Origin of the sequence: Variovorax sp. LG9.2, from assembly GCF_035018885.1 — a bacterium.
Classification (GTDB): domain Bacteria; phylum Pseudomonadota; class Gammaproteobacteria; order Burkholderiales; family Burkholderiaceae_C; genus Variovorax.
In genome coordinates this window covers 1-113787 of the sequence record NZ_JASJXB010000016.1, presented here as the reverse complement: position 1 = coordinate 113787, position 113787 = coordinate 1, and the positions used below count along the sequence as shown (strand labels likewise).

Genomic DNA, 113787 nt, shown 5'->3' with positions numbered 1-113787 from the left:
CGTTGGCTGCCGGCTTGGCAGGCACGCCGGTTTGTATCGCGATCCAGATGACCCAGATGATCAGCGCGGAGCCACTGAAGAAGAGCAGCGTGAACCAGTCGATGATGGCTGCGGCACTGCGCCGGAAGGTGGGCAATGCGAATGCCGCCAACGTCGCGAATGCGGGCAGCCCGAGCAGCAAGGCGCGCTCCGAAAAATCGGTGGTCACAGTCGCGGCCAGTGGCACCAGCATGAACAGGAGCGGAATCGCGACGTGTCGCGCGTTGAGCTGACGACGCCACCGCCACAGCGTCCACAAGGCGAGCGGCCAGGCCGGCCAGGTGAACCAGATGACGAGCTTGGCCAGACTGCGAATGTCGCCGAGGGTCGACGAGCCGGAGCGATGGCCGGGCAGGGCGATATGCCAATGCGCGAGATGCAGCCGTGCGGCGAGCAAGACTGCCAGCAACGTGATGCCCGCGATGACCCAGGCTGCAGCGGCCGAATAGCCAGTGCCTTCTGCCGCGTCATCCGCTTGACGAAACGCATCGCGGCGTCGCTCGGTGAATACCAGAGCCGATGAACCCACGCCGAGGAGCAGCGCGATCGTCGGTGCACCGCTCAGTGCCATGCCAACGGCACCGACCACCAGCGCGATCACCGCGCCGATGCGGCGAAAGGGAAGCGCCGCCACGCCGTAGAACATGTGCGACACGAAGAAAAGCTGCGCCAGTGCTGGCGTCGTTTCGTGGCCGAGCTGCGCCAGGCCGAGGCACGCCAGCAGCGCCAGCAGCGCGGCATCGGCCATCGCGCGGGCGTAGTCGACCGGACGCGCCTCGCCTCCGAAGGCAAACGCTACGGGCTGCGCGCGCGGTGTGCGGGCAAGGTAGTAAACCGCGTACCAAGTGGCGGTGAAAGCGCCCCACAGCAGCAGGGCGAAAGCGATGCGCACCGCCAGATCGGGGTTGAGCCATGCCGGTGCGATCTTGATCGCCAGCGCACCGATCCAGTAAGGCAGGAGCGCAGGTGTTTCGGGCTTGAGGCCAAGCAGGGAGGGATCGAACCAGCGGGCGATACCCCCGGTTGCCCGCGCGAGTTCAGCCATGTAGCCGAAGGAGACGATGTCTGCGGTTTTCCAGGGACCGCGGCCGAGCAGGCCGGGCATCAGGTACGCCGCGCACAGCAACAGCAGCGCGATGCGCGGTAAGCGGCGCACGGCGTTCTGCGCAACGATCGCGGGCGTCGGTTGGTTCACTGAGAGCAGAGGATACGCAAGCTGGTCGAGCTTTGAAGAAGCAGTTGGTGGAGCGGCCAAGAAAAAGGGCAGCGCGGTAAACCGGGCTGCCCTCGTCTGGAAGCGCCTGCCTTACTTGGCGGCAGCGCCGGTCGTCTTGCCGAAACGGTTGCGAAACCGTTCGACGCGACCACCCATGTTGTCGACAGACTTTTGCGTGCCCGTGTAGAACGGATGCGATTCGCTGGAAGTGTCGAGCTTGAACAGCGGCAATTCGCGGCCGTCGTCGGTCTTGCCCATTTCCTTGGTGTTCGCGCACGAACGGGTCACGAACTTGAAGCCGTTCGACAAGTCGACGAACAGGACTTCCCGGTAGTTCGGGTGAATGCCTTCTTTCATGGTCTTTTCCTTTGGGTCGATGCGAGAGCCACTAGATGTCGGCACGGCGCCAAACTGCACTTTTCGCGTAGCGCACGATTATCGCATACTGCCCTGATATCGAGTAACAGACCTCATCCGTATGATTTTGAAACCACTGCGTGTTGGCCTCGTCGGCTACGGCTTTGCCGGCCAGACCTTTCATGCCCCCGTGCTGTCGGCCGTGCCCGGGATGGAACTTGCCGCGGTAGCGAGTTCCCAAGGCGACAAGGTGGCAGCGGAGTGGCCGGGCGCAGCGGTCGTCGCGGATGTGGGAGCCTTGGTGGCGGAGCAAGACGTCGACCTCGTCGTTGTCGCCACACCCAATGCACAGCACTTTCCGGTCGCCAAAGCAGCGCTCGAAGCTGGCAAGCATGTGGTCGTCGACAAGCCGTTCACGCTGGACGCGTCCGAAGCGCGCGAGCTTGCTGCTCTTGCACAGCGCCGGGGTGTGCTCCTGTCGGTCTATCAAAATCGGCGTTTCGATGCCGATTTTTTGACGCTACGCGATCTGCTCGCCAGTGGCGACCTCGGGCGGCCGGTGTACTTCGAATCGCACTTCGATCGCTTTCGGCCGGAGGTGCGTGATCGCTGGCGCGAACGGGCCGTGCCAGGCGCCGGTCTTTGGGTCGATCTGGGCGCGCATCTTCTGGATCAGGCGTTGCAGTTGTTCGGCAAGCCCGACACCTTGCAACTAGACAGCGCAGTGTTGCGCGAGGGTGCCGTGGTCGAGGATTACTTTCATGCCGTGCTGCGCTATGAACGGGGTCCGCATGCGCCGTTGCGTGTCGTGCTGCATGCGACCACGCTCGCTGCCCATGCTTCGCCGCGCTACCTGATGCATGGCACACGCGGCAGTTACGTCAAGTACGGCGTCGACTCACAAGAAGACGCACTGCGCGCAGGGCTGCGACCCGGCGGTGACGACTGGGGCATCGATCCGCTGCTCGGCGAGTTGACGCTGGTGGCTGCGGGCAGTTGGGTGCAGACAACGACGCAGCCGAATCGGCGCGGCAACTACGTCGACTATTACGCTGCGGTGCGCGACGCGATCCTCGGCGAAGGCCCGAATCCGGTGCCGCCCGCCGAAGCAGTCGCGCTGATGGAGTTGCTCGACCTGGGCCGGCAAAGCGCAGTGGATGGCAGGGCGCTGCGGCCATAAAAAACGCCCGCTAAGCGGGCGTCTTCGAAGGCGAGGGCGTGTAAGCGGATCAGCCGCCTCGACGCATCATGTCGAAAAACTCGACATTGGACTTCGTCGCCTTCATGTTCTTCAACATGAGCTCCATCGACTCGATCTCGTCCATGTTGTACATGAGCTGGCGCAATATGCGCGTCTTCTGAAGGATCTCGGGAGCGAGCAGCAGTTCTTCTCGTCGCGTACCGCTGCGGTTCAGCTGAATCGACGGGAACACGCGCTTTTCATACAGACGGCGGTCGAGATGGATTTCGGAGTTGCCGGTGCCCTTGAACTCTTCGAAAATCACTTCATCCATGCGGCTGCCGGTGTCGATCAGCGCAGTGCCGATGATCGTCAGCGACCCGCCTTCTTCGACGTTTCGCGCTGCGCCGAGGAAGCGCTTGGGCCGTTGCAGTGCGTTCGAATCGACACCGCCGGTGAGCACCTTGCCCGACGACGGCACAACGTTGTTGTAGGCACGTGCCAGACGCGTGATCGAGTCCAGTAGGATCACTACATCCTTCTTGAGTTCGACCAGGCGCTTGGCGCGCTCGATCACCATTTCGGCGACGTGCACGTGGCGCGCAGCCGGTTCGTCGAAGGTCGACGCAATGACTTCGCCCTTCACCGTGCGCTGCATTTCAGTCACTTCTTCAGGGCGCTCGTCAATGAGCAGCACCATCATGTGAACGTCCGGGTAGTTGGCGCTGATCGCGTGCGCGATGTGCTGCATCATCACCGTTTTGCCGCTCTTGGGCGGGGCCACGAGCAACGCACGCTGGCCGCGGCCGATGGGCGCGATGATGTCGATGATGCGGCCGGTGATGTTCTCTTCGCCCTTGACGCCGTCTCGCTCGAGCTTCATCTGCTCCTTGGGGAACAGCGGCGTCAAGTTCTCGAACATGACCTTGTGCTTGTTTTGCTCCGGCGGGCCGTCGTTGACCTTGTCGAGCTTGGTCAGCGCGAAGTAACGCTCGCCGTCTTTGGGCGTACGCACTTCGCCTTCGATCATGTCGCCGGTGTGCAGGTTGAAGCGCCGCACCTGGCTCGGGCTGATGTAGATGTCGTCGGTGCTGGCGGTGAAGCTGGTGTCCGGGCTTCGCAAGAAGCCGAACCCGTCGGGCAGGATTTCAAGGACGCCGTCGGCAAAAACCTGTTCGCCGGCCTTCGCGCGCTTCTTGATGATCGCGAACATCAGCTCCTGCTTGCGCATGCGGCCGACATTTTCGATCTCAAGGGCTTCGGCCTGCTTGAGGACTTCAGACACGTGGAGTGCCTTGAGTTCGTTTAAGTGCATGGAATGACCCCTCGCGGGGAAATCTGACTGGAAAACTAAGAGGGGGGGGTTTGATGTGAAGCTAGAGGCGCATCACAAACCGGGGAAACTTCAACCTGCGAACCGGGCGCCGTGGCGAACCGATCACTTGCTGACGATTATGCAGCAAATTAAGCGGGCAGTGCCTTGCGCGCCACCCGCGTCGAAAATCACGCCAGTTGCTGATCGATGAAAGCGGTCAATTGAGCTTTGCTCATGGCGCCGACTTTGGTCGCAGCGAGTTGGCCGTCTTTAAACAGCATCAGCGTCGGAATGCCACGAATACCGAACTTGGCGGGGATGTCGCGGTTCTCGTCCACATTCATCTTTGCGATCTGCAGCTTGCCTTCATAGGTTGCCGACACCTCATCCAGAATGGGCGCGATCATCTTGCACGGACCGCACCACTCCGCCCAGTAGTCCACCAGCACAGGTTTGCCCGACTTGAGCACGTCGGCTTCGAACGAAGAATCGGAGATATGTTTGATGAGGTCGCTGGCCATGTGGTTTCCTTGTGCGCAGAGAGAGTTTTGGTACAGCTAAAGTGCGGTTTATTGTGACAGAAACCAAGTAGCGGCGCGCCGCGCACCGAGGCTATGGCAACGATAGCCAAAGCTTGCCGAAACCGTCTCAAGTCGTTTCAAAACCCCAGTGAATCCCCGATACAAAAACATGACCGACGTCCATCCGATTCGGGCTTTGTGGTGCAACGCCTCCAACGGTGTCATCGCTCGCATATCGCACCATCTGGCGAGCCGGCGAGTGCATGCGACGCGCACGGTCGTGCTCGTGCCCTATGCGCAGCTCATGAGGGTCGCGTGCGATATGTGGGCGGAGGCTGCGGGTGCCGGATTCGCGCCACGCTTTGAGACCACCCGCAACTGGGCGAGCGACACCGGTGGCTTCTTGCCGACAGGCTACGACATCGCGTTCGACATGGCGCGCGACCTTGTCACGGCGCAATCGTTGTTGATGCAAGCTGGCTTCGGCAACGAGCGCCTTGCGCTCTCAGGCCGCGTCGTCGAACTCGCGATGCAGTTGGCACCGCTGGCTGCGGCCGAGTTGCCGCAAGACCGCGCTGTGTGGTCGCAACGTGTCGATCGTGTTGCCGATGCAGGTCACGAGTCCGAATGGTTCAAGATGGAAGGTGCGCTGATTCGCATCGCTATCGTCTGGGCGGCCACGTCGGCCTACGCAACCGATGTGCTGTTCAGCGATGCGGCACGCAAGCAGGTCGATGCGCTCATCGTTCTCGACGGTTATCAGACCGATCCGTTGACTCAGAAGCTCGTCGCACTATGGGGCGACAGTGCTGTCCACATGTCACTGAAACACGCTCCGTTATCCGATGCGCAAGCAGAGGCGCCACCCGCAGCGGCGTTGCACGTTGCGCTCGACCCCGAAGACGAAGCAGCACTGGCCACCGCCTGCGTGTTGCGTCATCTGGCGGAAGGCCGCGCGCCCGTCGCATTGATCGCCACCGACCGCGCCTTGACGCGCCGTATCGGCGCCCAACTCGCTGCTCAGGGTGTGGCGACGCACGATGAAACCGGGTGGAAACTTTCCACCACGCGCGCTGCTGCGACGCTGATGAGCGCGCTGCGTGCCTGTGCGCATGACGCGACGAGCGATCAAGTGCTCGACTGGCTCAAGAGCGCGGCCGACACGAGCGCGGAGTCGCCCGCAGACTCATCGATGCTGCAACTGCTGGAGGCCAGGATGCGACGTGAGGGCCAGCGCGACTGGCTCGCTTGGTGTGCCCATCTGGCGCGCAGGGAACGCGAGCAGGATCTCGCTCTACTCACTTTCACCGAAGCCATCGAGGCGCGTCGCGCGCCGATGGCACGCGCCCGTCCGCTGGGCGACTGGCTCCGCAGCCTGTGTGAAATGTTGAGAGCAGCAGGGCAATGGGACGCACTCGCCGCCGACATCGCCGGCGCGAAGGTAATCACTGCTTTGTGGCTCGATGACTTAGGCAGCGACGGTGGCGAATTCGATGGCGCGCGGCACACGCTTGCCGAGTTCACCGCGTGGGCACGCGATGTTCTCGAAGATGGCAGCTTCAAGCCAGCGACCGGTGGGCATGCGCCGCAGGTCGTCGTACTGCCGCTGCATCAACTGCTGGGCCGTGCATTCGGCGCCATCGTGATGCCGGGCTGCGACGATAGGCGCCTTCCCGCATCACCCGAACCACCGGGCAACTGGAGCAAAGCACAGCGCGCCGAACTCGGCTTGCCTTCACGCGAAGCACTCGAAGCGGCGCAACGTGCCGCATGGGTAGCTGCCCTTCGCAATCCGTCGTGCGAACTGTTGTGGCGCCAGTCGGATGCCAGCGGGGAGCCAGTGCGGCCCAGTCCGCTGGTGCAGGCCTTGCAGTTAGATCACGCTGCAAGCGTGGCAACCGATCCGCGCACCGTGCGTGAAGTGCCGTTGAACCCGACGCTGCGTCCGATGCCCACCGGCGACAGGTTGCCCATCGAAAACATCTCGACCAGCGTGTACGAAGACCTTCGCCGCTGCCCTTACCGCTTCTTTGCCATGCGGCAACTCGGCTTGCGCAGCGCCGACGAACTCGATGCCGAGGTCGACAAGCGCGACTTCGGCAACTGGCTGCATGCGGTGCTCGGGCACTTCCACGAAGCGCTGCAGAAGGCGCCGACAAGCGATCTCGCTTTGCGGAAGTCCATGCTCGCGTCGGCCCAGAAGAGCGCCACGCAGGAATTCGGCCTGTCGGAAGCGGAGTTCCTGCCCTTTGCCGCGGCATGGCCCGCCGTGCGTGATGGCTACCTGTCCTGGCTCACGAAGCACGAAGCCGACGGCACCGTCTTCGTCGAGGCCGAGCCTTGGAAGGAGCAGCGCCTGGGCAGCCTCAAATTGGTCGGCCGCCTCGACCGAATCGATCGTTCGCCCGACGGCCGAGCCTTTGTCATCGACTACAAAACCGAATCGGCCGCCAAGACCAAAGATCGAATCAAAGATCCGACCGAAGACACGCAGCTCGCCTTCTACGCCGCACTGGTTGCCGACGACACATTGCGCGCGGCCTACGTCAACGTCGGCGAAAAGTCGTCGGGCACGCAGACTGTCGAGCAAGACGAAGTGGTCGACGCGCGCGATGCACTGGTGGCAGGGCTCATCCACGACTTCGAACGGATTGCCGAGGGCGCAGCGTTGCCTGCGCTCGGCGAAGGCGCGGTCTGCGATCACTGTTCGGCGCGCGGCCTCTGCCGCAAAGACTTTTGGGAGCTCGCGGCATGAGCGCGCCTGCGTACGGACGCAACGGCAAGCCCGTCACCCGCGAGGCCTTCTACGCGGTTGCCTGCGACCCGCGCCGCTCGGTCGCGGTCGAGGCATGCGCCGGTGCCGGCAAGACCTGGATGCTCGTGTCGCGCATCGTGCGTGCCTTGCTGGAGCAGGGCGATGGCGCGTGCGAAGCGCACGAGATCCTGGCCATCACTTTCACCAAAAAGGCGGCTGGAGAAATGCGCGAGCGGCTCGATCAGTGGCTCGAAGATTTCGCGCAGCGCACGCCTGACGAACTGGTGGGCGAACTGATCGTGCGCGGCGTCGAACCAGCCGAAGCTGCGGAGGCTGGGCCGCGCCTGCAAAGCCTCTATCGCCGATTGCTGGACGGCGGTCGACCGGTGCAATTCAGGACCTTCCACGCATGGTTTGCGGGCTTGTTGCGCAACGCGCCGCTGGCTGTGCTGCGCGACCTGAAGCTGCCTGCCAACTACGAGTTGCTCGAAGACGATGCAGAGGCGCGCGCGCGCACCTGGCGGCCCTTCTTCGAAGCGTTGACCGAAGACAAAGACGCGCTCGCCGACTACTACGCGGTCGTCGCAACCCATGGCCGTTCGCAGGCCACGAAGGCGTTGGGCGAAGCGCTGACGCGGCGCGTGGAGTTCGCGCTGGCCGATGCTGAATCTTCGGTGCAGCACTTCGGCACGCTGTACCCGGCGCTGGCCGGCTTCGATTCGCCGACACATGGCTTGCGCGGCGACTTCGTTCGACAGCAGTGGTTGGCCCGCGCTGCCACGTTGGGCCGTGAAGCCAACAAGACTCCGCAGAAGGCCGCGGAAGTCGTCGTCGATGTGTTCGGCTCAAGCCCACTTGAAGACGAAGCATTGCCAGGCGTACTGATACGCTTGCGCAAAGCATTCTTCGTCGCGACCGAAGACCGCCTCAACAAGAACTTGCAGAAATACGCGGCTGCGCAAGAGGCCGAAGCCGATCTTCAGTTGCTGTGTGCCGCCGAGGCGCAACACGCCGCGTGGCTGTACCAACAGCGCATGACGCGGCTCACCCGCGTGCTGCTGGCCTCCTTTGCCGAGGTCAAGCGCGCGCATGGCTGGGTCGACATGAACGACGTCGAGCAGGCCGCGCAGATGCTGCTCGGCGAGTCGGCCTTGTCGGGCTGGGTGCAAGAGCGTCTCGACGCACGCATCGCGCATTTGCTGATCGATGAATTCCAGGACACCAACCCGCTGCAGTGGCACGCGCTCTACAGCTGGCTGAGCGCTTATGGCGGCGCGGTGGGCCGTGCGCCGCGCGTCTTTATCGTCGGCGATCCGAAGCAGAGCATCTATCGCTTTCGCCGCGCCGAGCCGCAAGTCTTTATCGCTGCCAAAGCATTCGTCGTCGACGTGCTGGACGGCGATCGGCTCGATTGCGATCACACGCATCGCAATGCACATGCGGTGGTCGGGCTCGTCAACCAGGCGATGGGCGCGGCGCAAGAGGCCGGTGAGTTCGATGGCTACCGCGCGCACACGACCGAGCGCCGCGACGATGGCGAAGTGCTCAAGCTGCCGCCGATCGGACGCGATACGGTGAACGGTGCGGCCGCTGCGGCACCGGCCGACGACGGCATGCTGCATTGGCGCGACAGTCTCACGACCCCGCGGGTGCTGCCCGAAGAGCAACTTCTGCAAAAGGAGTGCGAGCAGGCCGCGCGCTGGATAGCGCAGCGCATCGCCGATGGCACGCCGCCGAAGCAAATCATGGTGCTGGCCCGTCGCCGCAGCCGGCTTGCTGCCATGCAGGATGCCCTGCGCGAGTTGCACATCCCGACCCAGCAGCCCGAGAAGAATGAACTGCACGATGCGCCCGAGGTGCAAGACATCGTCGCGCTGGTCGATGTGCTGGTTTCGCCGGCGCACGATCTTTCGTTGGCGCGCGCGCTCAGGTCGCCGCTGTTTGGCATCGGCGACGACGACCTGGTTCAACTGGCACTGCGGCAGCGCGCGCAGCCCGGCATGGCGTGGCTGGCGCTGCTCATGGGCGATGACTTGCCTGCTGCGCTCGCACCACTCGGCGAGCGGCTGCAGCGCTGGCAGACTTTGCTGTCGACACTGCCGCCGCACGACGCGCTCGATGCGATCTATCACGACGGCGATGTGCTGGCCCGTTTCGGTGCCGCGGCACCGGCAGCGTTGCGCCAGACGGTGCTCGCCAATCTGCGCGGGCTGCTCGCAGCATCGCTTGAAATCGATGGCGCCCGGTTTGCCACGCCTTACGGATTGGTGCGTGCGCTGCGTGCCGGTGGCGTCCGCGCACCGGCCGTCACCGCGCCCGATGCGGTGCGGCTGCTGACCGTCCACGGCGCGAAGGGTCTCGAAGCCGACAACGTTGTCCTGCTCGACTGCGACGCCGCAGCGGCACGCTCGCAAACGATGGGCGTGCTGGTCGAGTGGAAAGGCGGCGACAGCAAGCCGACGCGCTTCGTTTTCATGGCCAGTGAGAAGTCGCCGCCAGCCTGCGCGACACCGTTGCTCGAAGAAGAGCAACGTGCGCGGCATCGTGAAGAGCTGAATGGGCTCTATGTGGCGACCACGCGAGCCCGCGAACGCCTTGTGCTGTCGGCTGTCGAGCCGGCACGACAGAACGAAGGCAGCTGGTGGGTGCGCCTCGAACGCGGGTGCACGCCGATCGAGGTAGATGAGCCGCTGGCGATGCCGATGGCCGCTGTCGGTACGGTGGGCAGCTTCACGCTCAAAGAGGCTCCGATTGAACACAAGGTGCAGGCGAATGCGGCCGTCGCCACAGTCAAACGGGCTGCCGCTGTCGATGTGCGCGCCGCAGCGTTCGGCGAGGCGATGCATCGGCTGCTCGAATGGGCCGTGCCCGGGGAGCCGCTGCCCGCTGCCCACGTGCGAGCGGCAGCGCGCGAATTCATGCTCGACGCCGCGCAGGCACGTGACGCGGCCTCGTTCGCGCAACGCATCCGTGCTGGTTCGGGTGCGTGGGCATGGGACGAGCGCATGATCGACTGGCACGGCAACGAGGTCACTCTGGTCCATGAAGGCGAGCAATTGCGTATCGACCGACTGGTGCGCCATCGAGAAACCGGTGCATGGTGGGTGCTCGACTACAAGTCCACGGCGCACCCCGAACGCGATGCATCGCTCATCGCGCAGATGCAGCGCTATCGCGTCGCCGTGCAAAACGCCAACCCCGGTGTCACGGTACGCGCCGCGTTCCTCACCGGGCAGGGCGAACTGGTATCCCTTGAATGAGTGTTGAAAAAAATGTTGTCGTCATCGGTGGCGGCCCTGCAGGGTTGATGGCCGCCGAGGTATTGAGTGCAGCCGGTGCCAAAGTGCAGCTGTACGACGCGATGCCCTCGGTCGGGCGCAAGTTTCTGTTGGCGGGAAAGGGCGGTTTGAACCTGACCCACTCCGAGCCTTTCAACATTTTTGCGAGCCGCTTCGGTGATCGCCGTGCGGCGCTCCAACCGATGCTCGATGCGTTCGGGCCCGAGCAGTTGCGCGCGTGGGCGCTCGGTCTTGGCGTCGAGACTTTCGTCGGCACGTCGGGCCGTGTGTTTCCGACGAGCATGAAAGCCGCACCGCTGTTGCGCGCATGGCTGCATCGGCTGCGCGCTGCGGGCGTGCAGTTTCATATGCGACATCGCTGGCTGGGATGGGCCGGTGACGAAAGCGGCTTGCTCCGCTTCGCAACGCCGGGCGGCGAAACCACCGTGCACGCGGCTGCCGTGGTTCTGGCACTCGGCGGAGCGAGCTGGTCGCGATTGGGCTCCGATGGCGCTTGGGCGCCGTGGCTGAAGGAACATGGTGTCGATGTCGCGCCGCTGTTGCCATCCAATTGCGGCTTCGACATTGGCTGGAGCGAGTATTTTTCGACGCGGTTCGCGGGGCAGCCGTTCAAGTCGGTCGCGATCGAGTTCACGGATTCGCAAGGCCGACGCTTCGCCCGCAAAGGCGAATTCGTCGCGACTGCGACCGGCATCGAAGGCAGCCTGATCTATGCGGCTTCTGCGCTGCTGCGCGATGAAATCGCGAAGGAAGGGAGCGCCACGCTGACCCTGGATTTGCTTCCGGATCGCACGGCAGGCCAGGTGCTGGCTGCGGTAACGCATCCGCGTGGCGCGCGGTCGCTCAGCAGCCATCTGAAAAGCCGCCTCGGCCTGGACGGCATCAAGGCTGGCGTACTGCACGAAGTGATGACGCGTGAAGCGATGCAGGTGCCCGAACAGCTGGCCGCGGCGATCAAGGCCGTGCCATTGCGGCTGGTCGCCACTCGGCCCATCGACGAGGCGATCAGTAGCGCCGGCGGTGTGCGGTTCGATGCACTCGACGAGCGGCTGATGGTCAAGGCACTGCCAGGCGTGTTTTGTGCTGGCGAGATGCTCGACTGGGAGGCGCCGACGGGCGGCTACCTCATGACCGCGGCGATGGCGAGTGGCGCTGCCGCGGCTCTGGGCGCGTTGGACAGTCACAACTAAAAGGAGCGCTCGAGTCGCTCGGGACTCGAGGCATTTATGAGGTTGACGAGCCTTACCCCCGGCACTGACTACGCAGTTAGGGCTGCTTGGTTCCCCACCTGACCCGGTTGGCCACTTCACCATGCGGGGAGGCCCGTCAACCTTTATTGTAGGCGACAGAATTTACCGGAGCATCGTCCAGGGTTTACATGGTCGAACGGAGTAGGCGGCCCGAAGAACGCGCACGGCGGCGCCCTAAAATAAGGCAATGTCTTATCTCGTGCTCGCCCGCAAATACAGGCCCCGGACCTTCGAAGAAATGGTCGGCCAGGAGCATGTGGTGCAAGCGTTGGCCAATGCGCTGACGACACAGCGGTTGCATCACGCCTATCTGTTCACCGGCACCCGCGGCGTCGGCAAGACCACCGTGTCCCGCATCCTGGCCAAGTCGCTCAATTGCCATGGGCCGGACGGGCAGGGCGGTATCACCGCGACGCCGTGCGGCGTGTGCCAGGCCTGCAAGGACATCGACGCCGGTCGCTTCGTCGACTACACCGAGCTCGATGCCGCGTCGAACCGTGGTGTCGACGAAGTCCAGTCGCTTCTCGAGCAGTCGGTCTACAAACCGGTGCAGGGCCGCTTCAAGGTCTTCATGATCGACGAAGTGCACATGCTGACCAACACCGCTTTCAACGCGATGCTCAAGACGCTCGAAGAACCACCCGAATACCTCAAGTTCGTGCTTGCCACCACCGATCCGCAGAAAGTGCCGGTCACCGTGCTGTCGCGTTGTCTGCAGTTCAACCTGCGACCGATGGCGCCCGAAACCATCCTGGAGCATCTGACCAGCGTGCTGCAAACCGAAGCGGTGCCGGCCGAAGTGCAGGCGTTGCGTTTGCTGGCCCGTGCCGCTCGTGGATCGATGCGCGATGCGCTGTCGCTCACCGATCAGGCGATCGCATTCGGCAACGGCGAGCTGCTCGAAAGCGGCGTGCGCACGATGCTGGGCAGTGTCGACCGCGGGCATGTGTTCAAGCTGATCGAGGCGCTCGCTACGGGCGATGGCAAGACGGTGGTCGACACTTCGGAAGCGTTGCGCCGCGACGGCATGTCGGCCGCGTCCACGCTGGAAGAAATGACGGCGGTGCTGCAAGGCATGGCTGTCGTTCAAGCCGTTCCGTCGCGCGCCGCATCGACCGTAAGCGATGCGACCGATCCGGATGCCGCCGAGACCGTGCGCCTCGCCGCGTTGATGCCGCCGGATGAAACGCAGTTGCTCTACAGCTTGTGCCTGCACGGTCGCGGCGAACTCGGGCTGGCGCCGGACGAGTACGCGGCGCTCACGATGGTGCTGCTGCGCCTGCTGGCCTTCAAGCCTGCGGAAAAAAAAACTCTGAATGAAGCGTTGCCGGCAGAGCATGCAGCTTTGATCTCCAGTGTTGCGACCGTGGATGTTGTGGAGGCAACGCTAGCGGCAACGCGGGCTCTCACATCGCTCCCGATACGGCAGATGACCGAGCACCCGCCTGCGTCACCCCCCATATCCTCCCCCGCGCAGAACGCAATCGCGACGCCTCCCGGTCAACGGCTGGCCGTCGTCACTTCGCCCTCGCGGAGCGTGGAAGGACGAAGTCCCGCCGCGGCCTCCGGCGCGATGCAGGGCCATGGCAATGACAATGGAAATGGCCATGGCCAGGAAAACGCCAACGTCGTCGCAGTGCCGATGCGTGTCCAGCCGCCACCGAGCCAGCGCGACACCCCGCGCGACGATGTCAATGCGTCGTCGCCACCCATTCCCTCCAGCGAAGACGGCGACTTCTGGCATGCCACGGTCACGCAGATGGTCGTTGCAGAAGCTGTGACCGCATTGACTCGCGAGCTCGCATTGCAATCGCAACTGGTCGCGCGCGACGTCGACCAGTGGCTGCTGCGCGTCGAGCGCGAATCGCTCAACCAGACATCGACCCGCGACAAGCTGCAAGCCGCACTGGCTGCTCTCGGCCACGGCGTTGCGATCTCCATCGAAATCGGCGTGGTGATCGACAGCCCCGCGCGCCGCAACAAACAGGTCGCGGAGGCGCGCCAGCGTGCCGCTGAAGAGGCGATCAACAGCGATCCGGATGTGCAGGCGCTGATGCGCGACTTCGACGCGAAAATCGTCCCCGGAACCTTGCGGCCGGCATAGCCACAATCCAATCCATTCAATCATTCCAACCACCAGGATCAAACGATGTTCAACAAAGGACAACTTGCCGGCCTCATGAAGCAGGCGCAGGCAATGCAGGACAACCTCAAGAAGGCACAAGACGAGCTCGCCACGATCGAGGTCGAAGGCGAGTCGGGCGCGGGCTTGGTCAAGGTGCTGATGACCTGCAAGCACGACGTGAAGCGCATCACCATCGACCCGAGCCTGCTGGCCGACGACAAGGACATGCTCGAGGACCTCGTGGCCGCTGCCTTCAACGCCGCGGTGCGCAAGGCGGAAGAGATGAGCGAGCAGAAGATGGGCAAGCTCACCGCCGGCATGCCCGGCCTGCCGCCCGGCATGAAGCTGCCGTTTTGATGCACGTCATCGGTGGCTGATTCCAGCTCGCTCAACGCGCTGGTCGACGCGCTGCGCCGCCTGCCAGGCGTCGGCGTCAAGTCGGCTTCGCGCATGGCGTTCCATTTGCTACAGCACGACCGCGAGGGCACGCAGATGCTTGCGCGCGCCCTGCAGCAGGCGGCCACGCAAGTGCGGCACTGCGATCGTTGCAACACCTTCACCGAGGCTGGCATCTGCAGCGTCTGTCTGGATGCGCGTCGCGATGCCACCAAGCTGTGCGTGGTCGAAACACCGGCCGACCAGGCTGCGCTGGAGCGCACGGGCGCTTTCCGTGGTTATTACTTCGTGCTGATGGGCAAGCTCAGTCCGCTCGATGGCATCGGTCCCAAAGACATCGGCTTGCAAAAGCTGTTCGACCGCGCGCTCGACGGTACGGTGAGCGAGGTGATTCTCGCGACCAACTTCACGGCAGAAGGCGAGGCCACAGCGCACGTCATCGGTGAGGCGTTGAAGCAACGCGGCCTGCGCGTGACGCGGCTGGCGCGCGGCGTGCCGGCAGGCAGCGAGCTGGAATACGTCGATCTCGGCACCATCGCACATGCACTGGTCGACCGGCGCTAGAGCACGCACGACCTCGGCTTTTTGGTGAACGCGGCGATTCTCTTCGTCGGCCAGCAGAGAGCTTCTTGCTTACGTAAAAACCCGCACGGGATGTTCCCGATGCAGGAGACAAGGGCCGGCCCCAAGCTCACTGCATGCTCAATCGCCGTCTCTTCACTTCTGCAGGCGCGTTGGCCGCTGCGACCATTGCAGTGCCCCGACTGCACGCCCAACCCAAACTCGAAAAAACGAAGGTGTCGATTGCCGTCGGAGGCAAGGCTGCGTTCTATTACCTGCCGCTCACCATCTCCGAGCAGCTCGGCTACTTCAAGGCAGAGGGCCTCGAAGTTGAGATCTCCGACTTCGCGGGTGGCGCACGCGCGCTGCAGGCAGTCGTCGGCGGCTCTGCCGATGTCTGCTCCGGCGCCTTCGAGCACACCATCAACCTGCAGGCAAAGAACCAGGCTTTTCAGTGCTTCGTGCTGCAGGGCCGCGCGCCGCAGATTGCCGTCGGTGTGTCGACCAAGGCGATGCCCAACTACAAGACGCTGGCCGACCTGAAGGGCAAGAAGATCGGCGTCTCTGCGCCCGGCTCGTCGACCAATATGGTCGCAAACCTCGTGCTGTCGCGCGGCGGCCTGAGGGCGACCGACGTGAGCTACATCGGCGTCGGCGTCGCGGCTGGCGCGCTCACCGCGCTGCGCTCGGGCCAGATCGACGCGATCAGCAACACCGATCCGGTGATGACCATGCTCGAGCAAAAGGGCGACGTGAAAATCATCAGCGACACGCGCACCCTCAAGGGTACGCAAGACGTGTTCGGCGGGATGATGCCCGCGGCCTGTCTCTATGCATCGATGGAGTACATCCAAAAGAATCCGAACACCTGCCAGGCGCTTGCCAATGCGATCGTCCATGGCCTCAAGTGGCTGCAGACCGCAGGGCCGGGCGACATCATCAAGACCGTGCCGGAGGCCTATCTGCTGGGTGACCGCGCGCTGTATCTCGCGTCGTTCGACAAGGTTCGCGAATCGATCGCGATCGACGGCATCGTGCCAGCCGATGGACCCAAGACCGCACTCACCGCCATCGCCAGTTTCGACGCCAGCGTCAAGGCCGACAAGATCGACATCGCCAAGCTGTACACGAACGAATTTGCCAAGCGCGCGAAGGACAGGTTCAAAGCCTGACTTTCGAGCGTCCAGCGACCCGGCTTCGGCCGGGTTTTTTCTTTGTCCGCACCGCGAACCGCGATGCCAAAATCCCCGTCATGTCCGAATACGCTCTCGAACTTCTCGACATCTCCTGCACCTTCAGATCGAAGGACGATCCGGGCCAACGCTACACCGCGGTAGCCGACACCACGCTGCGCATCAAGGCCGGCGAATTCGTCTCCGTCGTCGGGCCGACCGGCTGCGGTAAATCGACACTGCTCAACGTCGGCGCCGGGTTGTTGACGCCTTCGTCAGGCGTCATCAAGGTGTTCGGCGAACCACTGGTCGGCATCAACAAGCGCGCCGGCTACATGTTCCAGAGCGAAGCGTTGATGCCCTGGCGCAGCACGCTCGACAACGTGATGGTCGGCCTGCAGTACCGCGGCGTGCCCGATGCAGAAGCCAGGTCGCAGGGCAATGCATGGCTTGCGCGCGTCGGTCTCTCGGGCTTCGGAGACCGCTATCCCCACCAGTTGTCCGGCGGCATGCGAAAGCGTGCTGCGCTGGCGCAAACGCTGGCGCTCGACCCCGACATCATCCTGATGGACGAACCTTTCAGCGCGCTCGACGTGCAGACGCGACAGCTGATGGAAAACGAGGTGCTCGCCCTGTGGGCGGCCAAGAAGAAGGCGGTGCTCTTTATCACGCACGACCTGGACGAAGCCATCGCGATGAGCGACCGTGTCGTGGTGCTGTCTGCCGGACCGGCCACACATCCGATCGGCGAGTTCAACATCGATCTGGCGCGGCCGCGTGACGTGGCCGAGGTGCGCACGCACCCGCGCTTCGTCGAGCTGCACACGCAGATATGGAACGTGCTGCGCGACGAGGTGCTCAAGGGCTACGCTCAACAGTTGAAGAAGGCGGCGTGATGACCTTGAAGCCGAACGAACGCAACGCGCGCTTCTGGCAGCTAGCCCTGCTGGTCATCATTCTCGTGGCGTGGCATGTGGCCTCGCGCAATCAGCAGTTCGCCTTCTTCCTCGGCGAACCGATTCAGGTGGCAGGGCGCATCTGGAGCTGGTTCATGCCGTTCAACGTGCCGGCGAACCCGCTATTTCCCGATGGCCTGAAAGGCAACGCCGACATCTACCTGCACCTCGGCACCACGTTGATCGAAACCGTGCTGGCCTTCTTCATCGGCACTGCACTTGGCCTGGCGTGTGGACTGTGGCTCGCGCTGGCACCGACCGCCAGCCTCATCCTCGACCCTTACATCAAGGCCGCGAACTCGATGCCACGCGTGATCCTCGCACCGATCTTTTCGCTGTGGCTGGGCCTGGGGATCTGGAGCAAGGTCGCTCTGGCGGTCACGCTGGTGTTCTTCATCGTGTTCTTCAACGTGTACCAGGGTGTGCGCGAAGTGAGTCCGGTGATCCTGGCCAACGCCCGGATGCTGGGCGCCAACCAGCGGCAGTTGCTGCGCACCGTCTACCTGCCGAGCGCGACCAGCTGGGTGTTTTCCAGTTTGCACACCTCGGTGGGCCTGGCCTTCGTCGGCGCGGTGGTGGGCGAGTATCTAGGGTCGGCGCGTGGCGTCGGCTACTTGATCTTGCAGGCTGAAGGTACCTTCGATGTCAACACCGTGTTCGCCGGCATCGTCGTGCTCACTGCCTTCGCACTGGTGCTCGACGGCATCGTCGGTCTGGTGGAGAAGCGGCTGATGAAGTGGCAGCCCAGGAGCGGCGAGACCGAGAAGCTCTGAGATTCAGCGCTTCTTCTTGATCGGCTCGCCGCCGCGCTTCTCGCGCACCACGGTCTTGCTGCTCGCCGGAACCTTGTCGATCTTCGGCTTGCCGGAAGTGCCCTTGGCAACCGGCGCCGGCACGCGCTGGCTCACGGCCTGCACGCGCGACTGACCGCGTGGCGCGGATGCAGTTTGCGGAGCGCGCTGTGACTTCGCCGCGCGATCGTGGCGTCCAGCATGAATCAACTGTGCGTTGCCGGTGCCGACGTGCGCTGCCCGTGCCGCCTGAATCGGCAAATACACGACCACCTGATAGCCGCGCGGAAACGCATGGTTGGGCTTGACGTCGTTCCAGTCAGCCACGTTGGTGGCGCTCAGACGGTAACGCTGCGCAATGCTCGCGACGCTGTCGTTGCGGCCAGCCTTGACGGTGGTTTTGCGGGTGACGATCTCCGGTTGAAAGCTCAGCTGGCCGGTGTCGGCAACGACGGCCGCCACGTCTTCAAGCACCTTGGCCGAACGCGGAACGATCAACGTCGAGCCGGTCTTGATGAGCATGCGCGGCGGTATCGCGTTGATCGATCGAAGGTCGACTTCGCTCATGCCGGCGCGTTGGGCGGCGTCGGCCACCGTCATGGTCGTGGGCACGGTCCATGCGGTCCAGCTCGCATATTGACCTTGCGTGTAAGCCTCGAAGTTGCGCTGGAATACGGCCGCGTTATCCCAGGGCAAAAGGATCTGTGGCGTGCCGGCGGCCAGCAACACCGGCTTGTGCGCGGCCGGGTTCAGTGCGCGAAAGTCTTCGATGCGCGTGTCGGCCAGCTTGGCGGCGAGGTTCACGTCGAGGTCTCGCGTGAGCGTCACCGACTGAAAGTACGGGTGGTTGGCAATCAGCGGCAGCTCGGTGTTGAAAGCCTGCGGATTGGCGACGATGTTCTTCACTGCCTGCAGCTTGGGCACGTACATGCGCGTCTCGGCTGGCATTTGCAGGTCGCTGTAGGTGGTCGGCAACCCCAGCTTCTGGTTCTTTGCGATGGCACGGCTGACGCTGCCTTCGCCCCAGTTATAGGCGGCGAGCGCCAGTTGCCAATCGCCGAACATGCCGTAGAGCTTTTGCAGGTAGTCGAGCGCGGCGCGGGTCGATGCCAGCACATCGCGCCGGTCGTCTCGAAACACGTTTTGCTTCAGGTCGTAGTCAGTGCCTGTCGCAGGCATGAACTGCCACATGCCGGCCGCGCGGGCGCTCGACACGGCTTGCGGGTTGAAGGCGCTTTCGATGAAGGGGAGCAGGGCGATCTCGGTCGGCATGTCGCGACGCTCGAGTTCTTCGACGACGTGAAAGATGTACTTGTTCGAGCGCTCGGTCATGCGCTGGATGTAGTCGGACCGCGTGGCATACCACTGCTCGCGGTCGTGCACGGCCTCGTTGTCGAGATTCGGCATCTTGAAGCCGCGGCGAATGCGGTCCCACATGTCGGTCGGCGGCGCGAGCGGCATGACGTTCAGCGATGTGGCTTTGCCTGCCGTGATCGGTTGCAGCGGACCACCGGGATAGGTGGCTGCGGCGCCTCTGGTACCGCCGGAAGTCGAGCCGGTATCCGTGGAGGAAGAAGGCGATGTGGGCGTTGCGCAGCCCGCGAGCAGCAAGGCGCCTGCGACGCAGGCAGCAATGAGAAATTTCATCGGAAGTCGTTTTTCCATTGGCGCAGTGCGGCGAACACGTCGGCTTCGACCGCGTTGGCAGAAAGCTCGGCATGCGCGCGCACCGCTCGAAGGACAGTGGCTTCGCGGCTGCGAAGAAAGGGGTTGATCCGGCGCTCGATCGCGAGTTGCGAAGGCAGCGTCGGTTGCCCGAGTGCACGCAATGCTTCGCACTGCGCGTTGTACTGAGTCAGTTCGGTGTTCGCTGGTTCCACCGCCTGGGCAAAGCGGAGGTTAGCAAGTGTGTACTCGTGGCCGCAGCACACGCGTGTTGCGTCGGGCAAAGCGCTCAGCGCATCGAGCGAAGACAGCATCTGCGCCGGCGTGCCTTCGAACAGGCGGCCACAGCCGCCAGAGAAGAGCGTGTCGCCGCAAAACAGCAACGGCGCTGCCTCGTGGCCCGCAGATTCCCGTGCCGACAGAAAAAAGGCAATGTGGCCCGCGGTGTGACCGGGGATGTCGATCACTTCGAAATCCAGACCGAGCGCTTCTGCGTGATCGCCTTGCTTCAGTGGTGTGAACGGCTCGGGAATGTTCTCGCGCGCAGGGCCGAAAACCCTGGCGCCGGTGGCAGCATGCAGCTCGGCCACGCCGCCAGTGTGATCGGCGTGATGGTGCGTGACTAAAATCGCGGCGAGTTGCAAGTTGTCGCGCTTCAGTGCGTCGAAAACCGGTTTGGCTTGGCCCGGATCCACCACGATCGCGTTGCGCCCGTCGTGCAGCATCCAGATGTAGTTGTCGGTAAAAGCGGGTAGCGGAACGAGGTTCATGAGCGGTCAAATTATAGATTTGCACAAGTGGTTCGAGACCCCTCCGGGCCGCTATCTGCTGGCGTGGGAGCAGGCGCAGTTCGACCACGCGGTAGCCGACATCTTCGGCTATCACGCTTTGCAGCTCGGCGTGCCCGAAATCGAAGGCCTTCGCACCAACCGCATGCCGCACCGCTGGCTGGCGGTGGCCGACCCTGCACAGGCCAATTTGCGCCCGCGCCTGCGTGGTTCGCTCATCACCGATTTTGCGGCGCTGCCCTTTTCGGCCAACAGCCTCGACTTGGTCGTGCTGCCGCACGCGCTGGAGCTCAGTGCAGATCCGCATGCAACTCTGCGCGAGGTCGAAAGGGTGCTGGTGCCCGAAGGCCGCGTGGTCATTTGTGGGCTGAATCCATCGAGCCTCTGGGGCATGCGGCAGCGGCGCGCTCACCTGTACCGGCACCTCGGCTTCGGCCAGTTGTTTTTGCCGGAGGCCGGTGAGTTCATCGGCTTCAGGCGCATGCGCGACTGGCTGCGACTGCTCAGCTTCGAAGTCGAGTCGGGGCGATTCGGCGCGTACCGCCCGGCCGTCAACAGCGAGACCTGGCTCGAACGTTGCCGCTGGATGGACACGGCCGGCGAGCGCTGGTGGCCCATCTTCGGCGCAGTCTATTTTTTGGTCGCAGTTAAGCGCGTGCGCGGCATGCGGCTGCTCAGTGCCGACTGGCGTCGCGCCTCGGCACGCGCTACGGCGCCGGTGCCCATTGCAGGCAAGGTCCACCGGTCGCCTTCCTCAGAAAACGAAAGAAGCATTTGAGTTTGGACGAAGTCGTTATCTACACCGACGGGGCTTGCAAGGGCAACCCGGGACCAGGTGGGTGGGGTGCCTGGCTCAAGTCGGGGCTCACCGAAAAAGAGTTGTTTGGCGGCGAACTCGCCACCACCAACAACCGCATGGAGCTGACCGCCGTCATCGAAGGCCTCACTGCCCTCAAGCGACCATGCAAGGTGGTGCTGTACCTCGACAGCCAGTACGTGCGCATGGGCATCATGGAGTGGGTGCATGGCTGGAAACGTAAGGGCTGGCGCACCGCGAGCGGCCAGCCGGTAAAAAATGTCGAGCTATGGCAGCGGCTCGACAAGCTGGTGCAGGAGGGCGGGCATCAGATCGAATGGCGCTGGGTCAAGGGGCACTCGGGTGACCCGGGCAACGAGCGCGCCGACATGCTGGCGAACAAGGGCGTCGAGCGGGCGCTAGGGCGGCTCTAGGCCGTGCGCTCGGCCAGTTCGTTCAGTCGGTTCAGCCGACGTCGTCCGCTTGCGATCGCGCAAGGCGTTCAAGCTTCCAGCACGAACATCGAATCCGCCGGCTCGCCGCCGCGAAAGAAATAGTCGCCCGATGCGATTTCGACTACAGGCAAGGCTGCATCGGCGCCTCTCGGTCTTTGAGGTCGTCTAGATCAGGCCGTCGAACATCATCACGTCGACTTCGTCACCGGCGGCGACATTGCCTTGCTCATGGTGCAACACGACCAACCCGTTGGCTTCGACCATGGAACTCAAGATGCCCGAGCCCTGGTTGCCGGCGATGCGCACTTCTGGCAAGGCGCCCGGTTTCGGCTGGACAAAGCCGCGCTGGTATTCGGTACGACCCGGCTTCTTGCGGATCGGGCCGGCGCTGCGCGCTCGCAGCAGGGGCAGCGGTGCACTCGCCGCGCCTTGGCAACCCATTATCCGCAGCAAGGCAGGGCGAACCAGAACGAGAAAGGTCACCATCGCCGCGACCGGGTTGCCGGGCAATCCGAAGAGGAGTGCGGGCGCGGCGCCAACATCATTCTGGTCGCGCGCAATCAATCCAACGGCGAGCGGTCGGCCGGGTCGCATCGCGACGTTCCAGAACGCGACGTCGCCGTGTCGTTCCATCACCGCACGCGTATGGTCGGCCGCGCCCATGCTCACGCCGCCGCTGGTGATGATGGCGTCGGCTTCGCGTGCGGCCCTTTGCAGCGTGTCGGCGAGCGCAAACGGGTCGTCGCGGACCAGGCCGAGGTCGATCACCTCGCAGCCGAGGCGGCTCAGCAAGCCGAACAGCGTGTAGCGATTGCTGTCGTACACCGCGCCTTCGCGCGGCGCTTCGCCGAGGCTCAGGATCTCGTCGCCGGTTGAAAAGTAGGCGACGCGCAATCGGCGCACCACCGGCACCATCGGCAGCCCGAGGCTCGCGACCAGGCCGAGCGCGGCTGGTGACAGTCGCGCCCCGTGCGTCAAAGCGGGCTGGCCTTGCATCAGGTCTTCACCTGCAAAACGGCGGTTATCGCCGCGGTGCAAAGCATTCGCGGGGAAGGTGATCCGGTCGCCTTCGATCCGACAGAACTCTTGCGGAACCACGGTATCGAGTCCTGTGGGCATGACAGCGCCGGTCATGATGCGAACCGCGTCGGTGGCTGCCAGCGGTCCGTGCCACGGTGCGCCGGCCAATGCGGTGCCCACCACGCGAAGGCTCAACGAACCTTCCGCAGCGTCCGACAGCAGTGCGCCACCGAATGCATAGCCGTCCATGGCGGAGTTGTCGTGCGGCGGCACGCTGACGGGCGAGACGATATCTTCGGACAGCACGCGACCCAGTGCATCGCGTAAAGCGATGCGTTCTGCTTGCGGGACGGCGGCCTGCTCTGTCAGCCGCTCAAGAAACGCCAGTGCGCTTGCAACGCTCAGGGAGGCTGCGTCATGGCCGTGGGCTGTATCGACAGTCGAATCAGCGACCGAAGCGGCGACTGGCGCTGCAAGAGACGCGGCGATGTCTGCAATGCGGGTCATCGTGCGTGCATTGCGTGCAACTCGTCCAGCGTGTTCGCGTTCAGGAAGGCGTCGGGCGCATCGCCGGGGCGATCGAAGGGCACAAGCACCGTGCGGTGCTGAGCCGTCCATGCGCCGACTTTGCGCCCATCTCGCTGCATGAAGCGCTGTAGGCTGTCGCGCAAATCTGCAGGGGCATCGGTGCGATCGCTGCGCGAATTGATATGCGGCCTTGCACGCAGAAGGCAGAACACGGGCTGAGGCCGAAGCTTCGGCGTGCCTTCATCCGACTCTGAGTGTCCTGCTGCCATCGCCATGGTGATGTCGGCGTCTGCATCGACCATCGCGTCGGCCAGGCGACGCGCCAGATCGTGCGGGAAGAGCGGCGTATCGCAAGGCACGGTCAGCAGATATTCGGTTTCGCAATGCGCCAGGCCGGTCAGAAAGCCCGCCAACGGCCCGGCGTGGTCGGCCGGTTCATCATCCGGCCACACCGGAAATCCGAACGTTTCATAGGTCGGCAGATTGCGATTGGCATTGATGACAACGCGCCCGACCTGCAGCGCAAGTCGCGATGCCGCGCATGCACCTAGCGGAACCCGATTGAACTTCTGCAACCCCTTGTCGACACCCCCCATGCGCGACCCACGTCCGCCCGCGAGCACCAGCCCGGTGACGTCGGCGGGGGAGATTGCGGTCATCCGCCGATATAGCTCATCTCGACACGGCGCGGCGTGGCCGCCGGGTCGCCGTCGTCGTCCGAGCCCGGATCACCGGCTGCACGAAGCGCCCGCAATTCCGAGTACCGATCGGCGCGCCCTTGCCAGATGTTGCCGATGTGCGAGACGATCTGTTCGTCGCTCGCGTCACCGCGCAACAGCGGCCTCAAATCATGTCCGCCGTGCGCGAAGAGGCAGAGATAGAGCTGTCCTTCGGTCGACAGGCGCGCGCGGCTGCAGTCGCTGCAAAAAGCGTGAGTCACGCTGCTGATCACGCCGATTTCGCCGCGCCCGTCGGCATAGGCCCAGCGCTGTGCAGTCTCGCCCGGCGTGCTCGCGTCGAGCGGCACCAAGGGGAACTCGGCGGCTATGCGTGCGACCACGTCCGACGATGGCATGACTTCGTCCATGCGCCAGCCGTTGGTCGCGCCGACGTCCATGTACTCGATAAAGCGAAGCACCACGCGGCCGCCGTAGTGATCGCGAAAGTAGCGCGCCATCGGCACGATTTCCTGATCGTTGGTGCCGCGCTTCACAACCATGTTGATCTTGATGGGGCCGAGCCCGGCGGCCACCGCCGCATCGATGCCGGCGAGCACATCGGCCACCGGAAAGTCGACGTCGTTCATGCGGCGGAACACGGCGTCGTCGAGGCCGTCGAGACTAACGGTCACGCGCTGCAGGCCAGCCGCCTTGAGCGCCGCAGCCTTGCGCGCCAGCAACGACGCGTTGGTGGTGAGCGTGAGGTCTAGCGGCGCACCTTCGGGCGTGCCGTCGTTCCATCGGATCGCCGCGAGTTGTGAAATCAGCACATCGATGTTCTTGCGCAGCAACGGCTCGCCGCCGGTCAGCCGGATCTTGCGCACGCCGTGCAGCGCGAAGAGCCGCGCCAGTCTCGTGATCTCTTCGAAGCTCAGGAGGGCACTGTGCGGCAGGTAGTCGTAGTTTTTGTCGAACACGTCTTTCGGCATGCAGTAGCTGCAACGGAAGTTGCAGCGGTCGGTCACGCTGATGCGCAAGTCGGTGAGCGGACGGCCGAGCCGGTCGACCAGATGCCCAGTGGCCGCAACCACTGCGTCGCTCACGACATTGCCAACCGAAGCCGTCCGCAAGCGGCTGCGCTCGTCGACAAGAGGGATCACGCGTGCGTTCATGGCTCGGTTGTATGCGGGCGGGCGACTCAGCCGTGTCGGACGGCAACGGTCTTGAGCGTGGTGAACCCATAAAGGGCCTCGAAGCCCTTTTCGCGACCGTAGCCCGATGACTTGACGCCACCGAAAGGCAACTCCACACCACCACCCGCACCGTAGTTGTTGATGAACACCTGGCCGGCGCGCACCCGCTTGGCCATGCGGAACTGGCGTGCACCGTTGGCGGTCCACACGCCGGCCACGAGTCCGAACTGCGTCGCGTTGGCGAGCGCCACCGCTTCATCCTCGTCGCGGAACTGCATTGCTGCGAGCACGGGGCCAAAGACTTCCTCCTGCGCCAGCCGATGCATCACCGGCACATCGCGCAACAGCGTGGGCGCTTGATAAAAGCCGGTGTCGGGCGCTTCGTCGACCACAACGCCTTGCGCCACCATCGGAATGTCGGCGTGCTGCGCGTCCGAGAGAAAATCCCATACGCGTTGCTGCTGCGATTGCCGAATAAGCGGGCCGACGTCGAGGTCCATCGCGGCCGGGCCGACGCGCAGCGCAGAGAACGCATGGCCGAGGCGCTCGAGCAGCAGCTCGTAGATGTCGCGCTCGATCAGCACGCGTGAGCCGGCCGAACAGGTCTGGCCGGCGTTCTGCACGATTGCGTTGATGAGCACCGGAATGGCGGCGTTGATGTCGGCATCGGCAAAGATGATCTGCGGGCTCTTGCCGCCGAGCTCCAGTGTGACCGGGCAATGACGCTCTGCTGCGATCTGCTGAATCAACGTGCCGATCTTCGGGCTGCCGGTGAAGCTGATGTGATCGATGCCTTCATGGCGCGCAAGGGCATCGCCCGCTTCATGGCCGTAGCCGGTCACGATGTTCAGCGCACCCGGCGGAAAGCCTGCTTCGGCGGCCAGTTGCGCCACGCGGATAAGCGACAGGCAGGCGTCTTCGGCCGGCTTGACCACGCACACGTTGCCTGCGGCCAGCGCACCGCCCACGCTGCGCCCGAAGATCTGCATCGGGTAGTTCCACGGAATGATGTGGCCGGTGACGCCGTGCGGCTCGCGCCAGGTGAAGACGCTATAGCCTTCTTGGTAAGGGATGGTTTCGCCGTGGAACTTGTCGCAGGCACCGGCGTAGAACTCGAAGTAGCGCACCAGCGCCAACGCATCGGCACGGGCTTGCTTGACCGGCTTGCCGCAATCGCGCTGTTCGAGCAGCGCCAGTTCGTCGACGTGCTCGGCGATCTTTTGCGAGAGCTTGTAGAGCAAGCGGCCGCGGTCGGCCGCGCTGACTTTGCTCCAGGTGCTTTCAAAGCAATCGCGTGCCGCGCGAACGGCGCTGTCGATGTCGTCGGCGTTGCTGCGTTGCAGTTCTTCGAAAATCTGACCGTCTGATGGATCAATGACGGGCAGGGTGCGCCCGGACGACGAGGCCACGCTCGTGTTGGCGATGTAATTAAGTTGCATCAATGAATTCTCGCGCAAGGTCGATAGACGTTGCAGCCATGTTGTCGATGTCCGGTTGCTGCGCCGATGCTTTTCACTGCGCGGCGCAAATATTTCAGTCGCTTTCGGCGCTTCACGGCAGAGGGTGCGGCGCTGTCAGGGCGTCAGCGCGCCGGCGCTTTCTGCAAGGCGCGCACGGCCTCCAGCATTCGCTCGACGTGCTTGTCCGGGTTGAGGTTCTGGTAGTAATAGGCAACCTTGCCATCCGACGAGATCACATAAGAGAGTCGATTGGCGAAATCGGGCCGCGTCTGCATGAGAGCGTCGAAGCTCTGGATAACGGTCTTGGACTCGTCCGAGGCCACTGGAAACCGGCTCTGGCACGCGCGGACCGAAAATTTCGACAACGTGCCGATGTCGTCTGCGGAGACGCCGATCACCGTGGCACCGAGCGCAGCGAATTTGTCTGTCGCTTCGGCGAAGGCATGCGCTTCGATCGAACAATCTGCCGAGTCGGCTGCCGGGAAGAAGTAGACGACCACCGGGCCTTTTGCCAGTGCCTCGGCAAGCGAGTAGCGAAAGGTCTTTCCACCCAGCGCCGCGTTGGCGGTGAACTTAGGTGCGGTGTCGCCGATGTCCAACGCAGCGAAAGCAGGCTGAGCCGTCAGCAAAACAACGGCAATCGGCACACAGCGTGAGAGGATGGTTCGAACGAAATGGGCCATTGTGTAACTCCCGGCGAGTGGCCGCCGAATTCTAGAGTGCTCAGTTTTGCGGGCGCGCGTTGAAACCAGCATGCACCCAGTGGCGTACTCGAAGCAGCGAACACGAAAGAAAAGCATGAAAACACTCTCCCGACTCTCTGCTTTCATGCGCTTGCGGTGGCTGCGCGCTTTGCTGGCACTGTCGGCCATCGCCATGCTCGGTGCGTGCGGGTCGTTGCCGCCGATGCGCGAACGTGCGATGGTGACATCGGCCCCAGCCGATCCGTCGACCGCGCTGGCCACGATAGCCGCTGCCTCCACGCCGCCGGGCGAACACTCCGGCTTTCGTCTGATGCCATTGGGCGTGTACTCGCTCGATGCGCGCATTCAATTGGCGCAGCGCGCCCAGCGATCGCTGGTGGTGCAGTACTACCAGCTCGAAAACGACGCGGTCGGTCGCTTGTTGCTGCGTTCGTTGCGCGAGGCGGCGCTGCGCGGGGTCAAGGTGCGTGTGCTGGTCGACGATCTCTACACGGTGAAGAGCCAGCAGCTGTTGCTCGCGCTTTCGGAGACGCAGAACGTCGACGTGCGGCTCTACAACCCATTCTGCTGTGGCCGCAACGGCTTCATCTCACGCTTCGCTGCCTCGCCGCATGAAATCGGCCGGCTCAACCATCGCATGCACAACAAGCTTTTCATCGCCGACGGCACGATGGCGGTTGTGGGCGGTCGCAACATTGCCGACGAGTATTTCGTCTTGAGCGAAGCGCAGAACTTTATCGACATGGATGCGCTGATCATCGGCAAGGTGGTACCGCAGTTCGAGACCATCTTCGACGGCTACTGGAACAGCGAACAGGTCCGGCCGATCGAAGAAATAGTCACGCCGGAGGGGGGCCAAAAGCTCACGGGCGCCGACTTCGACAGCTGGGTTGGCATGGCCGCGCCGGCGCCGAAGATCGAGCTGCCGCCATCAGACATCCTCGGCTATGGCCCGATCGGCGAAGAACTCGATGGCGGCCGGTTGGGCCTGCTGTGGGGCGAAGCACTTGCCATTGCCGACCCGGCGAGCAAGCCGACTTACATGACTGAAGACGAGGCGGTTGCGACCAGCGTCACGATGAAGGTGTGGGGCCTGCTGCTCGATGCCAAGACCGATGTCGAACTGACTTCGCCCTACCTGGTTCCGGGCGAGAAGGGCATGGCGGCGTTCGAAGATCTGGCCAAGCGCAACGTCAAGCTCACGCTGCTCACCAATTCGCTGGCGGCCAACGACGAGCCGCTGGTTCACACAGGCTATGCACGCTACCGCGAGCGCCTGCTCAAAACCGGCGCAGACGTGTACGAGCTGAGCCCGGAGCGCACCACGGCGAGCAAGCGATTCGGATCGTTCGGCAAGTCGCTCGGTCGGCTCCACGCCAAAACGGCCGCGATCGACAAGCGGCGCGTCTTCATTGGATCGATGAACCTCGACCCACGCTCGGCCAGCCAGAACACCGAAATGGGCGTGGTCGTCGACAGTCCGCAACTGGCACGCGAAATGCTCCGGATCATTAATATCAGCAAACTGCAGAACTCGTACCGGCTGCGGCTCACCAAACCCGCCGGAACGCTCGAATGGCTGACGACCGATGGCGAAAACGAAATGATCCTGACGACCGAGCCGGAATCCGGCTTTTTCAAGCGCCTCTATAACTCGTTGATCGCGCCGATAGTCCCGGAAATGCTGCTGTAGTTGTGTACTTATTGCTGTCTACCCACTGTCAAAAAACCAATATACAGTTAGAAACAATTGGTGCGACGGGCGCGCCAGCAACCGTTTTTCAGGATGAACGCAGTGAGCAACTCTCGGCAAGTGGTCATGCAAGTCGTCAAGCGCTCCGGTGAGGCAGCGCACCACGTCGAGTTCACTCTCGACGACAACTTTTCGGAACGGCTGCGGCAGCTTCGGACGTTGGTGCCGCCGCTCAACGGTCTGAACAAGCAACGGGACCTCGTTATCGACAAGGTGCGCGCGCGACTGCCCTCGGCAGTGTGGCGTTGCGGTGCGGCGGGCGAAGAACCCAGCGCCGTCGATGGTTCGTGCATCGTGATCGCGGCAGAAGGCTTCTTCAACTGCGGCGCCAAGGATCGCAAGTCCAAGGAGAAGCTGGTGACGTACACCTTCCCGATCCAGCGGCTTGTCGAACTGCACGCTGAGCGCGCCAACGGCGAAACGTTCTTTATCCGAAACGGTATTTTCACGAACGACGAGCCGGCCGATTCATCTGCGGGACGCTGGGTCGCCGCGCTGCATGAATTTGCCGACTCTCGGCTGCCTGAGGGGCCGTCGCAGTTCGACACGCTGCCGGGCGCGCCTGATACGCGCCAGCCGAGCATGAGCGAGCTGAATTGAGACCGGCCCACTCGCAGCAGGCCCAAGCCCAAGCCCAAGCCCGGTCTCAGGACTTGAGCATCATCAGGATTTGATCTTCACCTCGACACGGCGCGCTTCGGCCGCCGGCCCGTCAACCTGAGACTGCTCAGGCTTGGAAAGCTCGATCTTGTCGGCAGGTGCACCCGCTGCCTTCAGCGCGTCACTCACCGCCATTGCCCGCTGCCTTGCCAGCTCCGCATTGGTCGCCGCATCGCCGCTGGCGTCGTGATAGCCGCTCACCAGAACCGTGCTGCCGCTTTGAACCGCTTTGACGACATCTGCCAGCGCTTCCTTGCCGCCGGGTGCGATTTCTGATTTGCCGGTCTGGAAGTAGAACTTCACTATGCCGTTCTCGACCTTGACCGATGCGGCTTCGATGGCCGCGACCGCACCGGCAGCAGCAGCGGGTGCGGCAGCCGCGGCGGGTGCTGGCGCCATCGCGGCGGGTGGCGTTTCGATCTTTAATGGAACGGCGGCCGCGGCATCGCCACCGTGGAACTTGACCACCAGCGGCACGATCAGCAGCGCCACGATGTTGATGATCTTGATCAGCGGGTTGATTGCCGGACCGGCCGTGTCTTTGTAGGGGTCGCCCACGGTGTCGCCGGTGACCGCGGCCTTGTGCGCTTCGGAACCCTTGCCGCCGTGATGGCCGTCTTCGATGTATTTCTTGGCGTTGTCCCAGGCGCCGCCGCCCGTGCACATGCTGATGGCGACGAAAAGTCCAGTGACGATTGTTCCCATCAGCAGGCCTCCGAGCGCTTTCGGCCCGAGCACCAGGCCGACGATGATCGGCACCACGACCGGCAGCAGCGAAGGGATCATCATTTCCTTGATGGCCGCACCGGTCAGCATGCTCACGGCCCTGCCGTACTCTGGCTTGCCCGTGCCGTCCATGATCCCGGGAATCTCGCGGAACTGGCGACGCACTTCCTCGACCACCGCCCCGGCGGCGCGGCCCACCGCCTCCATCGCCATCGCGCCGAACAGGTAGGGAATCAGGCCGCCGATGAAGAGACCGACGATCACCATCGGGTCGCTCAGGTTGAAGCTGATCGCCTGGCCATAGCTTTCGAGCTTATGTGTGTAGTCGGCGAAGAGCACCAGTGCAGCCAGGCCGGCCGAGCCGATCGCGTAGCCCTTGGTCACCGCCTTGGTGGTATTCCCGACCGCGTCGAGCGGGTCGGTCACGCTGCGCACGCTCTCCGGCAGGCCGGCCATTTCGGCGATGCCGCCGGCGTTGTCGGTGATCGGCCCGTACGCATCGAGCGCGACCACGATACCGGCCATCGACAGCATCGAGGTGGCAGCCACCGCAATGCCGAACAGGCCGGCGAGCGAATAGGACGCGAGGATCGCGATGCAAACGAAAATCACCGGCCAAGCCGTCGAGCGCATCGACACGCCGAGGCCCGCGATGATGTTGGTACCGTGGCCGGTGGTGGAGGCTTGCGCGATGTGCTGCACCGGCTTGTATTGCGTGCCGGTGTAGTACTCGGTGATCCAGACCAGAGCGGCGGTCAGCGCAAGGCCGACGAAGCAGGCGCCGAATAGTTTCAGCTGGCTGCCGCTGGCAGCTACGGCGTTGTCCGGAATGAGCCAACTCGTGACGAACCAGAAGGCGATCAGCGACAGGATGCCGGCGACGGCCAGCCCTTTGTAGAGCGCCGGCATCACGTTCACCATGCCCGGCGACGCCTTCACGAAGAAGCAGCCGATGATCGACGCAATGATCGACACCGCGCCCAGCGCCAATGGGTACAGCACCGCGTTGATCGGGGCTGTCGTGATCATCAGCGCGCCGAGCACCATGGTGGCGATGAGCGTCACGGCGTAGGTTTCGAACAGGTCGGCAGCCATGCCGGCGCAATCGCCAACGTTGTCGCCGACGTTGTCTGCGATCACCGCCGGATTGCGCGGGTCGTCTTCCGGGATGCCGGCTTCGACCTTGCCTACCAAATCAGCGCCGACGTCGGCGCCCTTGGTGAAGATGCCGCCGCCGAGCCGCGCGAAGATCGAGATCAGCGAAGAGCCAAAGGCGAAGCCGATGAGCGGGTTCAGCAGCGTCGCGAGATTGGCACCGGGCGCTGCGCTACCGACCAGAAACCAGAAGAAGCCAGCAACGCCCAACAGGCCGAGGCCGACGACCAGCATGCCGGTGATTGCGCCGCCGCGAAACGCCACATCGAGCGCCGGTCCGATGCCGTGGGTCGCCGCCTGCGCTGTCCGCACGTTGGCCCGCACAGACACATTCATGCCGATGAAGCCGCAGGCACCCGACAGCACCGCACCGATGATGAAGCCTACCGCTGTGGTGACGTCGAGAAAGAGTCCGATAAGTACCGCGAGCACGACGCCGACGATGGCGATGGTTCGGTACTGCTTGGCGAGGTACGCGGCGGCACCCGTCTGGATCGCAGCCGCGATCTCCTGCATTCGGGCGTTGCCCGGGTCTTTGGAAAGTATCCAGCTGCGAGCCCAGAAACCGTAGCCAACGGCCACCAGGCCGCAGACCATGGCGAGTATCAGGGGAGTGTTGCCGATCATGCGTTTGCTTCTCCATCGTTCGTTGCGATTGAAAGAAACGGAAAGCACGCGGAACCCTGCGCGCAACGCGTACGGGACCTTGGATTTCCGTCGCGTTGCTTCCTCGAAGCTGCTGCACCTTGGGTGCGGAGCCGATTGGCCAACGCATGCAATTTACAGGCAAAAGTCACGGTTCGTGTGAGCGGACCGTGACACGATCAGTAAACTTCGGGTTTGTCCGCATCTTTCGCAATCCTCTCAACCACACGAACAACGACATGTCCTTCGACAAAGTTTCCCCTGGCAAGAACATCCCCGATTCATTCAATGTGGTGATCGAGATCCCGATGAATTCCGACCCGATCAAGTACGAGGTCGACAAGGAGTCGGGCGCGCTGTTCGTGGACCGCTTCATGACGACGGCCATGTACTACCCCGCCAACTACGGCTACGTGCCGCAGACCTTGAGCGGCGATGGCGACCCGGTCGACGTGCTGGTGATCGCGCCGTATCCGCTGCTACCGGGCGTCGTGGTGCCGTGCCGCCCCCTGGGCATTCTCTTGATGGAAGACGAGGCTGGAGTCGATGGCAAGGTGCTCGCCGTGCCGACCACCAAGGTACTGCCGATCTACAGCCACTGGAACTCGATCGACGATGTGAACCCGATGCGCTTGAAGGCCATCAGTCACTTCTTCGAGCATTACAAAGATCTCGAAGAAGGCAAGTGGGTCAAGGTGCTGGGATGGGAGGGCATCGACGCCGCCCGGAAGGAAGTCATGGACGGCATCGCCGCATACACGAAGTAAGACTCGGGTAGCCCCGCGCGGAGGGAACTCAGTCTTTCGGCATGAGTTTGACCAGCTCTTCATCAGGGAGCTTGCCGGCCGCTGTCACCAGACGCAGCGCCTCGGCATCGCTCATGGCGTCACCGCCGCTCAACAGAAACCGGATGACGCAAGCGCCGACCTTGATTTCGTCGCCATTGCCAAGCGCGCAGCTTTCGACGCGTTGGCCATTCACATAAGTGCCGTTGGTGCCGCCCAGATCGCGAATCTGGATCGCGTCTCCAGCCTGTTCCATCACGGCATGGGCGCGGCTGACTTGCGGATTGTCCAGCACCAGGTCGCAACTGGGTGCGCGTCCAATCAGATACGGGAGCTTGAACAACGCCACCTGCCTGGGCGTGGCTGTCTGTTGAAGAACGATGAGTCGAGCCATTTGAATATTCTCCCGCGAGCCAACCTGTGCCGAATGGCCCCAGGCCGTGTGCCGATCGGCGGCGCGCTAGAGCGGGCTACCGGGGGCGTCAGCCGGCAGTATGTATAGCCTTTGTGGCGATTCGCACATATCAGGCCCAAAGCTCGGGATTAAGTCACGAAGCCTTGAAAGGACTGCGTTCGTCGAGGTGGTCCAGGTAGTTTTCGATGCCTGCGCCCTCGCGTTCCAGAAAGCGTTCGACGGCATCGGCGAACGAGGGATGCGCAAGCCAGTGAGCGCTCGTCGTCTTGACCGGCATCAGCGCGCGCGCCATCTTGTGTTCGCCCTGGGCGCCGCCCTCGAAACGCGAGACGCCGTTGTCGATGCACCACTGCAGGGGCTGGTAGTAGCAGGCGTCGAAATGGAGGCAGTCGACACGTTCGAGCGCGCCCCAATAGCGGCCGTACGCCGCGACCGGCGCATCGATGCCGCTTGCACCGTTCTCAGCGGCCGGAGAAAGCGCAATCAGGCTGGTGGCGATCGGCTTACCCGCGCGTTCAGCTACGAAAAGCAGCCACGCCTCTGGCAGAGTGTTGGCCATGCGATGGAAGAAGTCGCGGGTGAGGTAGGGCGCATTGCCGTGTTCCCGATAAGTGCGCGCATAGCAGCGATAGAAAAAATCCCAGTCGGCGGTGGAAATATCGGCGCCGCGTGACCAGCGAAAGCTGACCCCCGCATCAGCCACCTTGCGGCGCTCCTGTCGGATCTTCTTGCGCTTGTCGTGCGACAGGCTGGCCAGAAACGCGACGAAATTCGGATATCCGGGTTCGGTGTTTGTCCAATGAAATTGAACGGTGTGCCGCAGCATGAGTCCGGCTTCGGCGCAGGCGGCAATGTCTTCGTCGGCACCGAAAAGGAGATGCAGCGACGAAAGTTCTTCCTGCTTGCACCACTGAACCAACCCTTGAACCAGCAGGGTGCGGCTCTTCGCATCGCGCGCCAGCAGTCGCGCGCCGGGTACCGGCGTAAAGGGCACTGCAACGAGCGCTTTCGGGTAGTACTTGAGTCCGTGCTGCTCATAGGCGTTGGCCCATGCCCAGTCGAATACGTACTCGCCATACGAATGGTCCTTGACGTAGACCGGGCAAGCACCTTCGAGCCGTTTGCCGCGCCGCAGCGTGACGAAGGCAGCCGTCCAGCCGCTCTCCGGTGTGGCGCTCTTGCTTTCATGCAGAGCGACGAGATATTCGTGTCGCATGAAAGGAGAGGGATTCGGCTGCAGCGCGAGCAGGTCGTTCCACGCTTTCGCGTCGATTTCCGTCGGAGAGGTGTGGATGTGAAGAACGAGATCGGTCAAAGCAGATTCACGGAAGCGGATTCGAATAGTGATGAGCCGGCAGTTTAGAAAAGAATGCGAGACCCCGTGTGGCGACAGCTTTCATTGCACGATCGATGAAGTTGTGGCGGATGCACGGCGCTCTCTCCTTGCACCTTCATCGGCGCACTCCGACGTACTCCGCAACACCGATGCCTCCCAAAACCAGTGCTAACGCAACCGCGTGGTACGGTGAAAGCGTCTCGTGCAACACGAGCACGGCGAGCAGCGGCCCGAAGATCGGCACCAGATTGAGGAACACTCCAGCGCGGGCGGCCCCGATGAGCTCTACCGCGCGTATGAAAGTGATCTGCGAAATGAACGAAGGCAGCACCCCGACGAAAATTGCCAGCGCGATGCCTTTGGCCGTCGGCATAAAGAAGTGACCTGTGGCGACTTCAACGGCGAGCAGCGGCAGTGAACTCAGAAAGGCCACCGCGGCCAGTGCCGCAAAGAATACGATGCCTGGAACTGCGGGCCGGCCGCGCAATGCGAGCGCATAAGCGGCGTACATCAGGCAGGCGATGACCATGGCGATATCGCCGCGGTTGAAAGCCAGTTGCGCCAGCGCGGCGAAGTCTCCCTGCGATGCCACCACCGCGATGCCGGCAATCGTCAGCGCGACCCCGAACAGTTGCAGCCCGCGGATGCGCGTTCGAAAAATGAAAAAACTACCGACGAGCACCAACACCGGGATCGTGCCCTGAATGATCGCGATATTGATGGCCGTGGTGTGGTGCGCCGCCGTGTAGAACAGCGCGTTGAAGCCGGTGAACCCGAAGGCGCCCATCAGCAGGATGCGCCGCCATGCCGGCACCAGCACGCGCCAATGTTGCGCGATCTGCCGGTGCGCGGTGAGGCCCAGCGCGATGCAACTTACGATCCAGCGCGAACCGGTCATCATCATTGGAGAAATTTCGCCGACGGCCAGCCGCGCAGCAACCGCGTTGGCCCCCCAGATCAAGGTAGTGAAGACCAGCAACAGGTACGCCTGATGCCCGAACCAGCGAAACAAGCGAAACAACGAAAAAGTGGATGTCGAAGCGTCGGCGTGCATTGCCACAAGGCTACCAGCGGGCTTCAGCTGTTCTGGCACGCTCCATGCGAGACGCCAAGGCATTCCTCCGTGTAGGGGTCGCTCATCGCAGCATCGGGCAAGGATTGGCGTTACCCTACCGCCAGCACACTTAACGAAATCGCCGGAAGACCACCATGAAGCAGATCACCGCTATCGTCAAACCGTTCAAGCTTGAGGATGTGCGCGAGGCACTCGCCGAGGTGGGCGTGACCGGGCTCACCGTCACGGAAGTCAAAGGCTTCGGCCGACAGAAGGGCCATACCGAGTTGTACCGCGGCGCTGAATACGTGGTCGACTTCCTGCCGAAGATGAAAGTCGAGGTCGTGGTGAACACGGCCGACGTCGATCGCTGCGTCGAGGCGATCGTGAACGCCGCCCGCACCGGAAAAATCGGGGACGGCAAGATTTTCGTCACCAGCGTCGAGCGCATCGTCCGCATCCGCACCGGCGAAGAGAACGAAAGCGCTATCTAGTCACCATTTGGCTCGCTAGACATTTTTTGCGAGCAGCCCTGATTGCCCCTGACCACCGCGGTGGTCCAGCAACCAGTTGAGCAGCGCTTCCGGCTCGCTCAGGGTGTGCATCAGATCCATCTGCCACTCACCCATGAAGCCAGCGCGCACGCTGTGTGCCAGGAAGCCTAGAAGTCCGTCGTAGTAGCCCTCGACGTTGAGGATGCCGACAGGCTTGTCGTGGTAGCCCAGTTGGCGCCAGGTCCAGATCTCGAACAGCTCTTCAAAGGTACCGATGCCGCCAGGCAGCGCGACAAACGCATCGGCGCGCTCTCCCATCATGGCCTTGCGCTCATGCATGGTGTCGACGATGTGCAGTTCGTCGCAAAGCGTGTTGGCCAGCTCCCTGTCGACCAGGGCTTTGGGAATGATGCCGATCACCCGGCCCCCCGCCGCCCGCGTGGCCTCGGCCACCGTGCCCATCAGGCCGGTGCGGCCTCCGCCATAGACGAGTTGACCGCCACGCTGGCCGATCCATTGGCCGACCGCAGTTGCAGCTGCCGCAAATTGGGGGTGCTCGCCAGGGCGCGAGCCGCAATACACACATATCGAGAATTCTGGAGTCATCCCCCGATCATGCCAACGCGAAACGGCGGCGGGCCGAACTTTGTCAGCCCACGAAACGTTGCCAGAGCGCGGCCGCCCAGATGCCGCCGCAAATCAGCAAGGAAAGCAGCACTGCCGCACTGCCCATGTCCTTGGCGCGCTTCGACAGATCGTGCCACTCCGGACCAATTCGATCGATGGCAGCCTCAACGGCTGTGTTGAGCAACTCCACGATCATCACCAGCACGACGCTGCACGCAAGCAGCGCTGTTTCGACCCAGCTTCGGCCGAGCCAGAAAGAAGCCGGCAGCAGCACGATGGAAATCAGCGCCTCTTGCCGGAAGGCCGGCTCGCTCCAACCCGCGCGCAGGCCTTGCACGGAAATGAGGGTGGCGTGAAAAACACGCTCCAGGCCCTTGCGGGCTTTTTGCGGATTAACGGCGGGATCGGGGAGGGCACTCATGGTGTGTTTCGTGGCAGCTTAACCGCGGCCGACGCGCAGTCTGCGTACGGCTTGCGTACAGCTTGGATACGGTTTAGCGACGGCTCATGGGCCGCGACGAAATCAGCCGCGTGCCGGCCCAAGCGTCGTGCCAGAACTGGTGCTGCGGTTGAAAACGCGACAAGAGCGCCCAGATCAGCACCCAGCCAGAAATCAGCAGCGCCGATTCGCCTCCGGAGAGCTTGAAAGGTGCAATCGCGGCTAGCGGAGGCAGAAACCAGATCCAGCCCAACAGGTAGCGAATCAACGCGCGACGCTGGGTAACAGGTCGCCCACTGGCGTCGACGATACGGATGCCCCAGGTTTTCATCGCCAGGGTTTGGCCGTGAATCCAGAACCAGACGAAGTACACGCCGAACACGACGAACAGAAAGGCTTGAAGCAAATGACGGCGTTCGTCCATCGCGTCGCGCATTTGGCCCAAGGTGCTGAACAGCCAACCTGCCACGAAGACGACTGCGAACATCAGCATGCCTTCGTACAGCCAGCAGGCCATTCGGCGCCACAGGCCGGGCGCTGTCAAAAGCGCTGCTGCTTCTACGGCGCCGCAGGGCGTTTCGGAAAGACTGGCTTCAGGTTTTGCGGGATCGGACGAACGCATCGACGGCGACATCAGGGTGTCGTCGATGGCTGGGCGGAGGCGCGCTCGATCGGCGCCGCAGGAACGAGTACCTGCGCTTCAGCAGGTATCGGAGCGCCCGACACAGGAGCCGCCAAGAAAGGGGTCGCGGGCAACGAGCGCGATGCGCGAACGGACATTGCTGTCGGCTCGCTGGGCGGTGCCAGCTGAATGCGCGGCAAGCGGTCGCCCACCGGCACCGGCACGGGCGCGAACTTTTGAGCCGACACGGGCTTGGCAGGTATCGCTGCACCGCGAGTTGGCTTGACCGCCGCTTTTTCGGCAAGCTCACGCTTTTGCTCGTCGCTCAGTGCTTGGTAGGCCTCCCACTTCGCTTTGCGCTCGTCCGCCGGAATCTGCTTGACCTCGGCGAAATTCATCCGTGCCTGCACCCGTTGCTGCTGGCTCAACGTGGCCCAACCGGACATGCGGCTGTGCATGACGGTTTGCTCTTCGGGCGTCATCTTCGGGTAGTTACGGGTAATCGCCAGCCACTTACGCTTATGTCCGAGCGACAGCCTGTCCCAGTGCTCGGCCAGAGGTTGCAGCGCCAGTTGCTGTGACAGGTTCAGCTCGCTCCACAGGGGCTTGGTAACCACCGCCGTCTTAGGTGCGATAGCAGCCGCCGAGGCCGGGGCACCTGCTTCGGCCCCCTTGGCGTCGAGCGGCAATTGGGCGTTTGCGCTGGACACTGCACAAATTGCAATTGCGGCCGTGGCCATCCGCAGCAGCGTGCCAGCCCAGGCGACCACCATGCGCCGCGACGGGCGGGTGGCAGGCGCCAAAGCGCAAAAATCGAAACTGAACGCAGAGCGGAGCGGCATTCGACAGGATCAACGGACGGTGGCGTCGTTAGTTTTCAAGAACTGCGCGAAACCAGGGTCGGTGTAGGCAGCAGGCGGCAAATCGCCGGTGAGCAAGGCCGAATCGACTTCGGCAAGGTCGTTGGCTCGGTCGTCGTCCTGCATCACGCTGATCGTGATGAGGCCGGCAGCCAAAGCGATGAGCGGAACCACCGAGCCGATCCGGGTCCACCAACGCCCGCCAAGGCCCAGTGTGGCGGAGCGGCCGTTCGAAACCACCACTGGCGCCGCGTGCAATTGCGGCGCCACTTTGCGCCGACTGACTGCCTGCTGCCGCGCCACACGCAGTCGCTCGCCGATGTCGTGCGGCAACTGCTCGCTGCCCGACGCCAAGCGCGCCGCAACGCGGCGGCCGAACTGGGCTTCTAAAACGTCCGAAGGCGTGGAGAACGATTGGGTCGAGTTGGTCATAGCGAAATTCCCTTGGCCGTCAGCGCTTTGCTCAGGGCGTGGACGGCACGCGAACAATGAGTTTTGACGCTGCCTTCGGAGCAGCCCATTGCTGCAGCCGTTTCAGCAACATCCATTTCTTCCCAGTAACGCATCAGAAAGGCCTCGCGTTGACGCCCGGGCAGCTTGGCGATCTCTTCTTCGATGTCGTGGAACACCTGGGCGCGTCGCGTGGTGTCTTCGGCGCTCTCGGTTTCTCTGGAGTCGGTGGGCGCCACGAAGTTCTCGAGCAGGTCGAATTCTCCATCGTCGTCGGGAGCTTCGAAGTCGCTGAGATTGGAAAAAAGTGCGCGTCGGGTTTTTTGACGGCGGAACCAATCGAGCGTGCAGTTCGACAGAATCCGCTGAAATAGCATCGGAAGCTCGTTCGGCGGCTTGTCCGCGTAGTGCTCCGCCAGCTTCATCATGCTGTCCTGCACGATGTCGAGCGCAGCTTCCTCGTCACGGACGTGATAGATCGAGCGTTTGAAAGCGCGTCGTTCAACACCTTTGAGGAAATCGGAAAGTTCTTTTTCGGTGGCCAAGCGGGGTCCGGCGCGAAGTGCGCCTCGTGGGATGTCTGTATCTGGACGAGTTGTGTTTTTACCGCCGCGGATTATGCATCGCGCGGCCGATGTCATAATCCGTCCTGCAAGTCAAAAGGCAAACGGGTCTTTGTCCGGCGGAGCATCAATCCGCTCATGGCAACCGGCCTCAAGTCCTGGCGCGGCCTCACAAGGGTTGGCAAGGGGCACCCAAGGTTTTTCGTTCCCGAAAAAACTCCAAAGGTTCATCATGGAAATCTCGAAAGCGGAACTCGCTTCCGCAGCAGCCGCATCCTCCGGGATGGGCAATCAATCCCAAGAGCTCATGGGCGCAGAAGTGCTCATCAAGTCGCTGCAAGCCGAAGGTGTCAAGTACATCTGGGGCTACCCCGGCGGTGCGGTGCTGTACATCTACGACGCGCTCTACAAGCAAGACACCATGCAGCACGTGCTCGTGCGCCACGAGCAGGCGGCGGTGCACGCAGCGGATGGCTATGCGCGCGCGACGGGTGAAGTCGGCGTGGCGTTGGTTACTTCGGGCCCGGGGCTGACAAATGCGGTCACGGGCATTGCAACGGCGTACATGGACTCGATCCCGATGGTGATCATCTCGGGTCAGGTGCCGACCGCGGCCATCGGGCTCGACGCATTCCAGGAATGCGACACCGTCGGCATTACGCGGCCCATCGTCAAGCACAACTTTCTCGTCAAGGATCCGAAGGATCTTGCGATGACGATCAAGAAGGCATTCCACATCGCGCGCACCGGCCGGCCCGGGCCGGTGGTGGTCGACGTGCCGAAAGACGTGTCTTTCAAGAAGGTGCCCTACACCGGCCATCCCGACAAGCTCGAGATGCGCTCGTACAACCCTGTCCGCAAAGGCCACGGCGGACAAATCCGCAAGGCGCTACAGCTGCTGCTGACGGCGAAGCGGCCGTATATCTACACCGGCGGCGGCGTACTGTTGAGCAATGCCGCCAACGAACTGCGCACGTTGGTCGACATGCTCGGCTATCCGGTCACCAACACGTTGATGGGCCTGGGCGCCTATCCCGCGAGCGACCCCAAGTTCCTCGGCATGTTGGGCATGCACGGCACCATCGAAGCCAACAACGCGATGCAGAACTGCGACGTGCTGCTCGCAGTCGGCGCGCGCTTCGACGATCGCGTGATCGGCAATCCGAAGCACTTCGCGCAAAACGAACGCAAGATTATTCATATCGACATCGATCCTTCGAGTATCTCGAAACGGGTGAAGGTCGACATTCCGATCGTCGGCGACGTCAAAGACGTGCTGACAGAACTGATCACGATGATCAAGGAGTCATCGACCAAACCGGACGCTGGTGCCCTGTCCGATTGGTGGAAGACCATCGAGACGTGGCGCGCCAAGGACTGCCTGAAGTACGACCGGGGCAACGGCGATGTCATCAAGCCGCAATACGTGGTCGAGACGCTGTGGAATATGACCAAGGATGCGGACTGCTACATCACGTCCGACGTGGGCCAACACCAGATGTGGGCCGCGCAGTACTACCGCTTCGACGAGCCGCGGCGCTGGATCAACTCTGGTGGGCTCGGCACGATGGGCGTCGGGATTCCGTACGCGATGGGCGTCAAGCTCGCCAAGCCCGATGCGGAGGTGTTCACTATCACTGGCGAAGGCTCGGTCCAGATGTGCATCCAGGAGCTCTCTACCTGTTTGCAGTACAACACCCCGATCAAGATCTGTTCGCTGAACAACCGCTACCTTGGCATGGTCCGTCAGTGGCAAGAAATCGAATACTCCGGCCGCTACAGCCACAGCTACATGGACGCGCTGCCCAATTTCGTGAAACTGGCTGAGGCCTATGGGCACGTCGGCATGCTGATCGAGCGGCCCCAAGACGTCGAGCCGGCACTGCGTGAAGCGCGCAAGCTCAAGGACCGCACCGTGTTCATGGATTTCCGTACCGACCCGACCGAAAACGTGTTTCCGATGGTCAAGGCCGGCGCAGGCATCACTGAGATGCTGTTGGGTTCCGAAGATCTCTGATCGTCGGAATGTTCTCTTAACTTTTCTCGAGACGAATCTATCGGCTGCCAAGCCGCGTGGTTACCGCTGCGCGGGGAGGGCACCGAAAAGAGGAGTCTTTCGCTTATGAAACACATCATTGCCGTGCTGCTCGAAAACGAGCCCGGCGCACTCTCTCGGGTGGTCGGGTTGTTCTCCGCCCGCGGCTACAACATCGAATCGCTGACGGTCGCCCCGACCGAAGACGCCAGCCTGTCGCGCATGACCATCGTCACCGCAGGCTCCGACGACGTCATCGAGCAGATTACCAAGCACCTGAACCGGCTCATCGAGGTCGTCAAAGTGGTCGACCTGACCGAAGGCTCGTACACCGAGCGCGAACTCATGATGGTCAAGGTCCGCGCGGTCGGCAAGGAACGCGAAGAGATGATGCGCATGGCCGAGATCTTTCGCGGTCGCATCATCGACGTCACCGACAAGAGCTACACGATCGAACTGACCGGCGACCATTCGAAAAACGACGCGTTTCTCGAAGCGCTGGACCGCAGCGCCATTCTCGAAACCGTGCGAACCGGCGCCAGCGGCATCGGTCGCGGCGAGCGCATCCTGCGCGTCTAAAGCACGCCACCCGTTCATTCCCCATCCCACACTACATTTCAACGAAGGAGCAACGACATGAAGGTTTACTACGACAAAGACGCCGATCTCAGCCTCATCAAGGGCAAGACGGTCGCAATCATTGGCTACGGCTCGCAAGGCCATGCGCATGCGCAAAACTTGAACGACAGCGGCGTCAAAGTCGTCGTCGGCCTGCGAAAGGGCGGCGCCTCGTGGGACAAGGTCGGCAAGGCTGGGCTCAAGGTTGCTGAAGTGGCGGATGCGGTGAAGTCAGCCGACGTCGTCATGATCCTGCTGCCTGATGAGCAGATCGCCAACGTCTACAAGAACGACGTCGCCCCGCACATCAAGGAAGGCGCTTCGCTCGTCTTTGCTCACGGCTTCAACGTGCACTACGGCTTTGTTCAGCCACGCGCCGATCTCGACGTCTGGATGGTCGCCCCGAAGGCGCCGGGCCACACGGTTCGCAGCACCTACACGCAAGGCGGCGGCGTGCCCCACCTTGTGGCCGTGCACCAAGACAAGACCGGCAAGGCGCGTGACCTCGCGTTGAGCTACGCCACGGCCAACGGCGGGGGCAAGGCCGGCATCATCGAAACCAACTTTCGCGAAGAAACCGAAACCGACTTGTTCGGCGAGCAGGCTGTTTTGTGCGGAGGCACGGTCGAACTGATCAAGGCTGGGTTCGAAGTGTTGGTCGAGGCCGGCTACGCGCCGGAAATGGCGTATTTCGAATGCCTGCATGAGCTCAAGCTCATCGTCGATCTGATCTATGAAGGCGGCATCGCCAACATGAACTACTCGATCTCGAACAACGCCGAATACGGCGAGTACGTGACCGGCCCGCGCATCATCAACGACGAGTCGAAGAATGTCATGCGGCAGGTGCTGAAGGACATCCAGACCGGCGAATATGCCAAGAGCTTCGTGCTCGAAGCCGCCGCTGGCCAGCCCACGCTGATCAGCCGCCGCCGTTTGAATGCCGAGCATCAGATCGAAGTCGTCGGCGAGAAGCTGCGTGCGATGATGCCGTGGATCAAAAAGAACAAGCTCGTGGACCAAACGCGCAACTGATCGCTGTCCCTCGCACTGTAAGGGCCACCGTGCGCGGTGGCCCTTTTTCATTGACTACACTGCGCTCCTCCAAAGGCCCACTCCATGCATGACGACACGCTCCCTGACGAGGTGCAGCCGCGCAAGCGGCGTAAGGGCATCTACATCCTGCCCAACCTGTTCACGTTGGCAGCGCTGTTCGGCGGCTTCTATTCGATCGTGATGGCCATGAACGGCCGCTTCGACCTGGCCGCGCTCGGCGTTTTTGCCGCGATGATCCTCGACAGCCTCGACGGTCGCGTCGCGCGCATGACCAACACGCAAAGCGCGTTCGGCGAGCAGATGGATTCGCTGTCCGACATGGTGTCTTTCGGCGCTGCGCCTGCGTTGATCGCATATGAGTGGTCGCTGAAAGGTCTGGGTCGTTGGGGCTGGATCGCAGCCTTTGTATATTGCGCTTGCGCTGCGTTGCGACTGGCTCGCTTCAACGTCAACACGGGCGTGGTCGACAAGCGCTGGTTTCAGGGCTTGCCTTCACCCGCGGCCGCGGCACTGGTAATGGGCTTCATCTGGCTCATGACCGAGTCGGGCAAACGCGGTGGCGAGGTGTTGTATCTGTCCTGGGCACAGATCACCTGGATCACGTTCGGTTTCACGCTCTACTCGGGACTCACGATGGTGACCAACGCACCGTTCTATAGTTTCAAGGACTTCAGAAAGGCCCGCAGCGTTCCGTTCGCAGCGATTGTTCTGATCGCGCTGGGCATCGCGGTCATCAATATTGATCCGCCGACGGTCCTGTTCAGCCTTTTCGTTATTTACGGACTCAGCGGCTACGTGGTCTATGCCTGGCGCAAGGCCAAAGGGCAGCCAGTAAGCGTCATCAGCATGTCCACGGACGAACCCGACGAAGTCGGGCTCCACAAGTAAAACGGCCTGTGCTACATTCGCAGCCTTCATGAACAAGATTTCGCTGGCCCTACTACTGATCCCCTTCGGGCGGAGACGGTAGCGCACGCGCTAGTCCCTCACCACGGCCCGTTCGCACCAGCAACGGGCCGTTTTGCTTTTGGGGTTGCTGGTGACACCCCAACCATCACAGAGAAATCGATATGTTGAAGCAACCTCAAGCCAAGTACCGCGCTTTTGCACCGATCGGCCTCAAGGACCGCACCTGGCCCGACGCCGTGCTGAACAAAGCGCCGATCTGGCTGTCGACCGATCTGCGTGACGGCAACCAGGCGTTGGTCGAGCCAATGGATATTGCGCGCAAGACGCGGATGTTCGAGACGCTCGTGGCCATCGGTTTCAAGGAAATCGAAGTCGGATTTCCTTCGGCGTCACAAGTCGAGTTCGACTTCGTGCGCAAACTGATCGATGAAGATCGCATTCCCGATGACGTGACGATCCAGGTGCTTACGCAAGCGCGTGACCACCTCATCACCCGCACCTTCGAAGCGCTGCATGGAGCGCCGCGGGCCATCGTGCACCTGTACAACGCGGTGGCGCCGATCATGCGGCGCGTTGTGCTCGGCATGGACGAGGACCAGATCGTCGAACTCGCAACGACGCACGCGCGCATGTTCAACGATTGCGCTGCCAAGCAGCCGGAAACGCAGTGGACCTTTCAGTACTCGCCAGAGATGTTCTCGGGAACCGATCTCGCTTTCTCGAAGCGTGTGGTCGATGCGGTGACCGAAGTTTGGCAGCCGACGACCGAGCACAAGTGCATCGTCAATTTGCCTTCGACGGTCGAGCATTCGACGCCCAACATCTTCGCCGACATGATCGAGTGGATGCACCGCAACCTCGAGCGACGCGAAGCGATCGTGCTGTCGGTGCACCCGCACAACGACCGCGGCACCGGCACGGCTGCTGGCGAGTTCGCGTTGATGGCGGGTGCCGATCGCCTCGAAGGATGCCTCTTCGGCAATGGTGAGCGAACCGGCAACCTCGACTTGGTCAACGTCGCGCTCAACCTCTACACGCAGGGCGTGTCTCCCGGACTCGATTTCTCGAATATCGACGAGATCCGTGCGACCGTGGAGCAGTGCAATCAGTTGCCGGTGCACCCGCGCCATCCGTATGTCGGCGACCTGGTCTACACGTCGTTTTCCGGCTCGCATCAGGATGCGATCAAGAAAGCCTTTTCGGCACGCAAGGAAGGTGACATTTGGGATATGCCCTATCTGCCGATCGATCCCAAAGATGTGGGACGCAGCTACGAAGCCGTCATTCGCGTTAACAGCCAGTCCGGCAAGGGCGGCATGGCGTACCTGCTCGAAAGCGAATACGGCCTCGAAATGCCGCGTCGCCTTCAGATGGAATTCATGCAGACGGTGCAAAAGGAGATGGACATCGCCGGCAAGGAACTCTCCGCCGCCGATCTCTACGCCATGTTCGAGCGCGAGTACGGATTGAAGGCGGCGCACGCGTTGCAGCACCGGGTGCTCGAGGAGCAGGGCGAGGGCGCCAATGCTCTGGTGGTGTTGCGCGGTGACCTGCCGTGGCAAGGCGAAAGTCGACCCGTCGAAGGACGCGGCAACGGTCCGATCGATGCCTTCATCCATGCGCTGACCGATGCCACCGGGCACACAGTGCGCGTCCTCGACTACCACCAGCACGCCATAGGCGCTGGTGCGGATGCGCAGGCCGTCGCTTACCTCGAACTCCGTGTCGACGAATCTCAGACCCTGTTCGGCGTGGGCATTGATGCCGACATCATTTCGGCGTCGCTCAAGGCTATCGTTTCGGGGCTGGAGCGCGCCAGGGCGCAAGGCGCCCGCAGCGCACAATCGCTCGCCGAACCCGCCTGAGGAGACACACGATGACCGACCAGCTGATCATTTTCGACACCACATTGCGCGATGGCGAACAGTCGCCGGGAGCGTCGATGACACGCGACGAGAAGCTGCGCATCGCCAAGCAACTGGAGCGCTTGAAGGTCGATGTGATCGAGGCCGGTTTTCCTGCCAGCTCCAATGGCGACTTCGAGGCCGTGAAGGCGATCGCCAATGCGATCAAGGACTCGACCATCTGTGGCCTGTCGCGCGCCAATGACCGTGACATCTCACGCGCGGCCGAGGCACTGAAGGGCGCGGCCAACGGGCGCATCCACACTTTCATTGCCACGTCGCCGCTGCATATGGAGAAGAAGCTGCGCATGTCGGCGGACGAGGTGTTCGAGCAGGCCAAACTAGCGGTGCGCTTCGCCCGCAATCTTGTCGCTGACGTCGAGTTCAGCCCGGAAGACGGCTATCGCAGCGACATGGACTTTTTGTGCCGAGTGATCGAGGCAGTGATCAACGAAGGCGCCACCACCATCAACGTGCCCGACACCGTGGGCTATGCGATCCCCGAGCTGTACGGCACCTTCATCAAGACACTGCGCGAGCGCGTGCCGAACAGCGACAAGGCCGTGTGGTCGGTACATTGCCACAACGACCTCGGCATGGCGGTCGCGAACTCGCTGGCCGGCGTGAAGATCGGCGGCGCGCGACAGGTCGAATGCACGATCAACGGCCTGGGCGAGCGTGCGGGCAACTGCTCGCTCGAAGAGATCGTCATGGCAGTGAAGACGCGCCGCGACTACTTCGGGCTCGATATGAACATCGATGCAAAACACATCCTGGCAGCGAGTCGCATGGTCAGCCAGACCACCGGATTCGTGGTGCAGCCCAACAAGGCGGTCGTTGGTGCCAATGCCTTTGCGCATGCCTCTGGCATTCATCAGGACGGCGTGCTGAAGGCGCGTGACACCTATGAAATCATGAGGGCCGAAGATGTGGGCTGGGCCGCCAACAAGATCGTGCTGGGCAAACTGAGCGGCCGCAACGCGTTCAAGCAGCGGTTGATCGAACTTGGCGTCACGATGGAGAGCGAGGCCGAGATCAACGCCGCGTTCTCGCGCTTCAAAGAGCTGGCAGACCGAAAAAGCGAAATATTTGATGAAGACATCCTCGCGCTCGTCAGCGCGGAGGAAGTGTCAAACGTTGGTGACAAGTTTGCATTTGTATCGTTGGTGCAGCACAGCGAGACAGGCGAGCGGCCCCATGCCCGAATCGTGTTCACGGTGCAAGGCAAGGAAGTTGTCGGTGTTTCCGAGGGAAATGGCCCGGTCGATGCTTCATTGAAGGCGATCGAAGAACATGTGAAAAGCGGGGCCGAAATGGTCCTTTATTCGGTGAACGCCATCAGTGGTTCCACCGAAAGTCAGGGTGAAGTGACAGTTCGGCTTCAAAATGCCGGCCGGGTCGTCAACGGTGTGGGGGCAGACCCCGACATCGTGGTGGCGTCGGCCAAGGCTTATTTGAGTGCCCTCAATAAGTTACAGAGCCAAGCTGAGAGAGTAGCGGCGCAAGGTTGAGTTTTCGGGCGATCCTTTATTTCGATTCAAGAAGGGGACGCAAGTAACTGATATTGCGTGTCTTTTTTGATTTCGATACACTGTGGTCACATTTGCAACCGCTGGAGAGTTTTTTAATGCCCGAAGCCCGTCGTCATCGAGTTTCCAGCCAGCGGTTTCTGCCCGCGTTCCGACTTGTCGCCGTTGCCCTCATCGCCGTGTACAGCACGGCGTTTTTGTTGCCTGAAGCGCAAGCCGCCAGGAAGCACGAGGCACCGGTTGCCAAGAAGAGCCAGGCTGCTAGCGACAGCCGTGCCAAGGGTGCGAAGAGCGTTGCGCAGGCGCCCCATGCTGCAACCGCTAAACGCGGTGCCAAGACCGAGAAGGTGGTTCGCGCCGACAACGCAGACCGTGTGGTCCGCGGCGGCCGCAACGTGGTGGCAACCATTCGGCAACGCGGTGGCAAGACCGTCGTCGCCGTGCAGCGCCGTTCCATCGTTCGCGTCGCAGAGGCGCCGCCCCGCTTGTCCTTCGGTCAGATGGCCGGCCTCAACCACACCGAAGACGCGCTTGACTTGAAGTCGAACGCCGCGCTGGTGATCGATCAAGACACGCGCGAAGTGCTGTTCAGCAAGAACGACCACGCCATCCTGCCGATCGCTTCACTCACCAAGCTCATGACCGGTCTGGTCATGAGTGAAGCCCGCCTTCCGAACGAAGAACTGATCACCATCGTCCAGGACGATGTCGACACTGAAAAGCACAGCAGCTCGCGATTGATGGTCGGCACCACGCTGTCGCGCGGCGAACTGTTGCACCTCGCACTTATGTCGAGCGAGAACCGCGCGGCACATGCGTTGGCCCGCACCTACCCTGGAGGCACCGCCACCTTTGTCAGCGTGATGAACGCCAAGGCGCGCCTGCTGGGCATGAAGGACACGCGTTACGTCGAGCCGACCGGTCTGTCGTTCAACAACCAGTCCAGCGCGCAAGATCTGGCCCTGCTGGTCAATGCGGCTTCTGCCGATGCCACGGTGCGTCAACTCTCTACTTCGCCTAACTACCAGGTCGAGGTAGGCAACCGCCTGCTACAGTTCAACACGACCAACCGTCTGGTGAAGAATCCTGACTGGGACATCGGTGTGCAAAAGACCGGTTTCATCAACGAAGCGGGTCAATGCCTGGTGATGCAGACCAAAATCGCCGGTCGTAAGCTCATCATGGTGTTCCTGGATTCGGCCGGCAAACTGAGCCGCATTGGCGATGCCGAGCGTGTGCGCCGCTGGGTCGAAGCAACACATTTGATGTCGCCGGCAGCGCGTCAGAGCGTTGCTACGGCTGACATCGCAGGCTGACTCGATCTCGCTCTGCGCCCTCAATCGGCGCGCTGCTCAGGTGCCGATATGGCGCCGATGTGGCGCGACGGCGCTGTCAGTGACCCTTCAAGCGGTCGTGACAGCGCCGTTTTCGTTGTAGCCCAACGCACCCGAGATTTCGTTGGCCGTGGCTTGCAGCTTCGGCAGCCATCCGTCGTCGAGCCGGTCGGCCGGTGCCGAGATCGACAAGCCAGCGATCAATTTGCCCTGGTCGTCGTAAATGCCAGCCGCCATGCAGCGCACGCCCAGTTCGAGCTCTTCGTTGTCCCGGGCAATGCCGTATTGCCGCGCTTTAGAGAGCTCGCGCTCTAGCGCCGGCAACTGCGTGATGCTGTTGCGTGTGTGGCCTGCAAGACCGGTGCGCGTAGCGTAGCTGCGGACCCGCTGCGGATCGTCGACCGCCAGAAACAGCTTGCCGGTCGATGTGAGGTGCAGCGGTGCACGGCCGCCGATGGCACGCACGACCTGCATGCCGGAGCGCTCGCTGTAGGCGCGTTCGATGTAGACGATTTCGTCCCCTTGGCGCATGCTGAGATTGACAGGTTGCTGTGTGAGCTTGTGCAGTTCGCGCATCGGCGTCAGCGCGGCGTCGCGCACGTTGAGGCGACCTTTGACGAGGTTGCCCAGTTCGAGCAGCCGCATCCCCAGCCGGTAGCTGCCGGCTTCCGGCCGGTCGACGAAACGACCCACTGCCAGGTCGTTCAGGATGCGGTGGGTGGTCGAGGGGTGCAGGCCGGTCTTTTCGCTGATTTCCTTCAGCGACATCGCGTCCTCGCGGGACGCCAGAACGTCGATCAGCGAAAACATGCGCTCGATGACCTGGACGACAGGTGTGGCGGGACCGTCGGAGGGGGGTTTTCTCATGGCAGCAATCCGTGTTGACGGACATCCATTTTACTTTGTGAAATCGCCGCCCGGCTGCCAACGACCTTCAATCAGCACTTCATGTGGCGCATAGCGCGCTTTGTAGTTCATTTTGGCGCTGCCCTCGATCCAATAGCCAAGGTACACGTGCGACAGCCCCAACCGCTTCGCCTGCTCGATCTGCCAGAGCACGCCGTAGTTGCCATAGGCTGCACCAGCGTCGGGTTCGTAGAAGGTGTAGACGGCAGAGATGCCATCGTTCAGCACGTCGAGGATCGACACCATCTTGAGCGCACCGGCACTGCCGTCGGCCAGCGTCTCCCGAAATTCGACGAGACGCGAATTCACGCGGCTTTGCAGCAGGAACTGCGTGTACTGGTCGATGCTGTCGTGGTCCATGCCGCCGCCGGAATGGCGACCGGTTTGATAACGCAGATAGAGTTGGTAATGCTCTGGCACGAAACACAGCTTGAGCACGCGCGCTTGCAGATTTTCGTGCTTCGCGCGAGCACGGCGTTGGCTGCGGCTCGGCTGAAACTCGTTGACCTGAACACGCAGCGGAATGCAGGCGCTGCAGCCGTCGCAGTAGGGCCGATAAGTGAACATGCCGCTGCGCCGGAAGCCGGTCAACACCAGCTCGGAGTAGGTGTCGTTGTGGATCAAATGACTCGGAGTAGCAACTTGCGAACGCGCTTGACGGTCCGGCAAATAGCTGCACGGATAGGGCGCAGTCGCATAGAACTGCAGCGTGTGGAGCGGTAGGTCCTTGAGATGCGTCACGTCGTCGAAAAATGTCGCGCTGAGAGGATTTCATTCCAGTATACGGGCTCAAAATTCCACTGTGGCGCGCTTTGTCGATGGGCCTGAACGGCGTTTGCTACGTGCGACACGAAGCTGGCACGCGGCATCTCGCGCGCGCCCAAGCTGGTCAGATGCGCCGTGTTCTGCTGGCAGTCGATCATGGCAATACCGTGACGACGGCACAGGCACACGAGCGCCGACAGCGCAATCTTCGACGCATCGGGCTGCCGCATGAACATCGACTCGCCGAACACCGCGCCGCCGATCGCCACGCAATACAAACCTCCGGCCAGCTCACCGTCGATCCACGTCTCGACGCTGTGCGCAAAACCCGCGCGATGCAAAGCGACATATGCATCGACCATTTCCGGAACGATCCAGGTGCCCGACTGTCCGGCACGCGGCGCCTTTGAGCACGCGGTGATCACGGCCTCGAAGTTCCGGTCGACGCGAATCTCGCAGCGTGCCGTCGCCGCGAATTGCGCCAGTGTTTTGCGCAACGACCGATGCAGTTTGAAGCGCGCCACTTCCAGCACCATGCGCGGATCCGGGCTCCACCACAAGATTGGCTGACCCTCGCTGAACCACGGGAAGATGCAGTGGCTGTAAGCCTGCAACAGCGACGGCACATCGAGTGCGCCGCCGGCGGCCAGCAGCCCGGGCACCGGGTCGGCCTCACCCCAAGCCGACGCCGGGTCGGGCAGCGGGTCGCCGGGTTCGAGCCATGGAACTTGCATGGCCCCAGGTATACACGGCTTCGCGATGTCCCTGCATACCCCGGCATTACATACCGTCAGCCTCGATTCGCCGAAGCTTCTATAGTGCGCAGGCGCGCGCGCTTAGCGCCCCGGTCAGCCCCCACACGACGAAATAAATCCCGCGAGGACTCATCTTGAATACTGAAGTTACTTCCGCCGCCTCCAGCCTATCCGCTCCGTCGGGTCCGCTTCGTTTCGGCAGTGGCCAGGCCGTACGCCGCCTCGAAGACGAAAGCCTGCTTGCAGGCACCGGCCGCTACACCGACGACGTTACGTTGCCCGGACAGGGCTACCTCGTGTTCTTGCGGTCACCGTATCCGCACGCGCTCATCAAGTCTGTCGACACCGCTGCAGCGAGCGCCATGCCGGGCGTGTTGCGCGTGATAACCGGCGCTGAAATGGCCGAAGCCGGCGTCAAGCCGATGGCTGGCGTGGCCGGTTTCAAGCGCGGCGACGGCAGCGATTGCGTATCGCCGCCACGCTACGCGCTGGCACACGAGCGCGCGCGCTTCGTCGGCGAGCCCGTGGTGGCGGTCGTCGCCGACAGCGTGCAGCAAGCTCGCGATGCAGCCGAAGCCGTGATGGTCGACTACGAAGACCTGCCGATGGTCGTCGACGTGCAAAGCGCAACAGCAGAAGGCGCGCCGCTGCTTGACGATGCCGCTACCGGCAACATCTCGGCCGAGATGCGGCACGGCAGCGCAGAAGCGACGGTGGCAGCTTTCGCCAAGGCGAGCCATGTGGTTACGCTGGACATCGCCAACCAGCGTGTCGTGGCGCTGACCATCGAGCCGCGCTCGGTGCTTGCCGACTTCGATACCGCTACAGACCGCACGACCATCCGCATGAGTACGCAGATGCCGTCAGGCGTGCGCGATACGGTGTGTGCATGCCTCGGACTCGCCAAAGAAAAAGTCCGCGTCGTGGTCGGCGATGTAGGCGGCGGATTCGGCATGAAGACCAGCGCGTACCCCGAAGACGTGGTCGTGGCCTACGCCTCGCGCGCAGTCAAACGCCCAGTGAAATGGGTGAGCGAACGCAGCGAGGAATTTCTCTCGTCCGCACATGGCCGGGACATCGAAACGCAAGCCGAACTCGCACTCGCAGCCGACGGCAAAATCCTCGGCCTACGCATCAAGACGCTGGCCAACGTCGGCGCTTATGCCACCGGCACTGGCGTCGCCATCCAGTTGCTGATCGGCCCTTGGGTGCAGACCAGCGTGTACGACATCCAGACCATCGACTTCCACTTCAAGGCGGTGCTTACCAACACCGCGCCGACTGGTGCCTACCGTGGCGCTGGCCGGCCCGAGGCGATCTTCACGATCGAGCGTCTGATGGACGAAGCCGCGCGCCAGACCGGTATCGACCGCGTTGCGCTTCGCCGTCGCAATTTCATCCATCCCGATCAGATGCCGTACAAGAATCCGATGGGGCAGACCTACGACACGGGGCAGTTCGAATCGGTGATGAACCAGGGCTTGGCACTGGCCGATTGGGACGGCTTCGAAGCCCGTGCTGCAGCCTCGGCGAAGGAAGGCAAGCAACGCGGCCTCGGCATCGCGACCTTTCTGGAATGGACCGGTGGCAACGTTTTCGAAGAGCGCGTGACGGTTTCGGTGCACGCAGACGGCGTCATCGAAGTGTTCTCCGCCGTCAATGCGATGGGGCAGGGCATCGCAACTTCTCTGGCGCAGTTGGCAGTCGACGCTTTCGGCGTGCCGATCGAGAAAGTGCGCATCGTGCTGGGCGACACCGATCGCGGCGATGGTTTTGGCAGCGCCGGCTCACGTTCGCTCTTTACCGGCGGCTCGGCTGTACGCGTCGGCGCCGAACGCACCATCGACAAGGCCCGTGATCTGGCTGCGAAAGAGTTCGAGGCCGCTTCCGCTGACGTGACTTACGCCAACGGCGTGTTCACCGTCGCTGGCACCGACCTCAAGCTCGACCTGTTCGCGCTGGCCGGCAAGCAACCCGAGCGCGAAATCTTCGTCGATTCGACCAGCGCCGTCGCTGGCCCGACATGGCCCAACGGCTGCCATATCTGCGAGATCGAGATCGATCCGCCGACCGGCGATGTCACCGTGGTCGCCTACAGCTCGGTCAACGATGTCGGCCGTGTCATCAACCCGATGATCGTGCGCGGCCAGCTCGATGGTGGCGCGGTGCAGGGCATAGGCCAGGCGCTTTACGAACAGGTGGTGTACGACCGAGAAACCGGGCAGCCGGTGACCGGCAGCCTGATGGACTATGTGGCACCGCGGGCCGATGTCATCGAGTCGATGTTCAAGATGGAAATGGATGAGTCGACGCCCTGCAAGAACAACCCGCTGGGGGTGAAGGGTGTGGGCGAGCTCGGCACCATTGGCGCGACGCCGGCAGTGGTCAATGCGGTGGCAGATGCGTTCGCGCGCAACGGGCTGGGCTCGAAGACGGCGCACCTGCAGATGCCGCTAAGTCCCTCGCGGGTGTGGCACGCGATGCAAGAAACCTCTACCGTCTGAAGGCTACGGCGCGGCCTTCCTCGGCCGCATCATCGGCTACGGTAATTGCGCTGGCCGTTCAGAACTCTTCGAGCGGCAAGCCCACGTAGTTTTCCGAAAGCGAGGTCGACGCCGCGTGCGAATGCACGAGGTAGTCGAGCTCCGCTTCCTGGATCTTCTGGCCGAACTCGCCCGTGTCGGGGAAACGATGCATGAGCGAGGTGAACCACCATGAGAAGCGCTCGGCCTTCCAGACGCGGCGCAGGCAGAGATCCGAGTACCGGTCCAGCCCCGATGCGCTCTTCTCGCCGTAAAAAATATCGAGTGATCGCGCGAGGTAGCCGACATCGGCCGCCGCGAGGTTGAGCCCCTTAGCGCCGGTCGGCGGCACGATGTGCGCCGCATCGCCAGCCAGAAACAGCGAGCCGAAGCGCATTGGCTCCGCCACGAAACTGCGCAGCGGTGCGATGCTCTTTTCGATCGACGGACCGGTGACCAGCCGCTCGCGAGCTTCTGGGTCGAGGCGAGATCGCAGCTCGTTCCAGAACGCTTCATCGCTCCAGTTCTCTACGCGCTCTTCGGTCGGCACCTGCACGTAGTAGCGGCTGCGGGTCGCGCTCCGCATACTGCACAGCGCAAAGCCGCGGGCGGTGTTGGCGTAGATGAGTTCGTGCGACACGGGAGGCACATCGGCCAGCACCCCGAGCCAGCCGAAGGGGTAGACCTTTTCGTAGATGTGCAGCGCATCGACCGGCACGCTGGCACGGCTGACGCCGTGATAACCGTCGCAGCCGGCGATGAAGTCGCACTCGATCTCGTGCGTCTGCCCGTCTTTCTCGTAGCGGACGCGTGGGTGCGACGAGTCGAAATCGTGCAGGCTGACCGGCGATGCGCTGTAGATGGTCGTGAGCCCAGCGGCGCTGCGCGCCTCCATCAGGTCGAGTGTGACCTCGGTTTGGCCGTACACCGTAACCTGCTTACCATCCGTGAGGCCACGCATGTCTATGCGATGTCGCTCGCCTTTGAAGAGCAATTCGATGCCTCCGTGCGGCAGCCCTTCGGCGCGCGCCCGTGCGTCGACACCTGCCCGCGCCAGCAAGTCCATCGTGACCTGCTCGAGCACGCCGGCACGGATGCGGCCCCGCACATAGTCGCCGGTCTGGCGCTCGACGACGATGTTGTCGATGCCGGCTTTGTGCAGCAACTGGCCGAGCAGCAGGCCGGCCGGCCCCGCTCCGATGATGGCAACTTGGGTTCGCATGTCTGACTCCGTTCTGTCCGTCTTGGTTGTTCGTAGCGTAGGGCGAAGTGCTTGCTGCCAGGTGCCGACGACGTAAGCCTTGTGCGATCATGCGAATTGCTGCGCGATCATCGCGCAACAGTTCCAGCGCCATCACTCGCAATGACCATCGCCAAGCCCGACTTCATCGAAGGCATCGCCAAAGGCATGGCGGTGTTGGAGAGTTTCGACACTGAGCGCCAACGGCTCAACGCCACGCTTGCGGCCGAGCGCGCTGGCTTGACGCGCGCAGCCGCACGTCGTCATCTGCTGACGCTCGCGCACCTGGGCTACCTGGAAACCGATGGCAGTTACTTCTGGATGTCGCCGAAGGTGCTTCGCTTTTCCGGTAGCTATCTTGCTTCGTCGCGCCTGCCTCGTGCTTTGCAGCCGACGCTCAACCGGCTCGCAGCGCAGACCGGCGAATCGTTTTCAGCGGTGGTGCTCGATGGCGAAGAGGTGGTCATCGTCGCGCGCAGCGGCAGTTATGGCATGCCGACGCGCGTGCTGGCGTACGGACTGCATCTTGGCGCGCGTTTACCGGCGCACGCTACGTCGACCGGCCGCGTGCTGCTTGCCGCGCTGACGCCGGCGCAGCTCTCGCTCTGGCTGAAGGGCCGCACCTTGCCACGCCTCACGCCTCACACCGTCACGCAGGCGCGGCTGCTGCGCCAATGCATTACCGAGGTGCGCAAGCAGGACTGCAGTTTCGCAGGCGAAGAGCATGAATTGGGAGTGCAGGCACTGGCCGTGCCGCTGCGCAACATGCAGGGGCAGACAGTGGCGGCGCTGAACGTGGTCTTGTCGGGCGGACGGCACGATGCGGACGCGTTGCTGCGCCGGATGCTGCCTTTGTTGTTCGAGGCTGCACGCGAACTCAGGGCGCTGCTTTAAGGTGCGTTAAGCCCCATCGAAGTTCACCGGTTCAAAATCAGACCACCATGCGACTGCTCCTGCTCGAAGACGACGTGATGATCGGCGAGGCCGTGCTCGACCTGCTGCGTGCGGAGGACTATGCGGTCGACTGGGTGAAGGACGGCGAGGCAGCAGACTTTGCCTTGCGCTCTCAGCAATACGACCTGGTTCTGCTCGACCTCGGCGTGCCGAGGCGCGACGGTCTAGAGGTCCTGCGTAGCCTGCGCGCTCGCAAACAACGCATGCCGGTGCTGATCGCGACAGCGCGCGACTCCATTCAACAGCGCATAGAAGGCCTCGACGCCGGCGCCGACGATTACGTGATCAAACCCTACGATCTCGACGAGTTGCTCGCCCGCATTCGTGCGTTGCTGCGGCGTGCGTCGGGCCGCGCCGAGCCGGTGTACGAGCACATGGGCGTGAGCATCAACCCCGCCACTCGCGAGGTCACGGTGGCCGGCCAACCCGTCGTTCTGTCGGCGCGCGAGTGGGCAGTGCTGGAGCCGTTGCTGGCACGGCCCGGCATGGTGCTGTCGCGCGCGCAGATCGAAGAAAAGCTCTACAGCTGGAAAGACGAAATCAGCAGCAACGCCATCGAGGTCTACGTGCATGGTCTGCGCAAGAAGCTCGGCGCCGACCTGATCCGCAACGTGCGTGGCGTTGGCTACATGGTGCCGAAGGCATGAGGGCGCTGAGAACATGACGGGCGCGATGACCGGCTCGCTGCGCGCGCGCCTCTTGTGGTTTTTGCTCGCGGCCATTGTCCTGGCAGCCGGCGTGCAGGCGCTGGTGGCGTACCGTACGGTGCTGAACGAAGCCGACGAAATTTTCGACTATCACATGCAGCAGATGGCGCTGTCGCTTCGCGCCGGCTTACCACCGAGTGCGGCAGTGGGCGGCATCGGCGCCGGCGAACAGAACTTCGAGTTCGTGGTGCAGGTCTGGACCACCGAGGGCGTGCGAATTTTCGAATCAGCGGAAGAGGCCGCGTTGCCGCAACTCGCGGTGCTCGGCTTTGCCGACGTGCGAGCGCGCGGCACGACTTACCGCGTGTTCTCGGTGCAGACCCACGGTCTCGTCATCCAGGTGGCGCAGGACCTCCGGGTGCGCAAGCGCATGGCGGGCGCGCTGGCGTTACGCACGATTGGGCCGATCGCGCTGATGGCACCGCTGTTGATGCTGGTCGTGTGGTGGGTGGTGAGCCGGTCTCTCGCGCCGGTGGCGCGTGTGCGTCGTCAGGTTGCCGCGCGCGAGGCCAACGAGCTGTCGCCGGTGAGCGAAGAAGGCTTGCCCGAGGAAGTGCGGCCGCTGGTGCACGAACTCAATCTGCTTTTCGATCGGGTGCGCCATGCATTCGACGCACAGAAGCACTTCGTGGCCGACGCGGCGCACGAGTTGAGGTCGCCGCTGACCGCGCTCAAGTTGCAGGTGCAGAGCTTGCAGCGTGCACCTGACGAGGCGACACGCAACATCGCTATTGGAAGATTGGCAGCGGGCATCGATCGCGCGACGCGACTTGTCGAACAGATGCTGGCATTGGCGCGCCACGAGGCCAGCATGGCGGCAGGCGCAAAGCCCGAGCAAGTCGACCTCAACGAAGTCGCGCGGCTGGCTGTGTCCGACGCCATTGCCAACGCACAGGCCCGGCGTATCGACATCGGCGTCGCGCATGCCGATGCGAATGTGGCGGCAGTGGTTGTGCAAGGCCAGCCGGAGGCGCTGCGCATGATGCTGCGTAACCTGCTCGACAACGCCGTCAAGTACACGCCCGAAGGCGGCCGGGTCGACATCGGCATTGCGCAGCGCGATGCGGGTGTCGAGCTGAGCGTCGACGACAGCGGCCCCGGCCTGCCGGAGAGCGAACGAGGGCGCGTGCTCGACCGTTTCTATCGTTCTGGTGAACCACAGGCACCCGGCAGCGGACTGGGCCTGGCCATCGTCAAATCGATTGCCGACCTTCATGACGCCACGGTGTCGCTGGGCGCATCGCCGAGCCTCGGCGGTCTGCGCGTCCTGATCCGGTGGGAAGACAGGACCGGCAAGACCGACACGGCCGGCAAGACCTGAGCTGCCTCGCGTTTAAGCAGCGCTTAAGTCAGCGCTGCGACATTCCTTTCATTGCATGTTCCTTACCGCTTTGAAAGGCTTCCGAAATGAACGCATCCCGTCTCACTTCCCCGCGCGCCATCGTGCTCGCACTCGCCGCCGCCGGTGTGCTCGGCGCGGCAGCCACGGGCGCTTACACCAGCGCCAACGCGCTGGGCTCCGGCACGCCGACCGTCATCACCGCACCGGCGGCTTCGGTCGCACCGCAGATCACCTTGCCGGACTTCTCGACCATCACCACGCGTGATGGCCCGGCCGTGGTCAACATCAGTGTGACGGGCGTCACCAAGACTGCCGACGAAGACGGCGCTGCGGGTCTCCAGGGCATCGACCCCAACGATCCGATGTACGAGTTCTTCAAGCGTTTCCAGGGCCAGATGCCGCACGGTCAGCGTGGCCATCCGGGCCAGGGCGGCGGTGAGCATGAGACGCCGATGCGCGGCCAGGGCTCTGGCTTCATCATCAGCGCCGACGGCACCATCCTTACCAACGCACACGTCGTGAAGGATGCGAAGGAGGTCACCGTCAAGCTGACCGATCGACGCGAATTCCGCGCCAAGGTGCTCGGCGTTGATGCCAAAACCGACATTGCAGTGCTCAAGATCGAGGCCAAAAACCTGCCTACGCTGGCGCTCGGCAACACCAAGGACCTGAAGGTCGGCGAATGGGTGCTGGCGATCGGTTCGCCGTTCGGTTTCGAGAACACGGTGACAGCCGGTGTGGTGAGCGCCAAGGGCCGCACCTTGCCCGACGACAGCTACGTGCCCTTCATCCAGACCGACGTTGCCATCAACCCCGGCAACTCCGGTGGCCCGCTGTTGAACTCACGCGGTGAGGTCGTCGGCATCAACTCGCAGATCTACACCCGCAGTGGCGGCTATCAGGGCGTGTCCTTCGCGATCCCGATCGACGTCGCGGTGCAGATCAAGAACCAGATCGTCGCGACCGGCAAGGCGACGCACGGCAAGCTGGGCATCGCGATCCAGGAAGTGAACCAGGCCTTTGCCGACTCCTTCAAGCTGGACAAGCCCGAAGGCGCGCTGGTCGCGAACATCGAGAAGGGCAGCGCCGGCGACCTGGCGGGCCTGCGCACGGGTGACGTCATCCGCAAGGTCGATGGCGAGCCGATCATTTCGTCGGGCGATCTGCCGGCCATCATCGGCCAGCAAGCACCGGGCACCAAGGTAACGCTGGAAGTGTGGCGCCAGGGCGAGCGGCAGACGTTGACCGCCAAGTTGGGCGACGCCAGCGAGAAGTCGACCAAGGTCGCCAAGGCGGACGACGCGGCAGGAAAGGGCAAGCTGGGTCTCGCGCTGCGTCCGTTGCGGCCGCAGGAGCAGCGCGAGGCAGCCGTCGAGGGCGGCTTGCTGATCGAAGACAGCGCTGGTCCTTCAGCGATGGCGGGCGTACAGGCCGGCGATGTGCTGCTGGCCATCAACGGCACGCCAGCGAAGACCGTGGAGCAAGTACGCGATATTGCGGCCAAGGCTGACAAATCGGTTGCATTGCTGATACAGCGCGGCAGCGACAAGATCTTTGTGCCGGTGCGCGTCGGTTAAATAGCCAGACTTCGCACTGTGAAAGCCTGCTACCCGTTGGGTATCAGGCTTTTTTTGTGATTAATTTCCCTGCATTTGTTAATTTCAGGTAATTGAGAAACGCCTTCTGGCTGATTGATCGAATTGCCGGCATGAGCGTGATTTTTATTACGCGAAAAGTTCCTGTCTCGCAACTACAGTGCGTCACGTTCGAAAACAAACGCATCCTCAGGGGAATGACAATGGAATCTCTTTTTTTGCTACTAACCGCATGGACAGCCATTCTTTGCTACTTTGCATGGGTTGTTTACGGTCGTCGCTTTTCGGGAGCCATACAAAAAATAAATTTGAAGCCAGGAAGCGATACATCTCAGGCTGAAATCTTCTCTTGTCTGCTGAGCGGAAATATTGCATTGATCGAAAAAGACAATTTCAATCAACTGGCCAGTTCGTTATCGTCAGAAAAAATTCAACAAGTTTTATTTCGTTATTGGCAAATTGATGGACCCGAGTCTTTCTCGGTGGGATTTCAGCAGGCTTTCTTCCAGCTCGGCGACACACATGCAATCGAGCGCGAAGCATTCAGCGCCTGGAACACCGGTTTTGCATGCAATACGGCCACTTACATCAGGCTCTTCGATGTCTGCAAGTTTCTATCGGTCAATGCGGCGTTGATCGAGCCCGGCCGTATCGGTGCTCGCCAGCTCAACATGACGGCTTGGGACATCCAGCGTCTGGCCTATCTCGTGCGACTCGGTCATGCCGCGCACTACATGTCGCGCGACGCTGCTCTGCAATCGTTGCGTCGGCTCAGCGTGGCTGCACGGGCCCACTATGCGAGCTGGGAAGACTTTTCGATCTCGGCGCTGATCGGCATGGGTGTGCGCTCGGAGGTCGACGTGTTGCAAGCCAGTGTCTGGCATGGCTTTGCACAGACGCATGTTGCATTGACTGCAGTGGACGGAGCGCCTTTTGCGCAGGTCGCCTGGACGCCCGGCGTTCAGGCTCCTAAGCAAGTCCCTAGGCAAACGCATGTAGCGCGCACCAACCCACTGGGCGACGCGCGGGCGCCGGTCGTAACCGGCCTGTGAAGTAGAGGAATCACAGCAGGAATCACCGCAGGAGGTCACCGCAGGAGATCACCGCAGGTTAGGTTAGGTTTGTTTGCGCATACGGGATGGTGCGTCGGGCACACGACTGACTTTGCGCGGCGGTGGCGGCGGCAAGGGCGTGATCGTCGGGTCTGCAGCGTTGTCGGCGTGATCGATCTTCGGGAAAATGAGGCGATGCAGATCGAACGCGGAAAGCCCACCACCATCGACTTGTACGTCAAAGGCGCGACCGACGCAGAAAAGGCGTGCGGCGCTGCGGCCGCTTTCGCCTTCTTCGACGCGCATCGCGTGTCACCGTGGGATGCGGCCCGCGCTTACTTCATCCGCGAAGAACAGGAGAAGGCCGCCACGCTCGGCCACTCGCTGGAGATGACGCCGCGGGAGCGCGAGTGGGCCGACGTCTTCGACCGGTCGGAGCAGGTGGCGCTCGATGCCTGCTGTGCCGGGTGGGCATCGATTCCAGCGGGCGCGCATTTCGTGTTGAACGGCGATGTACCTGAAAACTATTCGGGCGATCCGGATGCGTAGTCGATCGGAGACCCCATGACTGAAAAAATCGAATCGAAACGCGCGAGCGACCTGCTGTGGAACGCCTGGAACGACCACGCGGTCCTGGACCGGTTGCCCGACGACTGCCGACCCACGCGTCGCGCCGATGGCTATGCCGTGCAGCAGCACATCGAGGCGCGCAGCCACACGACGCTCTACGGCTGGAAGATCGCCGCCACCAGCGTGGCAGGCCAGAAACATATCGGGGTGACTGGTCCGCTCGCAGGCCGCCTGCTGCGCGAGCGCGTGGCAGATGTGGGTGCAACGCTCTCGCTGAACGGCAACCGCATGGCGGTCGCGGAGGCCGAGTTCGCCTTCCGAATGAGACACGACCTGCCGTCGCGCAGTGCACCGTATTCGTTTGCCGAAGTGATGGACGCCGTCGGCTCGCTACATCCTTCCATCGAGGTGCCAGATTCGCGCTACGCCGACTTCGTTACGGCCGGAGAGGCGCAGTTGATTGCCGACAATGCCTGCGCGCACGAGTTTGTCGAAGGGCCTGTCGCGCCCAATACCTGGCGTGACATGGACCTGGCTGCGCACGCGGTGCATGCCATGGTCGATGGGACATCGCGTCGATACGAACGAAGCGGTAGCGGTGCGGCGGTGCTCGGCGATCCGCGCGAAGCGCTGGTCTGGCTGGTCAATGAGCTTTCATCGCTGCACATTGCGCTGCGGGCCGGACAGATCGTGACCACCGGCGCCTGCATCGCGCCACTCGAGGTCGCGCCCGGCGATCACGTGCGGGCCGACTTCGGCGTGCTGGGCTCGGTCGACGTTCGATTCGCGGACTGACAAGGTCGCGCCCCAAACATCCAGCGGCTGTGAGCGCATCGCGGCCTCGAGTTCCGGCCCGGCTTTCAGCTCCGAGTAGCCAACTGCCCCAGCGCGAACACCGAGTTCGGTCCCTTGGGCATTCTCGGCTTGGCGCGTTGCCGATTGGCCGGCAGGCTGACGGCCACCATCTCGCGCATCGAACTGCGTTGTGCTGCCTCGGGCCGCACCAGTGATTGCAAAGTGACAGAGTCGAGGTAGTCGACCACCTGCCGGCCCAAGGAGGCCCAGAGTTCCATCGTCGTCACTCGATCGGGGCTTGGCGCCGCCCGCCGCTCGGTGTCTCGCGCGGGAGGCACGGGACCGTCGACGGCGAAGAGGATGTCGGCCACCGTGATCTTCGACGCGTCGCGCGCCAGCGCGTAGCCGCCGCCGGGACCACGTGTCGAAGCCACGAGTTCGTGTCGACGCAAGCGCGCGAACAACGCCTCGAGATAGGACAGCGAGACGTTTTGCCGCTGGCTCAGGATGCTGAGATTGATAGGGCGGTCAGACGCGTTTTCGGCCATGTCGAGCATGGCGGCGACGGCGAAGCGACCTTTGGTGGTGAGGCGCATGGTGACAGTCTCCAGAGTGGGTGGTGTTCGGTTCTGTTCGGGTTCTGTTGAACTTGTTTGACCACTCTAAATTCTTTGTCACTTCAGGAAAATTCGAATAATTGCCACCAACCCTTCGAAGTTTCCGAAGCATCTATCTTCGCGCGCCGGCTCTAGCGATCGAAAGCGGGCCGCTTCGGATCGAACTTCCAGCCAGGAATCAGCGCCTGCATTGCCGTCGCATCGTCACGAGAGCCGAGCCCGTGCTGCTTGTACAACTGGTGCGCCTTCTCTACTTCGGCCATGTCCAGTTCGACGCCCAGTCCCGGTTTCTTCGGCACCTGTATGTGGCCGCCGACGATCTGCAGCGGCTCCTTCGTCAGTCGCTGACCGTCTTGCCAGATCCAGTGCGTGTCGATGGCGGTCACCTTGCCAGGCGCCGCCGCACCGACGTGCGTGAACATCGCCAACGACACGTCGAAGTGATTGTTCGAATGGCTGCCCCAGGTCAGGCCCCAGTCGCGGCAGGTCTGCGCGACGCGCACCGAACCAGCCATGGTCCAGAAATGCGGGTCGGCCAGCGGGATGTCGACCGACTGCAGTGAGAGCGCATGCGTCAGCTGACGCCAGTCGGTGGCGATCATGTTGGTCGCGGTCGGCAGGCCGGTGGCGCGGCGGAATTCGGCCATCACCTCGCGGCCTGAAAAACCGTCTTCGGCTCCACAGGGGTCCTCTGCATAAGCGACCAACCCGCGCATGCGATGGCCCAGGCGGATCGCATCTTTCAGCAGCCAGCCACCGTTCGGATCGAGCGTGACGCGCGCCTCGGGAAAGCGCTCGTGCAGCGCGACGATGGCGTCGACTTCTTCGTCGCCACGCAGCACGCCGCCTTTGAGTTTGAAGTCGTTGAAGCCGTATTTGGCGCGCGCCGCTTCGGCCAGCGCGACGATGGCTGCGGGCGTCATGGCTGTCTCGTGCCGAAGGCGAAACCAGTCGTTGTCGGCATCAGCGTCCGTGACGTAGGGCAGGTCGGTCTTCGCCTTGTCGCCGACGTAGAAAAGATAGCCCAGCATCTCGACCGAGTCGCGTTGCTGGCCTTCGCCGAGCAACGCTGCGACCGGCACATCGAGGTGCTGGCCGAGCAGGTCGAGCAGGGCAGATTCGATGGCCGTTACCGCATGAATGGTGGTGCGCAGGTCGAAGGTCTGCAGGCCGCGACCGCCGCTGTCGCGATCTGCGAACTTCGTCTGCACTTCTTGCAGCAGGCGCTGTTGCGAACCGAGCGGCTGACTGACGACCAGCGGGCGCGCGTCTTCGAGGGTCTGGCGGATCTTTTCGCCGCCCGGCACCTCGCCTACGCCGGTGCGGCCGGCGCTGTCGGTGAGGATGAGGATGTTGCGGGTGAAGAAGGGACCGTGCGCGCCGCTCAGGTTGAGCAGCATGCTGTCGCGCCCCGCCACCGGAATGACGCGCAGTTCGGTGATGCGCGGGGTGGAAGATTCAGGCATCGCTTGTCTCCATATTCAGAGCCTCATTCATTACGCCAAGGTGTACGCCGTTTTCACCGTGGTGAAGAACTCCTGCGCGTACTTGCCTTGCTCGCGCGGCCCGTAGCTCGAACCCTTGCGGCCGCCGAAGGGCACGTGGTAGTCGACCCCCGCAGTCGGCAGGTTGACCATCACCATGCCGGCCTGGCTGTGCCGCTTGAAGTGCGTCGCGTACTTGAGGCTGGTGGTTGCAATGCCGGCCGACAAACCGAACTCCGTGTCGTTGGCGGTGAAGAGCGCTTCGTCGTAGTTCTTGACCTTGATGACACTTGCCACCGGTCCGAAGATCTCTTCCTTGTTGATACGCATCGACGCCACCGATTCGCTGAAGAGCGCCGGCGACATGTAGAAGCCCTCGGTCGCGAGCTTGAGGCGTTCGCCGCCCGCGGCCAGCGTGGCGCCTTCGTCCTTGCCGATCTGCACGTACTCCAGATCCTGGTCGAGCTGGCTTTGGCTCGACACCGGGCCGACATCGGTACCTGCGGTGAGCGCATCGCCCACCTTGATCTTCGCCATGCGTTCTTTCATCGCGTCGATGAACTTCGGGTAGATGCCTTCGGTCACGATGAGGCGGCTCGACGCCGTGCAGCGCTGGCCGGTCGCGTAGAAGGCGCTTTGCACGCTGAGCTCGACGGCTTGCGCCAGGTCGGCATCGTCGAGCACGACTTGCGGGTTCTTGCCGCCCATTTCGAGCTGCACCTTCTTTTGGTTCGTCACGCACTGGATGCCGATCGCACGACCCACGCCGACCGAGCCGGTGAAGCTGATCGCGTGCACGCCGGGGTGATTCACCAGTGCGTTGCCGATGACGCTACCGCGGCCCATCACCAGGTTGAAGACACCGGCTGGAATGCCCGAGCGGCTGATGATCTCGGCCAGTGCCCAGGCGCTGCCCGGCACCAGGTCGGCGGGCTTCAACACCACGCAATTGCCGAAGGCCAGGGCAGGCGCGATCTTCCAGGCCGGGATCGCGATTGGGAAGTTCCAAGGCGTGATGAGGCCGACGACGCCGACCGGTTCGCGCGTGATCTCCACGCCGATGTTCGGTCGCACCGAAGGCAGCAGTTCGCCCGACAGCCGCAGGCATTCACCCGCGAAGAACTTGAAGATCTGGCCGGCGCGCGTGGCCTCGCCGATGCCTTCGGGCTTGGTCTTGCCTTCTTCGCGAGCGAGCAGCGTGCCGAGTTCTTCCTTGCGCGCAAGGATCTCGGTGCCGATCTTGTCGAGCGCATCGGAGCGGACCTGGATGCTGCCGGTGGCCCAGGCCGGGAAGGCGGCGGTAGCGGCTGCCACAGCGGCTTCGACATGCACAGCGTCGCCCTGCGTGTACTCGGCGATGGTGTCGCCGAGGTTCGACGGGTTCAGGTTCGGGCTGTAGCTGCTGCCCTTGGTCCACTCGCCGCCGATGAGGTTGTCGTGTTGTTGCATGTGTTGGCTTTCAGAGGCCTTGCGGGCCGAGCTTGTCGATAAGAACCTTCAGCATCTCGACTTCGTCGGGCTTCAGGTCGGTGAGTGGGGGGCGAACCGGGCCGGCGCTGTGGCCGACGATGGTCGCGCCTGCCTTGACGATGCTCACGGCATAGCCCTGCATGCGGTTGCGGATCTCCAGGTACGGCATGAAGAAGTCTTTGAGCAATCGATGCTGAGTCGCCATGTCGTCGTCGCGCACGGCTGCGTAGAACTGCATCGCCGTCTTCGGGATGAAGTTGAAGACTGCCGACGAATAGACGGGCGTACCCATTGCTTTGTAGGCCGCGGCATAGACCTCCGCCGTGGGCAAGCCGCCAAGGTAGGCGAAGCGGTCGCCCATGCGCTGGTACACAGCGACCATCGCCTCGATGTCGCCCACGCCGTCCTTGAAGCCGACGAGGTTCGGGTTGCGTTCGGCAAGGCCTGCGAGCGTGTCGGCCTTGAAGCGCGTGGCGCCGCCGCGGTTGTAGACCACCACGCCGAAGTCAACGCTCTTGCACACGGCGTCGACGTGTGCGGCCAGACCTTCCTGTCCTGCTTCGGTCAGGTAATGCGGCATCAAAAGGATGCCGTGCGCGCCGGCCTTTTCAGCGGCTTGTGCGCACTGGATCGCGAAGCGCGTCGGACCACCGGCGCCGGCAATGATGGGCACCACGCCGCGGCAGGTGTCGACTGCGGTCTGGATGATGCCGGGGTACTCGTCGCCGGTCAGCGAGAAGAACTCACCGGTTCCACCGGCCGCGAAGAGCGCGGTTGCACCGTACGGCGCCAGCCATTCGAGGCGCTTCTCATAGCCCTTCTTGTCGAAGTCGCCATGGCTGTCGAAATCGGTCAGCGGGAACGAGAGCAGGCCGGAGCCCATGATGGTTTTAAGTTCTTGCGGGTTCATGCGTTGGCGGGAGTGAATTCGTTGAAATTGGCCGAGAGAAGGGCGTCCGTTCAGTGGAACGGATCAGGTCACCGGCGCCGGATTGAACAGCACCAGCGCGTTGTGCAGCTTCCAGTGCTCGGCCCACGTCTTCTTGCGGCCGCTGGCGACGTCGAGCATCAGCTGGAACATCTCCCAGCCGACGTCGGCGATCGTCTTTTCGCCCGTGGCGATGGTGCCGGCGTTGATGTCCATGAGGTCGTGCCAGCGGCGTGCCAGGTCTTCGCGCGTGGCTACTTTGATAACGGGCACCTCGGCCAGACCGTAAGGCGTGCCGCGGCCGGTGGTGAACACGTGCAGGTTCATGCCGGCGGCGAGTTGAAGCGTGCCGCAGATGAAGTCGCTGGCCGGAGTGGCCGCGTAGATCAGGCCGCTGGTGATGCCCTTTTGCCGCGCGCTTTCGCCCGGTGCGAGGACGCCTGAAATCGGCGAGGTGCCCGACTTCACGATCGAGCCCATTGCCTTCTCGACGATGTTCGACAGGCCGCCTTGCTTGTTGCCCGGCGTGGTGTTGGCGCTGCGGTCGACACGGCCTTTGTCCAGGTAGGCGTCGTACCAGGCCATCTCGCGGATCATGGCTTCGGCCACTTCCGGCGTGCTTGCGCGCGAGGTGAGTTGGTCGATGCCGTCGCGCACCTCGGTCACTTCGGAGAACATGACGGTGGCACCGGCACGCACCAGCAGGTCGGTGCAAAAACCGACGGCCGGATTGGCGGTGACGCCAGAGAACGCATCGCTGCCGCCGCATTGCACGCCGACCACCAGTGCGCTCGCCGGCACGGTCTCGCGGCGGCGATCGTTCAGGCGTTCAAGGTGTTCTTCGGCCTGCCGCATGATCGACTCGACCATCGACATGAAACCGACATGCGCATCGTCTTGAAGGCACACGACGTCGAGCTTGGGGCTGGCGTTGTCGCCGACATCGGCCACGTTGCGCTCGTCGATCAGCGGGATGGTGCCGGGTGGCATCAGGCGCTCGGGCTGCAGCTTTTCGCAGCCCAGACTGACCAGCATCACCTCGCCGCCGAAGTTCGGGTTGAGGCTGATGTTGCGCAGCGTGCGGATCGGGATGATCGCGTCGGGCGCGTCGATGGCGACGCCGCAGCCGTAGGTGTGTTCGAGCGCCACCACGTCGTCGACGTTCGGGTACTTGGGCAGCAGTTCGGCCTTGATGCGTGTCACTGCGAAGTCGGTGACACCGGCCACGCACTGCACGGTCTGCGTGATGGCCAGGATGTTGCGGGTGCCGACCGAGCCGTCGAGATTGCGAAAGCCCTCGAAGGTGTAGTCCTCCAGTGGCGGTTGCGGTTCGGGCTTGACGGTGGCGATGGGCAGGCCGACCAACTCGCGCGCGGCCGGCATCTTCAGAAGGCGTTCGTGCACCCAGGTGCCGGCCTTCAAGTCCTTCAGCGCATAGCCGATGACCACGTTGTAGCGCCGCACTTCGCCGCCCGTGGGAATGTCTATCAGCGCGACCTTGTGGGCTTGCGGCACCTTGTCGACGAGGGCAAGGCCGGACGGGAAGACGGTGCCTACAGGAAGGCCGCCATTGTTGACGACGATGGCGACGTTGTCGCGGTCGTCCATCGTGATGTAGAGGGGCGCGCGAGGTGTGCTCATGGGTGTTCTAAGTTATACGATGACCCCGCAGGGCTCGGGCAATGGTATCGTTATCAATCAATGCCGTCAACGAGTCGATTTGCAGTCTTTCATTGGTATTTCGGGTGTTTTCCCTTAGGTCATCTTAGTAAACGCGTTGTACGATGACCTGCGCTGTTGATGGGCTCGAGACTGACTCGACACCCATTCACGCATTTGTTCGACAAAGGCAGAAGTCCTTGCGGAGGCACCCCGATGAACGCTTCTTCCACCAGACCGGCGGCCGTTCCGTATCGCGGTCTGCCCAACACTTTCCGCGCTGAACTGGTCGCTGGCAAGCGCCTCATCGGCTGTTGGTGTTCGCTCGCCAGCCCGATCACCACCGAGGTTTTGGGCATCGCCGGCTTCGACTGGATCCTGCTGGATGCAGAGCACGCGCCGAACGATTCCATCAGCCTCATCCCGCAGCTGATGGCGTTGAAAGACAGCACCAGCGCGCCGGTGGTGCGGCCCTCGTGGAACAACACGGTCGAGATCAAGCGACTGCTCGATGCCGGTGTCTACAACTTGCTCATCCCGTTCGTGCAGAGCGCCGACGAAGCGCGGCACGCCGTGGCCGCCACGCGATATCCGCCGCAAGGCGTGCGCGGCGTGTCGGTGTCGCAGCGCGGCAATCGCTACGGCGGGCTCCCGCAGTACATCCATCAAGCCAACGACCACATCGCGGTGATGGTGCAGATCGAAAGCCGGGCGGGTGTCGAGGCGACTGCGGAGATTGCCGCGGTGGAGGGCATCGACGGCATCTTCGTCGGCCCGCAAGACCTCGCGGCCGGCTACGGCCATCTGCACAACCCGGGTCATCCCGATGTGCAGGCCGCGATCAAGCGAGTCTTCGACAGTGCGCGCGCCGCCGGCAAGCCGAGCGGCATCCTGGCGCCCGTCGAGGCCGATGCACGGCGCTACCTGGAGTGGGGCGCCACCTTCGTGGCGGTGGGCAGCGACCTGGGCGTGCTGCGCGGCGGCACGCAGGCGCTTTGCGACAAATACCGCGAGGGCGAAACGACACCGCTCGCTCCGCAATATTGATCGACTCGACTCAAGCGAACAACGAAGAACACATCAAATGAAAATCGGATTCATCGGCCTCGGCATCATGGGCGCGCCCATGGCACTCAACCTTCTGAACGCCGGTCACGAACTCTTCGTGCGCACCCGCAGCAAGGTGCCTGAAGCATTGTCGAAAGCCACCGCCTGCAAGACCAACGCCGATGTCGCGCGCGCCGCAGATGTCATCGTGCTGATGCTGCCCGACACGCCCGATGTCGATACGGTGCTGTTCGGCAAGGATGGCGTGGCCGAAGGCTTGTCAGCCGGCAAGACCGTGATGGACATGAGCAGCATCTCGCCCATCGAGACCAAGGTGTTCGCCAAAAAAATCAACGACCTCGGCTGCGAGTACCTCGATGCGCCGGTGTCGGGCGGCGAGGTCGGCGCCAAGGCAGCCAGCCTCACGATCATGTGCGGCGGCTCCGAGGCGACCTTCGACAAGGTCAAGCCGCTGCTCGAAGCGATGGGGAAGAACATCACGCTGGTCGGCGGCAACGGCGACGGGCAGACCACCAAGGTGGCCAATCAGATCATCGTGGCGCTGAATATCGCTGCCGTGGGCGAGGCGCTGCTGTTCGCCAGCAAGGCCGGCGCCGATCCGGCCAAGGTGCGGCAGGCGCTGATGGGCGGCTTCGCGGCCAGCCGCATCCTAGAGGTGCACGGCGAGCGGATGATCAAGCGCACCTTCAACCCGGGCTTTCGCATCGCATTGCATCAAAAGGATCTGAGCCTGGCGCTGGCCGGCGCCAAGTCGATGGGCGTGGCCCTGCCGCAGACCGCATCGGCCGCACAGTTGATGGCGTCGTGCGCAGCGCATGGCTGGGACCAACTGGACCACTCGGCACTCGTGAAGGCGCTGGAGCAGATGGCCGCGCATGAAGTCGCAGCAGGCTGAGCCCGCTGGAGGTCGACTACAGATGCGCAGGGTCGGGCGCAACGGTCGAGTGCCGTTCGACGATCTGAAAGCCGACATCGATGATCGGATGCTCGACCTTCTCGCCGCGGCATCGCTGAAGGATGAGTCCGGCTGCCAGTCGGCCGATCTCGGCGCCGTCGATCTGCACCGTGGTCAGCGACGGTTGCATGTGCGCTGCGAACTCGGCGCCACCAAAGCCGCAGATCGCGAGGTCGTGCGGAATGCGCAGGCCACGGGACTGCGCTTCGATTTGCACGCCTTGCGCCAGCGTGTCCGAACTGCAGCAGACAGCCTGCAATCGGGGCTCTTGTGTCAGAAGCTCGGTGAGCGCGCGCCGTCCCAATGCGATGCTGCTCGGTGCCGGGACGATGGCCGTTGGAACATCGTGGCCCAAGGTCGTGACGAAGCCTTCGCGCCGAAGCATCGCGCGGTGGTCGTCGCCGGTTGCAATGCCGAGCTTCTTCCATCCTTTCGACCGCAGGTATTCAGCGACGGCTCCGCCTACTTTCTGGTGCGAGAACCCGACCAGCATGTCGGCCGGCCGATCGTTCAGGTCCCATGTCTCGACCAACGGGATGCCGGACCGGCTGAGACGTTCCCGAGCGGCTGGCGAGTGGACCAGCCCCGTCACCACGATGCCATCGGGTCGGCGGCTCATCATCGTGTTGAGCAACGCTTCTTCGCGGGCATGGTCGTAGCCGCTCTGGCCAAGGATGAGCTGGTAACCGGCGGCGTCCAGCGCGCTGGTCAACGCCTCCACTGTGGGCAAAAACTGCGCCACGGAAATCGCCGGCACCAGACCGGCCACCATCAGACTCCGCTTCGATTTGAGCCCGCCTGCCAGCAGGTTGGGGATGTAGCCGGTGAGCGCGACCGCCTGCTGCACACGGGCGATCGTCGCTTCCGACACGAGCGACGGATTGCTGAGGGCTCGCGACGCAGTGATGAGCGAAACGCCGGCCGCCTCGGCGACTTCACGCAGCCTGGCCGGCTTTAGGTGGAAGGCGTTCGAATTTTGATCGTGCACGCAAGCGAACTCCGAAATGACACCGTTGTCATTTTCACCCGATTTTTTTAAGCACCACACCGTAGACGACATGACCAAGGAAACTTCCATGAAGAAACTGCTGATCGCCACCTCCATCGGCCTGATGGCCTTTGCCGCCCACGCCCAGAACTGGCCCGAGAAGTCGGTGACGCTCGTCGTTCCGTTCCCGCCGGGCGGCTCGACCGACCAGGTCGCTCGCGCTGTCGCACCGCGGATGGGCGACAAGTTCAAGCAGTCGTTCCTGGTCGACAACAAGGCAGGCGCCACGGGCACCATCGGCGCCACCTTCGTCAAGCGCGCCGCACCGGATGGCTACACCTTTCTGGTCACGTCGCTGGGTCCGCTGGTGATCGTGCCGCACCTCATGAAGGGCCTGCAGTACGACCCGTTGAAAGACTTCGACCTGATCACGGTGGCGGTCGCTTCGCCAAACATCCTGGTGGTCCCGGCGAGCTCGCCGCACAAGAGCGTGGCAGACGTCATTGCCTACGAGAAGGCCAACCCCGGCAAGATGACTTTCGCCTCGGCCGGCAACGGTTCCAGCGACCACCTGACGGCCGAACTGTTCTGGCAGCAGACCGGCACCACCGGCGTCCACGTGCCGTACAAGGGCGGCGCACCCGCACACACCGACCTGATGGGCGGGCAGGTCGATGCCTCGTTCCAGAACGTCAACTCGGTGGCGCAGTACATCAAGGGCGGCAAGATGCGCGCGCTGGCCATCACCAGCCCCAAGCGCTCGCCGATCTTCCCCGACGTGCCGACGCTCGAAGAGGCAGGCGTGAAGGGCGTCGAGGTTGCTTCATGGCAGGCCATCGTGGCGCCGAAGGGCTTGCCCGTCGCTGTGCGCGACAAGGCCCATGCCGCGTTCGTCGAGGCGCTCAACGACCCGAAGGTCAAGGAGCAGTTCACCTCCATCGGCTTCGAGATGGTCGCCAACACGCCGGCACAGTTCGCAGAGTTTCAAAAGAAGGAATACGCGCGGTGGAAGAAGGTCATCGAAGCCGGAAAAATCACGATCGAGTGAGCAGGCTTTGATGAACCGAGCTACATCACCCGCACTGTCTAGCCAGGTTGCCGGCGACAGCATCGCCTGGATCCGCGTCTCTTCTTGCTACCTGCCGCTCGCCAACCCGATCAGCGATGCCAAGGTGCTGACCGGCCGGCAGAAGCCGATGACCGAAATCGCGATGCTCTTCGCCGAGATCGAGACGAAGGACGGGCACAAGGGCCTCGGCTTCAGCTACTCGAAGCGCGCCGGTGGGCCAGGCCAGTTCGCGCACGCGAAAGAGATTGCACCCGCGCTGCTGGGAGAAGACCCGAGCGACATCTCGAAGCTGTGGACCAAGCTGAGCTGGGCCGGCGCATCGGTGGGGCGCAGCGGCATGGCGGTGCAGTCCATCGGTGCCTTCGATGTCGCGCTGTACGACCTGAAGGCGCGCCGCGCCGGCCTGTCGCTTTCGAAGTTGCTGGGCTCGCAGCGTGACTCGGTGCGCTGCTACAACACCTCGGGCGGCTTCCTGCATACGCCCATCGATCAGCTGGTCGTCAATGCATCGGCATCGATCGAGCGCGGCATCGGCGGCATCAAGCTGAAGGTCGGGCAACCCGACGGCAAGCTCGACATCCGCCGCGTCGAAGCCGTGCGCAAACACTTGGGCGACGACGTGGCGCTGATGGTCGACGCCAACCAGCAATGGGACCGGCCGACGGCGCAGCGCATGTGCCGGATCTTCGAGCAGTTCAACCTGATATGGATCGAAGAGCCACTCGATGCGTACGACAACGAAGGCCACGCCGCGCTCGCCGCCAGCTTCGACACGCCCATCGCCACCGGCGAAATGCTGACCAGCGCGGCCGAGCACGGCGAGCTGATCCGCCATCGCGCGGCCGACTACCTGATGCCCGACGCACCGCGCGTCGGCGGCATCACGCCGTTCCTGAAGATCGCGGCACAGGCAGAGCAGGCGGGCCTGATGCTCGGCCCGCACTTCGCGATGGAACTGCATGTGCACCTCGGCGCGGTGTACGCAACCGAACCCTGGGTCGAGCACTTCGACTGGCTCGAACCGCTCTTCAACGAGCGGCTCGAAATCGCCAACGGCCGCATGCTGGTGCCGACGCGACCAGGACTCGGGCTCAGCCTGAGCGAGCAGTGCAGGGCGTGGACGCGAGAAGAGGTCGAGGTGGGCACGCGGCCCTGATGCACGAGGCGCGCCGCGCGCAGCATCTCCGCAACCACATCTCCGCAGCCACATCTTCGGAGCTACTTGTCGGCCGTAGAAGCCGCGGCCACTCCCAACAAAGGCGACGTCAGCAACAGCGTTGCCGTCTTCTCGAGGTGTCTTGCAATCAGCTTTTGCGCACCGGACACATCGCGACGCAGCACCGCGTCGAACAGCGTCTTGTGTTCGCCCTGCACATCGCGCGCGACCACTGCCAGCGGCGCCGACAGCTGCCGATAACGTTCGCTCTGTTGATAGAGCAGTGTGTGCATGCGGCGCAGCCAGACGTTGGGGCAGCCGGCGATCATGGCGTGATGGAAGTTGGCGTGAGCCAATGTCCATTCGGCCGACAGATGCTGGCGGTCGTTCTGGTCCCGCTCATGCAGACGCGTCAATTGATGAAAGGCTGCGACGAGCGTGCTTTCCCAGTTCAGGTCGCCGTGCTTTATTGCATCGGCAATGCACAGCTTCTCTATCTCTACACGTGCCCGCACCAGCTGTGTGAGGTCTTCTTCCGACACCGCCGTCACGCGGTAGCCACGTTGCGGCTCCGACACCACCAGCGCATCGGCTTCGAGCATGGCCAGTGCTTCGCGCACCGCGCCGGCACTCACCGCGAGTTCAAGCGCCAACCCGGCGATGTTCAGCTTGGCACCCGGCAGCAGCCGACCCGAAAGGATGTCGGCGTGCATGCGCTCGTACACCAAACGGTTGTTCATCAACGGTTGCTTGCCGTTTGGGGCGGTGCTGGCGGCGAGTCTCATGAGCGTCGAAGAGGAGGCTACTGGGCGCGCCTCATTGCGGGAAAACCCCTGCAATGCGGGCGCGTGTATCGCTTGTGTATTGAGTGACTGAAAATATATGATAAGCCAACAAATGTACTGAGACAACCGAGAACTCCAACGAGACCACCATGGCCGCAGTCCACTCACTCGATCGCATCGTGTTCACCGTGCCCGACCTCGCGGCGGCCGAGCGCTTCTATGCCGCCTTCGGCCTTCGCACGGAAATGGCGGACGGAGAACTGGCGCTCTTCACAGACGGTAACCCGCACTGCTGGGCCGTGCTGCACGAGGTGCGCGGTCAGCCGAAGAAGCTGCAGTACCTGAGCTTCGGATGTTTCGAGCAGGACTTCGAGGCCATCGCGCAGAACGCCGAAATGCATCGACTCACGACCTGCGAGCCGCATCCGCTCTCGCGCATTGCAGGACTTTCTGGTGACTCGCAAGACGCGGCACAGAGCTTGTGGTTGCAGCATCCCGAAGGCTTTCCGGTGCAGATCAGGCCCGCGCCGAAAAGCTCGCCGACCCAGAAGAGCGTTGCATCGCGCGATCCGGTCGTGCCGGAGGGTCGCGGCGCAGCGCCCAACCGCGCCCGCGTTCCTCAGGTGCGGCCGCGGCGCCTGTCGCACGCGCTGTTTTTCTCCGGCGACGTCGCAGGTGCAGTGGCTTTCTACGAGCAGGCGCTGGGCCTGCGCGTGACCGATCGGTCGAGCGACGTGATCGTCTTCATGCACGGCGTCCATGGCAGCGACCACCATTTGCTCGCGCTCGCCAAGAGCGACGGACCCGGCTTGCACCACCTCAGCTGGGACGTTGCCAGTGTCGATCAGGTCGGCATGGGCATGGAGCAAATGCTCATCGCCGGTCACGAGCGCGGCTGGGGCGTGGGCCGCCACGTGCTCGGCTCCAACTACTTCTATTACGTGCGCGACCCGTGGGGCAGCTACTGCGAATACTCGTTCGACATCGACTTCGTGCCCTACGGATTCGACTGGCCGAGCGCCGACCATCCGCTCGAAGACTCGTTCTATGTCTGGGGTCCCCGCGTGCCAGAAGACTTCGTGAAGAACTATGAAACAACACCGCAGCACGCACCCGAAGTGACTGCGGACGAGATCACACCCTCCTGAATAGCTGAGAGAAAATTCCATGCGTTTCGTTTCGTTCCTTTCCGATGCCGGCACACCAGCCGCCACTGCCCATGTGGGTGTTCGCGTTGGCAATGATGTCGTCGATCTCACCGCCGATGGCTTGCCTGCCACGCTTGAAGAACTGCTTGCGCTGGGCGACGCCGGTATGGCGGCCGCGCGTGCCGCACTGGGCCGTGCAACCCGCAAGCTGCCTGCCGCCGGCCTCCGCTTCCTCGCGCCGTTTCGTGCACCGGCGAAGGCCATCGCGGTTGGCCTGAACTACGTCGACCATGCGGCCGAAAGCAAGTTCGATCCGCCGACCTATCCGGTGCTGTTCCATCGCTTTCCGAGTTCATGGGTCGGCCACGGCGAGTCGATCGTTCGGCCGCATGTGTCGGAACAGTTCGACTACGAAGGCGAACTGCTGGTGGTCATCGGCAAGGGCGGCCGCTACATCGACAAGGCCGATGCACTGAAGCACGTCGCCGGTTATTCGATCTTCAACGATGGGTCGTTGCGCGACTACCAGTTCAAGTCGGCGCAATGGATGATGGGCAAGAACTTCGATCGTTCGGGATCGATGGGCCCGGACTTCGTCACCGCCGACGAATTGCCCGAAGGCGCACGTGGCCTGAAGCTTCAGACCCGGCTCAACGGCAAGGTGGTGCAGGACGCCAACACGCGCGACATGATTTTCGACGTGGCCACGTTGGTTTCGGTGTGCTCCGAACCCTTCGCGCTGGAGCCGGGCGACGTCATCATTTCCGGCACGCCTTCCGGTGTGGGACTGGCGCGCAAGCCGCCGCTGTGGATGCGGGCGGGTGATGTGTGCGAGGTCGAAATCGAAGGCGTCGGGCTGCTGTCGAATGCGGTGGTCGACGAGCAGGCATAGACGCGCCACTGCAATTGGCAGTGAGACTGGCGCCGACGAGCGCGGACCCAAATACAAATACAGGAGACAAGAAAATGCAATTCGACCGCCGCACATTTCTCTCGGCCCTCGCGGCTCTGGGTGTTCCTGGCCTTGCTGGCATCACTGGCCCGGCGCATGCGCAAGCACCCACCGGTGCACCGATCAAGATCGGTGGCACGCTGGCACTCACCGGTCCGCTGTCGGCCACCGCCATGATCCACAAGCTCGTTGGCGAGATGTACATCGAGGAGCTGAATCGCCGGGGTGGCTTGCTTGGCCGGCCTGTGGAATGGGTGCTGAAAGACGACCAGTCCAAGCCCGATCTGGCGCGCACGCTGTACGAGCAGCTTGTCACCGCCGACAAGGTCGACTTGTTGATCGGGCCTTACGCCACGGGTTCGATTCTGTCGGCAATGGGCGTCGCGCAGCGCTACAACAAGACGTTGGTGCACCACACCTTCGGCGTGCCGAGCCTGGCCAAGTACGAGCAGCAATTTCCTGCGTGGGCGATGGGGCCGGACCCGCAGACGACGGTGCCTACCCTGGTGCTCGACGCGCTCGCTGCATCGCCCAAGCCTCCGAAGACCATCGCGATTTTGACAAGCAAGTTTCCGTCGGTGCAGTTCGTGTCTTACGGCGCGCGCGAGGTTGCGAAGAAGCGCGGCTTGCAAGAGGTACTTTTCCTCGAATGGGACTTCGGCAATCGCGATTTCGGGCCGATTGCAGGCCGCGTCAAGGAGGCCAATCCCGACTTCGTCTGGAACGGCGCGCTCGGGCTCGAAGGCAACCAGATGCTCGACGCGATGAAGAAGATCGACTACCACCCGCCAAGCCATTTCTATCTCTACCCAGCCCCCGGTCCGATGATGAAAGCCGCCGAAGGCAACGGCGCGCTCACCGTCACCATCTTCGAAGACCAGGCGCCGTTCACCAACAATCCGGTGGCCGCGGCGTTTGCCAGGAACTTTCGCGAGCGCGCGACCAAAGCCAATCTGCCCGACACCGGTGCCGAGACGCAGGCCGCGTCGTCCTATGCGGCGTGGCAGATCATCGAAGCCGGCGTGGTCGCGACCAAGTCGCTCGACGACAAGGCCATCGCGACCTGGATCAAGGGCAACCAGATCGACACCATCGAAGGCAAGTTGCGTTTCAACGAGCGCGGCAACTTCGGCGCCGATCTGTCGAAGCTGAAGCAGGTGCAGGACGGCCGCTGGGTCACCGTGTGGCCGGCCGACTGGGCGGCGGCGGGTATCAAGCTGCGCAACGCCTGAGATGGCGATGCCGAGTTTCACGCTGCTGACGCAAGCCATCGTCAGCGGCTTGTTCACAGGCGCGATCTACGGACTGCTCGGCCTGGGGTTGAGCCTGTCGTGGGGATTGCTGCGGCAAATCAACCTGGCGCATTTCGGCCTCGCCTTTGCCAGTGCGTATCTGACCTATGCGCTGAACGAGCACGGTGTCGATTCGCTCTTTGCGCTCCTCATCATGCCGCCGGTGTTCTTCGTCATCGGCGCGGCCATCCAATGGGTGATGGCGCGTTTCAAGGTGAGCCCGTTCAACTCGTTGCTCGTGACCTTTGGGCTGACCATCATTCTCGAAGCGCTGCTGCAGTGGATCTGGACCGCCGATTACCGTCGGCTCGAAACGCCCTATGGCGACATGAAGCTGCGACTCGGCGGTATCTACTTTCCATTGCCGGAGATGATCACGCTCGGGATCAGTGTCGCCGTCGCCGCTGCGGTGTGGCTGGTGTTCCGGCGCAGCGACATCGGCAAGGCGATTCGCGCGGCGGCTGAAGATGCGCCCATCGCGGTCGCCTTCGGCATCAATGAAAAAGCGCTCGCGCTAGGACTCGCGGGACTGAACGCTGCGTTGGCCTCGATCGCCGGCGTCTGCATCGCGCTGACGTACACGCTGGCGCCGTCGCAGATCTTCACGTGGGTCGGAGTGGTGTTCGCGGTAGTGATGCTCGGTGGCCTCGGCAGACCGTGGGGGCCGTTGATCGCAGGCTGCGCCATCGGCGTCGTCGAAGCGCTGACCATGGCCATCGCCGCGCCGGCATGGGCGCCGCTGGTGTCGTTCTCGCTGCTGCTCGTCATGTTGCTGACGCGGCCGGGGAGGGCGTGAGATGAAGCGCTCGTTGTTGGTTCTGCTGGCCGTGGTCACATGTCTTGCCGCACTGCCTTTCGTCGGGCTGCCGCGCTCGTGGGAATCGGTGCTGTACATGGTCTTCCACTGGATCGCACTGGCGACGTCGTGGAACCTGTTGTCGGGCTACTCGGGGTATTTCTCTTTCGGCCATGGCGCCTTCTTCGGCATTGGCATGTACACGACAGCGGTGCTTGCGACACGCTTCGATATTCCGTTTCTCTGGACACTTCCTGCCGCGGCGCTGGTGGCGGCGCTGTTCGGCAGCGTGCTCGGCGCGGTGGCGTTTCGGGTCAAGTCGGTGCGGGGTGAAGTCTTCGCGTTGCTGACGCTGGCCGCCACCTTCGTCGTTGCGACTGTCATCGTCAACACGCCCATCGACGGCGGGCCGGGCGTCTATCTCAACGGAGTGGCGGTGCCCGTGCTTGCGCCCACAGCGTCGGGCAGTTTCTACCTGCTGTCGTTGCTCGCGGCGGCCTTGGCGGCGCTCGCGGGCATCGTGGTTTTCTAGTCGCGCTTGGGCACCGGCCTCTTCGCGATCCGCGACGACGAAGACGTGGCCGAGGTCATGGGCGTGCCGACCTATCGCTACAAGCTGCTGGCGCTGGCGCTGTCGAGCGGGCTGGCCGGACTGGTCGGCGGCATCCACGCGCTGTTCGTTTCCTACGTGACGACGGCCGACACCTTCGGCATCACGCTGCCGCTCACGGTCGTGTTGATGGCGGTGCTCGGTGGATCGCGGCATTGGGCCGGCCCTGCGGTCGGCGCGGTGGCGATCACCGCGTTGCTCTTCGGCTTTACCTCGGCCGACAACGCGATTGCCGGCAAGGTGGTGCTGGGGCTGGTGCTGATCCTGGTAATCCTGTTCATGCCGCACGGCGTGCTGGGTTGCTGGACGAAGCGCAAGGCGCCGTTGCGGCCGGCGGTCATCGCGACAGCGAGGCCGCGATCGAGCTTCGCTGTGAACATAGCGTCGACGGATACGGCAAGCGACTTGTTGCTCAGCACGCGCGGCCTCGCGAAATCGTTCAACGGCGTGCAGGCACTGCGCGGCGTCGATGTCGACGTCCGGCGCGGAGAGATCCTCGGCTTGCTGGGGCCGAACGGTTCCGGTAAATCGACCTTCATCAACGTGGTGAGCGGGCATTACCTCGCCACTGCGGGGCAGGTGAAGTTCGACGAGCGTGAGGTCACCGGCATCGCAGCGCATCGCGTGGCACGCAGCGGCATCGCACGCACGTACCAGATACCGCGACCGTTCTCGAACCTGACCGTGCTCGAAAACGTCGCGCTCACCTCCATGTTCGGTGCCGAAGGATTGAGCCGACACGCCGCCGAAGCGCAAGCCTGGCAATGGCTTGCGTTCACCGGCTTGTCGGAGCGCGCCGGTGCCTTGCCCGACGAGCTCAACCTGCACCAGCGCAAGTTCCTGGAGTTCGCACGGGCGTTGGCGGCACGGCCTCAGTTACTGATGCTCGACGAGGTGTTGTCTGGCCTCACGCCATCCGAGATCGACGGTGCCGTGGCACTCATCGAACGCATTCGCGCCGAGGGCACGACGATCGTCTTCGTCGAGCATGTGATGCGCGCGGTGGCTGCGCTTTGCGACCGCATCGTCGTGTTCGATCGCGGCGCGGTGCTGGCGAGTGGCGCGTTCGCCGATGTCATGGCGCAACCCGATGTCGTGGTGGCGTACCTGGGCAAAGGCATCGACGCCGGCGGCGCAACGCGCGATGACAAACCCGACGCGCCACGGGGGGTGCTTCATGCTGCTTGAGATGAATTCGATCCGGGTCGCCTACGGTGCGGCGACCGCGCTGTGGGATGTGTCGCTCTCGGTCGCGGCCGGTGAGCTGCTTTGCGTGGTCGGCCCCAACAGCGCCGGCAAGAGCACGCTCATCAACACCATCGCCGGGCTCAACCGGCTGTCCGCCGGCTCGTACTTTCTGGATGGAAAGGATCTGTCGCGCATGCCGTCGCATCGCTTCTGCTCGGAAGGCATCGCGCTGGTGCCGGAGAGCCGTCGTCTGTTCGGGCAGATGACCGTGCGCGAGAACCTCGAACTCGGCAGCTATGCAGCGCATGCGAAGCCGTATCGGGCGCAGACGATGGAGCGCGTCTGCGCGTTGTTTCCGATGCTGGTGTCGCGGCTCGCGCAGCCCGCGGGTTCGCTGTCGGGCGGACAGCAGCAGATGGTGGCGATCGGCCGCGCGCTGATGGCGCGCCCGCGGTTGCTGCTGCTCGACGAGCCTTCGCTCGGGTTGGCGCCAAGCGTAGTGCACGACATGTTCGATGCCATCCGAACTATCCACGCCGAGGGCATGGCCGTGCTGCTGGTCGAGCAGAACGTCGGCATGGCATTGGCCGTGGCCGATCGCGGCGCCGTACTGGAAGAAGGACGCATCGTGGCCAGCGGAACGCCGACGGAGTTGGCGGGTCGACCCGAAATCCGGCGGGCCTATCTGGGCGCTGGCGCGGGCGGGGATGAGACCCGCTGAGGGGACAGAATCGAGGGATGCATTCATTCAGTTTTCAGACAGTGCGCGCCGTGCGCTTCGCCGCGATGGCATCGGTCATCGGTGTCTTCGCAGGCTGCGCCTCTGCTCCTCCGGCGCCGTCGTCTTCTTCAGCACCGGCAACGATTGCACTGACGCCGACACCAAAGCCTTCGCCGGACGACACCACGCTCGAACAAGGCTTCGCACGTTGGATTGCTGACTTCCGCGCCAGCGCCCGTTCCGCCGGCATCAGCGACGCCACGCTGCGCCTTGCCTTCGACAACGTGCACTACTTGCCGCGCGTCGTCGAGCTCGATGGCGCACAGCCCGAATTCACGCGCGCGGTGTGGGACTACCTCGACAACACCGTGACGGCACAACGCATTGCGACAGGGCTGGACAAGCTGACGCAGCTTCGTCGCGAAGCCGATGCAGCGGCCGCTCGCTATGGCGTGCCGCCCGCCATCGTGGTCGCGATCTGGGGCATGGAAAGTAATTTCGGCAGCAACTACGGCAGCACCCCGACCATCGATGCGCTGGCGACGCTCGGCTTCGAAGGTCGCCGCGAAGACTGGGCGCGCCGTGAATTGTTGGCGGCGCTGAAGATCCTCGACAACGGCGACATCGACCGCGATCACATGATCGGCTCCTGGGCCGGCGCCATGGGACAGACGCAATTCTTGCCGTCGAACTTTCTGGCCTACGCGGTGGATGCCGACGGTGATGGCCGCCGTGACATCTGGGGCAGCATGGCGGACGTGATGTCGTCGACCGCCAACTTCCTGTCGCGTTCGGGCTGGCAAGCCGGCAACCCATGGGGCGTCGAAGTGCAGCTGCCGACAGGCTTCGACTACGGGCGCGCCGACACGTCGGTCCGCCAGTCGAGTACGCAATGGGCCGCGGAAGGTGTGCGGTCGATGGACGGCCAGCCCTTGCCGACTATCGACGACAGCATGGTCTTGCTGCCTGCCGGTGCGCGCGGTCCGGCGTTCCTGGTGGGGCCCAACTTTCGCGCCATCCTTCGCTACAACAACTCGACCAGCTACGCGCTCGCAGTCGGCCTGCTGTCGCAGCGCCTCGCAGGCGGTGCGGGCGTGCAGGCGACATGGCCGCGCGATCTGCAGTCGCTCTCGCGCAGCCAGTTGGTCGCGATGCAGACCGCGTTGAACCAGCGCGCCTTTGCCAGCGGCACACCCGACGGGATGATGGGGCCAGCCACGCGGGATGGCTTGCGGCGCTACCAGCGGAGCATCGGGCTGCCGGCGGACGGGTATCCGACCATGGAGTTGTTGGGGCGCTTGCAGCAGCCCTGATTCCCCGGCGCAGTTCAGTCCGCGCCCCCTCTGGCCCAGTGCGAACTCGGCCAACCGCTGTTCGATCGCTCGGGTCTGCAGGTGCGTCCGATGAAGCTGGCGCAAGAAGTCGCCACTGTGATGCGTGATGCGCGATGCGCTGCAGCAACTGGAGTCGCTGCGAAAAGTGTCCGACTGCGACGCTCCAAGGCGTGGTGCAGCTGGGTGTCATCGAATCGATGCAGCCGGTCGTCTTGCCGAACACCATGCAGACCTTGCTGGAACGCTATCCGGGACTGGAGCTGCGACCGTCGCGCGGTCGCAGTTCAGCCCTGACGGCAGCGGTCAAGGCCGGGGAGCTCGATGCGGTGACAGGCACGCTGGCCGCCCGCTTCGTGAACACCCATGTGCGAGAGAAGCGCGGCCATCTCGAAATCGACAGCACGCCCGCCATCGTCGCCATGGTCAGCGCCGGCCTCGGCATCTCTGTCGTTCAGATCGCCGCCCCCGGCCTGTTGAACATGTACCCGGTGCGGATCGTCCGGCTCGGGCGCAACGCGCCGGTGCTGCAACTGTCCCTCGTCACGCGCCAGGCCGACGACGACAGCCGGCCGATGGCGGCGGTGCGCGATGCGATGCTGTCGGCGCTGATGAATGCTGAGCAGCGGCGCAGTCGTTAGGGGGTAGTGGTTTTCAACACGCCACTATGGACGCGGGTAACTCATTTCGAACGACTGCCTTTGTCGAACTCGCCCGGCCAGAGCGTCGAGTCTTGGAAGCTCAGGAGTCCAGGTGGCTGTCCCAAATCTGAACTGGACATATTCGAGTGCCGTCACGCTGGTGATCACGGAAAGATCTGGCACACCATTCGTGTATTCGGGCGGGTCTGCTTCCAGGCGTTGCAATCCATCGACAATCGAACGCCGCCGCCGCAGTCCCACAGGGGCGTTGTCGAAGTCCGCATCGGTAATCTTGCGACCGATCAGGGTGTGTACTGCAGCGTCGATGACGCCCATCGCAATGCCGGCGCGCGACAACACTGCTGTGATGTCGTGACCCAGTAACGACGGTTCTGGTTGTCGGTGTTCAAGCCACATGACAATGAGAAGGGACTCGGTCAACGACCTGCCTTCACTGGTGATGAGCGCGGGCACTCTGGCTGCGGTGTTGACCTCGAGCAACTGAGGCGCATCCGCCCATGGGTCGACGATATCGGCAGACAAGTCGCCAATTTCCTTTTCCGCCAGCGCAATGCGAGCGATGCGCGCATACGGCGACGTGGTGTTGAGAAGTAGGTGCATGTTGGGTCCCACGGTTGTCCGCGCACTGTAGGTTTCGGAGGCTGGCCGCAAGAAGCTGAATCTCGACAACCGGCCTTATCGAATATTCAGAGTCCGGGGAAACCCTTCGTGCAACCGCAAAGATGCAACCTGGCGATGTCATACTGCCGCCCCCACACGGAGTCGCCTTGCATGTTGCCCGACATTGATTCACTCGCGCTTTTCGTCAAGGCGGCCGAACTGCGCAGCCTGACGCGCGCAGCCGGTTCCTCGCACATGGGCCTGGCGGCCGCCAGCCGCAGAATCGTCTTGCTGGAGCACCGCCTCAAGACCACGCTTCTTGCACGTTCGCCCAAGGGTGTCGAACTCACCCCGGCCGGCGAAACACTGCTGGTCCATGCCAAGGCGATCCTGCTGCGGCTCAACCAGATGCAGGCCGACATGGACGACCACGGTGCCGGCCGTCGCGGGCAGCTGCGAATTCTGGCCAACACTTCGGCCATGGCGCAATACGTACCGGATGACTTGGCGCGCTTCACCCGGGCCAACCCTGACGTGAGGCTTATCGTCGAGGAGCGCTGGAGCGCCCTGATCGTTCTGGCGCTGCTGGCCGGCGAAGCGGATGTCGGCATCATCATGGAAGGCGCCCCGACGGATGGACTCGAAGTCTTCAAGTACCGGTCGGACCGACTCGCCATCGTCGTGCCGCAGGGCCATCCGCTGGCTGCTGCGGATACAGCGTCGTTCAGCGACGTGCTGGACTACGACCTGGTCGCGCTCGAAAGCGACTCGTCGATGATGCGACTGCTGTCAGAACACGCGATCAGCGTGGAGAAGGGACTGCGACTGAGCGTGCAGGTGCGGAGCTTCGAGGTCGTGTGCCGTGTCGTGCAGTCCAGCCTTGGCGTGGGTCTGCTTCCCTTTGACGCCGCCAGTGTGATCGGGCAGAGCATGGGACTCAGCGTACGGCCGTTGAGCGACGCGTGGGCCGTGCGGCAAATGCTGGCCTGCGTCAAGAAGGGCAGGCCGCGAAGCGCCTCGCTGAGTTGCATGCTCGAGGTGCTGACCTCGTCCGGCTAGCTGCTGCTGTCTCGACGGCTCGTGGTCTGCCGGTTTTGCAAAACGCGTTGCGCTTTCATGATCACAGGGCGGTCGACCATCTTGCCTTCCACTGCGACAGCGGCGCCGGCCGATCGCGCTATCGCTTCCATCACCTGCACCGCCCAGGCAATTTCGGCGGCGCTGGGCGAGAAGGCCTCGTTCACGATCGCCACCTGCAGCGGATGAATGCAGAGCTTGCCGGCAAAGCCAAAGCGCCTTGAACGTTCCGCGTCGGCTCGCAGGACGTCCATGTTGCCGATGTCTGCGGTGACGCCATCGAGCGGCGGCTGGAGGCCGGCGAGCCGTGATTCCAGGACCAGTCGGGACCGGAAGTAGTGCAGGGCGTCGTCATCGCCGGATATGCCCGTGTCGACCTGGAAATCGATGGTGCCGAAGGCCAGTCTTTCCACCCTCGGAGTACTTGCCAACTCAGCGAGATGCTGAAAGGCGCGCGCGCTCTCGACGATAGGAAGCAGACATTTTTCATGCAGCGTGCAAGCGTGCACCAGCGCGGCGTCGAGTTGCTCTGCCTTCGGCACCATCAGCCCCAGGACACCGGGGTGTTGCAGCAAGCAGAGGTCGTCTTCGTACCAGGAGGTGTCGACACTGTTGATGCGGACCAGAACGGGGTGCTCGGGCGACAGCCACGCCAGCACGGCCGCGCGAGCCTGCATCTTGCGGGTGGCGTCGACTGCATCTTCCAGGTCAAGGATCACGGCGTCGGCTGCACTGGTCCAGGCCTTGTCGAAACGGTCTGGTCGGTCACCGGGCACGAAGAGATAGGAACGCGACGCGGCGCGATCCGCGGGCGGAGTCGTCATGCCGCCGATCTTTTCATGGCCTGCGCGCATTTGGAATTCGACATTGTCGAAGGGGGTCTTCGACGCATTGGCTCAGTAATTTCCCTAATGTCGAATCTGGACAAGTCCCGCTTGATCAAATCCCGATGGCCGGACCGGCACTGTCTTCGCAAAATTAGTCTGGAAAGGACTGCACGATGACACGACCACTCGACGGCATTACGGTGATCTCTCTGGAACACGCCATTGCCGCGCCGTTCTGCACACGCCAACTGGCAGACCTCGGCGCGCGGGTCGTCAAGGTCGAGCGTCCGGGCGCCGGCGACTTTGCACGGGCCTACGACCAGCGTGTCGATGGCGAGGCCTCGCATTTCGTCTGGGTCAACCGCTCCAAGGAGAGTCTGACGCTGGACCTCAAGCAGCCGTCTGCGCTGGCCGTGTTGAGGGAACTGCTAAGCGGCGCTGACGTGTTGGTGCAGAACCTCGCGCCGGGCGCGGCGGCGCGCATGGGTCTGGATGCCCGAACGCTGCAGGCGCTGCATCCGAAGCTCATCGTGTGCGATATCTCTGGCTATGGGGAGGACGGACCCTACCGCGACAAGAAGGCGTACGACCTGCTGATTCAAAGTGAGGCCGGTTTCCTGTCGGTGACCGGTACAACGGACGAGCCCTGCAAGTCCGGCAATTCGATTGCCGACATTGCAGCCGGTATGTATGCCTACACCGGCATCCTCGCCGCGCTGATCCAGCGCGGCAAGACGGGCCGGGGTTCGCACATCGACGTGTCGATGCTCGAGTCCCTAGCCGAGTGGATGGGATTCCCGATGTACTACGCCTACGATGGCGCGCCACCGCCGCCACGCAGCGCGGCAGCGCACGCCACCATCTACCCGTACGGGCCGTTTCCGGCGGGCGACGGCGGCACGGTGATGCTGGGACTGCAGAACGAGCGTGAGTGGCGCCTCTTTTGCGAGAAGGTTCTGTTGACGTCGTCCCTGGCTGATGATCCACGCTTCGATGCGAACGCCAAACGCAATTCGAACCGGGAGGTGCTGCGCGACATCATCCACGCGACCTTTAATTCGCTGAGTACAGAACAAGTGTTGGAGCGCCTCGATGCCGCGCAGATCGCCAATGCACGAATGAACGACATGTCGCAACTCTGGGAACACCCGCAACTTAAAGCGCGCGATCGCTGGCGCAGCGTGGGCTCGCCTGCCGGCCCGATTCCGGCGCTGCTGCCGCCTGGAAGGCAGAGTGCCTTCGCCTATCGGATGGATGCGGTGCCTGCAGTCGGCGAACACACAGACGCCATCCTCCGCTCGATCGGCCGCAGCCCGGACGACATTGCGGCACTGCGCGCCGCCGTGGCGATCTGAACTTCCCACCCATTAGCCGCTGACCGCCTGAATATTTATGAATTCCTCATTCCATTCGATAGACGCTGCACTGTCGACCAATCCGTCCAACGGCGACGTGATCGGCCGCTATCCCTACGAGTCGATCGAGCACCTCGACCGATCCGTTGGTCTGTCCATGCAAGGGTTCAAGGCCTGGTCTGGCACGACGGTACAGACCCGGCTCGACATGCTGGCGCGCATGGCCGCGGTCCTGCGTCGCGACATCGAAGCGCTGGCCCGGATGGCCACCCGCGAAATGGGCAAGCCGATCGTGCAGGCGCGTGCGGAAGTCGAGAAATGCGCCGTGCTGTGCGACTGGTATGCCCAGAATGGCGCCGCGATTCTGGGCGACCAGTCCACCGCCATCGGTGAGCAGGCCTATGTGTCCTACCTGCCGCTGGGGCCGGTACTTGCGGTCATGCCCTGGAACTTTCCGTACTGGCAGGTTCTTCGAGGCGCTGTGCCGATCCTGCTCGGCGGCAACGCGTACGTGCTCAAGCACGCGCCCAATGTCATGGGGTGCGCCTATCTCGTCGAAGCCGCGTGGCTGGAGGCTGGCGTGCCGCCAGGCGCTTTCAGCGTGCTCAACATCACGCCGGAGCTCGTGGCCAAGGCCATTGTCGACCCGCGGATCGCCGCGGTCGCCGTCACCGGCAGCGTCCGGGCCGGCTCGGCCATTGCTGCCCAAGCCGGTGCCGCCCTTAAGAAAACCGTGCTGGAGCTCGGTGGCTCGGACCCTTTCATCGTGTTGGCCGACGCCGACCTCGAGTCGGCGGTCAAAGCCGCTGTCGTCGGCCGCTTTCAGAACACCGGACAAATTTGTATCGCAGCCAAGCGCATCATTCTTGAAGCGCCGATTGCGGCGGCGTTTACCGAACGATTCGTCCAAGCGGTGTCGGCCTTGCAGATCGGCGATCCGGCAGACGAGACAACCTACATTGGCCCGATGGCGCGGTACGACTTGCGCGACGAGCTCGACACGCAAGTCCAGCGCACCGTCGAGGCTGGCGCCGAGGTGCTGCTGGGTGCCAGCAAGATGGCGGGCAAAGGGAATTACTACGAGCCCACCGTGCTTGCGGGCGTGAGACCCGGCATGGTCGCATTCGATCAGGAGACCTTTGGGCCGGTCGCGGCGCTGACCGTAGCCGAGAGCGTCGACGATGCGATCGACCTGGCCAACAATAGCGAGTTCGGTCTGAGCGGCGCTCTCTGGACCCAAAACAAGGACCTGGCCCGGCAACTCGCCCGTCGGGTCGACACCGGTGGAATTTTCGTGAACGGCTTTTCAGCGTCGGACCCGCGCGTGCCGATCGGCGGCGTCAAGAAAAGCGGCTACGGGCGTGAGCTGTCCCACTATGGCGTTCACGAATTCATGAACGCACAGACCGTCTGGTTCGACAGGACTTGATCAGGGGGTCATGGCGTCCAACTGCTCCAGCATGCCAGGCTTGCGTCTGACCGGCGGAGCGTCTTTTTTATCTAAAACCAAGGACCACCTAAATGCAAAAAACTTTCACCAAACGCCTCGGCATTCTTCGCAAGAAGGAAAGCCTCTCGCACGACGAGTTCGTCAATCATTGGATGAACAAGCACGCTGCACTCTGCAAGATATTGCCCGGGCTGCGCCGTTACTCGGTCAATCTGGTGGATCGCGAACGTTTTCCCAAGTTTGGCTACGACGGATTCTCTGAGCTCTGGTTTGATTCGGAGGAGGCCATGGTTGCTGCGTTCGCGAGTCCCGAGGGTGTGACGCTGCTGGCTGACTTGCCTAATTTTGCGGGCGACATTGATCCGATCATTTCGGTCGAAACGCAGATCCTCTGGCCGTAAAGTTTTCAGAAGGGACTACACCGTGGCACAGATTCAAAACAAGATCGCGCTCATCACAGGTGCCGCGGGCGGCTTCGGTGAAGGCATTGCCCGCCTCTTCGCGGCGGAGGGCGCCCGCGTACTCATTGCCGATCTTGACGGCGACCGAGCAAGGCACGTTGCAGAGTCGATCGGCCCGTGTGCGCTGGCTGTCCGGTGCGACGTGTCAATTGCAGATGATATCAATGCAGCTGTTGACGCGTGCACGAGGGCGTTCGGCGTGCCGGACATCGTCGTCAACAATGCCGGAACTACGCATCGCAACCAGCCGATGCTGGAAGTCGACGAAGCAACTTTTGATCGCGTTTTCAACGTCAACGTCAAATCCATTTTTCATATGACGCGCGCAGTGGTGCCGCTGATGCGCCAGCGTCGCAGTGGCTCGATCATCAACATCGGCTCAACTGCTGGTTTGCGACCGCGGCCAGGATTGACTTGGTACAACGCGTCGAAGGGCGCCGTAAATCTGCTCTCGAAGTCCATGGCAGCCGAGCTTGGACCCGACAACATTCGAGTCAACGCAATTTGCCCGGTGATGGGTGCGACCGGCCTCATCGAGCAGTTCCTTGGTATGCCGGACACGCCTGAAAACCGCGCAAGAATTGTCGCGAGCATTCCACTGGGTCGGATGTCGACTCCCGAAGATGTGGCCAACGCGGCGCTCTGGCTCGCGAGCGACGCTTCTGCATTCATCACAGGCGTGGAATTGCCGGTCGACGGCGGACGAACGATCTAGGCGGTCGACTTTGACCGTTGCGATGGATGTTTGCACACGCGTTGCGCTGTTCGGGACGAAAGAGATTCCCGCGGACGCTATTGCGCTGCAGGCCGGGCCACTCTCACTGCGATTGCAGGGAACAAAACTGCTAGCTCTGCGTGCCGGTGGGCACGAGGTCTGGCATGGCGTTGCGTTTGTGTATCGGAGCGCCGGATGGGCTACGCCCGAATCCATCGTGGATGTCTGCAAAACGCGCATTGGCGTCAGCGATTTTTCGGTCGACATACAAGCCCACTTCGCCGTCGCGCCCAGGATCGACCTGCACATCCGCATTGAAGGAGATGTCTCGGGTCGAGTTCGCTATGAAGGCACCGCGGTCGCGCAGGAGGACATCGCGACGCAGCGTACCGGCCTATGCGTGATGCATCCGATGTCGGCGATGGGGCGCGCTGTAGAGATTGGCCACGACGATGGACGCACCAGCTTTTCGACGTTTCCACGACTGGTGCCGCCCTGGCCTCCGTTCATGCTGGTGAAATCCTTACGGCATGAGTTTGCAGACGGTGCATGGGCAAGCTGCCGACTGTTCGGAGAGAGCTTCGAATTCGAGGACCAGCGCAACAATGCGGACGCGTCGTTCAAGGTCTACGGCCGCTCCAATTCCATGCCTCGCCCCTATTGCTTGCGCGCTGGAGTCCCGTTGACGCAGCGGGTGGAACTCGAAGTTGGCCGTGTTCCGTTCCCCGCACAGGCTGTCGAAGGTCCGGCATTCGCTGTGGGCACTGCGCTGGATCGCTGCCCTGCAATTGGCATCGGTCTGGCGCCCGAGCAATTGGTCGAGGATGGTCAACTACTTGCCAAAGTCAAAGCACTGTCGCCGATACAGATTCACCTCGTGCTCGACAGTCCCCATGATGTGGTCGATTTCGACGTGCTTGAAAAATGTGTCGTCGCAAGCGGCAGACCCTTGCGACTCGACATCCGAGTGGTAACGGTTTCGAGTGCTGCGCGGATCATGTCGCTCGGTCGCTTGCTGCAGGAACGCGGAATCCATGCCGAAGCCGTTGCTGGGTTTCCGGCGACACATTCAATGGTCGCGGTTCTGCGCGATGCGTTTCCGGGCGCTGCGATTGGCGGCGGCACCCCGTATTTCTTTGCTCAATTCAATCGAGTTGAAAACCTTGGGCCAGTGAACTTCCTGAGCTTTACCGTCAGCGCGATCGTGCACGGAGCAGACGATCAGTCTCCGATGGATGGTCTGCAAAGCCTACCCTCGCTCATCGACACAGCGCGCACGCGTCATCCTGAAGTCGCCGTGAGGGTCGGGCCGAGCGGCATCGCGGCACCACGCAGCCCACTTGGAGATCAGCCTGCGTCGGATGGCACACGACGTATCGCATTGGCCCGTCGAGACCCACGCAGCGGCGCACTTTACGGGGCGGCCTGGATGATCGGGCACATCGGGACTCTGGCGCAGTGCGCCCTGCAGGCGGTGAGCGTGTGGGGCTTCGGCCCCGGGGAAGGTCTGTTCTTTGGCGACGACGCTTCGTCGGTGCAACTGACTCCGGCGGGATGGGTGCTACGCGAGATCCGTGGCGCCTCCAGCGTACTGCGTGTGCATGTTACCCACCCCGCTTCCAGCGCTGCTTTCGCCTTCGTGCGCCCCGGAGCTTCGATCGTCCTGATGGCGAACCTTTCCGAGACAGCACTTTGGATTCGAACGGAATCGCTGTCGGCCGGTGTACTGCATTTGCTCGACGCGCATGCATGGATCGAACACCACGAAGGACGCCACCCCGACCCTTGGCGGGCCGTCGCGTCGACCGAAGACTGTGTATGTCACTTGCCTGCATTTGCCGTTGCCCGGCTCGTGATTCCGAGTGCTTCGGAGCATGCGTTCAAGCGATAATCCTGGCCTGACGTCCGCGCGTTTTGACCCCTGTCTTTCACCTTCAATAAGACCGGACGCGAGGAGATCGCATGCTTCCCGATATTGACTCTCTGGCCCTGTTCGTTCGTGCGGCCGAGCTTCGCAGTCTGACCAAGGCTGCAGAAGCTTCCCATATCGGACTGGCCGCAGCCAGCCGTCGCATCGCGCTGCTGGAGCATCGATTTAAGACACCGTTGCTCGAGCGTTCATCCCGCGGTGTGGAGCTCACGCCAGCGGGTGCAGCCCTCTTGCCCTATGCCAAGCGAATGTTGATAGAGATCAACCAGATGCAGTCCGAGATGAGCGACCACGCTGTCGGTCGCAGGGGCGTGCTCCGAATCCTGGCAAACACCTCGGTGATCACCGAGTCGTTGCCTGAAGACCTCGCCGGCTTCGCCCTCGAAAACCCCGATGTTCGCCTCGTCCTTGAAGAACGCTGGAGTAGTGAGATCGTGAGGGCGCTGCTGGCTGCTGAGGGCGATGTGGGCATCATCGTCGAAGGTACCCGAACCGATGGTTTGGAAACCTTCGCGTACAGCTCCGATCGCATTGCGGTCGTCATGCCTGCCGGTCATCCGCTCGCACGTTTGGCTGACATGAAATTTGTCGACTTGCTTGACGAAGATCTGATCGCGCTCGAGAGCAGCTCATCGATGATGCACTTGCTGGCTGAGCAGGCGGTGATCGCAGAACGCACGCTCCAGTTGCGCGTCGAGGTCCGCAGTTTCGAGGCAGTCTGCCGCATGGTGCAGGCGGGACTGGGCATCGGCCTGCTGCCCTATCAGGCAGCGAGTGTGCTGGCGGGAGGCCTCGGCCTCACGGTGCGCCCCCTTGTCGAAGAATGGGCGGAGCGACGCATGCTGATCTGCGTCAAGAGCGATCGCGGGGCGAACAGTTCAATTACCAAACTGCTCGACTATCTGGCCCAAAGCCGCTCGGCTTGAGGTCCCTCCGCAAGCGCTCCGGTGGAAGCGCCCTCGACGACGATCAGTTTCGATAGCGCCGAGCGGTGGCGCAGCTGTTTCGCCGCTGCGTACTCCGGCGAGTCCGACCACGCACGAGCCTGGTCAACGCTGGGGAACTCGATGATCACCAGGCGCTTGGGCGACCAGTCTCCTTCCAGTGGGTCGACATGGCCGCCGCGCGCGAGAAAGCGGCCGCCATACAGTGCCACCGTCGCAGGCGAGAGCTTCTTGTACTCCTCGAATAGCGCGGGATCGGTGACGATCATGTCGTTGATGACGTAGGCAACCATTGGCGTGCGGTGCTCAGGCGGAGACCGATGCGACCTGCTTGACCGCGCTGCTCTGGCGGACCTCGATACCGAGCTGTTCCTCGCGGATTTTCATGAGCACCGCGGTGTCGCGGTCACCGAGCTTGCGTTCGATGGCCTGTTCCATGGTGCGCTGTGCGGCGCGGCCGACTTCCGCTCTGAAGCCTTGCTGCTCGGCCAGATCGCAGGCGAGCCGCACATCCTTGCAGGCAAGGCGCACCGCGAAGCCGGGACTGTCATCGCCGAGGAACGCCTTCTTGGGCATCGCAATTGCGAACTGCTGGTTCCATGCCATCGTGGTGCGCATGACTTCTTGCATCAGCTCGAGAGTCAGGCCGGCCTTGATGCCGATGGCCAGCGCTTCGGTGTTGGCGATCATGATCGTTGTGGCCAGCAAATTGTTGGTGATCTTCATGGCGTGACCGGTGCCGGGACCGCCGCAGAAGTAGGTGTCGGTGCCCATGCACTTGAGCACGGGCATGGCGTGGTCGATGGCCGCCTGGTTACCGCCAATCATCAGCGTCAGCGTGCCGGTGGCGGCATGTTCGCTGGTCTTGCCAACCGGCGAGTCGACCAGTTCGCGCCCGCTCGCGCGCAATGCATCACCCACGCGACGCGAGGTGGCCGGGTCGATGGTGCTCATCTCGATGACGATGCCGCCTTCGCGCAGACCTTCGGCCACGCCGTCCTTGCCGGTGACGCACTCTTCGACATGCTGTGGCTCGGGCAGCATGGTGATGACGATGTCGCTGGCTGCGCCGACTTCACGCGGATTGGCTGCAGCCTTGGCGCCGGCCTTCACCAGGCGCGCAATGGCGTCGGGGCTGCGGTCGTACACGGTCAGCTCGTGACCGCCTTTGATGATGTTCTCGGCCATTGGGGCGCCCATGACGCCCAGTCCGATGAATCCAACTTTCATTGCAATGCTCCTGGAGTAAAAAATGGAATAGCCGTGCCGGTTCAAGTCCGCTCGGCCCATTGGTTGATCTGCCACACCGGTTTGCCGCGCAGATCGGCCGTATCGGTGCGGCTGAACTCGCTCTCGCCAGGCTTCGCGCCCAGCTTGTCGTAGGCCTGTTTGATGAGCGGCGCGGTGCGTGCGAAGGCATCCTTGACCTGAGCCCACTGCAGGGGCTTCTGGATGACCTTGTTGTCGGCCATGAATTTGGAGGTCTCCAGCACGGCGCGGGCATCGTTTTCGGTCGGCCAGGCCCAGCCGCGTGAGAAGAGAACGTCGTCCTTGACCACCTTCGCGCCGTCGGTGGCGTCCAGCTTCCAGTACTCCTTGACCAGCTGGGACACGGCGCCGGCGTCCATCGCGCTCAGCGCCGTGACTGCATCCTGCTGAGCCAAAAGGAAGGCCACGACAGCCTGCGGGTGCTGCTCGATCAAGCCGTTGCGCCCGATCCAGAATGAGCGATGCAGATAGTAGCCGTCCGGGAAAAACGGCGACTTCTTTACGCTCGCGAGCTGCAGGCCAGCTCCTTTGCCGGCCGGACCGTCGTAGTAGTCCTCGGTGTAGCCGAAGGAATTGGCGATCGCCACCGTTCCGCCAGCCTGCGCGGCCAGGAACGCCGGGTAGATGGTGCAGGTGGCATCCACGCCGGTAGGAACCGAGGCTGCCTGCGCGTGCGTCGGCATGTTCACGAAGCGGATGCCTGTTTCCTTGATGTCGTCTGCGCCCAGCTCGATGCGCAGCATCTGGAAGAGGGCGCTTTGCGGGTCGCCGCCCAGCGACACGCCCACTGTCTTGCCCTTGAGATCCTGCAGGTTGCGAACCGGCGAACCCTTGCGGGTGGTGATCAGGAAACGCAGGTGGCCCTCACCCAGCACCAGCAGGCTGATCGGCAGGCCACTGGCCAGGCCGCGCGTGATCGGCGTGTTGCCCCACATGCCAATGTCGAGGTTGTTGCCGACCATCGCCTCGACCATCGGCAATGCCGTGGGGTACTCGCGCCAGTCCACCGTCAGGTCGTAGCCCTGCTCGGCGCCGCGCTTCTCAAGCAGCTTGTTGTTGATCATGTACTGCGTCATCGGCGAATTGCCCGCTGCCCAGGGGATGCGCCCGACCGATACCTTCAGCGGCCTGCGCGAGCCTTGTGCGCGCACGAAGGCCGGCATGGCCAGCGACGCTCCGGCGGCGACGGCGGCGCCGCCAAGGATCAGCTGGCGACGAGAAGCGAAAAGTTTGGTGTCGTTCATGGCGTGTCTCGTAGGGGTTTGAATTGTTGTGCCGCTCAGACCGCGGCCGGGGTCATGTTCTGCACGGTGGTGTCCACGCCGCCGATGGCGCGGTAGGCCTCTTCGCGAATCAGTGCCCAGATCTTCTCGACCAGCCGGCCATAGTCGGGGTCGCCCCGTACGTGTTCGTCACGCGGGCGCGGCAACGGAACATCGAGCACGGCCCGTACGCGGCCGGGATGGCTGCTCATCACCACAACCCGGTCTGCCAGGAATACCGCTTCCTCGATGTCGTGGGTAATGAAGACCGCTGTCTTGCGCTGTTCGCGCGGCGCGGTCTGGCCCCAGATACGCAGCAGCTCGATCTGCAAGATCAGTCGAGTCTGCGCATCGAGGGCGCCCAACGGCTCGTCCATTAAAAGCACGTCGGGACCGTTGGCCAGCAAGCGGGCGAGCGCGACGCGCTGTCGCATGCCGCCCGAGAGCTGGTGCGGATACTTCTTCTCTGATCCGTTCAGACCGACCAGCTCGATGAAGTGGCGGACGCGCTCGGCACGCGCCGCCGCGTTGAGCCCGGCGCCCGGCGTGCCGTGGTGGAGGCCGAACCCGACATTCTGTTGCACCGTCTGCCAGGGCATCAGCGCGTAGTCCTGGAACATCACACCACGGTCCGCACCTGGGCCGGTGATGGGCACGCCGTCCTTTTCAATAACGCCCGCCGTCGCTTTGTCCAGACCCGCGATCATGTTGAGCACGGTCGATTTGCCGCATCCCGAGGGCCCGACGATGCAGATGAATTCACCCGTCTGGATGTCCAGCGTCACGTCGGCCACGGCCAATGTCGTCTGCTGGGTGCGCGGTGCGAAAAAGCTTTTGCTGACGCCTGCGAGCCGCAGCTTGCTGGTGGCGGGAAGTGGGGTGTTCATGTCAGTGTTTCCAGGGAATGAGTCGCGACTCGGCGGCACGAAAGATTCGATCGATCAGTAGCGCCACCAAGCCCACCGCGATCATGCAAACGACGATCGCGTTGAGGTCGATGCTGTAGGCATAGAAGACGAACATCATCTGGCCGATGCCGCCGGAGCCGCCACCGCCCGACTTGGCGCCGACCGCCAGTTCAGCCGCGATGATCGCGGTCCACGCAACGCCCATCGCCAGGCGCGATCCCAGCAACACGCTGGGCAGCGCACCGGGCAGGATCACCCGGAGCAACGTGGACAAGCGCGATACCCCCATCGTCTGCGCTGCAAGCACCAGCTTGCGGTCGATCCGGTTGACTCCGTGCACTGTGTTGACCAGGACTGGAAAGAACGACGCATACGCGACGATGGCAAGCGCGGAGGGCGTCCCCGTGCCGAACCAGAGAATGGCGATCGGCAGGATGGCCATGGGGGCGATCGGTCGGAAGCTTTCGAAAATCGGGTCGAGGTTTTCGCGGACCGATCGGCTGGATCCCATCAGAAGACCGATCGCCACGCCGAGCACCAGCGCAACTGAAAATCCTGCCAGCACTCGGCCGAGGCTTTGCACCAAGGCATCGAGCAAGCCGCCGTGGGTGACCAGTTCGACAGCGGTATGCACCACTCGCAATGGCATGGGAGCCGGGCTATTGGAAGGCAAATTGAGAGTCCAGAGTTGCCATGCAATTAGCAGCGCCAGCGGCAGGGCGCCAGCGCGCAGCACGCGCGCCAGGCGGTCCCTGGAAACAAGGGTGGCAGTGGTCATTTCAGTTCGGTCCCTTCGATCCAGGGGGTCAACACGCGCTGCAACCGGCGCAGACCCAGGTCGCAGAGGTAGCCCACCAAGCCGATCACCATGATGAAAGCGAAGACCTTGGGCGTCATGAGCAACTGGCGGTACCAATCGATGGCGAAGCCGAGTCCGCTGGGCGAGCCAATGAGCTCGGCCGCGACGATCGCAGCCCACGACGCGGCGAAGGCCAGCCGCACGCCGACCACCACGCTGGGCAGCGCCGCTGGCACCAGCACCTTCGTGAGCAGGGCGCGGCGGTTGATGCCCATCGTGTCGGCCGCAGCAATGAGCTTGCGATCTATTTGCTGCACACCGGCCACCGTGTTCAACAGGATCGGGAAGAAACCGACATACACCATGATGAACACGGGCAGTGTGTTGCCCACGCCAAAGATGAAAAGCGCCAGCGGCAGCCAGGCGATGCCAGAAATCGGACGCAGCATCTCGACCAGCGGGTCGACGTAGGCTTCCGCGGCAGGGCTGCGGCCCATCCAGAATCCGAGCGGAATGGCCAGCGCCATCGACACGCAGAGCGCGATCACCAGCCGCGAGGTGCTGACGAGTGCATGGTCGAAGAGCTCGCCGTCGCTGCCCAGCTCGATCAGCGCCTGCAGCACTGCGCCGGGCGTGGGCAGTTGCAGCGGATTGCCGTTCCATGCCGCCGCGATCCACCACAGCAGCACGAACACTGCGAAGGCGCGCATCACGACAAACCAGCGCTGTCGACCCAGCAGGCGCAACACGCCGCCCGACGGTGCGCCGAAAGGCATAAGCGGCAGGGGCGTTGCGGCAGGCATTTTCTGTGGGTTCACGGAGGTCTTCATACGAGGCCCGGCTTCAACGCGTGACGGCCAGGAACCCACCGTCGATGTAGAGCGTGTGACCGTTGATGTAAGCGCCGGCGTCCGATGCCAGCAGCAGCGCTGCGCCGCAGATGTCCTCGGGGCGGCCCCAGCGCTTGGTGGGCGTCCAGTCGCTCACGAAGGCATTGAATTCCTTGTCGTTGGCCTGGCTGAAGGGCGTGATGGTGTAGCCGGGTGCCAGCGCGTTGACCGTGATGCCGGTCCCGGCCAAATCGGCTGCCAGCGCACGCGTGAAACCCGAGACGCCTGCCTTTGCCGCGACGTAGGGGACCAGGTTGGGTCGTGCCACCTGATTCATGATCGAGCCCATGTTGATGATGCGTCCCGAGCCCTGTTTCACCATCAGGCGCGCGGCTTGTTGCGCCACCAGAAAGCAAGCGGTGAGATCGGTATCGATGACCTTCTGCCACTCCTCGGGCGTCAGGTCCAGGAAGTGCGTGCGCACGATCACGCCGGCATTGTTGACCGCGATGTCGATGCGACCGCACAGCGCGATCGCCTGCTCGAAAGCCTGGGTCACCGCCTGCGGGCGGGTCACGTCGAACACCAGGCCGTGTGCATCGCAACCGGCCTCGCGGAATTCACGCACACGCTCGTGCACTGTGTCGCTGGCGTCGGCCAGGATCAGCCGTGCGCCGGCTGCAGCGAAGCCGCTGGCCAGGCCGAGCGCGATACCGCCAGCACCGCCGGTGATGAGCGCTACCTTGTCTTTAAGTGAAAAGAGCGACGCGGGCGCAAGGCCGTTGTAGAGGTGGGTGCCGGCCGAGGCCGCGCCGGGAATGGGTGTAGCAATGCTCATGGGGGCGCGCTTTCTATCGGTCGTCTCCGTTGGAATGGATGGGATGCTAGGGGGCGCCGTCTTGTGCCGGAATTGGAAGTTGGGCAACACGCTCTACGCACAAAACGAAGCCTGGGGCTTCCCCTAATCCGGGCTTGCCATGATTCGAAGCCATGGTTGCCGCAAAGCAGATGGCGTTGCACTGGAGTCGCTCCTAGCATTCGCCCCATGCATCACGAACACTCGAGCGCTGCCGGCGCCGTGCGACGAGTCGGCAGCCAGACCGACATCCTGGGCGAGAGCCCTCTCTGGGACGATCGCGGCCAATGCCTCTACTGGGTCGATATTCGGCGCCCGGCGATCCGGCGCTTGCTGCCTTCCACCGGTCAGGTCGACACTTGGGAGATGCCCGAACTGGTCGGTTGCATCGCCCTGACCGACGAGGGGCGCCTGCTGGTGGCGCTGTCGCAGTTCATCGCGTTGTTCGACGTGGTGAGCGGCAGCCTCGAAGCGCTGGCGCGTCCGCGTCAATCGGTGCCCGGACACCGCTTCAACGACGGACGCTGTGACCGGCAAGGCCGCTTCTGGGTCGGCACCATGCACAACCTGACGCGCGCACCTGAAGGGGTTTTGTACCGGCTCGAGGGGCGCGGTGAGCTCGCTCCGATGCGCGACGGCATCTGCATCCCCAACAGCCTGGCCTTCAGTCCCGATGGTTGCACCATGTACTTCGCGGATTCGTTGCGCTACTCGCTCTACGCCTACGACTACGACCCCGAGACCGGTCGCACCGGCACCGAGCGCGTGCTTGCGACGACTGCCGAGCCGGCTTTTCCCGACGGCTCCACCGTCGACGAGGAGGGCTTCCTCTGGAACGCCGAATTCAACGGTGCCAGGCTCGTGCGCTATGCGCCTGACGGTCGCATCGACCGCACCATCGCCATGCCGGTACAGCGCCCGACGTGCTGTGCCTTCGGCGGGCCGGACCTGCGCACGCTCTACGTCACCACCACCAGCCAGAAGATGACGCCCGAGCAACTCGCTGCCGAGCCGCTGGCCGGGGCTCTGCTGGCGCTGGACGTCGGCGTAGCCGGCTTGCCCGAGCCGCGATTCTTGCTCGACCGAAAAATCGACTGCCCCTCACTTAGGAAGACACTGAAATGACAAGCACACCCATCCGCATCGCATCGATCGAGGCCTTCAGTTTTCGCGTCCCCGTTCAGATGCCGATCAAGGTAGCCTTCGGCACATTCCGTGACCGGCCTTTCGTGCTGGTGCGCATCACCGATGACGAGGGTGTGCAGGGGTGGGGCGAGATCTGGGCTAACTGGCCGGCCGTCGGCGCCGAGCATCGCGCGCGGCTGGCGATCGACTTTGGCGAACGACTGGTCGGCCAAAGCTTCGAATCACCGGCGGCCTTCTTTCGCCAGTTGACCGCATCGCTCGAAGTGCTGGTTCTGCAAACGCTGGAGGTCGGTCCGATCGCGCAGGTCGTGGCGGGCCTGGACATCGCCATGTGGGACCTCGCGGCGCGCAAGTGCGGGCAGCCCTTGCACCGGATGTTGTCGGAGCGCAGGCCCGAGTCGGTGCGCGTCTATGCCACCGGCATCAACCCCGATGAGCCCGAGCGCTTTGCAGCAGCACGCCAGGCCGAAGGCCATCGCGCATTCAAGCTCAAGACGGGCTTCGGTCTCGAACTGGATGTGCGCAACCTCACCGCCATGCGCGAAGTGCTGGGGACCGATGCGGTGATCACCTGCGACTCCAATCAATCGCACGACCTGGAATCTGCCAAGGCGTTCTGCCGTGCGATCGATCCTCTGCGGCTGAGCTGGTTCGAAGAGCCCATGCGCGTCGATGCGCCGGCATCGCAATGGGAACAGCTTGCGCAGTTCTCGTCGACGCCGTTGGCTGGCGGTGAGAACTTTCATGACCACCAGTTTTCCGAAGCGATCGGTGCCCAGGTGCTGCAGGTCATTCAGCCCGACGTCACCAAGTGGGGTGGTATCACCAGCAATTGGGATGTTGCTCGGCGTACCGTGGAAGCCGGAAAACGCTATTGCCCGCATTTTTTCGGCGGTGGCGTTTCGCTGTTGGCGTCGCTGCAGTTGCTGGCTGCGGCCGGTGGCGAAGGCCTGCTCGAATTCGATTGCCATCCAAACGTCGGCCGTGAGGCTGTCGTCGGAGATCTGCTGCCCGTGGAAGACGGACGCGTTCCGGTGCCGACCGGACCAGGGCTCGGTGCCGAGCCCAACCTCGACGCGCTCCGGCGACACCAGACCTGGACCGGGCGGGTCTGATGCCGATACGCAGTATTGAAACGGTGTCGATCGGCTTCATCGGCGCGGGCCGGTTGGGCAAGGCACTGGCGTGGAGCCTAGCGACTGCCGGCCTCGCGGTACGTGGCGTCGCGAGCAGCATCGAACAGGAGGCGGTGGATCTCGCGAACCGGATCGAAGCGTGCGAGGTGATGGCGGCGCAAGCCGTCGTCGATCGTTGCGACCTGGTTTTTATTACCACTCCCGATTCGATCATCGCGCAAGCTGTGGCGCCACTGCGGTTTCGCGCGGGCACGGGTGTCATCCACTGCAGCGGCGCGACAGAAGTCGACGCACTGGCCTCGGTCCAGGTGCAGGGTGCAGCCATCGGCGGCTTTCATCCGATGCAGACTTTCGCCGACCCGGACGCGGCGGTGGCGTCCCTGCCTGGATCGACCATCACCATCGAGGCCCGCGACGACGAACTGGACCGCCTGCTGGTCCAGCTGGTAGAGCGTCTGCACTGCCATGTGAATCGTCTGCCGCCCGGCATGCGCGGGCGCTATCACGCAGCGGCCGGCTTCACCACGCAATTCATCAATGCGCTTTTCTATGAGAGCGCCCGCGTCTGGAAATCCTGGGGCGCGGAGGAGGCCGATGCGATGCGTGCGATGCTGCCGATGGCGCACGGCACTCTTGCCGCCATCGAATCGGTCGGCATTGCGCGTGGCATGCCCGGTCCGGTGTCACGCAGCGATGTCGTCTCGGTCGAAAAGCATGTGGCCGCGCTGACCGACCTGGGCGACGACATGGCGGCGTTCTACCGGGTGCTGTGCGGCGTGACGGTGCGGATCGCGCGTGAGAGCGGTGCCGTCGATGCTGACGCGGCGGCTCGCTTCGACGCGGCGCTCACGCGAGGCGTTCCGGCCGCCAGTACGTGACCTCTCAGTGCAGATCAGGCGGGCATCACGCCCAGCTGCTTGAGCATGCCCAGGTTGTCGAGCAGCGCCCAGTGTTCGATCAACACACCGTCGTGGAACTGGAACAAATCGAGCACGCCGATGTCGATCTTTCGCCCGGTCGCGGCCAAATCTCCAAAGGCGCCAGTGTGAGTGCCTTGCACCCGCAAACGGACCAACACTTTCTCGCCCTCGGCGACGAAGTCCTGCAGCGGCAACTGCATGTCCGGGAACGCGGGCAATAGCGCATCGTGCAGCTTGGACACACCCTCGGGTCCGCGAACCTCGAAGGGCAGGCCTGGGTCATGACGGACAAAATCGGCATGGATGTGCTCCTTCATCCATGCGGTGTCGTTGACGAGAAAGGCCTTGAAGTAATCGCGGCAGAGTTGTTTATTGGATTCCAGGTTCATGGTCGTCACTTTGGTTTTGAAGCGGGATCAGGCCGCCACTACGGCAAAGCCAAGCCGCGGAAAATGGATATGCAGGTCGCCGGCGCGGCTGTCGCGGCGATGAATCACGATCTCGCTGTCACTCGCTGCGACCAGCGTGCCGCTCACCGGCACGCGGGCGTTGTCGTCGGGGGTGATCGTCACCGAAGTCCCGGCGCGCAGTCCGTCGGGATCTCCGTCGGCTTGCAGATGCGTGGGCGCCACGGGTTGTGCTTCGCAAGCTGCGTCGAAAGCGGCTTGCTCGGTCATCGCCTCCGGTTTGCCGTGGCCCAAGGCGGTCACGCGGTCGTACCAGGGCAACAGCGGTACCAGACCGGCCAGCGCGTCGACCTCGGGTGGACAGTTCTTGCGCAGCAGGCACAGCGTCTGGTAGCAGGTCAGGTCCAGCGCGCTCGGCGCATCGCCGAACAGAAAGCGCCGGCCATCTGCCAATGCCGTTTTGAGCCACGCGTTTTGGGCGTGCAACTGCTGCAGGTGCATCGGTAACTCGGGTGCCATCGCGCTCTTGCTGATGTCGATGCCGAGATAGCCTTCCTTCCGATCCTTGACGAACTCGGGCGGGAAGTTGTCGCCGATGAAGTGCGCAAGCACGCCGATGGTTGGAATCCACATCGCCCTATCCCAGGCGAACGACAGGCCGCGCGCAATGCCTTCGCTGCCCGAGGGATAGAAGCTCGGCGCTTGCGGCGGTGGGAACAGCCGCTCGAGCGTCGGCAAGATGAGGTTGGTGTCGCAATAGATGTCGGCACCGACCTGCAGCACCGGCACGCGGCGGTAGCCGCCGGTCAGCGGTGCGAGCAGCGGTCGCGGCGGGGCTGCGGGGATGTCCACCGATCGCCAGGCCAAGCCTTTCAACCCGAGTGCAACGCGCACTTTTTCGGAAAAGGTGGACAGCGAATAGTGGTGAAGGATGGTCTCAGGCATGTCTCGTTTCCTTTTTTTCTGTGCCGGCGGCACGAATCGATCAATACATGATGTGCCCGCCGTCGACCACGATGGTCTGTCCGGAGACAAAACCAGCGAGGTCGGACAGCAGGTAGAGCGCGGTCCCGACCAGATCGTCGGGCCGCTGCTCGCGCGAGATCGCGCGCGCTTTCAGGAACGATTGCTGCCACTCGACAGGGCGGTTACGCGTGGCGTCGGTGATCACGAAACCGGGTGCGATGACGTTGACTCGCACACCGTACGGACCCACTTCTTTCGCGAGCCCTTTGGTCATCGACAGCACGGCTCCCTTGGTCGCGACATAGTGCAGATAGCCGGGCTGCCCGGCCACCGCGACCACGGAGGAGATGTTGATGATGCTGCCGCTGCCGTGCTCGCGCATCGCCGGCATGACGGCCTTGCAGCATTGCCACACACCCTTGACATTGACCGCGAAGATACGGTCCCATTGCGCGGGATCCAGCTCCTCGAATGGCGTGAGCTTGACTTCGCGAAAGTACGCGGCGTTGTTGACCAGGCCATCGATGCGGCCGAAGCGCTCCAGCGCTGCCGCGGCCATGGCCTTCACCGATGCATCGTCCGCAACGTCGACACGCACCGCCAATGCGCGGCCACCGGCCTGTTCGACGGCAGCGACGGTTTCATCGGCGGCGTTCAGGTCGGCCACCACCACGTTTGCACCCTGCGCTGCGCACGCCACCGCAAAGGCCTGGCCGATGCCGGTAGCGGCGCCGGTAATGATGATGGTGCGACCGTCCAGCAGGTCGTGAGGGCCTGGCGTCGATGACGCGTGAGAGTTCGATTCCAATTCCATCTCCTTGATGCGACTTGGCTGCGGAGGGCCCCTCTCAATAGGGCTGCAGCTTTCCTCGGGTGACGAAATATTAGTGAGCGCAGTCGCGCCGGTGAAGCTGAATCTGCGCAAGTCCCCCCGTCGAATTCGCAGAGTCGATAAAAACCCTCTGCCTCAAGAGCCCGGCATGTCGTGCGGGAGCGTCTCCGCGAAGGCGCTGCGAGAACGAGCGGCAAGCGCAAGTGCGTCGAGCTTTGGCAACGGGGGAAGCCAGGGCGACCCGGCGAAGCGAAATCGAAGGTAATCCAAAGCGACCACGGTCGTGATCAAGGCGAGGCTGGGAATCGGAACGTGGCTGTCGGGTGGGTTGGCCTCCAGCCGCGCCATCGCCAGGATGATCGATCTGCGCCGGCGCAACCCCACGGGAGATTCGTCGAAAGCCGCGTCGGTCATCTTCCTTCCGATGATCACTGCGGCAGCCGCTTCGATCGCTCCCATCGCAATGCCCGCCATAGAGATGACCGTCCCCGGGTCGTCTCCCAGCAGCGAGGGATTCGGGTACTTGGCTTCGAGCCACAGAACGATCAGCAGGCTCTCCGTCAGTGGCAAGCCGCTGTCGAGCACGACTGTCGGCACGCGCGCACTCGGGTTTGCAAGGAGGAGTTCAGGGGAGTCCTTCCAGGGATCGGTCAATCGGTGGCTCAGTTCGCGGCATCCTTTTTCGGCAAGCGCTATTCGCGCAATGCGCGCGAAAGGAGATGTGGTGCTGTAGAAAAGTTGCATGGTCAGTCGCCGTTCAAAAAACTCTCACCCTTCCTGGTAAGTGTCGGAGCCGCTTTTCTCCTTGGAAAACAGCAAGACGACCACGAATGAGAACGCAGCGACGGCCACGGGGTACCACAGACCGGAATAAATCCTGCCAGTCGCCGCCACGATTGCAAAGGCTGCAGCCGGAAGGAAGCCACCGAAAATAGCGACTCCCATATGGTACGGAAACGACATGGCGGTGAATCTGATTCGCGATGGGAAAAGCTCCACGAGCATTGCGGACATGGGCGCGAATGTCATCGTGCCAAAGGTCAGAAGCAACAAAAGTATGACAACAACCATCGGCTTGTCGATGTCCGCCGGATTCGCATTTCCCGTCGGGTAACCGTACTTGGACAGCGTTGAAACCAGTGCGCTGTTGAAGGCTTTTGATTTGTTCGCCGCATTGGCGTCTTTGCCGTCGTAACCGGGTATGACATCGTTCCCGATTCGAAGCTCCGCAGCAGCGCCCGTGGATCCGTCTTTCGTCTCGTAACTGAGGCCGGCCCTTGCAAGAGTCGATTTAACGATATCGCACGAACTCGTGTATTTCGTAGTGCCTGTCGGGTTGAATTGAACCGCGCATTCAGCTGAATCGGCTACAACGACGATGGGCGCGCTGGCCATGGCATGTTCCAAGGCCGGGTTGGAGTGATGTGCCAGTTGTTGGAACAGAGGAATAAAAAACAAGGCTGCAAGGAAGAGCCCCGACAAATAGACTGGCTTACGTCCGATTCGGTCTGACAGCCAGCCAAAGAAATAATAAAGAGGCACGCTCAGTAGCGTCGCAACGACGACCAGACTATTGACCGTCAGATCATCGACCTTCAGTATTTTTCCAAGAAAGAATATCGTATAGAACTGGCCGGTGTACCAAACTACCGCTTGGCCTGGAACGATGCCGAGGAGTGCGACCAGGACGAGGCGGAGATACTTCCATTTGCCGAAGGCTTCAGAAAGTGGCGCTTTCGAGAGCTTGCCCTGTGCCTTCATCTTCTTGAACTCGGGTGATTCGCTGAGCGACATCCGGATCCATACCGACAGGCCAAGCAAGATGATCGACAGGAGATACGGAACCCGCCATCCCCATTCCATAAACGATTGGGTTCCCATGAGCAATCTAAGGGGCACGATCACCGCAACGGCCAGAATCAAACCCAGTGCCGCGGTCATCATGATCCAGGAGGTCCACGCACCACGGGTTTTGTTGGGCGAGTGCTCTGCGACGTAGATCACCGCACCACTGAATTCACCACCCAGAGCCAACCCTTGCAGCAATCGCATCGTGATGAAGAGAACGGGGGCAATCAGTCCCGCGGTCGCATAGGTCGGTAGCAGGCCCACTGCGAAAGTGCCCAGACCCATGATCACAATGGTCACCAGGAATGTGTATTTGCGACCGACGAGATCGCCGATTCGACCGAATACGATGGCACCAAAAGGCCGGAGTATGAAGCCTGCGGCAAAGCCGAGCAGCGTGAAAATATAGGCCGCTGTGGGGCTCAGACCCGAGAAGAACGCTGTGGCCATTTCAGTGGCGAGCAGGCCGATTGGAAGAAGTCGTAAAATTCGAAGACTGTCCCTGCCGACGAGGCGACGACGACGCGTATCTCCGCGGCAGTAACTCCCTTTTTCGGCGCTCGCAATGCGTTGTCACTCGACAGGGTGGAACTCATGAAGTCTCCGTTATTGTGTTTGGAACGCATCCGCTCTTTAGCCTCAGACGGTGAGTGAAAAAAGCCTGCCCTTCTGAATTAGCTTGGCTTTGGCAAAGTGATCCTAGGGTCAGCGACCCACCTCGAAAAGCTCATTTTCGGCAAGTCTGTTGCTCTCTATTTCAAACTCCGGGATTTCCCTAGTCTTCGAATTAAAAGACTCGTTCGCGTCATGTTGTGCGAGGCGCTGGTCTGAACACGGTATTGATTGGGTGGAGATGGCGGCGGTCTGATGGACATGCAGACATCTTTGTAAATGTTCACTCCCCTGTCAGCGGCAAGCTCGACTCCTTGAGCACCCGCAGCACGAAGTGCGACTTGCTGTGCCGGATGCCGGGAATCTTGTAGAGCTTTTCGCGCAGCAACCGCTCGTAGTCGCGGGTGTCGCGCACGCGGATACGGATGTAGTAGTCGTAATCCCCGGAGACCAGGTAAGCCTCCTGGATTTCCGGAATGGTCGCCAGCACCTTGCCGAACTCGTAGAGCGTCTCGTCGGTGTGACTCTCCAGCGTGAGCTGCACGATGACCGAGTCGTGATAGCCGATCTTCGACGCGTCGATGTCGACGGTGTAGCGCTTGATGACGCCCTGCGCCTCCAATTTTTTGATGCGTGTCCAGCAACTGGTGGGTGACAGGCCGACCTCGGCGCCGATCTCCTGCAGCGTCTTGCGCGAGTCCTGTTGCAGCACCCGCAGAATGGCGAAATCGATCTTGTCGGAAGAATTTTCGGTTAAATCGTCTTTGGTGCGAACAGGCTTCATATAAACGAGGCGATCAGGCGTTGAAAAGATGCAAATTCTGCCCGTGTTGCCGAACAATGGGGCGATGAAAACACCGGTCGCCGAATTTGCTTCGCCTTCGCCTTCGCCGCTCGCATCGGCGTACCGCACCCGAAACGGTGCCGAAGCGCTGCTCGACACGCTCATCGAATGCGGCGTCGACACGATCTTCGGTTACCCCGGCGGCGCCGCGCTGCCGCTGTACGACGCGCTGCATGGAGAACCGCGCCTGCGCCACATTCTGGTTCGCCACGAGCAAGCCGCCGTCCACGCAGCAGAAGGCTATGCACGCACGACGGGCAAGGTCGGCGTCGTGCTCGTCACGTCGGGGCCGGGTATCGCCAACACCATCAGCGGGTTGCTCGACGCGATCAGCGATTCGATCCCGGTGCTGTGCATCAGCGGACAGGTCGCGAGCACCGTCATTGGCACCAATGCGTTTCAGGAGAGCGATGCGCTGGGCATGTCGCGGCCGGTGACCAAGTGGAACCACCAGCCGCGCACGCCGCACGAGATCCCCGAAGTCGTGCGGCGTGCATTGGAGATCGCATCGTCGGGTCGGCCCGGCCCGGTGCTGATCGACGTGCCGAAAGATGTGCAACTGATGCCGCTCGGCCACGCATCGACGGAGCGGTTCAGGTCGTCGCTCGTTCAAGCGACAGCCTTGCCGCCACGCGGCACGCTGGAGCGCGCAGCCGATCTGCTGTCGACTGCTCGTCGACCTGTCATCTACGGTGGCGGCGGGCTCATCAACGCCGGCCCCGAAGCATGTGCCGCATTCACCCGACTGGTCCGCCTGATCGATGCGCCTTGCACGCTCACCCTGATGGGGCTCGGCGCCTTCCCCGCATCCGATTCGCACTTCATCGGCATGCTCGGCATGCACGGCGCGTTGGAGGCCAACCTGGCGATGCACGAGGCCGACTTGGTGGTGTGCATCGGCGCGCGCTTCGACGACCGCGTCACCGGCAAGCTCGACGAGTTCTGCCCGCACGCCCGCAAGATTCACATCGACATCGACCCCGGCAGCATCAACAAGGTGGTGAAGGTCGACGTGCCAATCGTCGGCGATTGCGGCGCAGTGCTCGATGCACTGCTGTCGATGCCGAGCCTCGAAGGCCTGGCACCGGACCGCCTCGCGCCTTGGTGGGCGCGCATCGAACGCTGGCGCGCGGAGCGCTGTTTCGACTTTGCGGAACGCCCCGGCGTCATCCTTCCGCAGCAACTGATGGCTACTTTGCAGACCGCGCTGGAAGGGCGCGATGCCATCGTCTCGACCGACGTCGGCCAGCACCAGATGTGGGCCGCGCAATACCTCAAGTTCGAGCGCCCTGGGCGCTGGCTGACATCGGGCGGTGCCGGGACGATGGGATATGGCGTACCGGCTGCCATCGGCGCGCAGGTAGCGCACCCGGACGCGCTGGTGGTGTGCGTGAGCGGCGATGCATCGGTGCTGATGAACATCCAGGAACTGTCGACCGCCATGCAGCATGGCACGCCGGTCAAGGTCGTGCTGTCGAACAACGGCTATATGGGAATGGTGCGCCAGTGGCAGGAGCTGAACCACTGCAACCGCCTGAGCCACAGCTGGAACGAGGCATTGCCGGATTTCGTGGCGCTGGCCAGAGCCTTTGGCTGGGGTGCGCGCCGTGTGTCCGATCCGGCTGAGCTATCGGATGCGCTGGCCGAGTGCCTGGCCTGGAATGGGCCGTTCTTTCTCGACGTGCAGGTCGCGGCGCAGGAGAACTGTTTTCCGATGATGCCGTCGGGGCATGGGCATCACAAGGTCATGCTCAGCAAGGACCGGTGGTACTCGGACGACGCGACAACGTGAACAAAACACTGCCGATGCTTAGAAGCCGCCCATCAGCGTCGTCGGGCAACCGAGGTCGACTGAAGAATCGAACGCGACCGGCTGGTTGTTATCGCCCGTCGAAAACAACAGGGTTGCGAATACCAGGCCCATGCAAACTGCGATGGCCATGAACCCGAAGCTGTAGACCAAACCGGCCATCACGAGGGGGCTGAGGAGGAGTGCGATGCGTCTGTACATGCGCCAATCATCGGGGGCGCCTGCAATCCGGTCCATGATTTAAATCACGGTCGGATCACATGTGTGTCTTGATTGTCAACAGTGAATTCTTTCGACTTACAACGGGCGGGCAATACGGGCTGAATCAGGCGCACTGCAGCGCCCGCGCCGTCGATAGTCAGCGACGGTATCCATCCCAATCGCCACGATAACCACGGTCGCCGCGATCACCGCGGTAGTAACCGTCATGGTCGCGATGCTCGCGATGCTCACTGTAGTATCGGCCGCCGTCACGATAGGCAGGCTCGAAGTCCACTTGCGACGGGCCATAGAAACGCGGCGGAGGCGGGCGGTTGTAGAACGGTGCCGGCGGCGCGTAGTAGACGGTTTCAGGGGGACGAACGCGAACGGGTTGCGCGTCGTAGTAGATCGGGGCAGCGACCGGCGCCGGCCGTGCATACACGGGCGCTGGTTCGTAGTAATTGGGCTCATAGACCGGTGACGGACCATAGGCCGGTTCGCCGACCACGACGCCCGGCAAATTGATGCCCACAGACCACTGCGTCCCTGCATTGGCCAGGGAGGAAGCCATGACACCGGCCACCGCGAGCGAGCCCACGGCAACCACCTTGAACCACATCGAGCTTGAACGAGTCATCGAGATCTCCAACAGGCAAAGACGCCTGTTGATCCAACGCGACGAGCGCGCGGGTCGTGCACTGCGGCTGTGCAAAGCTGGTGTAAACGATCTCGCGGATTGCGGGTTGTTTCGACGCTTTACAGCGCGCTGAAGCGTGGTGCCGCCTGTGTATCGACCCTGCCTGAGGCGGTGCGCGGAAACAGGTTTCGCGAAACATTATGAGGATGGGCGGCAGCCTCTTCGATGCTCAGCACCGGCGCGAAACAAACGTCGGTGCCTTCCAGTAGTTCGCTCCACGCATCGCGCGTTCGGGTCCTGAACTTTGCAGCGAAGCGTGCCTTGAGGGCAGGCCATTTGTCGCGGGACAACTGCTCGGCCGGGTCGACGTCTTTCATCTCCAGCTTGTCGAGCAGCAGCGAATAGAACTGCGGTTCGAGTGCGCCGATGGTGACGAATTTTCCGTCGGAACATTCATAAGTGTCGTACTGCGGCGAATCATGAAAGGCGCTGGGTTGCGTGCCGCCGATCTGGTTGTTGCCATGCAGCCAGTGCACCAGCGTGCCTAGCATCGCAACCATGTCGAGGATCGCGGCATCGACCACGCAGCCGCGGCCGGTAGTGCGTGCGGCGAACACGCCGCTCACGATGCCAAACGCCAGCCCGAGCGCACCAGCTGAATCGCCGACCACGGTGGGCGGCACGATCGGCGGCTGACCTGGCCGAGCCACCAGCGACAGCAAGCCACTCATCGCGACATAGTTGAGGTCATGCCCCGCGACCGGCGCCAGCGGGCCGGTCTGGCCCCAGCCCGTCATGCGCCCGTACACCAGCTTCGGATTGCGCACCTTGCACGCATCGGGTCCGAGGCCCAGGCGCTCCATCACGCCGGGGCGGTTGCCTTCGATCAACGCGTCGGCAGTGGCCACGAGGTCCAGCGCTGCTGCAACCGCCTCCGGCTTTTTGAGGTCGAGCACGACGACCTTCTTGTTCGCGCGCAAGGGGTTCTCCGCGTCGCCGCCCATACGCTGGACTGCGCCCGCGATCGGTCGGGCAACGACGGTCACGTCGGCGCCGAAAGACGCGAGGATGCGCCCTGCGACAGGGCCCGGGCCGATGCCCTCGAACTCAACGACCTTCAGGCCGGTCAGCGGCAAATTCACAGCGTTCATTGGATATTTCTTCAGGTCTTCAGAGATGGCGCGGGTCGTTGAAAACGGGCGCGACACCGTCTTCGACCCGCCAGATGACCGATGGCGACGCGACGGCGTCGGACTGCGGTGAACATGCATTCGACAATTTCGCGCCTCTCGATGGTTGATGTGAGGGGCCTCGACTTTGACGTCGATCGACTTTCAGTGCCATCGAGGGTTTTACGGGGTCGCCATGTCCCCGGGTGGAAAGGCTCGGTGTCTAGCCGGCGAGGGCTTCGAAGCCGGCCGCCGCAGCCGACAACGCCTTGTCGATGTCCTCCGGTTGGTGCGCGGCCGACAAGAACATGTTGTGTCGCGGGTGGAAATACGCACCGGCGCGCAACGTCGCAGCGCAGAACCTGCGGCCCTTCGCGTTGTCGGCATCGTCGTCGAACAGGACCATCGGCATCTGCACCGGACCGGTCTGGCGGATGCCGATGCCGGCTTGATCGGACAGCTTGGCGAGGCCGTCGCGCAGCCGCTGGCCCATCGCGACGAGGTGCGCGATGGTGTTCGATGCCTTCGTCTCCTGCAGCGTGGCGATGGCCGCGGCCATGGGCGGTGCCTCGCACCAGAAGGAGCCGGTGACGTAGATGCGTCCCGCGCCTTCGCGGAAACGCTCGTTGCCGGTCACGGCCGCGAGCGGGTAGCCGTTGGCGATGCCCTTGCTGAACGCGCTGAGGTCGGGGCGCACGCCCAACGCTTCCCAGCTGCCGGCCGCGTGCAGCCGGAAACCTGCACGTACGTCGTCGAGGATCAACGCGGCATCGGCGGCGGTCGCTGCGGCGCGCAGGGCCTTTGCGAACTCGATCGTCGGCATCTCCTGGTCGCGGCCGATGTCGTGGCGGAAGGCGGTGACCAGGATCGCGGCGAGATCCGTTCCCGCTTCTTGCACCGCTGCGTTCAGGCTGGCGATGTCGTTGTACTGGTACTGGATGACATGGGCGCGGTCTTCGGTCGTGACGCCCACCAGCGAGGGCGAGCACCAGGGCACGGCCCCGTGGTACGAGCCCTGCGCCACGAGGATCTTGCGGCGGCCGGTGCCGGCGCGTGCGATCGTGACGCAAGTGGTGGTCGCATCGGTGCCGTTCTTCTGGAACAAGGCCCAGTCGGCGTGGGCGATGCGATCGACCAGCGTTTCGGCCAGCTCGACCAGCGCAGGGGCAGGGCCGTTCATGCTGACCCCCAATGCGGCCTGCTTTTGGTAAGCAGCGTCGACGCCCGCGTGGTGATGGCCGAGCAGCACGGGGCCCCAGCTGCACATCAGGTCGACATATTCGCGGCCATCGACATCCCACACATGGCAGCCTGTGGCGCGGGCGAAAAACTGCGGGTACCCCTCCGGCAATGGAGCGGCGTTCTGGTGGCCGTACATGCCACCGGGGATGACCTGTTTGGCGCGAGCGCGCAGAGCGAGATCGATCTCACCGTCATGTCGTTGATTCATGTCGTAGCTCCTTGCTTCACCACAGCATATATATGATATATCACAGCGGCGAAAAATTCTGGTCTGAGGTCTGACTTGAGGTGGTGTCGCATGTCGGTCTTCAGACCGGCGTGCGGTCAGTCGCGCAGTCGGTCTTCCAGTGAAGCCGCAATGGGCGCGGCTGTCATGAACGAGGCCGTTGCGGGTGGTGCAGTCATCGGTTCGTACAAGTGGCAAGCGGCCTCGTGTCCCGGCGCCAAGGCCTTGAGTTGCGGCACCTCATTCCGGCAGCGCTCGAATGCATGCGGACATCGCGTATGAAAAGTGCAACCGGTCGGCGGGCTCAACAGACTCGGCAATTCGCCTCGTACGTTGGCTGCCAGTCGATGGCGTGGATCGGGCCGCGGAATGGCTTCGAGCAGCGTCTGCGTGTACGGATGCTTCGGCGTGGCGTAGAGCGCGGCGCGCGGCGCGACTTCGACGATGGCGCCGGCGTACATCACGGCGACGCGGTGCGAGATGTTGCGCACGACAGCCAGGTCGTGCGCTATGAAGAGGTAGCTCAGCCCGAAGGCCTCTTGCAAGTCGATCAGCAGGTTGACCACCTGCGCCTGCAGCGAGACGTCGAGGGCGGACACCGGCTCGTCGCAGACAATGAACTCCGGCTTGAGCGCCAGCGCACGGGCGATGCCGATGCGCTGCCGCTGTCCGCCGGAAAATTCGTGCGGAAACCGATCGCCACACGAGCGCGGCAGGCCGACGGTGTCGAGCAGTTCCTGAATGCGAAGCTGCCGATCGTGACGTGTGCGGCGGCCGGCCACGTCGATCGGCTCGGCGATCGCATCGCCGATGCGCATGCGCGGATTCAGCGAACCCTGCGGGTCTTGAAAGACGAACTGCACGCGCTTGCGAACGCGCGCCAGAGCCTGCTGCGCGTTAGTGCCGGTGATCTCTTCATCGAACAAACGGACGCGCCCCGATGTCGCCGGGATGAGTCCGACCAGCATGCGGCCGGTGGTCGACTTGCCCGAGCCCGATTCGCCGACCAAACCCAGCGTTTCGCCGCGCGCGATGTCGAAACTCACCTGGCGTACGGCGCGAAGCGAGCGCGCCGGCGTTCCCGCCTGCCGCTTGAGCGCGAACGTTTTCTCGAGGTCGCGCACCGAGACGATCGCATCGGATGCAGCTGCGTCTTGGGTCATGGGATGACTGCCTGCCGGCTCTTTGAGATACCTGCCGGCACGCCTGCATCTGCACCGCTGGCCGCCAGACGCGGCGGGCAGCGACTCCATCGC

At 63.1% G+C, this 113787-nt stretch carries 104 protein-coding genes, 1 other RNA gene and 3 pseudogenes (1 of these 108 only partly in view); 55 read left to right on the top strand and 53 right to left on the bottom strand.

The window, feature by feature from the left end; translation table 11 throughout:
* Window positions 1-1234: the 5' portion of a hypothetical protein gene (locus QN413_RS17180; RefSeq protein ID WP_323497780.1), read on the bottom strand. The gene continues 503 nt to the left of window position 1, outside the view; only the first 1234 of its 1737 coding nucleotides appear in the window; its start codon is at window positions 1232-1234; the stop codon falls past the left edge of the window.
* A gap of 111 nt (window positions 1235-1345) precedes the next feature.
* Complete coding sequence (locus tag QN413_RS17175; RefSeq protein ID WP_187051683.1) at window positions 1346-1612, bottom strand: type B 50S ribosomal protein L31; 267 nt, start codon at window positions 1610-1612, stop codon at window positions 1346-1348.
* Window positions 1613-1733: 121 nt separating this feature from the next.
* Between QN413_RS17175 and QN413_RS17170 the strand changes: the two genes are divergently transcribed.
* On the top strand, window positions 1734-2792 hold the full coding sequence (locus QN413_RS17170; protein WP_323497779.1) for an oxidoreductase: 1059 nt from the start codon (window positions 1734-1736) through the stop codon (window positions 2790-2792).
* Between the two features lie 49 nt (window positions 2793-2841).
* Here QN413_RS17170 and rho read toward each other — a convergent pair whose 3' ends face one another.
* Both rho and trxA read right to left on the bottom strand, forming a co-directional pair.
* Window positions 2842-4107, bottom strand: coding sequence for a transcription termination factor Rho (gene rho / locus QN413_RS17165; protein ID WP_187051685.1), 1266 nt, complete (start codon window positions 4105-4107; stop codon window positions 2842-2844).
* Window positions 4108-4295: 188 nt separating this feature from the next.
* Window positions 4296-4628, bottom strand: coding sequence for a thioredoxin TrxA (trxA, locus tag QN413_RS17160; RefSeq protein WP_187051686.1), 333 nt, complete (start codon window positions 4626-4628; stop codon window positions 4296-4298).
* Between the two features lie 169 nt (window positions 4629-4797).
* Between trxA and QN413_RS17155 the strand changes: the two genes are divergently transcribed.
* The 3 genes from QN413_RS17155 to QN413_RS17145 are packed head-to-tail and all read left to right on the top strand — an operon-like array spanning window position 4798 to window position 11872.
* The gene (locus tag QN413_RS17155) at window positions 4798-7383 is read left to right on the top strand and encodes a PD-(D/E)XK nuclease family protein (protein WP_323497778.1); all 2586 of its coding nucleotides are present in this window, start codon (window positions 4798-4800) and stop codon (window positions 7381-7383) included.
* Window positions 7380-10643, top strand: coding sequence for a UvrD-helicase domain-containing protein (locus QN413_RS17150; RefSeq protein ID WP_323497777.1), 3264 nt, complete (start codon window positions 7380-7382; stop codon window positions 10641-10643). The genes QN413_RS17155 and QN413_RS17150 overlap by 4 nt, the downstream gene beginning before the upstream one ends.
* Entirely contained in the window at window positions 10640-11872 is a 1233-nt protein-coding gene (locus tag QN413_RS17145; RefSeq protein ID WP_323497776.1) for a TIGR03862 family flavoprotein, read from the top strand. The genes QN413_RS17150 and QN413_RS17145 overlap by 4 nt, the downstream gene beginning before the upstream one ends.
* Before the next feature lie 41 nt (window positions 11873-11913).
* Here the strand turns inward: QN413_RS17145 and ffs are convergent.
* An RNA gene (gene ffs / locus QN413_RS17140) (signal recognition particle sRNA small type) lies at window positions 11914-12010 on the bottom strand.
* Window positions 12011-12119: 109 nt separating this feature from the next.
* Between ffs and dnaX the strand changes: the two genes are divergently transcribed.
* The 6 genes from dnaX (at window position 12120) to QN413_RS17110 (ending at window position 17915) form a co-directional block, all read left to right on the top strand.
* A complete protein-coding gene (gene dnaX, locus QN413_RS17135; protein WP_323497775.1) occupies window positions 12120-14036 on the top strand; it encodes a DNA polymerase III subunit gamma/tau in 1917 nt (638 codons plus the stop codon).
* A gap of 45 nt (window positions 14037-14081) precedes the next feature.
* The gene (locus tag QN413_RS17130; RefSeq protein ID WP_187051691.1) at window positions 14082-14414 is read left to right on the top strand and encodes a YbaB/EbfC family nucleoid-associated protein; all 333 of its coding nucleotides are present in this window, start codon (window positions 14082-14084) and stop codon (window positions 14412-14414) included.
* A gap of 12 nt (window positions 14415-14426) precedes the next feature.
* Window positions 14427-15017, top strand: coding sequence for a recombination mediator RecR (gene recR, locus QN413_RS17125; RefSeq protein ID WP_323497774.1), 591 nt, complete (start codon window positions 14427-14429; stop codon window positions 15015-15017).
* A 134-nt stretch (window positions 15018-15151) separates the two neighbouring features.
* Window positions 15152-16186, top strand: a complete 1035-nt coding sequence (locus tag QN413_RS17120; RefSeq protein ID WP_323497773.1) for an ABC transporter substrate-binding protein — start codon at window positions 15152-15154, stop codon at window positions 16184-16186.
* Between the two features lie 80 nt (window positions 16187-16266).
* Window positions 16267-17082 (top strand): ABC transporter ATP-binding protein, encoded by an 816-nt coding sequence (locus QN413_RS17115; RefSeq protein ID WP_187051694.1) that lies wholly within the window; start codon window positions 16267-16269, stop codon window positions 17080-17082.
* Window positions 17082-17915 carry an ABC transporter permease gene (locus QN413_RS17110; RefSeq protein WP_323497772.1) on the top strand — a complete coding sequence of 278 codons (834 nt, stop codon included), beginning with the start codon at window positions 17082-17084 and terminating at the stop codon, window positions 17913-17915. Before QN413_RS17115 ends, QN413_RS17110 begins: the two co-directional genes overlap by 1 nt.
* A 3-nt stretch (window positions 17916-17918) precedes the next feature.
* Here QN413_RS17110 and QN413_RS17105 read toward each other — a convergent pair whose 3' ends face one another.
* Window positions 17919-19580 (bottom strand): transglycosylase SLT domain-containing protein, encoded by a 1662-nt coding sequence (locus QN413_RS17105; protein ID WP_323497771.1) that lies wholly within the window; start codon window positions 19578-19580, stop codon window positions 17919-17921.
* On the bottom strand, window positions 19577-20368 hold the full coding sequence (gene gloB, locus QN413_RS17100) for a hydroxyacylglutathione hydrolase (protein WP_323497770.1): 792 nt from the start codon (window positions 20366-20368) through the stop codon (window positions 19577-19579). Before gloB ends, QN413_RS17105 begins: the two co-directional genes overlap by 4 nt.
* Between gloB and QN413_RS17095 the strand changes: the two genes are divergently transcribed.
* Both QN413_RS17095 and rnhA read left to right on the top strand, forming a co-directional pair.
* Window positions 20367-21164, top strand: a complete 798-nt coding sequence (locus tag QN413_RS17095) for a class I SAM-dependent methyltransferase (protein WP_261802318.1) — start codon at window positions 20367-20369, stop codon at window positions 21162-21164. The genes gloB and QN413_RS17095 overlap by 2 nt on opposite strands.
* A 2-nt stretch (window positions 21165-21166) precedes the next feature.
* Window positions 21167-21616, top strand: coding sequence for a ribonuclease HI (rnhA, locus tag QN413_RS17090; protein ID WP_323497791.1), 450 nt, complete (start codon window positions 21167-21169; stop codon window positions 21614-21616).
* A 186-nt stretch (window positions 21617-21802) separates the two neighbouring features.
* Here the strand turns inward: rnhA and glp are convergent, their stop codons facing one another.
* The 5 genes from glp to QN413_RS17065 form a co-directional block, all read right to left on the bottom strand.
* Complete coding sequence (glp, locus tag QN413_RS17085; RefSeq protein ID WP_323497769.1) at window positions 21803-23164, bottom strand: gephyrin-like molybdotransferase Glp; 1362 nt, start codon at window positions 23162-23164, stop codon at window positions 21803-21805.
* Complete coding sequence (gene mobA / locus QN413_RS17080) at window positions 23161-23844, bottom strand: molybdenum cofactor guanylyltransferase (RefSeq protein ID WP_323497768.1); 684 nt, start codon at window positions 23842-23844, stop codon at window positions 23161-23163. Before mobA ends, glp begins: the two co-directional genes overlap by 4 nt.
* Complete coding sequence (gene moaA, locus QN413_RS17075; RefSeq protein WP_323497767.1) at window positions 23841-25016, bottom strand: GTP 3',8-cyclase MoaA; 1176 nt, start codon at window positions 25014-25016, stop codon at window positions 23841-23843. The genes mobA and moaA overlap by 4 nt, the downstream gene beginning before the upstream one ends.
* Before the next feature lie 26 nt (window positions 25017-25042).
* Entirely contained in the window at window positions 25043-26476 is a 1434-nt protein-coding gene (locus QN413_RS17070) for an aldehyde dehydrogenase family protein (RefSeq protein WP_323497766.1), read from the bottom strand.
* A gap of 143 nt (window positions 26477-26619) precedes the next feature.
* Entirely contained in the window at window positions 26620-27180 is a 561-nt protein-coding gene (locus tag QN413_RS17065; protein ID WP_323497765.1) for a peroxiredoxin, read from the bottom strand.
* Between the two features lie 115 nt (window positions 27181-27295).
* Between QN413_RS17065 and QN413_RS17060 the strand changes: the two genes are divergently transcribed.
* Window positions 27296-28894, top strand: a complete 1599-nt coding sequence (locus QN413_RS17060) for a phospholipase D family protein (RefSeq protein WP_323497764.1) — start codon at window positions 27296-27298, stop codon at window positions 28892-28894.
* 102 nt (window positions 28895-28996) lie between these two features.
* Window positions 28997-29554: a hypothetical protein gene (locus QN413_RS17055; RefSeq protein ID WP_187051702.1), complete on the top strand. Its 558-nt coding sequence runs from the start codon at window positions 28997-28999 to the stop codon at window positions 29552-29554.
* A gap of 63 nt (window positions 29555-29617) precedes the next feature.
* On the opposite strand, the gene QN413_RS17050 is transcribed toward QN413_RS17055, so the two are convergent.
* A complete protein-coding gene (locus QN413_RS17050) occupies window positions 29618-32122 on the bottom strand; it encodes a sodium-translocating pyrophosphatase (RefSeq protein ID WP_323497763.1) in 2505 nt (834 codons plus the stop codon).
* A 257-nt stretch (window positions 32123-32379) separates the two neighbouring features.
* Between QN413_RS17050 and ppa the strand changes: the two genes are divergently transcribed.
* A complete protein-coding gene (gene ppa, locus QN413_RS17045) occupies window positions 32380-32907 on the top strand; it encodes an inorganic diphosphatase (protein ID WP_187051704.1) in 528 nt (175 codons plus the stop codon).
* Between the two features lie 28 nt (window positions 32908-32935).
* Here ppa and QN413_RS17040 read toward each other — a convergent pair whose 3' ends face one another.
* The 3 genes from QN413_RS17040 to QN413_RS17030 all read right to left on the bottom strand — a co-directional run bounded on the left by QN413_RS17040 (window position 32936) and on the right by QN413_RS17030 (window position 35730).
* Window positions 32936-33319 carry an FHA domain-containing protein gene (locus tag QN413_RS17040; protein ID WP_323497762.1) on the bottom strand — a complete coding sequence of 128 codons (384 nt, stop codon included), beginning with the start codon at window positions 33317-33319 and terminating at the stop codon, window positions 32936-32938.
* 154 nt (window positions 33320-33473) lie between these two features.
* Complete coding sequence (locus QN413_RS17035) at window positions 33474-34655, bottom strand: GNAT family N-acetyltransferase (RefSeq protein WP_323497761.1); 1182 nt, start codon at window positions 34653-34655, stop codon at window positions 33474-33476.
* Between the two features lie 136 nt (window positions 34656-34791).
* A complete protein-coding gene (locus QN413_RS17030; protein ID WP_323497790.1) occupies window positions 34792-35730 on the bottom strand; it encodes a DMT family transporter in 939 nt (312 codons plus the stop codon).
* Between the two features lie 155 nt (window positions 35731-35885).
* Here QN413_RS17030 and QN413_RS17025 point away from each other — a divergent pair, with 155 nt between their 5' ends.
* Window positions 35886-36224, top strand: coding sequence for a P-II family nitrogen regulator (locus tag QN413_RS17025; RefSeq protein ID WP_187051708.1), 339 nt, complete (start codon window positions 35886-35888; stop codon window positions 36222-36224).
* A gap of 15 nt (window positions 36225-36239) precedes the next feature.
* Here QN413_RS17025 and QN413_RS17020 read toward each other — a convergent pair whose 3' ends face one another.
* From QN413_RS17020 to QN413_RS16995, 6 genes are all read right to left on the bottom strand, one after another.
* On the bottom strand, window positions 36240-36830 hold the full coding sequence (locus QN413_RS17020; protein WP_323497760.1) for a TIGR00730 family Rossman fold protein: 591 nt from the start codon (window positions 36828-36830) through the stop codon (window positions 36240-36242).
* Between the two features lie 43 nt (window positions 36831-36873).
* Window positions 36874-37272, bottom strand: coding sequence for a diacylglycerol kinase (locus QN413_RS17015; RefSeq protein ID WP_323497759.1), 399 nt, complete (start codon window positions 37270-37272; stop codon window positions 36874-36876).
* A gap of 73 nt (window positions 37273-37345) precedes the next feature.
* Complete coding sequence (locus tag QN413_RS17010) at window positions 37346-37924, bottom strand: RDD family protein (protein WP_409053189.1); 579 nt, start codon at window positions 37922-37924, stop codon at window positions 37346-37348.
* Window positions 37924-38754, bottom strand: coding sequence for a DUF3106 domain-containing protein (locus QN413_RS17005; protein WP_323497757.1), 831 nt, complete (start codon window positions 38752-38754; stop codon window positions 37924-37926). The genes QN413_RS17010 and QN413_RS17005 overlap by 1 nt, the downstream gene beginning before the upstream one ends.
* A 9-nt stretch (window positions 38755-38763) precedes the next feature.
* A complete protein-coding gene (locus QN413_RS17000; protein WP_323497756.1) occupies window positions 38764-39204 on the bottom strand; it encodes a DUF3619 family protein in 441 nt (146 codons plus the stop codon).
* A complete protein-coding gene (locus QN413_RS16995; RefSeq protein ID WP_323497755.1) occupies window positions 39201-39767 on the bottom strand; it encodes an RNA polymerase sigma factor in 567 nt (188 codons plus the stop codon). Before QN413_RS16995 ends, QN413_RS17000 begins: the two co-directional genes overlap by 4 nt.
* A gap of 250 nt (window positions 39768-40017) precedes the next feature.
* Between QN413_RS16995 and QN413_RS16990 the strand changes: the two genes are divergently transcribed.
* The 7 genes from QN413_RS16990 to QN413_RS16960 all read left to right on the top strand — a co-directional run bounded on the left by QN413_RS16990 (window position 40018) and on the right by QN413_RS16960 (window position 49152).
* Window positions 40018-41802 carry an acetolactate synthase 3 catalytic subunit gene (locus tag QN413_RS16990; RefSeq protein WP_323497754.1) on the top strand — a complete coding sequence of 595 codons (1785 nt, stop codon included), beginning with the start codon at window positions 40018-40020 and terminating at the stop codon, window positions 41800-41802.
* A 105-nt stretch (window positions 41803-41907) separates the two neighbouring features.
* Window positions 41908-42399 (top strand): acetolactate synthase small subunit, encoded by a 492-nt coding sequence (ilvN, locus tag QN413_RS16985; protein WP_187051715.1) that lies wholly within the window; start codon window positions 41908-41910, stop codon window positions 42397-42399.
* Between the two features lie 57 nt (window positions 42400-42456).
* Entirely contained in the window at window positions 42457-43473 is a 1017-nt protein-coding gene (gene ilvC / locus QN413_RS16980) for a ketol-acid reductoisomerase (protein ID WP_187051716.1), read from the top strand.
* Window positions 43474-43557: 84 nt separating this feature from the next.
* Window positions 43558-44382, top strand: a complete 825-nt coding sequence (gene pssA, locus QN413_RS16975) for a CDP-diacylglycerol--serine O-phosphatidyltransferase (RefSeq protein WP_187051717.1) — start codon at window positions 43558-43560, stop codon at window positions 44380-44382.
* Window positions 44383-44564: 182 nt separating this feature from the next.
* Window positions 44565-46268 (top strand): 2-isopropylmalate synthase, encoded by a 1704-nt coding sequence (leuA, locus tag QN413_RS16970; protein ID WP_323497753.1) that lies wholly within the window; start codon window positions 44565-44567, stop codon window positions 46266-46268.
* Between the two features lie 11 nt (window positions 46269-46279).
* Window positions 46280-47818: a 2-isopropylmalate synthase gene (locus QN413_RS16965; RefSeq protein ID WP_323497752.1), complete on the top strand. Its 1539-nt coding sequence runs from the start codon at window positions 46280-46282 to the stop codon at window positions 47816-47818.
* Between the two features lie 116 nt (window positions 47819-47934).
* Window positions 47935-49152, top strand: coding sequence for a serine hydrolase (locus QN413_RS16960; protein ID WP_323497751.1), 1218 nt, complete (start codon window positions 47935-47937; stop codon window positions 49150-49152).
* Window positions 49153-49239: 87 nt separating this feature from the next.
* On the opposite strand, the gene QN413_RS16955 is transcribed toward QN413_RS16960, so the two are convergent.
* From QN413_RS16955 to aat, 3 genes are read right to left on the bottom strand one after another with little or no spacing between them, the layout of a single operon-like run.
* Window positions 49240-50037 (bottom strand): IclR family transcriptional regulator, encoded by a 798-nt coding sequence (locus QN413_RS16955; RefSeq protein ID WP_187051721.1) that lies wholly within the window; start codon window positions 50035-50037, stop codon window positions 49240-49242.
* 30 nt (window positions 50038-50067) lie between these two features.
* Entirely contained in the window at window positions 50068-50817 is a 750-nt protein-coding gene (locus QN413_RS16950; protein WP_323497750.1) for an arginyltransferase, read from the bottom strand.
* The gene (aat, locus tag QN413_RS16945) at window positions 50814-51575 is read right to left on the bottom strand and encodes a leucyl/phenylalanyl-tRNA--protein transferase (protein WP_323497749.1); all 762 of its coding nucleotides are present in this window, start codon (window positions 51573-51575) and stop codon (window positions 50814-50816) included. The genes QN413_RS16950 and aat overlap by 4 nt, the downstream gene beginning before the upstream one ends.
* Window positions 51576-51730: 155 nt before the next feature.
* Between aat and QN413_RS16940 the strand changes: the two genes are divergently transcribed.
* The gene (locus QN413_RS16940; RefSeq protein WP_323497748.1) at window positions 51731-54100 is read left to right on the top strand and encodes a xanthine dehydrogenase family protein molybdopterin-binding subunit; all 2370 of its coding nucleotides are present in this window, start codon (window positions 51731-51733) and stop codon (window positions 54098-54100) included.
* Window positions 54101-54158: 58 nt separating this feature from the next.
* Here QN413_RS16940 and pobA read toward each other — a convergent pair whose 3' ends face one another.
* Entirely contained in the window at window positions 54159-55340 is a 1182-nt protein-coding gene (pobA, locus tag QN413_RS16935) for a 4-hydroxybenzoate 3-monooxygenase (RefSeq protein ID WP_323497747.1), read from the bottom strand.
* 141 nt (window positions 55341-55481) lie between these two features.
* Between pobA and QN413_RS16930 the strand changes: the two genes are divergently transcribed.
* From QN413_RS16930 to QN413_RS16900, 7 genes are all read left to right on the top strand, one after another.
* Window positions 55482-56252: an IclR family transcriptional regulator domain-containing protein gene (locus tag QN413_RS16930; protein WP_323497746.1), complete on the top strand. Its 771-nt coding sequence runs from the start codon at window positions 55482-55484 to the stop codon at window positions 56250-56252.
* A gap of 47 nt (window positions 56253-56299) precedes the next feature.
* A complete protein-coding gene (locus tag QN413_RS16925) occupies window positions 56300-56959 on the top strand; it encodes a response regulator (protein ID WP_323497745.1) in 660 nt (219 codons plus the stop codon).
* Window positions 56960-56972: 13 nt separating this feature from the next.
* Window positions 56973-58340 carry an ATP-binding protein gene (locus QN413_RS16920; protein WP_323497744.1) on the top strand — a complete coding sequence of 456 codons (1368 nt, stop codon included), beginning with the start codon at window positions 56973-56975 and terminating at the stop codon, window positions 58338-58340.
* An 86-nt stretch (window positions 58341-58426) separates the two neighbouring features.
* On the top strand, window positions 58427-59938 hold the full coding sequence (locus QN413_RS16915; protein WP_323497743.1) for a DegQ family serine endoprotease: 1512 nt from the start codon (window positions 58427-58429) through the stop codon (window positions 59936-59938).
* 131 nt (window positions 59939-60069) lie between these two features.
* Window positions 60070-61008, top strand: coding sequence for a DUF1266 domain-containing protein (locus QN413_RS16910; RefSeq protein WP_323497742.1), 939 nt, complete (start codon window positions 60070-60072; stop codon window positions 61006-61008).
* Between the two features lie 195 nt (window positions 61009-61203).
* Entirely contained in the window at window positions 61204-61557 is a 354-nt protein-coding gene (locus QN413_RS16905) for a hypothetical protein (RefSeq protein WP_323497741.1), read from the top strand.
* Between the two features lie 15 nt (window positions 61558-61572).
* Complete coding sequence (locus tag QN413_RS16900) at window positions 61573-62373, top strand: 2-keto-4-pentenoate hydratase (RefSeq protein WP_323497740.1); 801 nt, start codon at window positions 61573-61575, stop codon at window positions 62371-62373.
* A gap of 65 nt (window positions 62374-62438) precedes the next feature.
* On the opposite strand, the gene QN413_RS16895 is transcribed toward QN413_RS16900, so the two are convergent.
* From QN413_RS16895 to garD, 5 genes are all read right to left on the bottom strand, one after another.
* Window positions 62439-62969 (bottom strand): Rrf2 family transcriptional regulator, encoded by a 531-nt coding sequence (locus QN413_RS16895; RefSeq protein ID WP_323497739.1) that lies wholly within the window; start codon window positions 62967-62969, stop codon window positions 62439-62441.
* 152 nt (window positions 62970-63121) lie between these two features.
* Window positions 63122-64456, bottom strand: coding sequence for a glucarate dehydratase (gudD, locus tag QN413_RS16890; RefSeq protein ID WP_323497738.1), 1335 nt, complete (start codon window positions 64454-64456; stop codon window positions 63122-63124).
* Between the two features lie 30 nt (window positions 64457-64486).
* On the bottom strand, window positions 64487-65923 hold the full coding sequence (locus QN413_RS16885) for an aldehyde dehydrogenase family protein (RefSeq protein ID WP_323497737.1): 1437 nt from the start codon (window positions 65921-65923) through the stop codon (window positions 64487-64489).
* A gap of 10 nt (window positions 65924-65933) precedes the next feature.
* Window positions 65934-66854, bottom strand: a complete 921-nt coding sequence (gene kdgD, locus QN413_RS16880) for a 5-dehydro-4-deoxyglucarate dehydratase (protein WP_323497736.1) — start codon at window positions 66852-66854, stop codon at window positions 65934-65936.
* A 63-nt stretch (window positions 66855-66917) separates the two neighbouring features.
* The gene (garD, locus tag QN413_RS16875; RefSeq protein WP_323497735.1) at window positions 66918-68513 is read right to left on the bottom strand and encodes a galactarate dehydratase; all 1596 of its coding nucleotides are present in this window, start codon (window positions 68511-68513) and stop codon (window positions 66918-66920) included.
* Between the two features lie 234 nt (window positions 68514-68747).
* Here garD and garL point away from each other — a divergent pair.
* Both garL and QN413_RS16865 read left to right on the top strand, forming a co-directional pair.
* Window positions 68748-69539, top strand: a pseudogene (gene garL, locus QN413_RS16870) (2-dehydro-3-deoxyglucarate aldolase); the annotation flags it as partial.
* The gene (locus QN413_RS16865; protein ID WP_323497734.1) at window positions 69442-70494 is read left to right on the top strand and encodes a 2-hydroxy-3-oxopropionate reductase; all 1053 of its coding nucleotides are present in this window, start codon (window positions 69442-69444) and stop codon (window positions 70492-70494) included. The pseudogene garL and the gene QN413_RS16865, both read left to right, overlap by 98 nt.
* Window positions 70495-70510: 16 nt before the next feature.
* Here QN413_RS16865 and QN413_RS16860 read toward each other — a convergent pair whose 3' ends face one another.
* Entirely contained in the window at window positions 70511-71542 is a 1032-nt protein-coding gene (locus QN413_RS16860) for a LacI family DNA-binding transcriptional regulator (protein ID WP_323497733.1), read from the bottom strand.
* An 88-nt stretch (window positions 71543-71630) separates the two neighbouring features.
* On the opposite strand from QN413_RS16860, the gene QN413_RS16855 reads away from it, so the two are divergent.
* Both QN413_RS16855 and QN413_RS16850 read left to right on the top strand, forming a co-directional pair.
* Entirely contained in the window at window positions 71631-72590 is a 960-nt protein-coding gene (locus tag QN413_RS16855; RefSeq protein WP_323497732.1) for a tripartite tricarboxylate transporter substrate binding protein, read from the top strand.
* A 10-nt stretch (window positions 72591-72600) separates the two neighbouring features.
* On the top strand, window positions 72601-73767 hold the full coding sequence (locus QN413_RS16850; RefSeq protein WP_323497731.1) for an L-talarate/galactarate dehydratase: 1167 nt from the start codon (window positions 72601-72603) through the stop codon (window positions 73765-73767).
* Between the two features lie 62 nt (window positions 73768-73829).
* Here QN413_RS16850 and QN413_RS16845 read toward each other — a convergent pair whose 3' ends face one another.
* Window positions 73830-74507, bottom strand: a complete 678-nt coding sequence (locus tag QN413_RS16845) for a GntR family transcriptional regulator (protein WP_323497730.1) — start codon at window positions 74505-74507, stop codon at window positions 73830-73832.
* 194 nt (window positions 74508-74701) lie between these two features.
* Between QN413_RS16845 and QN413_RS16840 the strand changes: the two genes are divergently transcribed.
* The 9 genes and pseudogenes from QN413_RS16840 (at window position 74702) to QN413_RS16800 (ending at window position 83231) form a co-directional block, all read left to right on the top strand.
* On the top strand, window positions 74702-75700 hold the full coding sequence (locus tag QN413_RS16840) for a VOC family protein (RefSeq protein WP_323497729.1): 999 nt from the start codon (window positions 74702-74704) through the stop codon (window positions 75698-75700).
* Window positions 75701-75719: 19 nt separating this feature from the next.
* A complete protein-coding gene (locus QN413_RS16835) occupies window positions 75720-76592 on the top strand; it encodes a fumarylacetoacetate hydrolase family protein (RefSeq protein ID WP_323497728.1) in 873 nt (290 codons plus the stop codon).
* A gap of 74 nt (window positions 76593-76666) precedes the next feature.
* Complete coding sequence (locus QN413_RS16830) at window positions 76667-77884, top strand: amino acid ABC transporter substrate-binding protein (protein WP_187051745.1); 1218 nt, start codon at window positions 76667-76669, stop codon at window positions 77882-77884.
* A gap of 7 nt (window positions 77885-77891) precedes the next feature.
* Window positions 77892-78740 (top strand): branched-chain amino acid ABC transporter permease, encoded by an 849-nt coding sequence (locus tag QN413_RS16825; RefSeq protein WP_323497727.1) that lies wholly within the window; start codon window positions 77892-77894, stop codon window positions 78738-78740.
* Between the two features lies 1 nt (window position 78741).
* Window positions 78742-79608: pseudogene (locus QN413_RS16820) on the top strand (branched-chain amino acid ABC transporter permease); the annotation flags it as partial.
* A 21-nt stretch (window positions 79609-79629) separates the two neighbouring features.
* Window positions 79630-80538, top strand: coding sequence for an ABC transporter ATP-binding protein (locus QN413_RS16815; protein WP_323497789.1), 909 nt, complete (start codon window positions 79630-79632; stop codon window positions 80536-80538).
* Between the two features lies 1 nt (window position 80539).
* Window positions 80540-81259, top strand: a complete 720-nt coding sequence (locus QN413_RS16810) for an ABC transporter ATP-binding protein (RefSeq protein ID WP_323497726.1) — start codon at window positions 80540-80542, stop codon at window positions 81257-81259.
* Window positions 81260-81276: 17 nt separating this feature from the next.
* The gene (locus QN413_RS16805) at window positions 81277-82572 is read left to right on the top strand and encodes a lytic murein transglycosylase (protein WP_416352197.1); all 1296 of its coding nucleotides are present in this window, start codon (window positions 81277-81279) and stop codon (window positions 82570-82572) included.
* A 191-nt stretch (window positions 82573-82763) separates the two neighbouring features.
* Window positions 82764-83231, top strand: a complete 468-nt coding sequence (locus QN413_RS16800; RefSeq protein ID WP_323497725.1) for a LysR substrate-binding domain-containing protein — start codon at window positions 82764-82766, stop codon at window positions 83229-83231.
* A 24-nt stretch (window positions 83232-83255) separates the two neighbouring features.
* On the opposite strand, the gene QN413_RS16795 is transcribed toward QN413_RS16800, so the two are convergent.
* Window positions 83256-83852, bottom strand: a complete 597-nt coding sequence (locus tag QN413_RS16795) for a glutathione S-transferase N-terminal domain-containing protein (protein WP_323497724.1) — start codon at window positions 83850-83852, stop codon at window positions 83256-83258.
* Between the two features lie 171 nt (window positions 83853-84023).
* Between QN413_RS16795 and QN413_RS16790 the strand changes: the two genes are divergently transcribed.
* Entirely contained in the window at window positions 84024-84911 is an 888-nt protein-coding gene (locus QN413_RS16790) for a LysR family transcriptional regulator (protein ID WP_323497723.1), read from the top strand.
* Here the strand turns inward: QN413_RS16790 and QN413_RS16785 are convergent.
* A complete protein-coding gene (locus QN413_RS16785; RefSeq protein ID WP_323497722.1) occupies window positions 84908-85753 on the bottom strand; it encodes a CoA ester lyase in 846 nt (281 codons plus the stop codon). The genes QN413_RS16790 and QN413_RS16785 overlap by 4 nt on opposite strands.
* A gap of 176 nt (window positions 85754-85929) precedes the next feature.
* Here QN413_RS16785 and QN413_RS16780 point away from each other — a divergent pair, with 176 nt between their 5' ends.
* The 6 genes from QN413_RS16780 to QN413_RS16755 all read left to right on the top strand — a co-directional run bounded on the left by QN413_RS16780 (window position 85930) and on the right by QN413_RS16755 (window position 92593).
* Complete coding sequence (locus QN413_RS16780) at window positions 85930-87111, top strand: CaiB/BaiF CoA-transferase family protein (protein ID WP_323497721.1); 1182 nt, start codon at window positions 85930-85932, stop codon at window positions 87109-87111.
* Window positions 87112-87148: 37 nt separating this feature from the next.
* A complete protein-coding gene (locus tag QN413_RS16775) occupies window positions 87149-88540 on the top strand; it encodes an NAD-dependent succinate-semialdehyde dehydrogenase (RefSeq protein ID WP_323497720.1) in 1392 nt (463 codons plus the stop codon).
* A gap of 92 nt (window positions 88541-88632) precedes the next feature.
* Window positions 88633-88962 (top strand): EthD family reductase, encoded by a 330-nt coding sequence (locus QN413_RS16770; RefSeq protein ID WP_323497719.1) that lies wholly within the window; start codon window positions 88633-88635, stop codon window positions 88960-88962.
* Window positions 88963-88984: 22 nt separating this feature from the next.
* Entirely contained in the window at window positions 88985-89737 is a 753-nt protein-coding gene (locus tag QN413_RS16765) for a glucose 1-dehydrogenase (protein ID WP_323497787.1), read from the top strand.
* A 10-nt stretch (window positions 89738-89747) separates the two neighbouring features.
* A complete protein-coding gene (locus QN413_RS16760) occupies window positions 89748-91628 on the top strand; it encodes a hypothetical protein (protein ID WP_323497718.1) in 1881 nt (626 codons plus the stop codon).
* Between the two features lie 71 nt (window positions 91629-91699).
* Entirely contained in the window at window positions 91700-92593 is an 894-nt protein-coding gene (locus QN413_RS16755) for a LysR family transcriptional regulator (RefSeq protein ID WP_323497717.1), read from the top strand.
* Here the strand turns inward: QN413_RS16755 and QN413_RS16750 are convergent.
* Genes QN413_RS16750 through QN413_RS16720 form a run of 7 tightly spaced genes read right to left on the bottom strand, consistent with a single transcriptional unit; the run spans window position 92566 to window position 98517 of the window.
* Window positions 92566-92904, bottom strand: a complete 339-nt coding sequence (locus QN413_RS16750) for a DUF1330 domain-containing protein (protein ID WP_323497715.1) — start codon at window positions 92902-92904, stop codon at window positions 92566-92568. The two genes, QN413_RS16755 and QN413_RS16750, sit on opposite strands and share 28 nt — an antisense overlap.
* Before the next feature lie 13 nt (window positions 92905-92917).
* Window positions 92918-93841, bottom strand: coding sequence for an NAD(P)-dependent oxidoreductase (locus tag QN413_RS16745; protein ID WP_323497714.1), 924 nt, complete (start codon window positions 93839-93841; stop codon window positions 92918-92920).
* A 41-nt stretch (window positions 93842-93882) separates the two neighbouring features.
* Window positions 93883-95124: an ABC transporter substrate-binding protein gene (locus QN413_RS16740; RefSeq protein ID WP_323497713.1), complete on the bottom strand. Its 1242-nt coding sequence runs from the start codon at window positions 95122-95124 to the stop codon at window positions 93883-93885.
* A 35-nt stretch (window positions 95125-95159) separates the two neighbouring features.
* A complete protein-coding gene (locus tag QN413_RS16735) occupies window positions 95160-96029 on the bottom strand; it encodes an ABC transporter ATP-binding protein (protein ID WP_323497712.1) in 870 nt (289 codons plus the stop codon).
* 1 nt (window position 96030) lies between these two features.
* Window positions 96031-96828 (bottom strand): ABC transporter permease, encoded by a 798-nt coding sequence (locus tag QN413_RS16730; protein WP_323497711.1) that lies wholly within the window; start codon window positions 96826-96828, stop codon window positions 96031-96033.
* Window positions 96825-97667, bottom strand: coding sequence for an ABC transporter permease (locus QN413_RS16725; protein WP_323497710.1), 843 nt, complete (start codon window positions 97665-97667; stop codon window positions 96825-96827). The genes QN413_RS16730 and QN413_RS16725 overlap by 4 nt, the downstream gene beginning before the upstream one ends.
* 25 nt (window positions 97668-97692) lie before the next feature.
* Entirely contained in the window at window positions 97693-98517 is an 825-nt protein-coding gene (locus QN413_RS16720) for an SDR family NAD(P)-dependent oxidoreductase (protein WP_323497709.1), read from the bottom strand.
* Between the two features lie 207 nt (window positions 98518-98724).
* On the opposite strand from QN413_RS16720, the gene QN413_RS16715 reads away from it, so the two are divergent.
* Genes QN413_RS16715 through QN413_RS16705 form a run of 3 tightly spaced genes read left to right on the top strand, consistent with a single transcriptional unit; the run spans window position 98725 to window position 101695 of the window.
* Complete coding sequence (locus QN413_RS16715) at window positions 98725-99660, top strand: SMP-30/gluconolactonase/LRE family protein (protein ID WP_323497708.1); 936 nt, start codon at window positions 98725-98727, stop codon at window positions 99658-99660.
* The gene (locus QN413_RS16710; protein ID WP_323497707.1) at window positions 99657-100796 is read left to right on the top strand and encodes a mandelate racemase/muconate lactonizing enzyme family protein; all 1140 of its coding nucleotides are present in this window, start codon (window positions 99657-99659) and stop codon (window positions 100794-100796) included. Before QN413_RS16715 ends, QN413_RS16710 begins: the two co-directional genes overlap by 4 nt.
* Complete coding sequence (locus QN413_RS16705) at window positions 100796-101695, top strand: Rossmann-like and DUF2520 domain-containing protein (protein ID WP_323497706.1); 900 nt, start codon at window positions 100796-100798, stop codon at window positions 101693-101695. The genes QN413_RS16710 and QN413_RS16705 overlap by 1 nt, the downstream gene beginning before the upstream one ends.
* Before the next feature lie 14 nt (window positions 101696-101709).
* Here QN413_RS16705 and QN413_RS16700 read toward each other — a convergent pair whose 3' ends face one another.
* From QN413_RS16700 to QN413_RS16675, 6 genes and pseudogenes are all read right to left on the bottom strand, one after another.
* Window positions 101710-102126, bottom strand: coding sequence for an ester cyclase (locus tag QN413_RS16700; RefSeq protein ID WP_323497705.1), 417 nt, complete (start codon window positions 102124-102126; stop codon window positions 101710-101712).
* 27 nt (window positions 102127-102153) lie between these two features.
* Complete coding sequence (locus tag QN413_RS16695; RefSeq protein WP_323497704.1) at window positions 102154-103089, bottom strand: glutathione S-transferase family protein; 936 nt, start codon at window positions 103087-103089, stop codon at window positions 102154-102156.
* Window positions 103090-103129: 40 nt separating this feature from the next.
* Window positions 103130-103918, bottom strand: a complete 789-nt coding sequence (locus QN413_RS16690) for a 3-oxoacyl-ACP reductase family protein (protein ID WP_323497703.1) — start codon at window positions 103916-103918, stop codon at window positions 103130-103132.
* A 159-nt stretch (window positions 103919-104077) separates the two neighbouring features.
* Complete coding sequence (locus QN413_RS16685) at window positions 104078-104686, bottom strand: glutathione S-transferase (protein WP_323497702.1); 609 nt, start codon at window positions 104684-104686, stop codon at window positions 104078-104080.
* Window positions 104687-104710: 24 nt separating this feature from the next.
* Window positions 104711-106386: pseudogene (locus tag QN413_RS16680) on the bottom strand (MFS transporter).
* A gap of 299 nt (window positions 106387-106685) precedes the next feature.
* Window positions 106686-107186, bottom strand: a complete 501-nt coding sequence (locus QN413_RS16675; protein WP_323497701.1) for an Lrp/AsnC family transcriptional regulator — start codon at window positions 107184-107186, stop codon at window positions 106686-106688.
* A gap of 64 nt (window positions 107187-107250) precedes the next feature.
* On the opposite strand from QN413_RS16675, the gene ilvB reads away from it, so the two are divergent.
* Complete coding sequence (ilvB, locus tag QN413_RS16670; RefSeq protein WP_323497786.1) at window positions 107251-109038, top strand: biosynthetic-type acetolactate synthase large subunit; 1788 nt, start codon at window positions 107251-107253, stop codon at window positions 109036-109038.
* Between the two features lie 18 nt (window positions 109039-109056).
* Here ilvB and QN413_RS16665 read toward each other — a convergent pair whose 3' ends face one another.
* The 5 genes from QN413_RS16665 to QN413_RS16645 form a co-directional block, all read right to left on the bottom strand.
* Window positions 109057-109257: a hypothetical protein gene (locus tag QN413_RS16665; protein ID WP_187051752.1), complete on the bottom strand. Its 201-nt coding sequence runs from the start codon at window positions 109255-109257 to the stop codon at window positions 109057-109059.
* A gap of 157 nt (window positions 109258-109414) precedes the next feature.
* Complete coding sequence (locus QN413_RS16660) at window positions 109415-109894, bottom strand: hypothetical protein (protein ID WP_323497700.1); 480 nt, start codon at window positions 109892-109894, stop codon at window positions 109415-109417.
* 119 nt (window positions 109895-110013) lie between these two features.
* The gene (locus QN413_RS16655; protein WP_323497699.1) at window positions 110014-111045 is read right to left on the bottom strand and encodes a CaiB/BaiF CoA-transferase family protein; all 1032 of its coding nucleotides are present in this window, start codon (window positions 111043-111045) and stop codon (window positions 110014-110016) included.
* Between the two features lie 241 nt (window positions 111046-111286).
* Window positions 111287-112513 (bottom strand): aminotransferase class III-fold pyridoxal phosphate-dependent enzyme, encoded by a 1227-nt coding sequence (locus QN413_RS16650; RefSeq protein WP_323497698.1) that lies wholly within the window; start codon window positions 112511-112513, stop codon window positions 111287-111289.
* 116 nt (window positions 112514-112629) lie between these two features.
* Window positions 112630-113694: an ABC transporter ATP-binding protein gene (locus QN413_RS16645; protein ID WP_323497697.1), complete on the bottom strand. Its 1065-nt coding sequence runs from the start codon at window positions 113692-113694 to the stop codon at window positions 112630-112632.
* Between the last annotated feature and the right edge of the window lie 93 nt (window positions 113695-113787).

Excerpts from the sequence above, each read along its gene's own strand:
- QN413_RS17175 (WP_187051683.1), bottom strand. The coding sequence starts at position 1,612 with ATGAAAGAAGGCATTCACCCGAACTACCGGGAAGTCCTGTTCGTCGAC.
- QN413_RS17170 (WP_323497779.1), top strand. The coding sequence starts at position 1,734 with ATGATTTTGAAACCACTGCGTGTTGGCCTCGTCGGCTACGGCTTTGCC.
- rho (WP_187051685.1), bottom strand. The coding sequence starts at position 4,107 with ATGCACTTAAACGAACTCAAGGCACTCCACGTGTCTGAAGTCCTCAAG.
- trxA (WP_187051686.1), bottom strand. The coding sequence starts at position 4,628 with ATGGCCAGCGACCTCATCAAACATATCTCCGATTCTTCGTTCGAAGCC.
- QN413_RS17155 (WP_323497778.1), top strand. The coding sequence starts at position 4,798 with ATGACCGACGTCCATCCGATTCGGGCTTTGTGGTGCAACGCCTCCAAC.
- QN413_RS17150 (WP_323497777.1), top strand. The coding sequence starts at position 7,380 with ATGAGCGCGCCTGCGTACGGACGCAACGGCAAGCCCGTCACCCGCGAG.
- QN413_RS17145 (WP_323497776.1), top strand. The coding sequence starts at position 10,640 with ATGAGTGTTGAAAAAAATGTTGTCGTCATCGGTGGCGGCCCTGCAGGG.
- dnaX (WP_323497775.1), top strand. The coding sequence starts at position 12,120 with ATGTCTTATCTCGTGCTCGCCCGCAAATACAGGCCCCGGACCTTCGAA.
- QN413_RS17130 (WP_187051691.1), top strand. The coding sequence starts at position 14,082 with ATGTTCAACAAAGGACAACTTGCCGGCCTCATGAAGCAGGCGCAGGCA.
- QN413_RS17120 (WP_323497773.1), top strand. The coding sequence starts at position 15,152 with ATGCTCAATCGCCGTCTCTTCACTTCTGCAGGCGCGTTGGCCGCTGCG.
- QN413_RS17115 (WP_187051694.1), top strand. The coding sequence starts at position 16,267 with ATGTCCGAATACGCTCTCGAACTTCTCGACATCTCCTGCACCTTCAGA.
- QN413_RS17110 (WP_323497772.1), top strand. The coding sequence starts at position 17,082 with ATGACCTTGAAGCCGAACGAACGCAACGCGCGCTTCTGGCAGCTAGCC.
- QN413_RS17105 (WP_323497771.1), bottom strand. The coding sequence starts at position 19,580 with ATGAAATTTCTCATTGCTGCCTGCGTCGCAGGCGCCTTGCTGCTCGCG.
- QN413_RS17095 (WP_261802318.1), top strand. The coding sequence starts at position 20,367 with ATGAGCGGTCAAATTATAGATTTGCACAAGTGGTTCGAGACCCCTCCG.
- gloB (WP_323497770.1), bottom strand. The coding sequence starts at position 20,368 with ATGAACCTCGTTCCGCTACCCGCTTTTACCGACAACTACATCTGGATG.
- glp (WP_323497769.1), bottom strand. The coding sequence starts at position 23,164 with ATGACCCGCATTGCAGACATCGCCGCGTCTCTTGCAGCGCCAGTCGCC.
- mobA (WP_323497768.1), bottom strand. The coding sequence starts at position 23,844 with ATGACCGCAATCTCCCCCGCCGACGTCACCGGGCTGGTGCTCGCGGGC.
- moaA (WP_323497767.1), bottom strand. The coding sequence starts at position 25,016 with ATGAACGCACGCGTGATCCCTCTTGTCGACGAGCGCAGCCGCTTGCGG.
- QN413_RS17070 (WP_323497766.1), bottom strand. The coding sequence starts at position 26,476 with ATGCAACTTAATTACATCGCCAACACGAGCGTGGCCTCGTCGTCCGGG.
- QN413_RS17065 (WP_323497765.1), bottom strand. The coding sequence starts at position 27,180 with ATGGCCCATTTCGTTCGAACCATCCTCTCACGCTGTGTGCCGATTGCC.
- QN413_RS17060 (WP_323497764.1), top strand. The coding sequence starts at position 27,296 with ATGAAAACACTCTCCCGACTCTCTGCTTTCATGCGCTTGCGGTGGCTG.
- QN413_RS17050 (WP_323497763.1), bottom strand. The coding sequence starts at position 32,122 with ATGATCGGCAACACTCCCCTGATACTCGCCATGGTCTGCGGCCTGGTG.
- ppa (WP_187051704.1), top strand. The coding sequence starts at position 32,380 with ATGTCCTTCGACAAAGTTTCCCCTGGCAAGAACATCCCCGATTCATTC.
- QN413_RS17040 (WP_323497762.1), bottom strand. The coding sequence starts at position 33,319 with ATGGCTCGACTCATCGTTCTTCAACAGACAGCCACGCCCAGGCAGGTG.
- QN413_RS17030 (WP_323497790.1), bottom strand. The coding sequence starts at position 35,730 with ATGCACGCCGACGCTTCGACATCCACTTTTTCGTTGTTTCGCTTGTTT.
- QN413_RS17025 (WP_187051708.1), top strand. The coding sequence starts at position 35,886 with ATGAAGCAGATCACCGCTATCGTCAAACCGTTCAAGCTTGAGGATGTG.
- QN413_RS17020 (WP_323497760.1), bottom strand. The coding sequence starts at position 36,830 with ATGACTCCAGAATTCTCGATATGTGTGTATTGCGGCTCGCGCCCTGGC.
- QN413_RS17015 (WP_323497759.1), bottom strand. The coding sequence starts at position 37,272 with ATGAGTGCCCTCCCCGATCCCGCCGTTAATCCGCAAAAAGCCCGCAAG.
- QN413_RS17010 (WP_409053189.1), bottom strand. The coding sequence starts at position 37,924 with ATGTCGCCGTCGATGCGTTCGTCCGATCCCGCAAAACCTGAAGCCAGT.
- QN413_RS17005 (WP_323497757.1), bottom strand. The coding sequence starts at position 38,754 with ATGCCGCTCCGCTCTGCGTTCAGTTTCGATTTTTGCGCTTTGGCGCCT.
- QN413_RS17000 (WP_323497756.1), bottom strand. The coding sequence starts at position 39,204 with ATGACCAACTCGACCCAATCGTTCTCCACGCCTTCGGACGTTTTAGAA.
- QN413_RS16990 (WP_323497754.1), top strand. The coding sequence starts at position 40,018 with ATGGAAATCTCGAAAGCGGAACTCGCTTCCGCAGCAGCCGCATCCTCC.
- ilvN (WP_187051715.1), top strand. The coding sequence starts at position 41,908 with ATGAAACACATCATTGCCGTGCTGCTCGAAAACGAGCCCGGCGCACTC.
- ilvC (WP_187051716.1), top strand. The coding sequence starts at position 42,457 with ATGAAGGTTTACTACGACAAAGACGCCGATCTCAGCCTCATCAAGGGC.
- pssA (WP_187051717.1), top strand. The coding sequence starts at position 43,558 with ATGCATGACGACACGCTCCCTGACGAGGTGCAGCCGCGCAAGCGGCGT.
- leuA (WP_323497753.1), top strand. The coding sequence starts at position 44,565 with ATGTTGAAGCAACCTCAAGCCAAGTACCGCGCTTTTGCACCGATCGGC.
- QN413_RS16965 (WP_323497752.1), top strand. The coding sequence starts at position 46,280 with ATGACCGACCAGCTGATCATTTTCGACACCACATTGCGCGATGGCGAA.
- QN413_RS16960 (WP_323497751.1), top strand. The coding sequence starts at position 47,935 with ATGCCCGAAGCCCGTCGTCATCGAGTTTCCAGCCAGCGGTTTCTGCCC.
- QN413_RS16955 (WP_187051721.1), bottom strand. The coding sequence starts at position 50,037 with ATGAGAAAACCCCCCTCCGACGGTCCCGCCACACCTGTCGTCCAGGTC.
- aat (WP_323497749.1), bottom strand. The coding sequence starts at position 51,575 with ATGCAAGTTCCATGGCTCGAACCCGGCGACCCGCTGCCCGACCCGGCG.
- pobA (WP_323497747.1), bottom strand. The coding sequence starts at position 55,340 with ATGCGAACCCAAGTTGCCATCATCGGAGCGGGGCCGGCCGGCCTGCTG.
- QN413_RS16930 (WP_323497746.1), top strand. The coding sequence starts at position 55,482 with ATGACCATCGCCAAGCCCGACTTCATCGAAGGCATCGCCAAAGGCATG.
- QN413_RS16925 (WP_323497745.1), top strand. The coding sequence starts at position 56,300 with ATGCGACTGCTCCTGCTCGAAGACGACGTGATGATCGGCGAGGCCGTG.
- QN413_RS16920 (WP_323497744.1), top strand. The coding sequence starts at position 56,973 with ATGACGGGCGCGATGACCGGCTCGCTGCGCGCGCGCCTCTTGTGGTTT.
- QN413_RS16915 (WP_323497743.1), top strand. The coding sequence starts at position 58,427 with ATGAACGCATCCCGTCTCACTTCCCCGCGCGCCATCGTGCTCGCACTC.
- QN413_RS16910 (WP_323497742.1), top strand. The coding sequence starts at position 60,070 with ATGAGCGTGATTTTTATTACGCGAAAAGTTCCTGTCTCGCAACTACAG.
- QN413_RS16905 (WP_323497741.1), top strand. The coding sequence starts at position 61,204 with ATGCAGATCGAACGCGGAAAGCCCACCACCATCGACTTGTACGTCAAA.
- QN413_RS16900 (WP_323497740.1), top strand. The coding sequence starts at position 61,573 with ATGACTGAAAAAATCGAATCGAAACGCGCGAGCGACCTGCTGTGGAAC.
- QN413_RS16895 (WP_323497739.1), bottom strand. The coding sequence starts at position 62,969 with ATGCGCCTCACCACCAAAGGTCGCTTCGCCGTCGCCGCCATGCTCGAC.
- gudD (WP_323497738.1), bottom strand. The coding sequence starts at position 64,456 with ATGCCTGAATCTTCCACCCCGCGCATCACCGAACTGCGCGTCATTCCG.
- QN413_RS16885 (WP_323497737.1), bottom strand. The coding sequence starts at position 65,923 with ATGCAACAACACGACAACCTCATCGGCGGCGAGTGGACCAAGGGCAGC.
- kdgD (WP_323497736.1), bottom strand. The coding sequence starts at position 66,854 with ATGAACCCGCAAGAACTTAAAACCATCATGGGCTCCGGCCTGCTCTCG.
- garD (WP_323497735.1), bottom strand. The coding sequence starts at position 68,513 with ATGAGCACACCTCGCGCGCCCCTCTACATCACGATGGACGACCGCGAC.
- QN413_RS16865 (WP_323497734.1), top strand. The coding sequence starts at position 69,442 with ATGCACGGCGCTACCTGGAGTGGGGCGCCACCTTCGTGGCGGTGGGCA.
- QN413_RS16855 (WP_323497732.1), top strand. The coding sequence starts at position 71,631 with ATGAAGAAACTGCTGATCGCCACCTCCATCGGCCTGATGGCCTTTGCC.
- QN413_RS16850 (WP_323497731.1), top strand. The coding sequence starts at position 72,601 with ATGAACCGAGCTACATCACCCGCACTGTCTAGCCAGGTTGCCGGCGAC.
- QN413_RS16845 (WP_323497730.1), bottom strand. The coding sequence starts at position 74,507 with ATGAACAACCGTTTGGTGTACGAGCGCATGCACGCCGACATCCTTTCG.
- QN413_RS16840 (WP_323497729.1), top strand. The coding sequence starts at position 74,702 with ATGGCCGCAGTCCACTCACTCGATCGCATCGTGTTCACCGTGCCCGAC.
- QN413_RS16835 (WP_323497728.1), top strand. The coding sequence starts at position 75,720 with ATGCGTTTCGTTTCGTTCCTTTCCGATGCCGGCACACCAGCCGCCACT.
- QN413_RS16830 (WP_187051745.1), top strand. The coding sequence starts at position 76,667 with ATGCAATTCGACCGCCGCACATTTCTCTCGGCCCTCGCGGCTCTGGGT.
- QN413_RS16825 (WP_323497727.1), top strand. The coding sequence starts at position 77,892 with ATGCCGAGTTTCACGCTGCTGACGCAAGCCATCGTCAGCGGCTTGTTC.
- QN413_RS16815 (WP_323497789.1), top strand. The coding sequence starts at position 79,630 with ATGCCGCACGGCGTGCTGGGTTGCTGGACGAAGCGCAAGGCGCCGTTG.
- QN413_RS16810 (WP_323497726.1), top strand. The coding sequence starts at position 80,540 with ATGAATTCGATCCGGGTCGCCTACGGTGCGGCGACCGCGCTGTGGGAT.
- QN413_RS16805 (WP_416352197.1), top strand. The coding sequence starts at position 81,277 with ATGCATTCATTCAGTTTTCAGACAGTGCGCGCCGTGCGCTTCGCCGCG.
- QN413_RS16795 (WP_323497724.1), bottom strand. The coding sequence starts at position 83,852 with ATGCACCTACTTCTCAACACCACGTCGCCGTATGCGCGCATCGCTCGC.
- QN413_RS16790 (WP_323497723.1), top strand. The coding sequence starts at position 84,024 with ATGTTGCCCGACATTGATTCACTCGCGCTTTTCGTCAAGGCGGCCGAA.
- QN413_RS16785 (WP_323497722.1), bottom strand. The coding sequence starts at position 85,753 with ATGACGACTCCGCCCGCGGATCGCGCCGCGTCGCGTTCCTATCTCTTC.
- QN413_RS16780 (WP_323497721.1), top strand. The coding sequence starts at position 85,930 with ATGACACGACCACTCGACGGCATTACGGTGATCTCTCTGGAACACGCC.
- QN413_RS16775 (WP_323497720.1), top strand. The coding sequence starts at position 87,149 with ATGAATTCCTCATTCCATTCGATAGACGCTGCACTGTCGACCAATCCG.
- QN413_RS16770 (WP_323497719.1), top strand. The coding sequence starts at position 88,633 with ATGCAAAAAACTTTCACCAAACGCCTCGGCATTCTTCGCAAGAAGGAA.
- QN413_RS16755 (WP_323497717.1), top strand. The coding sequence starts at position 91,700 with ATGCTTCCCGATATTGACTCTCTGGCCCTGTTCGTTCGTGCGGCCGAG.
- QN413_RS16750 (WP_323497715.1), bottom strand. The coding sequence starts at position 92,904 with ATGGTTGCCTACGTCATCAACGACATGATCGTCACCGATCCCGCGCTA.
- QN413_RS16745 (WP_323497714.1), bottom strand. The coding sequence starts at position 93,841 with ATGAAAGTTGGATTCATCGGACTGGGCGTCATGGGCGCCCCAATGGCC.
- QN413_RS16740 (WP_323497713.1), bottom strand. The coding sequence starts at position 95,124 with ATGAACGACACCAAACTTTTCGCTTCTCGTCGCCAGCTGATCCTTGGC.
- QN413_RS16735 (WP_323497712.1), bottom strand. The coding sequence starts at position 96,029 with ATGAACACCCCACTTCCCGCCACCAGCAAGCTGCGGCTCGCAGGCGTC.
- QN413_RS16730 (WP_323497711.1), bottom strand. The coding sequence starts at position 96,828 with ATGACCACTGCCACCCTTGTTTCCAGGGACCGCCTGGCGCGCGTGCTG.
- QN413_RS16720 (WP_323497709.1), bottom strand. The coding sequence starts at position 98,517 with ATGAGCATTGCTACACCCATTCCCGGCGCGGCCTCGGCCGGCACCCAC.
- QN413_RS16715 (WP_323497708.1), top strand. The coding sequence starts at position 98,725 with ATGCATCACGAACACTCGAGCGCTGCCGGCGCCGTGCGACGAGTCGGC.
- QN413_RS16710 (WP_323497707.1), top strand. The coding sequence starts at position 99,657 with ATGACAAGCACACCCATCCGCATCGCATCGATCGAGGCCTTCAGTTTT.
- QN413_RS16705 (WP_323497706.1), top strand. The coding sequence starts at position 100,796 with ATGCCGATACGCAGTATTGAAACGGTGTCGATCGGCTTCATCGGCGCG.
- QN413_RS16700 (WP_323497705.1), bottom strand. The coding sequence starts at position 102,126 with ATGAACCTGGAATCCAATAAACAACTCTGCCGCGATTACTTCAAGGCC.
- QN413_RS16695 (WP_323497704.1), bottom strand. The coding sequence starts at position 103,089 with ATGCCTGAGACCATCCTTCACCACTATTCGCTGTCCACCTTTTCCGAA.
- QN413_RS16685 (WP_323497702.1), bottom strand. The coding sequence starts at position 104,686 with ATGCAACTTTTCTACAGCACCACATCTCCTTTCGCGCGCATTGCGCGA.
- QN413_RS16675 (WP_323497701.1), bottom strand. The coding sequence starts at position 107,186 with ATGAAGCCTGTTCGCACCAAAGACGATTTAACCGAAAATTCTTCCGAC.
- ilvB (WP_323497786.1), top strand. The coding sequence starts at position 107,251 with ATGAAAACACCGGTCGCCGAATTTGCTTCGCCTTCGCCTTCGCCGCTC.
- QN413_RS16665 (WP_187051752.1), bottom strand. The coding sequence starts at position 109,257 with ATGTACAGACGCATCGCACTCCTCCTCAGCCCCCTCGTGATGGCCGGT.
- QN413_RS16660 (WP_323497700.1), bottom strand. The coding sequence starts at position 109,894 with ATGACTCGTTCAAGCTCGATGTGGTTCAAGGTGGTTGCCGTGGGCTCG.
- QN413_RS16655 (WP_323497699.1), bottom strand. The coding sequence starts at position 111,045 with ATGAACGCTGTGAATTTGCCGCTGACCGGCCTGAAGGTCGTTGAGTTC.
- QN413_RS16650 (WP_323497698.1), bottom strand. The coding sequence starts at position 112,513 with ATGAATCAACGACATGACGGTGAGATCGATCTCGCTCTGCGCGCTCGC.
- QN413_RS16645 (WP_323497697.1), bottom strand. The coding sequence starts at position 113,694 with ATGACCCAAGACGCAGCTGCATCCGATGCGATCGTCTCGGTGCGCGAC.